The 109,776-nt window shown below is 68.6% G+C and carries 110 protein-coding genes and 1 pseudogene (1 of these 111 only partly in view); 52 read left to right on the top strand and 59 right to left on the bottom strand.

Going from position 1 to position 109,776, the window contains the following annotated elements; translation table 11 throughout:
• The 5 genes in view from EJP67_RS30845 to EJP67_RS30825 are tightly spaced (at most 59 nt apart) and all read right to left on the bottom strand, a layout consistent with a single transcriptional unit that may run on beyond the window.
• Window positions 1-577 carry the beginning of a D-alanyl-D-alanine carboxypeptidase family protein gene (locus EJP67_RS30845; RefSeq protein ID WP_126025517.1) on the bottom strand. It extends 593 nt beyond the left edge of the window, so 577 of the gene's 1,170 nt are visible here — the first part of the coding sequence; its start codon is at window positions 575-577; its stop codon lies off the left edge, out of view.
• Window positions 578-617: 40 nt separating this feature from the next.
• Entirely contained in the window at window positions 618-1,250 is a 633-nt protein-coding gene (locus EJP67_RS30840; RefSeq protein ID WP_126025516.1) for an alpha/beta hydrolase, read from the bottom strand.
• Between the two features lie 35 nt (window positions 1,251-1,285).
• Window positions 1,286-1,639, bottom strand: coding sequence for a (2Fe-2S) ferredoxin domain-containing protein (locus EJP67_RS30835; protein WP_126025515.1), 354 nt, complete (start codon window positions 1,637-1,639; stop codon window positions 1,286-1,288).
• A gap of 59 nt (window positions 1,640-1,698) precedes the next feature.
• The gene (locus tag EJP67_RS30830) at window positions 1,699-2,838 is read right to left on the bottom strand and encodes a VanZ family protein (protein ID WP_126025514.1); all 1,140 of its coding nucleotides are present in this window, start codon (window positions 2,836-2,838) and stop codon (window positions 1,699-1,701) included.
• Between the two features lie 11 nt (window positions 2,839-2,849).
• Window positions 2,850-3,278, bottom strand: coding sequence for a CopD family protein (locus tag EJP67_RS30825; RefSeq protein ID WP_126025513.1), 429 nt, complete (start codon window positions 3,276-3,278; stop codon window positions 2,850-2,852).
• Window positions 3,279-3,621: 343 nt separating this feature from the next.
• Here EJP67_RS30825 and hemB point away from each other — a divergent pair, with 343 nt between their 5' ends.
• A complete protein-coding gene (gene hemB / locus EJP67_RS30820; RefSeq protein ID WP_240650835.1) occupies window positions 3,622-4,635 on the top strand; it encodes a porphobilinogen synthase in 1,014 nt (337 codons plus the stop codon).
• A 20-nt stretch (window positions 4,636-4,655) separates the two neighbouring features.
• Window positions 4,656-5,831 carry a magnesium transporter CorA family protein gene (locus EJP67_RS30815; protein WP_126025512.1) on the top strand — a complete coding sequence of 392 codons (1,176 nt, stop codon included), beginning with the start codon at window positions 4,656-4,658 and terminating at the stop codon, window positions 5,829-5,831.
• Between the two features lie 94 nt (window positions 5,832-5,925).
• Here the strand turns inward: EJP67_RS30815 and EJP67_RS30810 are convergent, their stop codons facing one another.
• Both EJP67_RS30810 and EJP67_RS30805 read right to left on the bottom strand, forming a co-directional pair.
• On the bottom strand, window positions 5,926-6,294 hold the full coding sequence (locus tag EJP67_RS30810; protein WP_126025511.1) for a DUF4148 domain-containing protein: 369 nt from the start codon (window positions 6,292-6,294) through the stop codon (window positions 5,926-5,928).
• 222 nt (window positions 6,295-6,516) lie between these two features.
• Complete coding sequence (locus tag EJP67_RS30805) at window positions 6,517-6,843, bottom strand: alpha/beta hydrolase (RefSeq protein WP_126025510.1); 327 nt, start codon at window positions 6,841-6,843, stop codon at window positions 6,517-6,519.
• Window positions 6,844-6,976: 133 nt separating this feature from the next.
• Between EJP67_RS30805 and EJP67_RS30800 the strand changes: the two genes are divergently transcribed.
• Window positions 6,977-7,888 (top strand): LysR family transcriptional regulator, encoded by a 912-nt coding sequence (locus tag EJP67_RS30800; RefSeq protein WP_126025509.1) that lies wholly within the window; start codon window positions 6,977-6,979, stop codon window positions 7,886-7,888.
• Between the two features lie 51 nt (window positions 7,889-7,939).
• Here EJP67_RS30800 and EJP67_RS30795 read toward each other — a convergent pair.
• Both EJP67_RS30795 and EJP67_RS30790 read right to left on the bottom strand, forming a co-directional pair.
• Window positions 7,940-8,615 (bottom strand): annotated as a pseudogene (locus tag EJP67_RS30795) (dienelactone hydrolase family protein).
• A gap of 48 nt (window positions 8,616-8,663) precedes the next feature.
• Window positions 8,664-9,269: a 2-hydroxychromene-2-carboxylate isomerase gene (locus tag EJP67_RS30790; RefSeq protein ID WP_126025508.1), complete on the bottom strand. Its 606-nt coding sequence runs from the start codon at window positions 9,267-9,269 to the stop codon at window positions 8,664-8,666.
• A gap of 72 nt (window positions 9,270-9,341) precedes the next feature.
• Between EJP67_RS30790 and EJP67_RS30785 the strand changes: the two genes are divergently transcribed.
• Both EJP67_RS30785 and EJP67_RS30780 read left to right on the top strand, forming a co-directional pair.
• On the top strand, window positions 9,342-10,088 hold the full coding sequence (locus tag EJP67_RS30785; RefSeq protein WP_126025507.1) for an SDR family oxidoreductase: 747 nt from the start codon (window positions 9,342-9,344) through the stop codon (window positions 10,086-10,088).
• Between the two features lie 2 nt (window positions 10,089-10,090).
• A complete protein-coding gene (locus EJP67_RS30780; RefSeq protein WP_019657800.1) occupies window positions 10,091-10,744 on the top strand; it encodes a MarC family protein in 654 nt (217 codons plus the stop codon).
• A 16-nt stretch (window positions 10,745-10,760) separates the two neighbouring features.
• Here EJP67_RS30780 and EJP67_RS30775 read toward each other — a convergent pair whose 3' ends face one another.
• The 10 genes from EJP67_RS30775 to purT form a co-directional block, all read right to left on the bottom strand.
• The gene (locus EJP67_RS30775; RefSeq protein WP_126025506.1) at window positions 10,761-11,222 is read right to left on the bottom strand and encodes an EVE domain-containing protein; all 462 of its coding nucleotides are present in this window, start codon (window positions 11,220-11,222) and stop codon (window positions 10,761-10,763) included.
• Between the two features lie 8 nt (window positions 11,223-11,230).
• Entirely contained in the window at window positions 11,231-12,394 is a 1,164-nt protein-coding gene (locus EJP67_RS30770) for an ABC transporter substrate-binding protein (RefSeq protein WP_126025505.1), read from the bottom strand.
• Window positions 12,395-12,441: 47 nt separating this feature from the next.
• On the bottom strand, window positions 12,442-14,301 hold the full coding sequence (locus tag EJP67_RS30765) for an AMP-dependent synthetase/ligase (protein ID WP_126025504.1): 1,860 nt from the start codon (window positions 14,299-14,301) through the stop codon (window positions 12,442-12,444).
• Between the two features lie 4 nt (window positions 14,302-14,305).
• Window positions 14,306-15,079, bottom strand: a complete 774-nt coding sequence (locus EJP67_RS30760; protein WP_126025503.1) for an ABC transporter ATP-binding protein — start codon at window positions 15,077-15,079, stop codon at window positions 14,306-14,308.
• A 238-nt stretch (window positions 15,080-15,317) separates the two neighbouring features.
• Window positions 15,318-16,139: an ABC transporter ATP-binding protein gene (locus EJP67_RS30755; RefSeq protein WP_126025502.1), complete on the bottom strand. Its 822-nt coding sequence runs from the start codon at window positions 16,137-16,139 to the stop codon at window positions 15,318-15,320.
• Window positions 16,136-17,212 (bottom strand): branched-chain amino acid ABC transporter permease, encoded by a 1,077-nt coding sequence (locus EJP67_RS30750; protein ID WP_126025501.1) that lies wholly within the window; start codon window positions 17,210-17,212, stop codon window positions 16,136-16,138. The genes EJP67_RS30755 and EJP67_RS30750 overlap by 4 nt, the downstream gene beginning before the upstream one ends.
• A 7-nt stretch (window positions 17,213-17,219) precedes the next feature.
• The gene (locus EJP67_RS30745) at window positions 17,220-18,095 is read right to left on the bottom strand and encodes a branched-chain amino acid ABC transporter permease (RefSeq protein WP_019657793.1); all 876 of its coding nucleotides are present in this window, start codon (window positions 18,093-18,095) and stop codon (window positions 17,220-17,222) included.
• A gap of 19 nt (window positions 18,096-18,114) precedes the next feature.
• On the bottom strand, window positions 18,115-18,957 hold the full coding sequence (locus EJP67_RS30740) for a helix-turn-helix domain-containing protein (protein ID WP_126025500.1): 843 nt from the start codon (window positions 18,955-18,957) through the stop codon (window positions 18,115-18,117).
• 122 nt (window positions 18,958-19,079) lie between these two features.
• Entirely contained in the window at window positions 19,080-20,021 is a 942-nt protein-coding gene (locus EJP67_RS30735; RefSeq protein WP_126025499.1) for an alpha/beta hydrolase, read from the bottom strand.
• Between the two features lie 140 nt (window positions 20,022-20,161).
• Window positions 20,162-21,364: a formate-dependent phosphoribosylglycinamide formyltransferase gene (gene purT, locus EJP67_RS30730; protein WP_126025498.1), complete on the bottom strand. Its 1,203-nt coding sequence runs from the start codon at window positions 21,362-21,364 to the stop codon at window positions 20,162-20,164.
• A gap of 175 nt (window positions 21,365-21,539) precedes the next feature.
• On the opposite strand from purT, the gene EJP67_RS30725 reads away from it, so the two are divergent.
• The 3 genes from EJP67_RS30725 (at window position 21,540) to EJP67_RS30715 (ending at window position 24,689) form a co-directional block, all read left to right on the top strand.
• Window positions 21,540-22,388 carry a 3-hydroxybutyryl-CoA dehydrogenase gene (locus tag EJP67_RS30725; protein WP_019657789.1) on the top strand — a complete coding sequence of 283 codons (849 nt, stop codon included), beginning with the start codon at window positions 21,540-21,542 and terminating at the stop codon, window positions 22,386-22,388.
• Between the two features lie 130 nt (window positions 22,389-22,518).
• Window positions 22,519-23,334, top strand: a complete 816-nt coding sequence (locus EJP67_RS30720) for a crotonase/enoyl-CoA hydratase family protein (RefSeq protein WP_126025497.1) — start codon at window positions 22,519-22,521, stop codon at window positions 23,332-23,334.
• Window positions 23,335-23,357: 23 nt separating this feature from the next.
• The gene (locus tag EJP67_RS30715; RefSeq protein WP_126025496.1) at window positions 23,358-24,689 is read left to right on the top strand and encodes a serine hydrolase domain-containing protein; all 1,332 of its coding nucleotides are present in this window, start codon (window positions 23,358-23,360) and stop codon (window positions 24,687-24,689) included.
• Between the two features lie 16 nt (window positions 24,690-24,705).
• On the opposite strand, the gene EJP67_RS30710 is transcribed toward EJP67_RS30715, so the two are convergent.
• Window positions 24,706-25,494, bottom strand: a complete 789-nt coding sequence (locus EJP67_RS30710) for a type III pantothenate kinase (RefSeq protein WP_126025495.1) — start codon at window positions 25,492-25,494, stop codon at window positions 24,706-24,708.
• Between the two features lie 134 nt (window positions 25,495-25,628).
• Between EJP67_RS30710 and lysM the strand changes: the two genes are divergently transcribed.
• Entirely contained in the window at window positions 25,629-26,090 is a 462-nt protein-coding gene (gene lysM, locus EJP67_RS30705) for a peptidoglycan-binding protein LysM (RefSeq protein WP_126025494.1), read from the top strand.
• Window positions 26,091-26,102: 12 nt separating this feature from the next.
• On the opposite strand, the gene EJP67_RS30700 is transcribed toward lysM, so the two are convergent.
• Entirely contained in the window at window positions 26,103-27,056 is a 954-nt protein-coding gene (locus tag EJP67_RS30700; protein WP_126025493.1) for an AraC family transcriptional regulator, read from the bottom strand.
• A gap of 136 nt (window positions 27,057-27,192) precedes the next feature.
• Here EJP67_RS30700 and EJP67_RS30695 point away from each other — a divergent pair, with 136 nt between their 5' ends.
• A complete protein-coding gene (locus tag EJP67_RS30695) occupies window positions 27,193-27,465 on the top strand; it encodes a DUF4242 domain-containing protein (RefSeq protein ID WP_126025492.1) in 273 nt (90 codons plus the stop codon).
• A gap of 13 nt (window positions 27,466-27,478) precedes the next feature.
• Here EJP67_RS30695 and EJP67_RS30690 read toward each other — a convergent pair whose 3' ends face one another.
• Window positions 27,479-27,889 (bottom strand): rhodanese-like domain-containing protein, encoded by a 411-nt coding sequence (locus EJP67_RS30690; RefSeq protein WP_126025491.1) that lies wholly within the window; start codon window positions 27,887-27,889, stop codon window positions 27,479-27,481.
• A 177-nt stretch (window positions 27,890-28,066) separates the two neighbouring features.
• On the opposite strand from EJP67_RS30690, the gene EJP67_RS30685 reads away from it, so the two are divergent.
• The 5 genes from EJP67_RS30685 to EJP67_RS30665 all read left to right on the top strand — a co-directional run bounded on the left by EJP67_RS30685 (window position 28,067) and on the right by EJP67_RS30665 (window position 33,180).
• A complete protein-coding gene (locus tag EJP67_RS30685) occupies window positions 28,067-29,182 on the top strand; it encodes a TRAP transporter substrate-binding protein (protein WP_126025490.1) in 1,116 nt (371 codons plus the stop codon).
• 108 nt (window positions 29,183-29,290) lie between these two features.
• Window positions 29,291-29,911 carry a TRAP transporter small permease subunit gene (locus tag EJP67_RS30680; RefSeq protein WP_126025489.1) on the top strand — a complete coding sequence of 207 codons (621 nt, stop codon included), beginning with the start codon at window positions 29,291-29,293 and terminating at the stop codon, window positions 29,909-29,911.
• On the top strand, window positions 29,908-31,878 hold the full coding sequence (locus tag EJP67_RS30675) for a TRAP transporter large permease (protein WP_126025488.1): 1,971 nt from the start codon (window positions 29,908-29,910) through the stop codon (window positions 31,876-31,878). Before EJP67_RS30680 ends, EJP67_RS30675 begins: the two co-directional genes overlap by 4 nt.
• 274 nt (window positions 31,879-32,152) lie before the next feature.
• Window positions 32,153-32,860 carry a hypothetical protein gene (locus tag EJP67_RS30670; RefSeq protein WP_126025487.1) on the top strand — a complete coding sequence of 236 codons (708 nt, stop codon included), beginning with the start codon at window positions 32,153-32,155 and terminating at the stop codon, window positions 32,858-32,860.
• Between the two features lie 2 nt (window positions 32,861-32,862).
• The gene (locus EJP67_RS30665; RefSeq protein ID WP_126025486.1) at window positions 32,863-33,180 is read left to right on the top strand and encodes a DUF2645 family protein; all 318 of its coding nucleotides are present in this window, start codon (window positions 32,863-32,865) and stop codon (window positions 33,178-33,180) included.
• A gap of 37 nt (window positions 33,181-33,217) precedes the next feature.
• Here EJP67_RS30665 and EJP67_RS30660 read toward each other — a convergent pair whose 3' ends face one another.
• Entirely contained in the window at window positions 33,218-35,266 is a 2,049-nt protein-coding gene (locus tag EJP67_RS30660) for a PEP/pyruvate-binding domain-containing protein (RefSeq protein ID WP_126025485.1), read from the bottom strand.
• A 140-nt stretch (window positions 35,267-35,406) separates the two neighbouring features.
• On the opposite strand from EJP67_RS30660, the gene EJP67_RS30655 reads away from it, so the two are divergent.
• Window positions 35,407-36,693, top strand: coding sequence for a FecR family protein (locus tag EJP67_RS30655; RefSeq protein WP_126025484.1), 1,287 nt, complete (start codon window positions 35,407-35,409; stop codon window positions 36,691-36,693).
• Between the two features lie 11 nt (window positions 36,694-36,704).
• Here the strand turns inward: EJP67_RS30655 and EJP67_RS30650 are convergent, their stop codons facing one another.
• The gene (locus EJP67_RS30650; protein WP_338067739.1) at window positions 36,705-37,019 is read right to left on the bottom strand and encodes a double zinc ribbon domain-containing protein; all 315 of its coding nucleotides are present in this window, start codon (window positions 37,017-37,019) and stop codon (window positions 36,705-36,707) included.
• Between the two features lie 180 nt (window positions 37,020-37,199).
• Here EJP67_RS30650 and gorA point away from each other — a divergent pair, with 180 nt between their 5' ends.
• Complete coding sequence (gorA, locus tag EJP67_RS30645) at window positions 37,200-38,567, top strand: glutathione-disulfide reductase (protein WP_126025482.1); 1,368 nt, start codon at window positions 37,200-37,202, stop codon at window positions 38,565-38,567.
• Here gorA and EJP67_RS30640 read toward each other — a convergent pair.
• Window positions 38,564-39,475, bottom strand: a complete 912-nt coding sequence (locus tag EJP67_RS30640; RefSeq protein WP_126025481.1) for a ketopantoate reductase family protein — start codon at window positions 39,473-39,475, stop codon at window positions 38,564-38,566. The two genes, gorA and EJP67_RS30640, sit on opposite strands and share 4 nt — an antisense overlap.
• A gap of 55 nt (window positions 39,476-39,530) precedes the next feature.
• Complete coding sequence (locus EJP67_RS30635) at window positions 39,531-40,445, bottom strand: LysR substrate-binding domain-containing protein (RefSeq protein ID WP_126025480.1); 915 nt, start codon at window positions 40,443-40,445, stop codon at window positions 39,531-39,533.
• A 185-nt stretch (window positions 40,446-40,630) separates the two neighbouring features.
• Here EJP67_RS30635 and EJP67_RS30630 point away from each other — a divergent pair, with 185 nt between their 5' ends.
• The 8 genes from EJP67_RS30630 (at window position 40,631) to EJP67_RS30595 (ending at window position 48,700) form a co-directional block, all read left to right on the top strand.
• Window positions 40,631-41,398, top strand: a complete 768-nt coding sequence (locus EJP67_RS30630) for an ABC transporter permease (RefSeq protein ID WP_126025479.1) — start codon at window positions 40,631-40,633, stop codon at window positions 41,396-41,398.
• A 19-nt stretch (window positions 41,399-41,417) separates the two neighbouring features.
• Complete coding sequence (locus EJP67_RS30625) at window positions 41,418-42,446, top strand: ABC transporter ATP-binding protein (RefSeq protein WP_126025478.1); 1,029 nt, start codon at window positions 41,418-41,420, stop codon at window positions 42,444-42,446.
• Between the two features lie 22 nt (window positions 42,447-42,468).
• Entirely contained in the window at window positions 42,469-43,548 is a 1,080-nt protein-coding gene (locus EJP67_RS30620; RefSeq protein ID WP_126025477.1) for an extracellular solute-binding protein, read from the top strand.
• 6 nt (window positions 43,549-43,554) lie between these two features.
• Window positions 43,555-44,379, top strand: coding sequence for an ABC transporter permease (locus EJP67_RS30615; protein WP_126025476.1), 825 nt, complete (start codon window positions 43,555-43,557; stop codon window positions 44,377-44,379).
• Window positions 44,327-44,878: a TIGR00725 family protein gene (locus EJP67_RS30610; RefSeq protein WP_126025475.1), complete on the top strand. Its 552-nt coding sequence runs from the start codon at window positions 44,327-44,329 to the stop codon at window positions 44,876-44,878. The genes EJP67_RS30615 and EJP67_RS30610 overlap by 53 nt, the downstream gene beginning before the upstream one ends.
• Window positions 44,879-44,916: 38 nt before the next feature.
• Entirely contained in the window at window positions 44,917-46,434 is a 1,518-nt protein-coding gene (locus EJP67_RS30605) for an AMP nucleosidase (protein WP_126025474.1), read from the top strand.
• A 125-nt stretch (window positions 46,435-46,559) separates the two neighbouring features.
• The gene (locus EJP67_RS30600) at window positions 46,560-47,573 is read left to right on the top strand and encodes a Bug family tripartite tricarboxylate transporter substrate binding protein (RefSeq protein WP_206169582.1); all 1,014 of its coding nucleotides are present in this window, start codon (window positions 46,560-46,562) and stop codon (window positions 47,571-47,573) included.
• Between the two features lie 173 nt (window positions 47,574-47,746).
• Complete coding sequence (locus EJP67_RS30595; protein WP_126025522.1) at window positions 47,747-48,700, top strand: Bug family tripartite tricarboxylate transporter substrate binding protein; 954 nt, start codon at window positions 47,747-47,749, stop codon at window positions 48,698-48,700.
• Between the two features lie 115 nt (window positions 48,701-48,815).
• On the opposite strand, the gene EJP67_RS30590 is transcribed toward EJP67_RS30595, so the two are convergent.
• Complete coding sequence (locus tag EJP67_RS30590; protein WP_126025473.1) at window positions 48,816-49,520, bottom strand: ArsR/SmtB family transcription factor; 705 nt, start codon at window positions 49,518-49,520, stop codon at window positions 48,816-48,818.
• A 112-nt stretch (window positions 49,521-49,632) separates the two neighbouring features.
• Between EJP67_RS30590 and EJP67_RS30585 the strand changes: the two genes are divergently transcribed.
• Window positions 49,633-50,784, top strand: a complete 1,152-nt coding sequence (locus EJP67_RS30585) for a cytochrome P450 (RefSeq protein WP_126025521.1) — start codon at window positions 49,633-49,635, stop codon at window positions 50,782-50,784.
• Here the strand turns inward: EJP67_RS30585 and EJP67_RS30580 are convergent.
• Window positions 50,742-51,734 carry a pyridoxamine 5'-phosphate oxidase family protein gene (locus EJP67_RS30580; protein ID WP_126025472.1) on the bottom strand — a complete coding sequence of 331 codons (993 nt, stop codon included), beginning with the start codon at window positions 51,732-51,734 and terminating at the stop codon, window positions 50,742-50,744. The genes EJP67_RS30585 and EJP67_RS30580 overlap by 43 nt on opposite strands.
• Window positions 51,731-52,387, bottom strand: coding sequence for a glutathione S-transferase family protein (locus EJP67_RS30575; RefSeq protein ID WP_126025471.1), 657 nt, complete (start codon window positions 52,385-52,387; stop codon window positions 51,731-51,733). The genes EJP67_RS30580 and EJP67_RS30575 overlap by 4 nt, the downstream gene beginning before the upstream one ends.
• Before the next feature lie 115 nt (window positions 52,388-52,502).
• Here EJP67_RS30575 and EJP67_RS30570 point away from each other — a divergent pair, with 115 nt between their 5' ends.
• Window positions 52,503-53,393 carry a LysR family transcriptional regulator gene (locus tag EJP67_RS30570; RefSeq protein ID WP_126025470.1) on the top strand — a complete coding sequence of 297 codons (891 nt, stop codon included), beginning with the start codon at window positions 52,503-52,505 and terminating at the stop codon, window positions 53,391-53,393.
• Here EJP67_RS30570 and EJP67_RS30565 read toward each other — a convergent pair.
• The 5 genes from EJP67_RS30565 to EJP67_RS30545 form a co-directional block, all read right to left on the bottom strand.
• Window positions 53,383-54,393, bottom strand: a complete 1,011-nt coding sequence (locus EJP67_RS30565; protein ID WP_165909755.1) for a nucleotidyl transferase AbiEii/AbiGii toxin family protein — start codon at window positions 54,391-54,393, stop codon at window positions 53,383-53,385. The genes EJP67_RS30570 and EJP67_RS30565 overlap by 11 nt on opposite strands.
• A complete protein-coding gene (locus EJP67_RS30560; protein WP_126025468.1) occupies window positions 54,390-54,992 on the bottom strand; it encodes a hypothetical protein in 603 nt (200 codons plus the stop codon). Before EJP67_RS30560 ends, EJP67_RS30565 begins: the two co-directional genes overlap by 4 nt.
• Window positions 54,989-55,681: a hypothetical protein gene (locus EJP67_RS30555; protein WP_126025467.1), complete on the bottom strand. Its 693-nt coding sequence runs from the start codon at window positions 55,679-55,681 to the stop codon at window positions 54,989-54,991. The genes EJP67_RS30560 and EJP67_RS30555 overlap by 4 nt, the downstream gene beginning before the upstream one ends.
• The gene (locus EJP67_RS30550) at window positions 55,678-56,520 is read right to left on the bottom strand and encodes a hypothetical protein (RefSeq protein ID WP_126025466.1); all 843 of its coding nucleotides are present in this window, start codon (window positions 56,518-56,520) and stop codon (window positions 55,678-55,680) included. Before EJP67_RS30550 ends, EJP67_RS30555 begins: the two co-directional genes overlap by 4 nt.
• Before the next feature lie 88 nt (window positions 56,521-56,608).
• Entirely contained in the window at window positions 56,609-56,971 is a 363-nt protein-coding gene (locus EJP67_RS30545) for a hypothetical protein (RefSeq protein WP_126025465.1), read from the bottom strand.
• Window positions 56,972-56,997: 26 nt separating this feature from the next.
• Between EJP67_RS30545 and EJP67_RS30540 the strand changes: the two genes are divergently transcribed.
• Together EJP67_RS30540 and EJP67_RS30535 are read left to right on the top strand one after the other, a co-directional pair.
• Window positions 56,998-57,987 carry an ATP-binding cassette domain-containing protein gene (locus tag EJP67_RS30540; RefSeq protein WP_240650834.1) on the top strand — a complete coding sequence of 330 codons (990 nt, stop codon included), beginning with the start codon at window positions 56,998-57,000 and terminating at the stop codon, window positions 57,985-57,987.
• Window positions 57,988-57,989: 2 nt separating this feature from the next.
• Window positions 57,990-58,817 (top strand): ABC transporter permease, encoded by an 828-nt coding sequence (locus EJP67_RS30535; protein WP_126025464.1) that lies wholly within the window; start codon window positions 57,990-57,992, stop codon window positions 58,815-58,817.
• On the opposite strand, the gene EJP67_RS30530 is transcribed toward EJP67_RS30535, so the two are convergent.
• Complete coding sequence (locus EJP67_RS30530; RefSeq protein WP_126025463.1) at window positions 58,807-59,868, bottom strand: MerR family transcriptional regulator; 1,062 nt, start codon at window positions 59,866-59,868, stop codon at window positions 58,807-58,809. The two genes, EJP67_RS30535 and EJP67_RS30530, sit on opposite strands and share 11 nt — an antisense overlap.
• Window positions 59,869-60,031: 163 nt before the next feature.
• Here EJP67_RS30530 and EJP67_RS30525 point away from each other — a divergent pair, with 163 nt between their 5' ends.
• The 4 genes from EJP67_RS30525 (at window position 60,032) to EJP67_RS30510 (ending at window position 63,368) form a co-directional block, all read left to right on the top strand.
• Window positions 60,032-60,487 (top strand): MarR family winged helix-turn-helix transcriptional regulator, encoded by a 456-nt coding sequence (locus tag EJP67_RS30525; RefSeq protein WP_126025462.1) that lies wholly within the window; start codon window positions 60,032-60,034, stop codon window positions 60,485-60,487.
• A 106-nt stretch (window positions 60,488-60,593) separates the two neighbouring features.
• Window positions 60,594-61,019, top strand: coding sequence for an organic hydroperoxide resistance protein (locus EJP67_RS30520; RefSeq protein WP_126025461.1), 426 nt, complete (start codon window positions 60,594-60,596; stop codon window positions 61,017-61,019).
• Between the two features lie 163 nt (window positions 61,020-61,182).
• Complete coding sequence (locus EJP67_RS30515; protein ID WP_126025460.1) at window positions 61,183-62,298, top strand: DUF2855 family protein; 1,116 nt, start codon at window positions 61,183-61,185, stop codon at window positions 62,296-62,298.
• Window positions 62,299-62,333: 35 nt separating this feature from the next.
• Complete coding sequence (locus EJP67_RS30510) at window positions 62,334-63,368, top strand: serine/threonine protein kinase (protein WP_126025459.1); 1,035 nt, start codon at window positions 62,334-62,336, stop codon at window positions 63,366-63,368.
• Here the strand turns inward: EJP67_RS30510 and EJP67_RS30505 are convergent.
• A complete protein-coding gene (locus EJP67_RS30505; protein WP_126025458.1) occupies window positions 63,359-64,261 on the bottom strand; it encodes a LysR family transcriptional regulator in 903 nt (300 codons plus the stop codon). The two genes, EJP67_RS30510 and EJP67_RS30505, sit on opposite strands and share 10 nt — an antisense overlap.
• Window positions 64,262-64,361: 100 nt before the next feature.
• Here EJP67_RS30505 and EJP67_RS30500 point away from each other — a divergent pair, with 100 nt between their 5' ends.
• The 3 genes from EJP67_RS30500 to EJP67_RS30490 are packed head-to-tail and all read left to right on the top strand — an operon-like array spanning window position 64,362 to window position 68,215.
• Complete coding sequence (locus EJP67_RS30500) at window positions 64,362-66,053, top strand: acyl-CoA dehydrogenase family protein (protein WP_126025457.1); 1,692 nt, start codon at window positions 64,362-64,364, stop codon at window positions 66,051-66,053.
• Between the two features lie 31 nt (window positions 66,054-66,084).
• On the top strand, window positions 66,085-67,062 hold the full coding sequence (locus EJP67_RS30495; protein ID WP_126025456.1) for a Bug family tripartite tricarboxylate transporter substrate binding protein: 978 nt from the start codon (window positions 66,085-66,087) through the stop codon (window positions 67,060-67,062).
• A gap of 10 nt (window positions 67,063-67,072) precedes the next feature.
• Entirely contained in the window at window positions 67,073-68,215 is a 1,143-nt protein-coding gene (locus tag EJP67_RS30490) for a CaiB/BaiF CoA transferase family protein (protein WP_126025455.1), read from the top strand.
• Here the strand turns inward: EJP67_RS30490 and EJP67_RS30485 are convergent.
• The gene (locus tag EJP67_RS30485; protein ID WP_126025454.1) at window positions 68,201-69,547 is read right to left on the bottom strand and encodes a UDP-glucose dehydrogenase family protein; all 1,347 of its coding nucleotides are present in this window, start codon (window positions 69,545-69,547) and stop codon (window positions 68,201-68,203) included. The two genes, EJP67_RS30490 and EJP67_RS30485, sit on opposite strands and share 15 nt — an antisense overlap.
• A 96-nt stretch (window positions 69,548-69,643) precedes the next feature.
• On the opposite strand from EJP67_RS30485, the gene EJP67_RS30480 reads away from it, so the two are divergent.
• Genes EJP67_RS30480 through EJP67_RS30465 form a run of 4 tightly spaced genes read left to right on the top strand, consistent with a single transcriptional unit; the run spans window position 69,644 to window position 73,623 of the window.
• The gene (locus EJP67_RS30480; protein WP_126025453.1) at window positions 69,644-70,672 is read left to right on the top strand and encodes a glycosyltransferase family 2 protein; all 1,029 of its coding nucleotides are present in this window, start codon (window positions 69,644-69,646) and stop codon (window positions 70,670-70,672) included.
• Between the two features lie 49 nt (window positions 70,673-70,721).
• Window positions 70,722-71,732: a hypothetical protein gene (locus EJP67_RS30475; protein ID WP_126025452.1), complete on the top strand. Its 1,011-nt coding sequence runs from the start codon at window positions 70,722-70,724 to the stop codon at window positions 71,730-71,732.
• Window positions 71,722-72,492: a hypothetical protein gene (locus tag EJP67_RS30470; RefSeq protein WP_126025451.1), complete on the top strand. Its 771-nt coding sequence runs from the start codon at window positions 71,722-71,724 to the stop codon at window positions 72,490-72,492. The genes EJP67_RS30475 and EJP67_RS30470 overlap by 11 nt, the downstream gene beginning before the upstream one ends.
• Before the next feature lie 3 nt (window positions 72,493-72,495).
• Window positions 72,496-73,623 (top strand): glycosyltransferase family protein, encoded by a 1,128-nt coding sequence (locus EJP67_RS30465; RefSeq protein WP_126025450.1) that lies wholly within the window; start codon window positions 72,496-72,498, stop codon window positions 73,621-73,623.
• Between the two features lie 7 nt (window positions 73,624-73,630).
• Here EJP67_RS30465 and EJP67_RS30460 read toward each other — a convergent pair whose 3' ends face one another.
• From EJP67_RS30460 to EJP67_RS30435, 6 genes are all read right to left on the bottom strand, one after another.
• On the bottom strand, window positions 73,631-73,996 hold the full coding sequence (locus tag EJP67_RS30460) for a nuclear transport factor 2 family protein (protein WP_126025449.1): 366 nt from the start codon (window positions 73,994-73,996) through the stop codon (window positions 73,631-73,633).
• A gap of 170 nt (window positions 73,997-74,166) precedes the next feature.
• A complete protein-coding gene (locus EJP67_RS30455) occupies window positions 74,167-75,159 on the bottom strand; it encodes a Bug family tripartite tricarboxylate transporter substrate binding protein (RefSeq protein WP_165909753.1) in 993 nt (330 codons plus the stop codon).
• Window positions 75,160-75,259: 100 nt separating this feature from the next.
• Complete coding sequence (locus EJP67_RS30450; RefSeq protein ID WP_126025448.1) at window positions 75,260-75,931, bottom strand: hypothetical protein; 672 nt, start codon at window positions 75,929-75,931, stop codon at window positions 75,260-75,262.
• Complete coding sequence (gene htpG / locus EJP67_RS30445; RefSeq protein WP_126025447.1) at window positions 75,928-77,964, bottom strand: molecular chaperone HtpG; 2,037 nt, start codon at window positions 77,962-77,964, stop codon at window positions 75,928-75,930. The genes EJP67_RS30450 and htpG overlap by 4 nt, the downstream gene beginning before the upstream one ends.
• Window positions 77,965-78,146: 182 nt before the next feature.
• Window positions 78,147-79,187: an ABC transporter substrate-binding protein gene (locus tag EJP67_RS30440; protein WP_126025446.1), complete on the bottom strand. Its 1,041-nt coding sequence runs from the start codon at window positions 79,185-79,187 to the stop codon at window positions 78,147-78,149.
• Window positions 79,188-79,243: 56 nt separating this feature from the next.
• Complete coding sequence (locus EJP67_RS30435) at window positions 79,244-80,152, bottom strand: LysR family transcriptional regulator (protein ID WP_126025445.1); 909 nt, start codon at window positions 80,150-80,152, stop codon at window positions 79,244-79,246.
• Between the two features lie 104 nt (window positions 80,153-80,256).
• On the opposite strand from EJP67_RS30435, the gene EJP67_RS30430 reads away from it, so the two are divergent.
• Both EJP67_RS30430 and aqpZ read left to right on the top strand, forming a co-directional pair.
• Window positions 80,257-81,270, top strand: a complete 1,014-nt coding sequence (locus tag EJP67_RS30430; RefSeq protein ID WP_126025444.1) for a zinc-dependent alcohol dehydrogenase family protein — start codon at window positions 80,257-80,259, stop codon at window positions 81,268-81,270.
• Between the two features lie 186 nt (window positions 81,271-81,456).
• A complete protein-coding gene (aqpZ, locus tag EJP67_RS30425) occupies window positions 81,457-82,164 on the top strand; it encodes an aquaporin Z (protein ID WP_126025443.1) in 708 nt (235 codons plus the stop codon).
• Between the two features lie 40 nt (window positions 82,165-82,204).
• Here the strand turns inward: aqpZ and EJP67_RS30420 are convergent, their stop codons facing one another.
• From EJP67_RS30420 to EJP67_RS30400, 5 genes are all read right to left on the bottom strand, one after another.
• Entirely contained in the window at window positions 82,205-82,543 is a 339-nt protein-coding gene (locus EJP67_RS30420) for a hypothetical protein (protein ID WP_126025442.1), read from the bottom strand.
• A 191-nt stretch (window positions 82,544-82,734) separates the two neighbouring features.
• Window positions 82,735-84,102 carry a sensor histidine kinase gene (locus EJP67_RS30415; RefSeq protein ID WP_126025441.1) on the bottom strand — a complete coding sequence of 456 codons (1,368 nt, stop codon included), beginning with the start codon at window positions 84,100-84,102 and terminating at the stop codon, window positions 82,735-82,737.
• A 58-nt stretch (window positions 84,103-84,160) separates the two neighbouring features.
• Window positions 84,161-84,817, bottom strand: coding sequence for a response regulator (locus tag EJP67_RS30410; RefSeq protein WP_019657727.1), 657 nt, complete (start codon window positions 84,815-84,817; stop codon window positions 84,161-84,163).
• A gap of 144 nt (window positions 84,818-84,961) precedes the next feature.
• Window positions 84,962-86,095 carry a winged helix DNA-binding domain-containing protein gene (locus EJP67_RS30405; RefSeq protein ID WP_126025440.1) on the bottom strand — a complete coding sequence of 378 codons (1,134 nt, stop codon included), beginning with the start codon at window positions 86,093-86,095 and terminating at the stop codon, window positions 84,962-84,964.
• The gene (locus EJP67_RS30400) at window positions 86,062-86,895 is read right to left on the bottom strand and encodes a pseudouridine synthase (RefSeq protein ID WP_126025439.1); all 834 of its coding nucleotides are present in this window, start codon (window positions 86,893-86,895) and stop codon (window positions 86,062-86,064) included. The genes EJP67_RS30405 and EJP67_RS30400 overlap by 34 nt, the downstream gene beginning before the upstream one ends.
• Before the next feature lie 81 nt (window positions 86,896-86,976).
• Between EJP67_RS30400 and EJP67_RS30395 the strand changes: the two genes are divergently transcribed.
• The 6 genes from EJP67_RS30395 (at window position 86,977) to EJP67_RS30370 (ending at window position 93,093) form a co-directional block, all read left to right on the top strand.
• Entirely contained in the window at window positions 86,977-88,047 is a 1,071-nt protein-coding gene (locus tag EJP67_RS30395) for a bifunctional nicotinamide-nucleotide adenylyltransferase/Nudix hydroxylase (RefSeq protein ID WP_126025438.1), read from the top strand.
• Between the two features lie 66 nt (window positions 88,048-88,113).
• Window positions 88,114-89,559, top strand: coding sequence for a nicotinate phosphoribosyltransferase (locus EJP67_RS30390; protein WP_126025437.1), 1,446 nt, complete (start codon window positions 88,114-88,116; stop codon window positions 89,557-89,559).
• Window positions 89,560-89,639: 80 nt separating this feature from the next.
• Window positions 89,640-90,794, top strand: a complete 1,155-nt coding sequence (locus tag EJP67_RS30385) for an MGDG synthase family glycosyltransferase (RefSeq protein ID WP_126025436.1) — start codon at window positions 89,640-89,642, stop codon at window positions 90,792-90,794.
• Window positions 90,791-91,288: a hypothetical protein gene (locus EJP67_RS30380; RefSeq protein WP_126025435.1), complete on the top strand. Its 498-nt coding sequence runs from the start codon at window positions 90,791-90,793 to the stop codon at window positions 91,286-91,288. Before EJP67_RS30385 ends, EJP67_RS30380 begins: the two co-directional genes overlap by 4 nt.
• Complete coding sequence (locus tag EJP67_RS30375) at window positions 91,285-91,884, top strand: dual specificity protein phosphatase family protein (protein WP_126025434.1); 600 nt, start codon at window positions 91,285-91,287, stop codon at window positions 91,882-91,884. Before EJP67_RS30380 ends, EJP67_RS30375 begins: the two co-directional genes overlap by 4 nt.
• An 87-nt stretch (window positions 91,885-91,971) precedes the next feature.
• On the top strand, window positions 91,972-93,093 hold the full coding sequence (locus EJP67_RS30370) for a zinc-binding dehydrogenase (RefSeq protein WP_126025433.1): 1,122 nt from the start codon (window positions 91,972-91,974) through the stop codon (window positions 93,091-93,093).
• 35 nt (window positions 93,094-93,128) lie between these two features.
• Here the strand turns inward: EJP67_RS30370 and kdpE are convergent, their stop codons facing one another.
• The 11 genes from kdpE to EJP67_RS30325 all read right to left on the bottom strand — a co-directional run bounded on the left by kdpE (window position 93,129) and on the right by EJP67_RS30325 (window position 102,997).
• Window positions 93,129-93,827, bottom strand: coding sequence for a two-component system response regulator KdpE (gene kdpE / locus EJP67_RS30365; protein ID WP_126025432.1), 699 nt, complete (start codon window positions 93,825-93,827; stop codon window positions 93,129-93,131).
• A 4-nt stretch (window positions 93,828-93,831) separates the two neighbouring features.
• Window positions 93,832-96,588: a DUF4118 domain-containing protein gene (locus tag EJP67_RS30360; RefSeq protein WP_126025431.1), complete on the bottom strand. Its 2,757-nt coding sequence runs from the start codon at window positions 96,586-96,588 to the stop codon at window positions 93,832-93,834.
• 12 nt (window positions 96,589-96,600) lie between these two features.
• Entirely contained in the window at window positions 96,601-96,735 is a 135-nt protein-coding gene (locus EJP67_RS34170; RefSeq protein WP_276312274.1) for a hypothetical protein, read from the bottom strand.
• On the bottom strand, window positions 96,725-97,039 hold the full coding sequence (locus tag EJP67_RS30355) for a hypothetical protein (RefSeq protein WP_240650833.1): 315 nt from the start codon (window positions 97,037-97,039) through the stop codon (window positions 96,725-96,727). The genes EJP67_RS34170 and EJP67_RS30355 overlap by 11 nt, the downstream gene beginning before the upstream one ends.
• A 67-nt stretch (window positions 97,040-97,106) precedes the next feature.
• Window positions 97,107-97,763 (bottom strand): potassium-transporting ATPase subunit KdpC, encoded by a 657-nt coding sequence (gene kdpC, locus EJP67_RS30350; protein ID WP_126025429.1) that lies wholly within the window; start codon window positions 97,761-97,763, stop codon window positions 97,107-97,109.
• Window positions 97,764-97,776: 13 nt separating this feature from the next.
• Entirely contained in the window at window positions 97,777-99,876 is a 2,100-nt protein-coding gene (gene kdpB, locus EJP67_RS30345; protein WP_126025428.1) for a potassium-transporting ATPase subunit KdpB, read from the bottom strand.
• A 10-nt stretch (window positions 99,877-99,886) separates the two neighbouring features.
• Window positions 99,887-101,686, bottom strand: a complete 1,800-nt coding sequence (kdpA, locus tag EJP67_RS30340; protein ID WP_126025427.1) for a potassium-transporting ATPase subunit KdpA — start codon at window positions 101,684-101,686, stop codon at window positions 99,887-99,889.
• Between the two features lies 1 nt (window position 101,687).
• Window positions 101,688-101,786, bottom strand: coding sequence for a K(+)-transporting ATPase subunit F (gene kdpF / locus EJP67_RS30335; RefSeq protein WP_019657711.1), 99 nt, complete (start codon window positions 101,784-101,786; stop codon window positions 101,688-101,690).
• Complete coding sequence (locus tag EJP67_RS34165) at window positions 101,783-101,917, bottom strand: hypothetical protein (protein ID WP_276312273.1); 135 nt, start codon at window positions 101,915-101,917, stop codon at window positions 101,783-101,785. Before EJP67_RS34165 ends, kdpF begins: the two co-directional genes overlap by 4 nt.
• Before the next feature lie 109 nt (window positions 101,918-102,026).
• The gene (locus EJP67_RS30330; RefSeq protein WP_126025426.1) at window positions 102,027-102,470 is read right to left on the bottom strand and encodes a hypothetical protein; all 444 of its coding nucleotides are present in this window, start codon (window positions 102,468-102,470) and stop codon (window positions 102,027-102,029) included.
• Complete coding sequence (locus tag EJP67_RS30325) at window positions 102,467-102,997, bottom strand: OmpA family protein (RefSeq protein WP_126025425.1); 531 nt, start codon at window positions 102,995-102,997, stop codon at window positions 102,467-102,469. The genes EJP67_RS30330 and EJP67_RS30325 overlap by 4 nt, the downstream gene beginning before the upstream one ends.
• Window positions 102,998-103,319: 322 nt before the next feature.
• Between EJP67_RS30325 and EJP67_RS30320 the strand changes: the two genes are divergently transcribed.
• The 4 genes from EJP67_RS30320 to EJP67_RS30305 are packed head-to-tail and all read left to right on the top strand — an operon-like array spanning window position 103,320 to window position 109,682.
• Window positions 103,320-104,429, top strand: a complete 1,110-nt coding sequence (locus tag EJP67_RS30320; RefSeq protein WP_126025424.1) for an efflux RND transporter periplasmic adaptor subunit — start codon at window positions 103,320-103,322, stop codon at window positions 104,427-104,429.
• Window positions 104,426-107,506: a MexW/MexI family multidrug efflux RND transporter permease subunit gene (locus EJP67_RS30315; RefSeq protein WP_126025423.1), complete on the top strand. Its 3,081-nt coding sequence runs from the start codon at window positions 104,426-104,428 to the stop codon at window positions 107,504-107,506. The genes EJP67_RS30320 and EJP67_RS30315 overlap by 4 nt, the downstream gene beginning before the upstream one ends.
• Window positions 107,503-108,978 carry an efflux transporter outer membrane subunit gene (locus EJP67_RS30310; RefSeq protein WP_240650832.1) on the top strand — a complete coding sequence of 492 codons (1,476 nt, stop codon included), beginning with the start codon at window positions 107,503-107,505 and terminating at the stop codon, window positions 108,976-108,978. The genes EJP67_RS30315 and EJP67_RS30310 overlap by 4 nt, the downstream gene beginning before the upstream one ends.
• A gap of 35 nt (window positions 108,979-109,013) precedes the next feature.
• Window positions 109,014-109,682, top strand: a complete 669-nt coding sequence (locus EJP67_RS30305; RefSeq protein ID WP_126025421.1) for a helix-turn-helix transcriptional regulator — start codon at window positions 109,014-109,016, stop codon at window positions 109,680-109,682.
• Window positions 109,683-109,776: the final 94 nt, after the last annotated feature.

Genomic DNA, 109,776 nt, shown 5'->3' with positions numbered 1-109,776 from the left:
TGGCTTCCTCGGGAAAATCGCGCACCAGGCGGGTCGCCAGGATGCTCAGGTCGCGGGCCGTGGTGGTGTGGCCGGGCGCCGTCAGGCCTTCGGGGTTCTTGTAGGTGGTGTTCTTCATGCCCAGCGCCTTGGCCTGGGCGTTCATCATTTCGACGAAATGCTCCACCGTGCCGCCCACGCCTTCAGCCAGCGCGACCGTGGCGTCGTTGCCCGACTGCACGATCAGCCCCTTGATCAGGTCTTCCACCGGCACCTGCATCTTGGGGTCGATGAACATGCGAGAGCCGGGCATCTTCCAGGCGCGGGGACTGACCGGCAGGGTCTGGGTCAGCGTGATCTTCTTGGCCCGCAGCGCGTCGAACACCACGTAGGCGGACATCAGCTTGGTGAGCGAGGCCGGCTCGACCGGGCTGTCGATGTCCTTCTGGGCCAGGATCTGGTTCGCGGTCACGTCCAGCAGCAGATAGCTGCGCGCGGCGATTTCAGGCGGCGCCGGCATCTGGGCGGCGGCGATCAGGCTGAAGGAGGCGGCGGCGGTAAAGACCAGCGTGCGGAGCACGCCAAGAAAACGGTTCATTGGGAGTTCGGAAAGAGACGAAAACAAGCCGAAGAGGCTTTCAAGCGATGTCCGCGCGCAGATGGCGGACGACCAGACCCTTGAGCAGCGGCAATTGTCCGTGAAAGAAATGACCGCCCCCGGGGATGACTGTGACAGGAAGTGACTGCGGCCGCGCCCAGTCCATCACGGCGGACAGCGCCACCGTGTCGTCGGCCTCGCCATGGACCACCAGCGTGCGCTCGTGCGCCTCCAAGGGCAGCGCCGCCACGTTGTTGCGCGCGGCGGCCGTGCCCACCAGCACGATCTGCCGGATCTCGCGCCCGGCCCACAGCTTCGCGACGGCACCGCTCGCGACGAAGGCGCCGAAGGAGAAGCCGGCGATCGCCACCGGTCCCTCGGGCGCGAGCTGGCCGACGACATCCAGCATGTCCTCCAGCTCGCCGCGCCCCTCGTCGTGCACGCCTTCGCTGGCACCCACGCCGCGGAAATTGAAGCGCACCGTGGTCCATCCGCTGGCGACGAAGGCACGCGCGAGCGTCTGCACCACTTTGTTGTCCATGGTGCCGCCGAACAGCGGATGCGGATGCGCGATGACCGCGATTCCGCGCGGGGTTCCGGCGGGCTGGTCGCGCTGCACCTCGATCGCGCCGGCGGCGCCCTGGAGGCTGATCTTTTCGGTCTGGGAATTCATTGGCGCAGGTACGAGCAGGGGGCCGGCGTAAAAGTTCAGCGTCCGACGTTCGGGGGCAGCAGCAGCCGCTCGACGACCTTGCCGTTCTTCAGGTGCGACTCGACGATCTCGTCGATGTCCTCGCTGTCGACGAAGGTGTACCAGACGGCCTCGGGGTACACCACGGCCACCGGCCCGCCCGCGCAGCGGTCGAGGCAGCCTGCCTTGTTGACGCGCACCTTGCCGGGCCCCGATAGCCCCTCCTCCTTGACCTTCGCCTTGCAGCGGTCGAAGCCTTCCTGAGCGTTGTGCATGGCGCAGGAGTCCTCGCCGTTCTTGCGCTCGTTCAGGCAGAAGAAGATGTGGCGGCCGTAGTAGCCGGACGGTGCGGCTGGGGTGGAACTGGGCATCGGCGGATTTTAGTGACCACCCTCGCTACCCTCGCTCCGGCCGAGCAATCCGCACACACTCAGCTCGTCGGAGCCGCTCCGGACCGCCCGCGGCGCGACAGGGCCGCCACCACGTAGACCATCACCGCATAGGGCCACACCCAGCCCAGCCACTGCGCCAGCCCGTGGAAGCGGATGAAGCGCCCCTGCTCCCACGTGGCCAGCGTCTGCGCGAAGTACGCGCTTTCGGGAGCCTGGTTCAGCAGGCTCAGCTGCAGCACCAGCCCCATCAGCAGCAGCGCCGCGCACAGGCGGCGCGGCGCGAACAGCAGCAGCACACCGGCGAAGAGCGCCGCCGCCATCCCGACCTGCACCGGCAGCCCGAGCCAGGCCCAGGCGTGCTCGGGCCCGTAGCTCAGCGCCGCCGAAAGCGCCGAGGCCGCAATGCCCGACAGCAGCGTCAGCGGCAGCAGCACCGCCCGCTGCACCACCGAGCGCGCCACCAGATAGCCCAGCAGGCAGGGCACCAGCGCGCCCAGCATCACGCACAGCAGCTCGACCGCCGGCACCAGCGGCTCGAGCTCGAACTGGCGCAGCGGCAGCCAGTCGATGAAGGGCGTGTCGAGCAGCCATTCGGAAATCGCAACCTCGAGCCGCTCGAACACCTGTCCCAGCCCGAAGGTGACGGCCGCCGGAAAGAGCAGCGCGAAGGGCCACAGCGCCAGCAGCACCAGCGCGCCGCGCGAATCCTCGGCGAACCACTGCGAGCGCGCGCGGCTCCAGTGCGCCACCGCACCCAGCCGCTCGAGCCCCGCCGCCAGCACGGCGCCGACGATCGCGCCCGCGGTGTTGAGCCCCAGGTCCACATTGGAAGGAATGCGCGCCGGCAGGTAGCTCTGCAGCGTCTCCATGGCGAAGGAAACCGCCGCTCCCGCCACGGTGGCGCGCAGCACCGCAGGCCATACCCCGGCGGCGCGCCCCGTGCGCAGCACCGCCAGGGCGCACAGGAAGCCGAAGGGCACGTAGCCCGCGACGTTGACCGCGAAGTCGAAGCCGGTCCAATATTTCGGCCAGGGCGCCGAGAGATACGCCCAGGGCGCGATTCCCTGGTCGCGCCAGTCGGCGAACGGATAAAGGCTGGCGTAGACGATCAGCGCCCCGTAGGCGAGCGCCAGCGGGAGCGCGGCTGACTTGTGCTGCGGCCGATCCACCGTGGGCATCGGTGCGCGGCTCAGAACGGCTTGACGACCACCAGGATCACGATGCCCAGCAGCAGCAGCACCGGCAGCTCGTTGAACCAGCGGAACCAGCGGTCGTTGCGCCGGTTCTCGCCGGCCGCGAAGCGGCGTAGCAGCACGCCGCAGCCGTGGTGATAGCCGATCACCACCAGCACCAGCGCCAGCTTGGCGTGCATCCAGCCGTTGCCCGGGCCGCGCCCGATGCCATAGCCCAGCCAGAGCCACAGGCCGAAACCGATCGCGGGAAACGCCAGGAAGGTCGTGAACCTCAGGAGCTTGCGCGCCATGAGCAGCAGGCGCTCGCGCTCGGCCACCGATTCGGGCGGAACCATCGCCAGGTTCACGAAGATCCGCGGCAGGTAGAACAGCCCCGCGAACCAGCTTGCAATGAAGACGATGTGTAGAGATTTGACCCAGAGCATGGCGGCAGTTTAGTGGCGCCCTCTCCGCGGCAAAGCCCTGTTTTGGGGCAGCCTACTCGTACGACAGGCAAAAAAAAGCCCGACGTCTTCACGTCGGGCTGGGAAGCCCTTTTGCTGTCACACATCAAGGCACCCGCTCAGGGAGGAAAAGCGGGGGGCGGCAAGCCGCCCGCGTCAGAATTTAACAAAGACGAAACAAGGTTTCAAGCGACTGCGCCACTTTCTTTGACATTTAAAGCAAAAAACTGAAAACCTTGGTTCTACTAATTTCCGTAGTTGTAGGACAACCGAACGCCCGTGCCGAGGAGTCGTAAACAGTCGCTTCAGGCACAATTTTGAATATATGACGTCATCATCTTCCCCCCTGGCCATGTTCCCCGCCGGGCGGCCGCGGCGCCTGCGCCGCGACGCTTTCACCCGTAACCTGGTGCGAGAGCACGCACTGACGGTCGACGATCTGATCTACCCGGTGTTCGTCCAGGAAGGCGAGAAGCGCCGTGATGCCGTCCCCTCGATGCCCGGCGTCGATCGCCTGAGCCTCGACCTGCTGCTGCCCGTGGCCGAGCAATGCGTGGCCGCCGGCATTCCGGTGATGGCGCTCTTCCCGGTGATCGACGCCAGCCTCAAGACGCCCGACGGCCGCGAGGCCTTCAATCCCGACGGGCTGATTCCCCGCGTGGTGGCGGCGCTGAAGGCGCGCTTTCCCGAACTGGGCGTGATGACCGACGTCGCCCTCGACCCCTACACCAGCCATGGCCAGGACGGTCTGCTCGACGACACCGGCTACATCCTCAACGACGCGACCGTCGAGGTGCTGGTGAAGCAGGCGCTCGCGCAGTCGCAAGCCGGCGTGGACATCGTGGCGCCCAGCGACATGATGGACGGCCGCATCGGCGCCATCCGCAACGCCCTCGAGGCCCGCGGCGACATCCACACGCGCATCATGGCCTACAGCGCCAAGTACGCCAGCGCCTTCTACGGCCCCTTCCGCGACGCGGTCGGCTCGGCCGCCACGCTCGGCAAGGGCAACAAGAAGGTCTACCAGATGGACCCGGGCAACAGCGACGAGGCCCTGCGCGAAGTCGCTATCGACATCGCCGAGGGCGCCGACATGGTGATGGTGAAGCCCGGCATGCCCTACCTTGACATCGTGCGCCGTGTGAAGGACCAGTTCCGCGTGCCCACCTTCGCTTACCAGGTGAGCGGCGAGTACGCGATGCTCAAGGCCGCCGCCCAGAACGGCTGGCTCGACCACGACGCCGTGGTGCTCGAAAGCCTGCTGGCCTTCAAGCGCGCCGGCGCCGACGGCGTGCTGACCTATTTCGCGCTCGACGCCGCGCGCCTGCTGCAGAAGTAACGGCGCGCCGGCAACCGGGCATGCGCATCTTCGAAATCAACCGGTCACAGGTCAGCGAGCACGCCGCGCTGGCGCCGCTGGCCGTGCCGGGCGCCTGCGGCGCCAGCGGCTACCTCTGGATCTCGCTCACGCGGGACGAATTCCGCGCCTCGCTGGCCGAGGTCCAGCAGATCCTGCAGACGCTGTGCCTCACGCAGCTGGTCGACCTGCATGTGGCCGACCTGCTCAACGACCAGTTGCCCTCGCACTACGACTACACCTCGCTGTACGACGTGCTGGTGTTCCGGCGGCTGGCCAACGGCCAGGGCCAGGCGGCGCTGGGAAACGGCAAAGGCAATGGCAACGAGGCGCCGCCTGCCCCGGTCTCAGCCACCGCGCCGCGCCAGCCCCGCAGCGGCCCGCCCGTGCTGCGCCGCGTCGACACCCGGCCGGTGGGCTTCGCCGTGTTCGACCGCGTCCTGCTGTCGGTGCACCCCGAGGATGGCGCGGTGCGCGACGCCTTCGCCGCCCGGCTGCTGGCCGCGGCCTCGGCCGACGGCGCCACCCCGGCGCTCGACGTGCGCGCCACCTCGGCCCGCCTGCCGACCAGCCCGTCGGACCTGATGCTGCGCGTGATCAACCAGATCGTCGACGGCTACCTCGACCTGCGGCGCGAGCTCACCAAGCAGCTCGACCACTGGCAGACCGAGCTGATCGACCCGCGCAGCCGCTTCACCAACTGGGGCGCGCTGATGGAGGCGCGCCAGTCGCTGCACCACCTGGACGAGATCTGCGAGGACCAGCGCGCCGCCATGCAGGACTGGATCGACTCGCTCGAAACGCTGCCCGTGCCCAAGGGCGAGACGGAGCAGCGCGAGCGGGAACTCATCATGATCCGCAGCCGGGACGTGCTCGAGCACATCGAGCGCGTGGTGCACCACGTGCACCGGCTGGAGCAGAACGCCGAGACGGCCGTGCAGATGCACTTCAGCGTCCAGGGCCACCGCGCCAACGACATCATGCGGGTGCTGACGGTGCTCACCGCCGTGTTCCTGCCGCTGAACCTCATCGCCGGCATCTTCGGCATGAACTTCGAATTCATCCCGCTGGTGCACAAGGCTGACGGCTTCTGGATCGCGATGACATCCATGCTGGTCATCGCCGTGCTGCTGGTCGTGATCTTCTGGCGCAAGCGCTACCTCGCCCGCACGCGCTGACACGCCGACGCTCCAGATCTGTCGCGCCAAAGAAAAGGGCCACGCTTTCGCGTGGCCCTTTTCGATTTCGACGACCCCAGCGGGGCCGCTTCTATTACTTGGCGACGGCGCCCGAACCTTGCTGTGCCTGAACGCGAGCGTCCATCGGGTGCTGCATGGTCGAGATGACCTTGCTGTTGACGCGCGAACCCGAGGTCACGTTCTGGTCGGGAGCGTAGGCGGTGCGAACGGCTTCGGCTTCGACGATCGAACGGTCCTTCGACACGGCAACCGTTTCCGCGCCGCGCGAACCGCGCACGACGTTCTGGTTCGGAGCAGCGGCGGTGCGCATGGCTTCGGCGTTGACTTCGTCGCGGCTCTTGGTCGAGACAGCGGTGTTCACGCCTTGGTAGGTTTCAGCCTGGGCGCCGGTAGCGGCGAGCAGGGCGAGGGCGGCGGCTGCGAGGATTTGCGAGGTCTTCATGGTCATTTCTCCTAGGGTGTTCTCTGGATGGTTCGTCCACCAGGCCTGCTGGTTCGCGAGCCTGTGCGGCGAGTTTCCGGGGGAACGGCGCTGCCAGAACACCCGGTTCAGAGACACCGTGTTTCCTCTATTGAAACAATGGCGACATGAAGGCATGCAAAGCAAAAAGCCGGGCCCGGTTTCGCACCGGCCCGGCCTTGCCCGAGAGGAGAAACTTCCGGCCTAGCGCCTGGCGCCCTGGAATTGCGGCGGCACTTCGCTGTTGACGAAGGCGCGGCGGTCCAGGTTCTGGTTCGGCGCGTGGGCGGCGGCCACGGCCTCGGCGCGAATCGATGCCCGGTCGAGCGAACTGGGCCGCGAGGTCAGGGGCGCGGCGACCACGTCGCCATAGACATTCCCGTCCCGCGCCGCGGCGTCGGCACCGGCGGCCACATCGCTGCGGCTGGTGACGGCCTTGAGCGGCTGCACCGGCTCGAAGCCCTGCGCCAGCGCGCCGGAGGCGGCAAAGAGCGACAAAAGGGCGGCGGCGACGATGTTCGGGGTCTTCATTTCAGTTCCTTCCAACGACCCAGCCAGGCTGGCGACGTCGGCGTGTAACGCAAGTGTCGCCCAAGCCAGCTAGGAAAAACCCGGGAGAATCGAACCATCGCGTTCCCAAAACGGAAACAATGGACCCATCCACATGGACAGTCTCGATCTGATCAGAACCTTCCGGGAGGTCGCCTCGCACGGCAGCTTCTCCCAGGCAGCCAAGAGGCTGGATATGTCGAAGGCCACCGTCAGCAAGTATGTGGCCGAGCTGGAAACCCGCTTCGGGGTGCGTCTTCTGAACCGCTCCACCCGCTCCGTAAGCCTCACCGACGCCGGCCAGCTGCTGCTGGAGCGCAGCACCCCAGTGCTGGAGATGGTCGAACTCACCCAGGCGGAACTGCAGGAGCGCGCCAGCCAGCCCGGCGGCCGGCTGCGCATCTCGGCCCCGCACGGCATGGGCAATGGCGAGTTCCCGAACCTGCTGGCCGACTTCATGCGCTACTACCCCGACGTGAGCATCAGCCTGCAGCTGACCAACCGCACCGTCGACCTCGCCGAGGAAGGCATCGACGTCGACATCCGCAGTGGCCCCGTGGAAGACGCCAACCTCATCGTGCGCAAGCTCCGGCTCATGGAAATGGTGGTTTGCGCCTCGCCCATCTACTGGAAGAAGCACGGCAAGCCCGAGCACCCGCGAGACCTGGCCAGCCACGAGGCCCTTACCCACTCGCTGCTCGGCGCGCAACCGGTATGGCGCTTCGACGACGGCGGCCAGCCTCTGGACGTGCACGTCAAGAGCCGCATGGACTGCACAGAGGGCGCGCCGCTGATCCGCGTCGCGATGCGCGGCTTCGGCGTGATCTACCTGCCCTCGATCCTCGTGCAGTCGCACATCGAGCATGGGGAGCTGGTGCCGGTGCTGCAGGGCTACACGCGCAAGGACATGTGGCTTTCGGCCGCGTACCTGCAGCGGCGCCACAACAGCGCCGCGCTGCGCGCGCTGCTCGATTTCCTGCAGACCCGCGTGGGCGACGGGCCCGGCCTGAAGCGCAAACCGTCCTGACAATGAAGGAAGCCCGGCATGCACCGGGCTTCCTTCATTCGCGAGAAGGCCTCAGCCGAGGTGCTTCGCAAAGAAGGCCAGCGTGCGCTCGCGCGCCAGCTTGGCCGCGTCGGCGTCGTACGAACCGCGCTGGTCGCAGTTGAAGCCGTGGCCCACCGGGTAGACGTGCACTTCCACTTCGGGATGCGCCTTCCTGAACGCCTCGACGGTGTCCAGCGGAATCCAGTGGTCCTGGTTGCCGAAGTGGGCCAGTACCGGCACCTTGGGCTGGCGTGCCGTTTCCTCCGGCGAGGTCATGCCTCCGCCGTAGTAGGGCACCGCCGCCGACAGGCCCGGCAGCAGCGCGCCAGGTCAGCAGGCCGCCCCAGCAGTAGCCGACGATGCCTACCTTGCCCGCCTTCGACGCATAGGCGATGGCAGCTTCGATGTCCTGCAGCACGCCCGGTGCCGGCAACGCCTCGACAGCCGTCTTCAGGCCGAAGCCGTTCTTCATGTCGTCTTCCGAGTAGCCCAGCTCCACGCCCGGCTTCACGCGCTGGAAGGTCGAAGGCGCCACGGCGAGGTAGCCCTCGGCCGCGTAGCCGTCGGCCACCGAGCGGATGTGCGAGTTCACGCCGAAGATTTCCTGCACCACGACCACCGCGCCGCGCGGCTTGCCCGACGGCTCGGCCACGTAGGCGGGAAAGCTCAGGCCGTCCTTGGCCTTGAGATCGATGAATTGACCCATGTTGTCTTGCTCCTTGATGGCATCCGAAGAAAAGAAGGGATGCCGGGGTTACGGGCGCAGCGCGCGCTCGACGAAGTCGAGACGGTCCTGCCCCCAGAAAATCTCGCCGTCGATCACGTAGCTGGGCGCGCCGAACACCTGGATGTCGATGGCCTCCTGCGTGTAGGCCTCGTAGCGCTCCTGCACCGCCTGGCTCTGCGACTGCTCGCCGCGCTTGGGCGAGAGCCCGCATTCGACCACCAGCGAGTCGAGCACCTTCGGGTCGCCGATGTTGCGCTCCTGCACCCACACGGCCTGGAACACCGCCGCGCACATGCGCATGGCGGCCTCGGTGCCGTCGTGCATGTCGACCGCGATGATGACGCGCGCCGCGTCGTCGCTGGCCACCGGGAAGAACTTCGGCTTGACGTTCAGCGGCAGCCCCAGGTGTTTCGAGTAGCGCGCCAGGTCGACCAGTCGGTAGGCTTGCCGCTGCGGCGCCCGCTTGCCCAGCGGCAGCCCGCCCGACACCGGGAACACGCTGCCCATGTCGATGGGCCGCACCCGTACCGTGGCGCCCGCGGCCGCGGCGATCGCCTCGAAGCGGGAATGCCCCAAGTAGGTCCACGGGCTCTGGGGTGCAAAGTAGTAGTCGATGGTCTTGCCGGTGCTCATGTGCATGCCCCGATGATGTAATCCAAGCCAGTCGTTTTAACTGACACGCAGTTTCTCTGCAGGAGGTAGGTTTTGGACCAGGTGCTATTGATCACGGGCGGCGGCCGCGGCATCGGCGCGGCCACTGCCCTGCTCGCCGCCAGCCGCGGCTACGCGGTGGCCGTCAACTACGCCACCAATTCACTGGCCGCCGACGAGGTGGTGCGCACCATCCGCGACGGCGGCGGCAACGCCATGGCCGTGCAGGCCGACGTGGGCGACGAGGCCCAGGTCATCGCCATGTTCCAGAAGGTCGACGCGCGCTTCGGCCGCCTCACCGCGCTGGTCAACAACGCAGGCGTGGTCGACCAGATGGCGCGCGTCGACGAGATGAGCGTCGCCCGGCTGGAGCGCATGTTCCGCATCAACGTGATCGGCAGCTTCGTCTGCGCGCGCGAGGCGGTGCGGCGCATGAGCACGCGCTATGGCGGCTCGGGCGGCGCCATCGTCAACATCTCCAGCGGCGCCGCGCGGCTGGGCTCGCCGGGCCAGTACGTCGACTACGCCGCCAGCAAGGGCGCCATCGACACCTTCACCATCGGCCTGGCCAAGGAAGTGGCGGAGGAAGGCATCCGCGTCAACGCGGTGCGCCCCGGCCTGATAGACACCGAGATCCACGCCTCCGGCGGCCTGCCCGACCGCGCCTTCGAGCTCGCGCCCACGGTGCCGATGAAGCGCACCGGCACCGCCGAGGAGATCGCCGGCGCCATCCTGTGGCTGCTGTCGCCCGAGGCGAGCTACACCACCACGGCCTTGCTCGACGTCACTGGAGGCCGTTGAGCATGAGCACGTCGATGGACCTGATCAAGCCGCTGGTCACGCTGGTGGCCATCGTCAACCCGCTGGCCATCGTGCCCTTCTTCATCCACTACACGCAGGGCTACAGCGACGCGCAGCGCCGCCACACGGTGCGCATGTCGGCATTCAGCGCCTTCGTGGTCATCGCGGTGAGCGCGCTGCTGGGGCTGCAACTGCTGTCCTTCTTCGGCATTTCCATCGCGAGCTTCCAGGTCGGCGGCGGGCTGCTGCTGCTCATGAGTTCGCTGTCGATGCTCAACGCCAAGCCGGCCGAGAGCAAGACCAACGTGGAGGAGCTGCGCGCCACCGAGGTGAAGGCGTCGATGGGCGCGTCGATCGCGGTGGTGCCGCTCACCATTCCGCTGCTCACCGGGCCGGCCACCATCTCCACCGTGGTGATCTACGCCGACAAGGCGCAGCACCTGTGGGAGCTCGCGATCCTGGTCGGCTACGGCGTGGTGGTGGCGCTGGCCACCGCCCTGGCCTTCTCGCTCGCGCAGCCGATCGCGCGCGTGCTGGGCAAGACCGGCATCAACATCATGACGCGGTTGATGGGCCTGATCCTCGCCGCGCTCGCGGTCGAGGTGATGGCCGACGGGCTCGGCAAGCTGTTCCCGATCCTGAACAAGCTCGGCTGAAAAGCCTGCGGCCGGTTCAGGCCAGCATCTTCTCGATGATCTTCCAGTGCGCCGGCTCCACAGGCGTGATCGACAGCCGGTTGCCCTTGCGCAGCACGATCAGGTCGGCCAGCTCGGGCCTGGCGCGCAGTTCGGGCAGCGCCAGCAGGCGCGTCTTGCGCAGCGCCTGCACGTCCACCAGCAGCCAGCGCGGATCGTCCTTCTTCGACGCCGCGTCGTAGTACGGCGACTTCGCGTCGAACTGCGTCGGATCGGGCTTGATGCCCGAGGCCACCCGCGCGATGCCGGCGATGCCCGGCTCCGGGCAGCTCGAGTGATAGAACAGCACGCCGTCGCCGACCTTCATGCCGTCGCGCATGAAGTTGCGTGCCTGATAGTTGCGCACGCCGGTCCAGGCCACGGTGGCATCGGGCGCGGCGAGCGCATCGTCGATCGAGACCTCGTCGGGCTCGGATTTCATCAACCAGTAATTGGGCATGGTGCCCGTTATGGTGTCACATAGTCCGAAACCACGACCCATTTCCCGTCTTTGATCTGCGACAGGCGCGACTGGTCGTTGCCCAGGCGCTTGGTGGCCGTGTAGTTGCTCTTCGGGCTGCCGAACATGTCGGGCTCGAAGGTCATGCTGTCCATGGCCTTGATGAAGCTGTCGGTCGTGAGGTTCGGGCCGGCCTTGGTGGCGGCCTTGATGAACGAGTCGATGATCACGTAGCCGTACACCGAGAACACCGTCGGGTCCTCGTTGAACTTGGTCTTGTACTTGTTGGCCCAGAAGCGCAGCGGCTGCGACTGCTCGTCGGTGTAGGGGTTCTGCACCGTCATGGTGGCGTAGACGCCGTCCATCGCCTTGCCGCCGAGCTTGTGGATCAGGTCGGTATAGGCCGCGCTGGAGCCCAGGAAGGTCGGGTTGAAGCCGGTCTTGCGCGCCTCGCCCACGGTGCCGATGGTCTCGCGGATGATGGTGCCGAGCACCACGAGGTCGCAGTTGGCGGCCTTCATCTTCGCGACCTGCGAGCTGAAGTCGGTGGCGCCGCGCTTGAACGATGTCTTCTCCGTCAGCTCCATGCCCGCCGCCTTCAGGCCCGCCTCGGCGCCGCGCTGCACCTCCAGGCCGAACTCGTCGTCCTGGTAGATTGTGCAGACCTTCTTGGCGCCCTTGTCCTTGATCATCTTCGGCAGCGCCAGCCGGATCTGGTCGTAGTAGGTGGCCGCGAACGAATACTTCAGGCGGTTGAGCGGCTCGTACATCTCGCGCGCCGCGGTGATGGGCATGTAGTTGATGACGTTCTTGTCGAACTGCACCGGCATCGCCGCCATGTTCTGCGCCGTGCCGATGTGGCCGGCCATGATGAAGATCTTCTCCTGGTTCACCAGCTTCTGAGCCGCCAGCACCGCCTTCTTCGGGTCGTAGCCCGAGTCCTCCACGAAGAGCTTGAGCTTGCGGCCGTTGACGTTGCCCTGCTCGTTGAGCTCGTCGACGCGCAGCTGCATCCCGTTGCGCGCCTGCTTGCCGAAGCCCGCAAGCGGACCCGACAGGTCCTGGATGGTGCCGATGCGGATCTCGTCCTTGCTCACGCCCTGCTGCTGCGCGGACGCGAGCGTCGCGGTCAGTCCCAGCACGGCCAGCGTCGTCAGTGTCTTGAGCTTCATGCGGTTGTCTCCTCGGGTTGGCGAAAAAAACGGATCTGCAATGCCGGTCAGCGGTACATGGCCTCGATGCGCTGCTCGTATTTCGTTTGCACCAGCTTGCGCTTGAGCTTCATCGTCGGCGTCAGCTCCTCGTCCTCGGCGCTGAGCTGCGTCTCCAGCAGAAAGAATTTCTTGATCTGCTCCACGCGCGCGAACTTGGCGTTGACGCGGTCGATCTCTCCCTGGATCAGGTCCTGCACTTCCTTGGCGCGCGTCAGGCTCTCGTAGTTGCTGAACGGCACGTCGTTGTCCTGCGCGAATTTCTCGACGTTCTCCTGGTCGATCATGACGATCACCGTGAGGTAGGGCCTCCTGTCGCCGATGACCACGGCATCGGTGATGTAGAGGCTGAACTTGAGTTCGTTCTCCAGCTCGCTGGGCGTCACGTTCTTCCCGCCCGCGGTGATGATGATGTCTTTCATGCGGTCGGTGATGCGGAAATACCCGTCCTCGTCCATCACGCCCACGTCGCCGGTGTGCAGCCAGCCGTCGGCGTCGATGGTCTCGGCTGTCTTCTCCGGCAGGTTGAGGTAGCCCATGAACACATTGGGGCCGCGCACCAGGATCTCGCCGGTGGACGGGTCGACGCGCACCTCGTTGTAACTGGTGGCCGGCCCGATCGAGCCCGGCTTGATGCGCGCGGCCGGCACGGCGGTGGAGGCGCCGCAGGATTCGGTCATGCCCCACACCTCCAGCATCGGCACGCCCAGCGCCAGGTACCACTTCACCAGCTCCGGCGAGATGGGCGCCGCGCCCGTTACCAGAAAGCGCGATCGGTGGATGCCGATGAGCTTGCGCGCGTTGTCCAGCGCCAGCGCGCGCGCCAGCCTGAACTTGAGCTTCAGCGCTGCCCCCACGGGCCGGCCGGCCAGCACGCGATCGGCGATCTCCCCGCCCACGCCGATGCTCCACTTGTAGGCCGCCTGCTGCAGCGGGCCGGCCTCCTTCAGCGCGATCATCACGCCCGAATAGAACTTCTCCCAAACGCGCGGCACCGCCGTGAACACGGTGGGCGCGATCTCGCGCACGTTCTCGGGCACTGTCTCCGGGTTCTCGACGAAATTGAGGATGGAGCCTGTGTACATCGCGAAATACTCGCCGCCCATGCGCTCGGCGATGTGGCACAGCGGCAGGAAACACATGCGCTCGTCCTTGTCGTCCTGCGCCACCAGCGTGTTGTAGCCGCGCGCGGTGTACACCAGCCCCGCGTGGCTGTGCATCGCGCCCTTGGGCTTGCCGGTGGTGCCCGAGGTGTAGACGAGGATGGCCAGGTCCTCCGGGCGGCAGGCCGCGACCGCGCGCTCCACCGCCTGCGGGTCGGCCGACAGGCGCTCGCGGCCGAGGGCACGCAGCGCGTCGAGGCTCATCACGCCGGCGTCGTCGAGCTCGCGCAGGCCCTCCATGTCGAACACGATCACGCGACGCAGCCCGGGCAGGCCGGCGCGCACCTCGAGCGCCTTGTCGAGCTGCTCGTCGTCCTCCACGAAGAGCACGGTGGTGCGCGAGTCCTCGCACAGGTAGTGCACCTGAGAGGCCGCGTCGGTCGGGTAGATGCCGTTGGACACTCCGCCGCAGCTGAGCACCGCCAGGTCGGCGAGCACCCATTCGATGACGGTGTTCGACAGGATCGACGCGCACTCGCCCGGCGCGAAGCCGATGGCCTGCAGCCCCGCCGCGATCTCGCGCACCGCGTCGGCGGTCTGGTGCCAGCTCCAGCTGCGCCAGATGCCGAGCTTCTTCTGCCGCATCCAGATGTTGTCGCCGCGCTGCTTCACCGCGTTCCAGAACATCGCCGGGATGGTGTCGCCGGGCACGACCACGTCGAGCTTGGGCGCGAAGGTGTTCAGGTCCCAGAGTCCTTGCTGCATGGCGCTACCTCCAGGTCTTCTTCTTTTTCCAGCGCCGCTCGCCGCGCACGCCGTCGTCCTTCATGCCGAGGTAGAACTCCTTGATGTCCTCCTTCTCTCGCAGGCGTTCGCAGGAGTCTTCCATCACGATGCGGCCGTTCTCCAGCACGTAGCCGTGGTCGGCGGCATTGAGCGCCATGTTGGCGTTCTGCTCCACCAGCAGGATCGTGGTGCCGCGCTCGCGGTTGATGCGCACCACGATCTCGAAGATCTCCTTCGTCAGCTTCGGGCTCAGGCCGAGGCTCGGCTCGTCCAGGAGGATGAGATGCGGCGCGGCCATGATGGCGCGCGAGATCGCCAGCATCTGCTGCTGCCCGCCCGACAGCAGGCCCGCGTCCTGCGCGGCCCGCTCGCGCAGGATCGGGAAGTAGGCGTAGACCGTCTCGATGTCCCGCGCCACGCCATCGCGGTCCTTGCGGGTGTAGGCGCCCATCAGCAGGTTGTCCTTCACCGACAGCAGCGGGAACACCTCACGCCCCTCGGGCACGTGGCTCAGCCCCTGCTGGACGATGTAGGCCGGGTCTTTCGCGGTGATGTCCGCGCCCTGGAACTCGATGCTGCCCTTGCGCGGATCGATGATTCCCGAGATGGTCTTCAGGATGGTCGTCTTGCCCGCGCCGTTCGAGCCGAGCACCGTCACGATCTCGCCCTTGCGGACCTTCAGGCTCACGCCCCTGATGGCCTTGATCGGGCCGTAGGCGCTCTCGACGTTCATCAGCTGGAGAACGATGTCGCTCATGTCCGCCCTCCACCACTCAGCCTAGCCCGGCGTGCGGCGCGGCGCGGCCGCCCCCTCTGTGCCGCCGAGGAGCGCAGCGTTTCGCGGACAAGGGCTCGCAGCTGTTTGAGCGAAGCGAGTTCTGCGAGACCCCGCGAAACGCGAGCACCGCAGGGGAGCCGCGAAGCGGCCGGCATAGTGGGGGCGGACGCGCCGTGCCGCACGCCGGGCGCCCCCCGAAAGGCAACGAACGAAGCATTCACGCCGCCACCCTCCTCAAGCTGCTCACATCGTCCACGGTCCCCAGATAGGCCTCGACAACACGAGGATCCGCCTGCACTTCCCCCGGCGAGCCAGTAGCCAGTACTTCCCCCTGGTTCATCGCCAGCACCCGATCGGAAACCTTGGAAACAAGAGACATGTCGTGCTCGACCATCAGCACCGACACCCCCAGCTCATGCTGAATGTCCTGGATCCAGAACGCCATGTCCGCCGTCTCCTCCACGTTGAGGCCGGAGGAAGGCTCGTCGAGCAGCAGCAGCTTGGGCTCGGTGCACAGCGCGCGCGCCAGTTCCACCACCTTGCGCACGCCGTAGGGCAGGCCCGCCACCATCGAGTCGCGATGGTGCTGAAGGTCCAGCAGGTCGATCACCTGCTCGGCCTTCTCGCGCGCCGCGATCTCCGCACGCCGCGTGGCCGGCGTGAAGAACACCTCGCTCCAGAAGCCCGTCTGCCGATGCGTGTGGCGACCGATCAGCAGGTTGTGCAGCACCGTCGCATGCTCGAACAGCTCGATGTTCTGGAAGGTGCGCGCAATGCCCAGCGCCGCGATGGCGTGCGGCGCCTGCTGCGTCAGCGCGAGTGGCCCGCCCGGCTCGCCATGCCACTCGATCGCGCCGGTGGTCGGCGTGTAGATGCGGCTGATGAGGTTGAACACCGTCGTCTTGCCCGCGCCGTTCGGCCCGATCAGCGTGAACACCTCGCCGCGCCGCACGTCGAAGCTCACCTTGTTGACCGCGAGCACGCCGCCGAAGCGCACGCTCAGCTCCTTGGCCGAAAGAAGAATGTCGCCGCCACTCATCTCAGACGATCCGACTTGGTGAAGGACTTCTGCCGCTTGAAAAGGCCCTTGCGGTAGAACGGAAAGAGCTGCAGCCAGGTGCGGATCTTCAGCCAGCGCCCGTACAGCCCCAGCGGCTCGAACAGCACGAAGGCGATCAGCACCAGCCCGTACACCAGCCCCTGCAGGCCCGGCGCCTGTCCGATGGCTTCCGGCAGCCAGTCCTTGCCGATGGAGATCAGCTGCGGCATCGCGATCAGGAAGATCGCGCCCAGGAAGGCGCCGTGCACCGAGCCCAGCCCGCCGATCACCACCATCAGCAGCAGGTCGATGGATTGAAGGATGCTGAACTGGTCCGGCGAGATGAAGCTCAGCTTGTGCGCATAGAGCGCGCCGCCCAGCCCGGCGAGCGCGGCCGAGATCGCAAAGGACATCGTCTTGTAGCGCGCCAGGTGGATGCCCATGCTCTGCGCCGAGATCTCCGAATCGCGGATGGCGACGAAGGCCCGCCCGGTCGGCGAACGCAGCAGGTTCAGGATGCCCAGCGTCGCCAGCACAGCCACCACCAGGCACAGGAAGTAGAAGCCCTCGCCCGAACCCAGCGACCAGCCGAAGAGCTGCGGCGACTTCACGTGCAGGCCGGCGTTGCCGCCCGTCATGCTCTCCCAGCGCGCGAACACCTCCTCGACGATGAAGCCGAAGGACAGCGTCGCGATGCCCAGGTAGATGCCCTTCACCCGCAGCGCCGGCAAGGCCACGACCACGCCCACCGCCGCCGACAGCGCAGCGGCGGCGACGAGTGCCAGCGGAAACGGCACGCCGATGTTCGTCAGCACACCCTGCGTGTACGCACCCGCGCCGAGAAACGCCGCGTGCCCGATGGAGAACTGCCCCGTGAAGCCCGCCAGCAGCATCAGCCCGAGGCCGACGATGCCGTAGATCAGCACGAAGGTCAGCTGCGCGAGCCAGTACTCGTCGATGATCCACGGCGCGGCGAGCAGGAAGGCCACCAGCAGGCCGTACCAGAACACATGGCCGCCGTGGCGGGCGAGGCGGATGTCCTGGTCGTAACTCGTTTTGAAGATGAAGCGCATGGGATGTTCAGACCTTCTTGCGCAGCTTCTCGCCGAACAGGCCGTTCGGCTTGATCATCAGCATCAGCAGCACCACGATGTACGGCGCCGTGTCCTTGAAACCGTCGGGCAGGTAGAAGCCCGCGAACGACTCGACGATGCCGATCACCAGCCCGCCGACGATCGCGCCCGGCAGGCTGCCGAAGCCGCCCACCACCGCCGCCGGAAAAGCCTTGAGCCCGATGAAGCCCATGTTCGCGTGCACGAAGGTGATGGGCGCCAGCAGCATGCCCGCGATGGCCGCCACCGCCGCCGCGAGCCCCCACACCAGCCCGTTGAGCCGCTTCACCGGAATGCCCATGTAGTAGGCCGCGAGCTGGTTCTGCGACGAGGCCTGCATCGCGATGCCCAGCTTGCTGTAGCGGAACATCGCGAACAGCAGGCCGCACAGGATGGCGGTGGCCACGATGATCACGAACTGCTCCAGGTTCACCACCAGCTCGCCCAGCTTCCAGATCTGGTCCTTGTAGGGCACGGCCAGCGTGTGCGTCTCGGTGCCGATGCCCGGCACCATGGTGACGAGCCCGCGCGCCACGTAGGCGATGCCGATGGTCAGCATCACGATGGAAAACTGCGGCTGCCCGAGGATCGGCCGGATCACCACCAGTTCCAGCAGCACGCCGAAGGCCGCCATCGCCACCACCGCGAGGATGGCCGCGAGCCAGAACGGCATGCCGAACAGCGACATGCCCGCGAACGCGCCGAAGGCACCGAGCATCATCAGGTCGCCCTGCGCGAAGCTCACCGTCTCGGTGGCCTTGTAGATGAGCACGAAGCCCAGCGCGATCAGGCCGTAGATGCAGCCTTGCGCAATGCCCGACAGCAGCAGCTGGAGAATCTGCATGGACTCTGTTCCGCCGCGTTCATTGCCGGGTGAAGCCGCCGCTGCCGCCGGCCGCGTCGTGCAGCACGAGGCGGCGCGAGCCGGCCACGATGTCGCTGGGCTTGAGGCCGTAGACCTGGCGGATCGAATGGCTGAAGTGCGTGGAGTCGGGGTAGCCGGTGTCGAGCGCGATGTCGGTCAGCGTGCTGCTCTGGCGCACGTAGCGCAGCAGGCTGCGCGCGCGCTTCCAGGCCCGGAAGGCGCGGAAGGCCATGCCGGTCTCCTGCTTGAACAGGTGCAGGAAACGCGAGAACGACAAGTGCACCGAAGCCGCCCACTCCTCCGCGGAGGCCGGCGAGGCCGGGTCGGCGTTGATGGCGTCGGCCACCTTGCGGATGCGCGCGTCGAGCGCGCGCTGCGCGAGCGGCTCGCCGAAGAACATGGTGTCGAAGTCGAAGCCCTCGAAGTTCATGCCGCGCGCCGAGGCCGCGAGCAGGTTCGCATGGGCATCGCGCACGCGCTGCACGAAGGCCGGCGCCTCCACCGGGCCGCAGTGCTGCAGGAAAGCCGGCATGCGCGCGGGGTCGACCGATTCCGACTCGATCAGCAGATTGAAGATCAGCGGATGCGCGGTCTCCACCTCGTGCGGCACGTGCGGCGGCACCACGATGAACTCGCCGCTCATCCAGGCCCCGCCGCCGATGCGGATGCGCGTGGGCGGCGCGCCGGCGGGCGACACGTACACGCCGTGCCCGCCCATCGTGCGCTCGGCAGCCGCACCGAGCAAGCCGGCGTAGAACACGCGATGCGGCGTGAGCCACATCAGGCGTTCGCCTTGCCTCTCGGCACCGCGCGCGGGCGGCGTCGTCCTCGTTCGCTGCATGGTGCTTGTCTCCTGCATCGGTGGACTGCCGCTTCGTGGCGGCGTCCTTTGTTGGCTGGATCGTAGCGGCGCGGGCCGCCTGCGCGATATGGGTTTGCGCCGATTTGCGCGGGGACTTTCCCCTATGCCGCCGCGAACGCGCGGCGCAGTTCTGCGGCGCACAGCGCGACCGCCGCATCGGCTTCGTCGAGCACCTTGCCCATCGGCACGAAACCGTGGATCTGGCGCTCGAAGCACACGTACACGGCGCTGTTGCCGGAGGCCGTGAGCGCTTCGGCATACGCGGCGCCTTCGTCGCGCAGCGGGTCGTAGCCGGCGGTGAGCACCAGCGCGGGCGGCAGCTTCGAAAGATCGGGGTGCAGCAGCGGCGAAGCGCGCCAGTCGAGATCGTGCTTCGGGTCGGTGATGTAGTGGTCGTGGAAGTAGCGGATAGTGTCCGCCGTCAGCAGGTAGCCCTGCCCGTTGGCCTGGTGCGATGCGTGGCCGCGCCGCATGTCGGTGGCCGGGTAGATAAGCAGCTGGTAGACGATGGGCAAGTCGCCTGCGTCGCGCGCGGCGATCGACACCACCGCCGCAAGGTTGCCGCCCGCGCTGTCGCCGCCCACCGCGAGCCGGCTCGCATCGAGCCCCAGCGCGGCGGCCTCGCGGCGCACCCAGCGGGTGGCGGCCAGCGCGTCGTCGACGGCTGCGGGAAAGCGGTGCTCGGGACCCATGCGGTAGTCGACCGCGACCACCGCGCAGCCAGCGCCATTGGCCAGCTGGCGGCACAGCACGTCGTGCGTGTCGAGGTCGCCGATGACCCAGCCGCCGCCGTGGTAGTACACCAGCACCGGCAAAGGCCCCACGCCGGAGCCCATCGGCCGGTACAGGCGCACCGGGATGGTGCCGTGCGGCCCGTCGGCGGCGAGGTCGCGCACCTCGGCCACTTCGGGCGGCAGCGGCTGCGTGGTGGTGCGGCGCTCGCGATAGAAGGCCCGCGCATCGGCGGGCGACAGGGTGTGCGTCGGCGGAATGCCGCGCGCCTCGATGAAGTCCAGCAGGGCGCGCGCCTGGGGGTGCAGCATGGTGTCTCCGGTGGATCGTTGCGAGCGTCCAGTGTGGGAGGCATCGGGCGCCCGCGGTATCCGCACGCACCCGCACCCGACTGGGCCCGGCAGCCCCCGCACCATGCCCGCGCCCTTGCGGCGCGGCTTGCGGAAACTGGCTACGCCTTGCGCGGCTTGACCAGGGAGGCCGCTTCCTTGGCCAGCTTGCGGGCGGTGTCGGTGTCGGCCGCATGCACCAGCGCCACGCCCATGCGGCGCTTGGTGAAGCTCTCGGGCTTGCCGAACAGGCGGATGTCGCTGCCCGGCACCCGCAGTGCATCGGCCACGCCGTCGAAGGCGATGCCGGTGGCGTCCACGCCGCCGTAGATCACCGCGCTGGCGCCCGGGCTCTTGAGCGAGGTGTCCACCGGCAAGCCGAGGATGGCGCGCGCGTGCAGTTCGAACTCGTTCTGCCACTGGGTGGCCATGGTGACCATGCCGGTGTCGTGCGGGCGCGGGCTGACTTCGCTGAACCAGACCTCGTCGCCCTTCACGAAGAGCTCCACGCCGAACAGGCCCTGGCCGCCCAGGTCGGCCGTCACGGCCTGCGCGATCTGCTGCGCCTTCGCGAGCGCAGCGGGCGCCATGGGGTGGGGCTGCCAGCTTTCCACGTAGTCGCCGCTGACCTGCACGTGGCCGATGGGGTCGCAGAACTGCGTCTGCACGCCGCCGGTGGCGTCCTTGGCACGCACGGTGAGCAGGGTGATCTCGTAGTCGAAGTCGATGAAGCCCTCGACGATCACGCGGCCATGACTGACCCGCCCTCCGGCCATGGCGTAGTCCCAGGCCTTCTGCACGTCGGCGGGGCCGTCGATCTTGCTCTGGCCCTTGCCGGAGCTGCTCATCACCGGCTTGACGATGCAGGGATATCCGATGCCCCCGTCGATGGCCGCCTGCAGCTCGGCCAGCGAATCGCAGAACTTGTAGGGGCTGGTCGGCACGCCCAGCGTCTCGGCGGCCAGGCGGCGGATGCCCTCGCGGTCCATGGTCAGGCGGGCGGCGCGGGCGGTGGGAATCACGCGCACGGTGCCGGCTTCTTCGAGCTCCTGCAGCATGGGCGTGGCGATGGCCTCGATCTCGGGCACCACCAGCGCGGGCGTCTCGGCCTCGATCAGCGCCTTCAGCTGCGCCGGATCGCTCATGGTGATGGTGCGGGCGTGGTGCGCCACCTGCTGGCCGGGCGCGTTCTCGTAGCGGTCGACGGCGATGGTCTCGACGCCGAGGCGCTGCAGGGCGATCAGCACCTCCTTGCCGAGTTCGCCGGAGCCCAGGAGCATCACGCGGGTTGCGGAGGGAGAAAGGGGGGTGCCGAGGGTGGTCATGGTCGGGAGTCGAAAAGGCTGGAAAAAGCAACCGCAGGACTGTAAGCCACCCGCAGCCGCCAGTGTCGCACGCGGGAACGGCGCGGGCGCGGTGCTGCTTCACAATCGATGTCTTTCGCCGTGGCGCCCGCCGCGCGCGCCCCTTTTCTTTTTGCTTTCTCCAAGGAGTTCTCTCATGGCTATCCAGACTGTAGGCATCATCGGCGCCGGAACGATGGGCAACGGCATCGCGCAGGCCTGCGCGGTGGCCGGCGTGAAGGTGGTGATGGTCGACATCGCCCAGGCGGCGGTCGACAAGGGCCTGGCCACGGTGTCGGGCAGCCTCGACCGCCTGATCAAGAAGGAAAAGCTCACCGCCGAGCAGAAGACCGCCGCGCTGGCGCTCATCCAGGGCTCGACGAACTACGAAGACCTGAAGGGCGCCCAGCTGGTCATCGAGGCCGCCACCGAGAACCACGCGCTCAAGCTCAAGATCCTCAAGCAGGTCGACGAGATGCTCGCGCCCGAGGTCATCATCGCCTCCAACACCTCGTCGATCTCGATCACCCAGCTGGCCGCTGCCACCTCGCGCGCCGACCGCTTCATCGGCATGCACTTCTTCAACCCGGTGCCGATGATGGCGCTGGTGGAGCTGATCCGCGGCTACCTCACGAGCGACGCCACGCACGACACGGTGAAGGAACTGGCCGAGCGCCTGGGCAAGTCGCCGATCACGGTGAAGAACGCCCCGGGCTTCGTGGTCAACCGCATCCTGGTGCCGATGATCAACGAGGCCTTCTTCGTGCTGTCCGAGGGCATCGCCACGGCCGAAGACATCGACGCCGGCATGAAGCTGGGCTGCAACCAGCCCATCGGCCCGCTGGCGCTGGCCGACATGATCGGCCTGGACGTGTGCCTGGCCGTGATGGAGGTGTATCTGGAGCAGTTCGGCGATTCCAAGTACCGCCCCTGCCCGCTGCTCAAGGAAATGGTCGCCGCCGGCCAGCTCGGCCGCAAGACCGGCCGCGGCGTCTACACCTACTGACACTGGCTCGCCCCCAGTCTTCGCGCACTTCGTGTCGCTTCGCCAACCCCCTACCGGGGGCAACACCAGCGGCCCGGCAAAGCCGGTTCCGCGGTGTTCCTTGAAAAGATAAGAAAAGGAGACCGCTCACATGACCGCCACGCCCACCACCCCGCCGGCAGAAGGCTGCATCGACACCCAGGTGCTCGGCCACGTGCTGCTGATCGGCATCAACCGCCCGGCCAAGCGCAACGGCTGGACGCCGCCGATGTTCAGGCAGCTGGCCGAGGCCTACACCCGGCTCGACGACGACCCCGAGCTGCGCGTGGGCGTGCTGCATGCCTTCGGCGACCACTTCACGGCGGGCCTGGATCTGCCCGCGGTCACCGAGTACATGAAGCGCGGCGAGAAGGCGATTCCCGCCGGGCTGGTGGAGCCGCACGACTTCGGCCTGCCCGACTACCGCCGCCGCACCAAGCCGATGGTGGTGGCGGTCAAGGGCATCTGCTTCACGGTCGGCATCGAGCTGATGCTGGGCGCCGACATCGTGGTGGCGGCCGACAACTGCCGCTTCTCTCAGATGGAAGTGCAGCGCGGCATCATGGCCACGGGCGGCGCCACGCTGCGCATGGCCGAGCGCGCGGGCGTGGGCAACGCGATGCTGCACCTGCTCACGGCCGACGAGTTCGACAGCGCCGAGGCCTTGCGCCTGAACTTCGTGCAGAAGGTGGTGCCCGCCGGGCAGGAGCTCGATGCGGCGCTGGCCATCGCGCAGCGCATCGCGGCGCAAGCGCCGCTGGCGGTGGTGGCCACGCGGCTGAACGTGATCAAGGCCGTGGAGCAGGGCCCGCTGGCCGCCGTGTCGGAATTCATCGAGACGCAGAAGCGCCTGTCGAACAGCGAGGACGCCGCCGAGGGCGTGCGCTCCTTCATCGAACGCCGCCCGGCACGCTTCAGCGGCCGCTGACTCCTTTCACCGAGAACAACGACATGCCTCTTTCTCCAGCACGCACGGCGCTCGCCGCCGCATTCACCCTGCTCGCCGTGAACACCACTTCCGCACAGACGCCCACGCCTCCCGCGCTGCCCGACCCCGCCGCCACCTCGGTCGACGCCATGGGCTGGATGAAGGGCTTCCCGCCCCCGCCAGACAAGCTCATCACCTTCGACAACCCGGCCGGCGGCGTGTTTCCGCGCACGCGCTGGAGCTTCTCGCACGTGCGCGAGACGGTGCCCACGGCCAACGTATGGCGCGGCAGCGGCGCGGCCAGCCCGCTGCCTTCGGCGCCTGCCCGCTTCGACATCGAGGCCGTCACCTTCAAGCCCCTGGGCGGCGAGCAGACGCTGAACTTCGCCCAGATGATCTCCGGCACCTACACCGACGGCATCCTGGTGATGCACCGCGGCAAGGTGGTCTACGAGAAGTACTTCGGCGCGCTCACGCCCGAGCGCCCGCACATCGCGATGTCGGTCACCAAGTCCTTCGTGGGCACGCTGGCGGCCATCCTCGCCGACGAGGGCAAGCTGGACCCGGCCGCGCCGGTCACCAAGTACATCCCCGAACTCAAGGACAGCGCCTACGGCGACGCCACCGTGCGCCAGGTGATGGACATGACCGTGGGCGTGCACTACTCCGAGAACTATGCCGACCCCAAGGCCGAGATCTGGGACTACGCCCGCGCCGGCGGCATGCTCACGCAGGGCGCGAACTACACGGGCCCGAAGTCGTTCTACGAATTCCTCGTCACGCTGAAGAAGGAAGGCGAGCATGGTGACGGCTTCGCCTACAAGACGGTCAACGCCGAGGTGCTGGCCTGGATCGTTCGCCGCGCCAGCAACCAGTCGCTGGCCGACCTGCTGAGCGAGAAGATCTGGCGCCGCATCGGCGCCGAGCAGGATGCGTATTTCATGGTCGACCGCATCGGCACCGAGTCGGGCGGCGGCGGCCTCAACACCGTGCTGCGCGACCTGGCCCGCTTCGGCGAGACCATGCGCAACGGCGGCCGCGCGGCCAACGGGCAGCAGGCGATTCCGAAGGCGGTGGTGGAAGACATCCAGCGCGGCGGCGACCCGGCCAGGTTCGTGAAGGCGGGCTACCCGCTGCTCAAGGGCTGGTCGTACCGAGACATGTGGTGGGTCTCGCACAACCCGCACGGCGCGTACATGGCGCGCGGCATCCACGGCCAGAGCATCTACGTGGACCCGAAGGCGGAGATGGTGATCGTGCGCTACGCGGCGCACCCGGTGGCAGCCAACGGCGCGAACGACCCGCTCACGCTGCCGGCGTTCCAGGCGATGGCCGAGGCGCTGATGCGCCCCTGAGCCTCTTCGCCTCTGTCTAGTTCGAAGCCCGCTCGCGGGCAATCACCAGGAGCCCGTCCATGATGAGGCTCTCGACCAGCTCGAAATGCCCGTTCATCACGGGCGCCATCTTCCAGCCCGCGCCGCCGGTCATGTAGCAGGCCGGCTCGGCGCCGCAGTGCGAGCGCACGTGCTGCACCATGCGCTCCACCGCGCCCGCGATGGCGTAGGTGCCGCCGCTGGTCAGCGCGTCGCTGGTGTTGGTGGGGAATTCGCGCACCTCGCCGGTGGGCACGTGCAGGCCCGCCGTGCCCGACTCGAGCGCGCGCAGCATGATGCCGTGGCCCGGCAGGATCAGGCCGCCCAAAAACTTGCCGTCGGCGTCGATGGCCTCGACCGTCACGGCCGTGCCGATCAGCACCACCACCATCGGCCGCGGCGGCTGCCCCGGCTTGGCGGCGGCCAGCATGCGGTGGCGCGCGCCGATCATCGCCACGAAGCGGTCGGCGCCCAGGCGCGTGGGGTGGTCGTAGCCGTTGACGATGCCGGCCTCGCCCGCGCTCGACATCACCCAGCGCGGCGTGCAGTCGAAGCGCTCGACGATCTGCTCCTCGGCCCGGCGCCTGACCGCGTCGCCGGCCACCACGCAGCCCAGCATGGAGCCGGGCGAAGGCAGGTCGGCCCACGGGCCGTCGGCCAGCCGTTCGATGTGGTCGAGGAATTCGGCACCCTGCGCCTGCAACGCGGCGCCGGGGCGGGCCGAGTCGTAGAGCGCCCACTTGAGGCGGGTGTTGCCGATGTCGATGGCGAGGAAGGGGGATGACATGCGCGGGATTATTGCGACTTTGTTGTTATTCCGGCTGGCACGTCGTTGACACACGCGGCATGGGCCTACGCAGGCGCGCCGGCTTCCGCCTCTACATTGGCGGGTTCCACCCACCACCGCACAAGGAGAGAACCATGGGATTGCTCAGTTTCATCAAGGAGGCTGGTGAGAAGCTGTTCGGCGGCTCGTCGGCCCAGGCCGCCACGCCCGACGCCAACCAGGCCGCGGCCGCCGCCATCAAGACCTACATCGAGACGCAGAACCTCGGCCTCACGGGACTGGAAGTGACCTACACCGCCGCCACCGGCGTGGTCACCCTTGCGGGCCAGGCGCCGTCGCAGGAAGCCAGCGAGAAGGCCTCGCTCGCCGCCGGCAACGTGGCGAACGTGACCAGCGTGGAGAACAACCTCGTCGCCCCGGCCGCGCCGCCCGCCCAGTACCACGACGTGGTGCGCGGCGACACGCTCTCGGCCATCTCGAAGAAGTACTACGGCGACGCCAACAAGTACAACGTGATCTTCGAGGCGAACAAGCCGATGCTGTCGCATCCGGACAAGATCTATCCGGGGCAGAAGCTGCGGATTCCGGCGCTCTGAGCAAGACCGGGGTCAGGCGCCGTTGTGCCGCCAGGCCCCTGGCGACACGCCGTACTCGCGCTTGAACGCGCGGTTGAAGGCGGCCTCCGATTCGTAGCCCACGCCTTCGGCGATGCGCGCCAGGTTGCACTGGTCCCTGCGCAGCATGCCGGCGGCCAGGATCATTCGCCAGCGCGCCAGGTAGTGCATGGGCGGCGCGCCCACCAGCTCGGTGAAACGGTCCGCCAGCACGCTGCGCGAAGTGTGGGTCTCCTGCGCCAGCTCATCGACCGTCCAGTTGCGCGCGGGCTCGGCGTGCATCAGCGCCAGGCAGCGGCTCACGTGGGGATCGCGCAGGCCCGCCAGCCAGCCGGGGTTGTTGGCGGGCGCGGACTCGATGTAGCCGCGCAGCACTTCGGCGAACAGCACTTCCGCCACCTTGGCGGCGACCATCTCCGAACCCGGAGAGCGTGAAGCCGCATCGCCCAGCACGAAGTTGACCGACTGCTCGATCCACGGGCCCGCCGGCCTGCTTCGCAGCTGCGTGGTGAACAGGCGCGGAATGTTCGCCATGACGGGATTGGGCGCGTCGCCCTCGTACGCGAACCAGCTGCACACCAGCAAGGTGCGATCTCCCTCGCCGCCATAGCGCACGCGCTCCAGTTCGGGCGCGCGCGGGCTCACCACATGCGACATGTCCACCGCCGCATGGTGCAGGCCGCTGCCCAGCACATGGGAGTCGCCGTGCAGCGCGGCGATCACTTCGCCCGCATGCGCCCGTATCGGCTCCCCGCCGTCGACCTGGGCCCAGCATTCGCCCTGCAGCACCAGGTGGCAGATGGCCAGCCGGTTCGCGCCGGGCCTGAGCAGCTGGGCGATGTCCCTACCCTTGGGTACCTTGAAGCACCAGGGTGCATACATGTCCCCGTTGAGGAACAGCGCGCCCTCGAGGCGGATGGTCCGCAGCACGTCCGACAAGACATCCATGATCACCTCCCGGCAAGCGAGGACGGGGTTTCGGTCAACAAGTCAGGCGGAGCGGGCAATACGGGGCGGCTTCGCGTCGGCACCATAGGACCTGGTCGCCTTCGACCGATTCTGACAGCCAGACAGGAGTACCACCATGCCCAAATTCGTTATCGAGCGAGACATCCCCGGCGCCGGCAAGTTCACCCCGTCGGACCTGAAGGCCATTTCGCAGAAGTCCTGCGGCGTGCTCAGCAGCATGGGGACCGACATCCAGTGGATCCACAGCTACGTGACCGACGACCGTGTCTACTGCGTCTACCAGGCCACCGACGAGGCACTGGTGCGCCGGCACGCGGAGCTCGGCGGCTTCCCTGCCAACCGCGTGGGCCGGGTCTACAGCGTGATCGACCCGGCCACGGCCGAGTGAGGCGAGCGGCTCTCTAGTTCTGCCGCCAGGGCAGCCCGCGCTTGCGCCAGCCGCCGGTCAGCCCGCGGTGGCCGTTCTCGTCCGGGTTGCCCTCGAAGCCTTCGAGGATGTTGTAGGCCTCCACGCCCAGCTCTGTCGCGCGCTTGGCCGCTGCGATGGAGCGCACGCCGCTGCGGCACAGCAGCACCAGCTTCCTGCCGCCTTCGGCAGCGGCACGGATGCCTTCGTCGAAGGCCGGATTCATCGCCATGCCGGGCCACTGCTTCCATGCCAGCGGCACGGCGCCCGGCACATAGCCGACCCATTCGCGCTCGGCGTCGGTGCGCACGTCGACCAGCACGGCCTCTCCGCTGGCGGTCCATCGGGCGGCCTGCTCGGGCGTCACGTCGCCGGCGTAGCCCTTGTTCTCGACGGGTTCTGTCATCTGTCTCGTGTCCTTGCGATGCGGGTTTTCATGGCCCGGAATTTTTCACCGGTTCGTGAAAACCCTGTTTGTTGAGTGCTCCCGCGCGCCAAAGATGGCGCCTTGGGCCTGTCGAACCATAACTCCAAGACGGACAGCCTGGGTTTTCCCAAGTCAGAACCGTTTGGAGAGAGACAAATGACAGACAGCAAGATGCCCCGCCGCCGCGGGCTGCTCAAGGGCGCGGCCGTGGCCGCCGGCGCCATGTCCGTGCCGATGGTCAGCATGGCCCAGACCACCACCCTGCGCTTCCAGAGCACCTGGCCCGCGAAGGACATCTTCCACGAGTACGCACAGGACTACGCGAAGAAGGTCAACGACATGGCGGGCAACCGCCTGAAGATCGAGGTGCTGCCCGCCGGCTCGGTGGTGCCCGCCTTCCAGCTGCTCGACGCGGTCGCCAAGGGCACGCTCGACGGCGGCCACGGCGTGGTCGCGTACTGGTACGGCAAGAACTCGGCGCTCGCGCTGTGGGGGTCCGGTCCGGGCTACGGCATGGACGCCAACATGGTGCTGGCCTGGCACACCTACGGCGGCGGCAAGGCGCTGATGGAGGAGATCTACAAGGGCCTGAACCTCGACGTGGTCTCGTATCTGTACGGCCCCATGCCCACGCAGCCGCTGGGCTGGTTCAAGAAGCCGGTGGCCAAGGCCGAGGACATGAAGGGCCTGAAGTTCCGCACCGTGGGCCTGGCGGTGGACGTGTTCACCGACATGGGCGCGGCCGTGAACCCGCTGCCCGGCGGCGAGATCGTGCCCGCGCTGGACCGCGGCCTGATCGACGCGGCCGAGTTCAACAACGCGTCGAGCGACCGTGTGCTGGGCTTTCCCGACGTCGCCAAGAACTGCATGCTGCAGAGCTTCCACCAGAGCGGCGAGCAGTTCGAGGTGCTGTTCAACGGCGGCAAGCTCAAGGCGCTGCCGGCGGAGCTCAAGTCCATCATCGAGTACGCCACGCAGGCCGCGAGCGCCGAGATGAGCTGGAAGGCCATCGACCGCAACTCCAAGGACTACGAGGAGCTGAAGAAGGCCGGCATCAAGTTCTACAAGACGCCCGACGCGGTGCTGCGCGCGCAGCTCGCCTCGTGGGACAAGACCATCGCGAAGAAGTCGGCCGAGAACCCGATGTTCAAGAAGGTGCTCGACTCGCAGCGCGCCTTCGCCGAGCGCGCGGGCCAGTGGCAGAACGACTACAGCGTCGATTTCAAGATGGCCTACAACCACTACTTCGGACGGCAGGCGAAGAAGACCTGAGCCAACGGGATCGATGCGACGCGAGGGCACCCTGGCGGTGCCCTCTTTTCATGCCTGCGCCCACGCTGCCGCGCGAGACACGAATGACGCGGCGAGGAGTTCGTTCCGATGCAATCTTTCCTGCTGGCGGTCGACCGGTTCTCCACATGGATCGGCAAGACCTTCGCCTGGTGCGCCCTGCTGCTCACGCTGCTGATCAGCTGGGAGGTGTTCTCGCGCTATGCCCTCAACAGGCCCCACGCCTGGGTGCTGGACGCGCAGATCATGCTGTACGGCACCATGTTCATGACCGCGGGCGCCTACACACTCTCGAAGAACGGCCACGTGCGCGGCGACGTGCTCTACGGCTTCTTCCGCCCGCGCACGCAGGCGCTGGTGGACCTGGTGCTCTACGTCGTCTTCTTCCTGCCGGGCATCGTGGCGCTGACCTGGGCCGGATGGGTCTACGCGGGCGAGTCGCTCGCCATCCGCGAGCAGACCTTCTCGGCCGAGCCGCTGCCGCTTTACCCGTTCAAGTACGTCATTCCGCTGGCGGGCTTCACGCTGCTGCTGCAGGGGCTGGTGGAGATCATCCGCTGCGTGCGCTGCATCCGCGAGGGCACCTGGCCCTCGCGCGAGCAGGACGTGGAGGAAGTCGACGTCGAGAAGCTCAAGGAGATGGTGCACGTGAAGGACGAGGACATCGCCGCGCTCGACCGCGTCGTCGCCTCGAAGGAGGCCGCGCGATGATCCGCCGCGAACTCTGGTTCGGCCTCTCGTTCATGGCGCTGATCGTGATCGGCGCGGTGGCGGTGCTGGCCAATGCCCCCACCATCACCAACGGCCACCTCGGCCTGCTGATGCTCTCGCTGGTGGTGGTGGCCATCATGCTGGGCTTTCCCACGGCGTTCACGCTGATGGGCATGGGCATGCTCTTCACCTGGCTGGCCTACGACCGCGACTGGCACCGCACGCTCGACCTGATGGTGCAGTCGGCCTTCAAGACCATGGCGAACGACGTACTCATCGCGGTGCCGCTGTTCGTGTTCATGGGCTACCTGGTGGAGCGCGCGAATCTCATCGAGTCGCTATTCAAGAGCCTGCACCTGGCGCTCGCGCGGCTGCCGGGCGCACTCGCCGTGGCGACGCTGGTCACCTGCACCATCTTCGCGACGGCCACCGGCATCGTGGGTGCGGTGGTCACGCTGATGGGGCTGCTCGCACTGCCAGCCATGCTGCGCGCGGGCTACAGCGTGCCTCTGGCCGCCGGTTCGATCACCGCGGGCGGCTGCCTGGGCATCCTGATTCCGCCTTCGGTGCTGCTCATCGTCTACGGCGCGACGGCTGGCGTGTCAGTGGTGCAGCTCTATGCGGGCGCGTTCTTTCCGGGGCTGATGCTGGCTTCGCTCTATGTGCTGTACGTGATCATCGTCGCCTGGCTCAAGCCGCAGTGGGCGCCGCCGCTCTCGCAGGCGGAGCGCGTCGTGCCGCTGCCGCCGCTGTCGCAGCGGCTGGCCGACAGCCCCGCCGCGCATGCGCTGGTCGGCCTGCTGAAGGGACGGCGCAATGCCGGCGTGCCCTTCTCGCATGTGCTGAAGCAGCTCGGCATCGTTGCGATGCCGGGCGTGATCTTCCTGCTGCTGGCCGCCTTCAGCTACAAGGCCGTGACGACGGTGGAAGCGCAGGCGCGCTACGAGATCGAGGAAATCGGGGCCGTGCGCAGCGGCACGCCGGAGTCCGGCGGCCTGCAGGAGCCGCCGGTCGAAGGCGGGTTGCAGGAACCACCGCAGGAAGGTGGGCTGCAGGAGCCGCCCAGCGACGATATGCAGCCGTCGGCACCGGCCACGGCCTCCAGCCAGGCGGCGCTGTCCGAGCCGCCGGGAGCCCCGGCCGTTCCCCCCGCGCCCGCCGCAGGAACCGCAGAGCCCTCGGCCGCTGCTGCTACGGAGGCCGCCACGCAGCGACCCGCACCGACCTGGTGGTGGGTCACCTTCGCCGTCTTCGGCGCCATCGTCACGCTGTTCTACCTGTTCCTGAGCTTCGCGCGGCTCGAGATCTTCAAGATGCTGCTGGCGTCGTTCTTCCCGCTGGTGCTGCTGATCCTCTCGGTGCTGGGTTCGATCGTGCTGGGTCTTGCCACGCCCACCGAGGCGGCCGCCATGGGCGCGCTCGGCGGCATGCTGCTGGCGGCGGCCTACAGGCGCCTCAACCTCTCGGTGCTGAAGGAGTCGGTATTCCTCACGGCCAAGACATCGGCCATGGTGTGCTGGCTCTTCGTCGGCTCGGCCATCTTCTCTGCCGCGTTCGCGCTGCTCGGCGGGCAGGCGCTGGTGGAGGAATGGGTGCTCGGCATGAACCTCACCAAGGTGGAGTTCCTGATCCTGAGCCAGGTCATCATCTTCCTGCTGGGCTGGCCGCTGGAATGGACCGAGATCATCGTGATCTTCATGCCCATCTTCATCCCGCTGCTCGACAACTTCGGCGTCGACCCGCTGTTCTTCGGACTGCTGGTGGCGCTGAACCTGCAGACCGCCTTCCTGTCGCCGCCGGTCGCGATGGCAGCCTTCTACCTCAAGGGCGTGAGCCCGCCGCACGTGACGCTCAACCAGATCTTCCTTGGCATGCTGCCCTTCATGGGCATCCAGGTGCTGGCGATCGTGCTGCTGTACATGTGGCCGCAGATCGGGTTGTGGCTGCCGCAGCTGCTGTACAAGTAGAAGCAGGTCGTGGCGAGGAGGCATGGGTCCCCTCGTTCGGCCGATGGTGCGACGTACGGGGGATGAAACGCCCGATCGGTCCGTGCGGTTTGCAGTCGCCCGAACTCCAAGACGAGCGCTTTTCAGGAATGAATGCGCTCGGTCGGTTGTGTGTTGCCCGGCGTGCCGCGCACCCTGAATAAATAAATATTCAAGCGTGCAGAATTTCTCAGGCTGCCGATCAATTAATTATTCGCTCTCACTATGATGCCCGGATTCAAAAAGGGAGCGATGCATGAGTGGCAGGGAGTTTTGCGCGCCGGACAATTCGAGTTATCCCAAATGGAATAGCTGGGACATTTTCAAATGGCGTGTCTTGTCAGAGAAAATGGGCGGCGGCCGACCGTATTTACAGGCCTACAAAGATGGCTGGGTTGTTTGCAATAAATTCCGTATCAAAGATGCGGCGCAGCAGCATCGAATCCCTCCTGTGCTGCTCGCCTGTGTCGCCTGGGCCGAGGTGGGCGGCAAGCCCGACGGCATAAAAAGACCCGCATTTCAAGGACGCACATTGCAGCGAACGCTAGCGGGAAGACCTGTCAAGTTTGGAAAACCACCCGAAGAAACATCCGTTGGTGCGGTAAGCATTCAACTGCGAGTTGCTTCGAAGGAGCTTGGGATTCCGGTCGAGCTGCTGTCGTACCCGGATCGAATGAACCTGATCACGTGCCTCGAGACCGATGCCTTCAATTTGATCGTCGTTGCTCAGCACCTGAAAAATCTCATCGTATACGACTACCCGGGCATCGATACTTCAAATCTCACGGACGAGCAATTCATCGTTGCCGGCTCTCGCTACAACCGAGGAATCGAGCGAGCCTTGGGTGATTTTGTCAACTCCATCAAGCTTCCTCCCGACAGCCAAGGCAGGCAGTTTTCTGAATATGGACGCAGGATGCTGGAGCACCGCGGCCACGTTCTAACGCTTCTAAATAAAATTTGACGATGAAAAAAACAGGTTTGATACTTGCATCGGCGTATGCCTTTTTTTGGATTGCCTTCATGCTTCTCATGCCGATGAACAAGTATGAATGGATGCTGGACGAGCCCAACGCCAAATCCGAGGGTTTGACTTTTTGCGGGTTGCCGCTTGACGACGATATCAGCGCCAGGTTTTTTTCTTTCGCCTTTTTGATTCCGCTCCTCGTTTGGTCAGTCATCCAGTCGATCCAAAAGAAAAAAGCACATCACTCTCTCTGGATGGCTGTTGCCTTGCTGGCTGTCTGGGGATGGCGGTTTTTCATTTACTACCCGTTGTGCTGAGCTGGCAGCCGCAGGTCGAAGGCCCCCCGGTCCGGCGTCAGCGCCGCCTCTCCACATACGGCCGCGCCTGCAGGAGCACGATCCTCTCGCCCACCGTCGCCCACTCGATGTCCTGGTCGACGCCGTTGAAGGTGCGCTTGACCGCCACGCCCACATTGGCCAGCCGCACCACGAGGTCGTCGGTCAGCACGTTGCGGCCGGCCTCCACCGGCACCTCCTTCACGCCGCCGTCCTTGTCGAGCTGCAGCGCGGTGTCTTCGGCCGAGCGGCTGAGCACCTGGATGGCCTTGGACCAGCTGGAGTACATCACCTGCTCGGCGACGCGCCGACCCTCGACCACGCGGATGCCGATGCCGCGCTTGGCGGAGATGTAGGTGATGTGCGGATGCCCGGCGTCGAAGGGGTCGCGGGTGATCATCACGCCGGCGTTGGCCGAATCGATGGCGGTCTGCACGAACACGCCCATCAGTACCGATTCGGCGCCGAAGCCCGCCGCCGCGCGGGCCTCCCAGGCCTCGGGGTTGAACACCGAGGCCCAGACCTTCTTCACGGCCACTTCGAGCGCATCGCCGGTCTTGACGTTGGGCACGGTGGTGTAGAGCCCCGCGCCGCTGAAGCCGGGCAGGTCTTCGGAGTTGGACGAGCTGCGCACGAACACGCCGCCGCCTCCGAGCTGCGACTGCCATGCGGCGCGCCAGCCGGCCGCAGTGGCGGCATCGACGGGCCATTGCACGATCTCGTCGCGCAACTGCGCCAGCGCCTTCTGGCGCACCTTCGGATCGCTCGCGAAGCCCGGCTGCTGCTGCATGCGCGCGATGCGATCGGCCAGGCCGTTGGCGTGCATGAAGCGGTCGTAGTGCGCGAAGGGAATGCAGAAGCCGTCGGGCACCGAGGTGCCCGGGATGTGCGCGGCCTGCATCGCTCCGAGATTCGCTGCCTTCACGCCGCACTGCGCACTGTTGCGCGCGCGCAGCGAGGCCAGGGGCAGCAGCCGGCTCTCGCGCAGGTCCGGCTTGATGGCGCGCGCGCTGCCAGGCACGGCGCCGGCGGCAGCGGTGCGCACCGCGCGCGGCGGCAGCGCGGCGACCTCCTCCGGCGTGAGCCGGCGCACCTGGTAGCCCGAGCTGGCGACCTTCAGCGCCACCCACTGGCCGGCATGCTCCTTCAGGACCGCGGCGGCATCGCGCACGTAGGCGTTGGGAATGCCCCAGCCCTTGGCCAGCAAGTTGACGTGCGAGAGCGCGGTCGAGGGCCGCTCGGTCAGCACGGCCGCCACCGGCGGCAGGCCGATGGGCACCTGCCGCAGCACGGCAATGTCGTCGGGCAGCAGCGCGTTGATTCCCGCGTCGTCGTCCACGATGCGTACGCGGCCGGTAGCGGTGCCGAGGTTCATCGGCAGGAAGGGCTGCTCGCGGATCAGCGCCTCCTGGCTCACGAAGTCGATGCCGGCTTCCTTCGCCACGCGCTCGTGCAGCGTGGAGTTGGTCTTGAACTTCACCGGGCCGAAGAAGCTGGCCCTGACCTGCTGCTCGGCCTGCCGCAGCAGCGGCGCGGTGAGCTTGTCGCCTTCCCAGAATTCGTAGGTGAAGCTGCCGATGTTCTGCTGCCAGCTCAGCGTGCCGAACAGGAAGCGGCGGTCGGGCACGAGGTAGTTGCGGTCGATCTCGCGCTTGACGGTGCTGGGCGCGAGCCGCGTGTCGCGCAGGAAGCGCACATGCAGCTGGTAGCGCGGCGTGTCGATGTAGTACATGCGCGGCGGCTTGGCCTGCCGGTCGATGACGAAGAGCACGTGCGCGAGCTGCATCGGCGTGCCGGCGTCGTAGACGCGGGCGAGCTGGTCGAAGTCGGCCTGGCTGCGCAGCGCGGGCAGCGACGAGGGCACCGCGGGGCGGGGAACGAGCTGCGCGGCCGGGCCTTCGGGCTGCGGCTGGCTCTGCTGCTGGTAGTACGACGGCTTGCGGGCTAGCTGGGCGGTAGCGGGCATGGCCGCCAGCATGGCGATGGCAGCCGCGACGCAAAACGCAGTCACGCTATTGTTTTGGAAGCACGATGCGCCTACGGGCCGTGCGTTGTTCTGGTTTTTCATGCGGTGTCCCTCCTTACAACCGGTTGCCGAGTGCACGCGCGCTTCACCAAGCAACGCAGCAGCGCTGACAGCGGCAGCGGATTCTCGCGCGTTAGTCACAACGCCATCGCATTCGTACATCCGGGGATCAGAGAAATCACATGACTCGCACAAGAACAAGCCTTTCGGCCCTTCAACGCCCGTTGCGCGGCTTGCTGCTCGGGCTGGCGCTGGTGTGCGCCGGCTTCGCGGCCAACGCGCAGTCCATCGGGCGCCTGAACCTGCAGCAGGGAACGGTGAGCGTCTCGTCCGCCGGCGACGATCGCTGGTCCGCCGCCCGGCCCGGGCGCGAACTCGGCGCCGGCGACCGCATCTGGACCGACCGCAACGCGCGCGCCGAGGTCTACATCGGCCCAGCCGCGCTGCGGCTCGACGGCGGAACCTACGTGGAGTTCACCGGCATCGACGAGGACACCATCCGCATCAACGCCGGCCGGGGCAACCTGCAGCTGAGCGTGCGCGACATGGCCCCGGGCCAGCGCATCAGCATCGACACGCCCAATCTCTCGGCGGTGATCGGCGCGCCGGGCGAATACCGCATCGCCGTCGACGAGGCCGACACGACGACCACCTGGGCGGCGGTGGCCTCGGGCCACCTCACGTTGCGTGGCCAGAACGGCATCTCGCAACTGCTGACCGGGCGCCAGCAGACCACGGTGTCGGGCCGGAACCTCACGACCGTGCGCACCACGCGCTCGCAGAACGGCAGTTTCGACACCTGGGTGGCCGAGCGTGGCCGGTACGACGACCCCGTACGCTACGCCCAGCCGGCCGTGGCGGTGCCGCCCGCGGCACTGATCGCGCGACAGCAGCAGATCGAATACGAACAGGCCCGGCAGCAAGCGCAGTGGATGGAGCAGCAACGCGCCGCCCAGGCTGCCCAGCAGCAACAGCTGGAATGGCAGCGCGAGCAGGACTGGCGCCAGCAGCAGGAGTGGCGCCGGCAGGAAGACTGGCGCCAGCGACGCGAATGGCGCGATCGCGCCGAACAGGACCGCTGGCAGCAACAACAGCAGTTGCAGCTGCAACTCCAGCAGCAGCAACGCCAGGCCCTGCGCCAGCAGCAGGAAATGCAGCAGCGCGCCGCGCAGGCGCAGGCCCTGCAGCAGCAACAGCTGCTTCAACAACAGCAGGCGGCACAGATGCAGCTGCAACAGCAACGCGCGGCCCAGCAACAGGCGTTGGCCCAACAGCAGATGCTTCGCCAGCAGCAGGAGCTGCAGCAACGCACCGCGCAGATGCAGCAGCAGGCGCAGGCTCAGCAACAGGCCTTGCAGCAGGCCCAGTTGCGTGCGCTCCAGCAGCAGCGCGGCACGCCGCCGCAACCGGGCCAGCCCGCCGGCGACGATCCGCGCAGGCTCTGGACTTCCCCGGACTCACGCCAGTAGCCGGCGCCTTTTCAGCCGCGCGGTGCACCTTCCGCAGGCTGGCCGCAATGCGCACAGAACCTTGCGCCGGCCTGCACGGCGGTGCCGCACTGACTGCAGGCAGCCGGCTGCATCGAACCGCCGCATTGCTGGCAGAAGCGCGCGCCGGGCGCGCTGACGGCGCGGCATGACGGACATGCGCTGCCCCTGCCCGATGGCGATGCGCCGTTGCCGTATCCGCCGTTGCCGTATCCGCCGTTGCCATATCCGCCGCGCGAGCCGTGGTGGCCGCCGCCGCCACCGCCATGACGCGACCCGCCGTGTCCACCGAAGAGTCTTTCGAGCATGCCCATGTGTTTCCCCCTGAGAGCTGGCATCCCGCGCAAGCGTCGCCGGTGGCGATGAACTCCCGCGGGGCCCGCGGGCAGTGGAATCCCTGAAGCAGCTCCAGAGTCAAGCAAGCCCCGTCCGAAGCGCCGCCTTCGGCCCGCCGCTACAGTCGGCGGCCAAAGGAGCCAAGCTTTCCCATGCCCACATTCGACTTCGATCTCTTCGTCATCGGCGGCGGCAGCGGCGGCGTTCGCGCCGCGCGCATGGCGGCGCAGACCGGCGCCCGCGTCGCCCTCGCCGAGGCCGCCGATCTGGGCGGTACCTGCGTCAACGTGGGCTGCATTCCCAAGAAGCTCTACAGCTACGCGGCCGGCTATGCCGAATCCTTCGAGGAAGCCGCGGGCTACGGCTGGACGCTTTCCGAGGCGCCGCAGTTCGACTGGGCGCGCCTGAAGGCGCAGCGCGCGAAGGAGATCACGCGGCTCAACGGCATCTACGCCTCGCTGCTGAAGAACGCGGGCGTCACGCTCGTCACCGGATGGGCCCAGCTGGTCGATCCGCACACGGTGGAGGTCGACGGCAAGCGCCACACCGCGCGCCATCTGCTCGTGGCCACCGGCGGTACGCCCTTCGTGCCGGACATCCAGGGCCGCGAGCACATCGTGACCTCCGACGCGATGTTCGACCTCGAACCGTTTCCCAAGCGCCTGCTGGTGGTGGGCGGCGGCTATATCGCCTGCGAGTTCGCGTCGATCTTCAACGGGCTGGGCTCCAAGGTCACGCAGCTGCACCGACGCGCGCACCTGCTCACCGGCTTCGACGACGACGTGCGGCAGTTCCTGGCCAACGAGATGGGCAAGGCCGGCGTCGACGTGCGGCTGAACTGCGATGTCGCATCGGTAACCCGCGGCACAGGCGGCACCGGCGGGCTCACGGTCACGCTCGCGCGCGGCCAGCAGATCGAGGCCGACACCGTGCTCTTCGCCACCGGCCGCGTGCCCAACACGCAGGGGCTGGGCCTCGAAGCGGCGGGCGTGAAGCTCGACGAGCGCGGCGCGATCGCGGTCGATGCGCACTACCGCAGCTCGGTGCCGTCGATCTACGCGGTGGGCGACGTCTCCACCCGCGTGCAGCTCACGCCGGTGGCGCTGGCCGAGGCGATGGTGGTCGTCGACGAACTCTTCGGCAAGGGCAAGCGCCGCCTCGACTACGAGTTCATTCCCACCGCCGTGTTCACGCACCCGAACATCGGCACCTGCGGCTACACCGAGCTCGACGCGCGCGCGAAGTTCGGCGAGGTGACGGTGTTCTCCAGCGAATTCAAGTCGCTGCGCCACACGCTCTCCGGCCGCAGCGAGCGCACCTTCATGAAGCTGGTGGTCGACAAGGCCACCGACCGCGTGGTGGGCCTGCACATGGTGGGCGCCGATGCCGGCGAAGTGGTGCAGGGCTTCGCGGTGGCGATGCGCGCGGGCGCAACGAAGGCGATCTTCGACAGCACGGTGGGCATCCACCCCACGGCTGCCGAAGAGTTCGTGACGATGCGCGAGCCGATGCCCGGCTAGGCTCGGGCCGCCTGCTGCTTGCCCTCAAGCAGCTTCACCATCACGAACAGCACGCGGTTGGCCGGCGTGGGCACGCCCAGCGCCTCGCCGCGCCGCACGACCAGGCCGTTGAGGTGGTCGATCTCGCTGGGCTTGCCGCGCGCCAGGTCCTGCGCGGTGGACGAGTATTGCGAGGGCATGGTCTGCGCGATGGCGCGCACGGCGGCGTCGGTGTCGCCGGGCACTTCCACGCCCTCGGCCCTGGCAACCGCGAGGCATTCGGCCACCACGTCGCGGATCATGTCGGTCACGCCGGTGCCCTTCACGAGCACGCCGTAGGGCAGCTGCGTGACGGCGGAAAGCGCGTTGTAGGCGCAGTTGAGGATCAGCTTGGCCCACAGCGATCCGCGCACGTTAGGCGATATCTGCGTGGGCACGCCGGCGGCTTCGAGCTGCCGGGCCACTTCCTCGCTGCGGCCCGAAGGGGCGATCACCAGCTCGCCGCGTCCGTGGTGCTTCACGTGGCCGGGCCCGGCCATCTCGGTCGCGACGTAGACGACCGCTGCCGCGACCTCGTTCGATGACGGCAGCACCGAGCGCACGCGCTCGTCATTGTCCACGCCGTTCTGCAGCGTGAGCACCAGCGCGCCAGGGGCGAGATGCGGCTTGATCTGCCCGGCTGCCGCTTCGGTGTCAGTCGATTTCACGCAGAACAGCACGAGATCGGCGCCCTGCACGGCCGAGGGCTCGGTGCTCGCGGCCACCTTCACGTGCTCGTCGAAGGCCTTGGTCTCCAGGCGCAGGCCCCTGGCGTTGACGGCCTCCACGTGCGAGGGCCGGCCTATCAGCACCACCTCGTGCCCGGCGCGCGCGAGCATCGCCCCGTAGTAACAGCCGACCGCGCCGGCTCCCATGACTGCGACTTTCATCGGTTCGTTTCCTTGCTTGTCCGTATTGGTCGAGAGCCTAGCGAAGATGGCTGCTTCACGCTTCGGCCTCCACGCCGCGCGACTTGAGCCCCTCCTCCAGCAGCCATTCGCGGAACGCCGCGAAGGCCGGCAGATCGAGGCGGTCGGGCCGGTAGCAGAGGTAGTGCCCCTGGTTCACGCTCACCGGCGTGCCGCAGGGGCTCAGCAGCGCGCCTTCGGCGAGCTCTTCCTGCACCAGCAGCTTGGGCACAAGGCCGATGCCCAGTCCGTTGAGCGCCGCCTGGATCAGCGCCGAATACTGGGCGAAGCGCGGCCCGGCCACGGTCTGCACCTCGGGCACGCCGTGCTGCGCGGCCCATTGGCGCCAGGCGCTGGGTGCGCCCTCGTGGTGCAGCAGCGTATGGCCGACGATGTCTGCGGGCTGCGCGATGCGATGGCGCCCTTCCACCAGCGAGCGCGCCACGATCAGCACGAACTCGCGCCCTGCGATGTATTCGGACACCACGCCGGGCCAGCCGTCGGGGCCGTAGCGAATGGCGGCGTCCACGCCGGCCGGGATGCCGTCGCTGGGCTCCAGGTGGCGGCTGAAGCTCAGCATCACATGCCGGCTCTTCTGGCTGAAGGCGGGCAGGCGCGGAATGAGCCACTTGGTGAGGAAGGTGGGCACACTCGCCAGCGTGAGCAGGCCGGCGCCCGCGTCGCCCGAGCGGGCCTCGAAGGTGGCGGTCTCGATGGCGCGCAGGCCGCCGGAGATCTTCTGCCAGTACACGCGCCCCTGCGGGGTGAGCTGCACGCCGCGCCCGTTCTTCTGCAGCAGCTCGCGCCCCAGGAAGGCTTCGAGCCCCGCGATCTGCTTGCTGACCGCGCTCACGGTGATGCACAGGGCCCCGGCCGCGAGCGTGATGCTCTGGTGGCGCGCCACGGCGTCGAAGGCCAGCAGCTCCTGGATGGTGGGGCAGTCGCGCTTCATGCATGGCCCCGCTTCATGAAAGCCGCGTGAAAAACGCTTTCCGATTGCTCAAGTGTCGTCATCCAACTTTCACCCATAAGTTCGTACGCGATTCCTAGAATTCGAGGCAACGCGGCGGCAAGCCCGGCGCGAACAGTAGCGCATCCGGAAAGTATGCCGGGCGCCCATGACATTCGGAGGCAAGCTTGGTTCGCGTCATCTCGCTCATCTACGGCCTGTACCTGCTGCTGCCCATCGCGCTGCTGCTGGTCGGCAGCGTGGGCGGCAACTGGACCAACACGCTGCTGCCCACGGGCATCACCGGGCAGTGGTATCTCGACCTCTGGCTCGACACCTCCTTCCGCAAGGCCTTCGTGAGCAGCCTCGTGGTGGCCATGTCGGCCTGTGCCATCAACACCGTGCTGGCCCTGCCGCTGGCCTATGCCCTGTACCACGGCGCGCGGCGCGGCGGCAGCCTGGCGGCGCGCATCGTGAGCGCCACGCCGGTGGCGGTGCCGGCGATCACGCTGGCCTTCGGCTACATGATCGTGTTCAACACCGACCTGGCGCCCTGGCTGGGCTCGATGCCGCTCCTGATCGCGGCGCACGCGATCCTCACCTTGCCCTACCTCACCAACACGCTGCTGACCGACCTGCGCCACCTCGACCTCGGCCGGCTGGAGCAGGCCGCCGCCACGCTCGGCGCCTCGGGCTGGCAGCAGTTCACCGGCATCGTGCTGCCCAGCCTGCGCCAGAGCCTGATCAGCGGGCTGGTGATGGTGGCGGCCATTTCGGTGGGCGAGTTCGGCGTGTCGAACCTGCTCACGAGTTTCCAGAATCGCACCTACCCGGTGGTGCTGCTGCAGGCCTTCTACGGCGCGACGGGCTTCGCCTGCGCGGCCACGGTGATCCTGCTGGTGCTGGCGAGCGCGTCGGCGCTTCTTTCCTCCTCCCTCGTGAAGCAACGCGCATAAGCGGCAGAACCGATACGCCATGAGCCTCCTCCTCGACAAGGTCAGCTACAACTACCCCGGCAGCACGCACGGCCTGCACGAGGTGTCGCTCGACGTGCACACCGGCGAGCTGGTCGCGGTGATCGGGCCCAGCGGCTCGGGCAAGTCGACGCTGCTCAAGCTGGTGTCGGGCCTGGAGACGGGCCACACCGGCCGCATCGCGCTCGACGGCGAAGACATGTCGCGCACGCCGGTGCACCAGCGCCACATCGGCATGGTGTTCCAGAGCTACGCGCTCTTTCCGCACCTGAGCGTGCTCGACAACGTCGCCTACGGCCTCAAGCTGCGCAAGGTGGCCACGGCCGAGCGGCATCGCCGCGCGCAGGAGCTGCTCGACATCGTGGGGCTGGGCGAGTTCTCCGGTCGCGCGGTGGCGCAGCTTTCGGGCGGGCAGCAGCAGCGCGTGGCGCTGGCCCGCGCGCTGGCCATCGACCCGCGCGCCCTGCTGCTCGACGAGCCGCTCTCGGCGCTCGACGCCAGCGTGCGCGGCCACCTGCGCGACCAGATCCGCGCCATCCAGCAGCGCTTCAATGCCACCACGCTGCTGGTCACGCACGACCAGGAGGAAGCGCTGGCCATGGCCGACCGCGTGGCGATGCTGAAAGACGGCCGGCTGCTGCAGATCGCCACGCCGCGCGACATCTACGAGAACCCCGCGAGCCGCGCGGTGGCGGAGTTCGTCGGGCTCTCGACGATCCTGCCCGCGAAGGTGGCTGCGCCCGGCCGGCTGGACATGGGTTTTGCCGAGCTCTTCGCCGACACCGGCCGGCGCGCCTTCGGCACCGAGGTGCACGTGCTGGTGCGCCCCGAGCACATCCGGCCCGACCCTGCCGCCGACGCCGTCAATCGCCTCGCGGGTCGCACCGGCGCGCAGCGCTACCTGGGCGCGCTCACGCGCTACGACTTCGAAGTTCCGGGCGCCGGCAAACCCTTCCTCGCCGAATCGGCGAAGCCCGCCGGCGAGGCCATCGCCATCGCGCCCGAGCACCTCCGCTTACTCGACCACTGACCTCTTCCTCCAAGGAGCCACCATGCAACGCAGACATCTGATCCAGGCCGCCGGCGCACTGCCGCTGGCCTCTCTCGCGGCCCGTACCGCATTCGCCTTCGACGGCCCCGAGCTCTACGCGGGCGAGAAGGCGCTGTACGCCGAGGCGCAGAAGGAAGGCCTGTGCGTCTCCTTCGACACCGGCCCCGAGTGGGCCAACTGGAAGTCGCTGTTCCGCGACTTCAAGAAGCGCTACCCCGAGATCGAGCTGACCTACAACGACATCGGCTCCGCCGCCACCGTGGTCTCGCTCGAGAAGACCAGGCGCCGCCCGCAGGCCGACACCGCCTACTACTTCGCCGCCTCCGCCGTCGACGCCGTGAAAAAGGACGTGGTCGCGCCCTTCAAGCCCGTCAATTTCGACAAGCTGCCGGCCGTGTTCCGCGAGGCCGAGGGCCGCTGGTTCACCATCCACACGCTCAACATCGCCTTCCTGGTCAACAAGAAGCTGGTGAAGAACGTGCCCACGAGCTGGGCCGACCTGCTCAAGCCAGAGTTCAAGAACACGGTGGTGTACCTCGACCCGCGCTCCACCGGCATCGGCCAGGTGCTGACCTTCGCGGCGGCATACGCCAACGGCGGCAGCGTCGACAACGTGCAGCCCGGCACCGACTACCTCGGCAAGCTGCATGCCGCCGGCAACGTGCTTCGCGTGGAAGGCACCACGCCCTATGCCAAGTTCCTCAAGGGCGAGATCCCGGTGTGGATCAGCTACGAGAACGACGGCCTGAAGGCCAAGCACGTCGACGGCATGGGCGACGCGGTGGAAGTCGTGATTCCCAAGGAAGCCAGCGTGGCCGCGCCCTACGCCATCAGCCTGGTGAAGAACGGCCCGAACCCGAACGCCGGCAAGCTGTGGCTCAACTTCATCATGAGCGAGGCCGGCCAGTCGCTGTTCGCCCAGGGCTTCGTGCGCCCTGCCGTGCCGGGCACGCCGCTGTCGGCCGACGTGGCCGCCAGGATGCCCGCCGCGCCGCAGATCAAGCCGCTCGACGTGGTGAAGGCCTCGGAGCGCAAGGCGGAAATCGACAAGCTCTGGGCGCAGGCCGCACTGGGCAAGTAAGCAGCCATGCGACGCTTTGGCGCCTGGCCCGCGTGGGCCTTCATGGCGCTGTTCTTCGCGGTGCCGCTGGCGGCGCTGCTGCCCGAGGCCTTCGGCGAAGGCGGCAGCGCCTTCGGGCGGCTGTTCGGCAACGCGCTCTTCTTCGGCGCGTTGCGCAATACGCTGGCGCTCGGGCTCGCGGCGGGTGCGATGTCGGCGCTGGTGGGCACCTGCATCGCTATCGAGCTGGCGCGCCAGCCTGCCGCGCGCCGTCGCTGGATGATGACGCTGCTGGGCCTGCCGCTGGCCTTTTCGGGCCTGGTGATCGCCTACGGCTTCATCCTGGCCTTCGGCCGGGCGGGCTTCGTGACGCAGCTGCTCGCGGGGCTGGGCGCCGACCCGGCCGCCATCGGCAGCTGGATCTACAGCGTGTCGGGCCTGGGTTTTGCGTATGCCTACTACCTGATTCCGCGCGTGGCGCTGTCGCTGTACCCGGTGTTCGCGAACCTCGACCTGCGCCCGGCGCAGGCGGCACGCACGCTGGGCGCCTCGCGCTCGCGCGCCTTCTGGGACACGGTGGTGCCCGAGGTGCTGCCTTCGGTCCTGTCGAACGCCTGCATGGTGGCCGCGATAGCAATGGGCACCTACGGCACGGCGCTGGCGCTGGTGGGCACGCAGCTCAACATCCTGCCGCTGATGCTGCTGGCGCAGGTGGGCGACGGCGGTTCCGATTTCGCGGTGGCGGCGGCCCTGTCGCTGGTGCTGATGGTTGTGTGTGTGATCGTGATGGGAGTGGGCGATGTCTTTACGCGAAGGCGCGAGCGCGGCGGTGCTGCCGGCGCCGGTCACTGAGGCGCTGGAACGCCTCGCGCAGAAACAGCGGGGGCCTGCGCGCCACCGCCAGCCGGTGGCCATCATCGGCCCCGGCGACGGCGGCCCGGCCGAGTGCGAGGCCGCCCATGCGGTGGCGCATGCGCTGGCCGGCGCTGGCATGGCGGTGGTCTGCGGCGGGCGCGGCGGCGTGATGGCGGCCGCCTCGCGCGGCGCTGTGGAAGCCGGCGGCATCGCCGTGGGCATCCTGCCCGAGGACGACGACCGCAACGCCAACGAATGGCTCAGCGTGGCCATCCCCACCGGCATGGGCGAGATGCGCAACGGCATCGTCGCGCGCAGCGGCGTGTGCCTGGTCGCCATCGGCGGCAACATGGGCACGCTGTCTGAAATGGCGCTGGGCCTCAAGTGGGGCAAGCCGGTGTTCGTGATGCACGGCGACGTGGCGCTGCCCGGCGCGGTGCAGGCCACGGACGTGAACGACATGCTGGCGAAGGTGCTGGCCTGCCTGTTGAACTGACCCGAGCTGACGGGGCAGCCGCATTGCACAATGCCGGCATGCCCTACATGCCAACCTTCGTCGCTCCCGCCCGCTTCACCGACGCCGCCGCCGCACTCGAACAGGTCAAGCTGATCTACCAGAGCGGCCTCGCGCACCTGCGCGAATCGATGCTGCGCTTCGTCGCCGGCGAAGAACTGCCGGGTCGGGTGCGGGCCTGCTACCCCTTCGTGCGGGTGCACACCCACACCGTCTCGCGCCACACGCCGCCGGCCAACGCCGGCCTGAGCTACGGCTTCGTGGCCGGCCCCGGCCGCTACGAGACCACGCTGACGCGCCCCGACCTGTTCTCGCGCTACTACCTCGACCAGTTCCGCCTGCTGCTGGAAAACCACCAGGTCGAGCTCGAGGTCGGCACCAGCACGCAGCCGATCCCGATCCATTTCTCCTTCGCCGAGAACGACCACATCGAAGGCACCATGAGCGCCGAGCGCCGCGCCCTCATGCGCGACGTGTTCGACCTGCCCGACCTGGGCGTGATGGACGACGGCATCGCCAACGGCACCTTCGAGGCGCGCGACGGCGAGGCGCAGCCGCTGTCGCTGTTCACCGCCGCGCGGGTCGACTACTCGCTGCACCGCCTGCGCCACTACTCGGGCACGGCGCCGGAGTGGTTCCAGAACTTCGTGCTCTTCACCAACTACCAGTTCTACATCGACGAATTCGTGCGCCTGGGCCACGAGGCCATGGCCGACGAGAACAGCGAGTACGTCGCCTTCATCGAGCCCGGCAACGTGGTCACGCGCCGCCGCGGCCTGCCCGCCGGCTCGAGCGCCACCTACGGCCACCTGCTCGACGGCAGCCAGGGCACCGCGCCGCCGCGGCTGCCGCAGATGCCGGCCTACCACCTGGTGCGCGAGGACTGCAGCGGCACCACCATGGTCAACATCGGCGTGGGCCCGGCCAACGCCAAGACCATCACCGACCACATCGCGGTGCTGCGCCCGCATGCCTGGATGATGCTGGGCCACTGCGCGGGCCTGCGCAACACGCAGCAGCTCGGCGACTACGTGCTGGCCCACGCCTACGTGCGCGAGGACCACGTGCTCGACGAGGAACTGCCGCTGTGGGTGCCGATCCCGGCGCTGTCGGAGATCCAGCTCGCACTCGAAAAAGCAGTGGCCGACGTCACGCGCTACGAGGGCCCCGACCTGAAGAAGATCATGCGCACCGGCACCGTGGCCAGCACAGACAACCGCAACTGGGAGCTGCTGCCGGGCAACCAGCCGCAGCGCCGCTTCAGCCAGAGCCGCGCGGTGGCCCTGGACATGGAAAGCGCGACCATCGCGGCCAACGGCTTCCGCTTCCGCGTGCCCTACGGCACCCTGCTGTGCGTGAGCGACAAGCCGCTGCACGGCGAGATCAAGCTGCCCGGCATGGCCAACCACTTCTACCGCGAGCGCGTGGAGCAGCACCTGCGCATCGGCATGCGGGCCATCGACATCCTTCGAGCCGAGGGCTCGACCCGGCTGCACAGCCGCAAGCTGCGCAGCTTCGCCGAAGTGGCGTTCCAGTAAGAAGAACGGCTCCAGCAGGGGCCCGGCAAGGGCCGGGGCCTCAGGGTTTGTCCTGCCCGCGGCCGCGCGGGATTGGCGCGTTTCGCGGACATCATCCGGTCTATCCCACGACAACCGGAAAGAAGATGACCCAGTCGCGCTCCGTTCCCCCCATCTCCCGTCGCAGTTTTTCTGCATGGATCGCGGCCTCGGCCGCCGCAGCCGGCGCAGGACACGCCGCGCTGTGGCCACGCGCCGCGCACGCCGCCGACGCGCCGCTGAGCAACCGGCTGCGCATCGTGATCCCCGCCAACGAAGGCGGCGGCTGGGACCAGACGGGCCGTGCGCTGGGCGCCGCGATGCTGGCATCGGGCGCGGTGGGCAACGTGGTGTACGAGAACGTCGGCGGCAAGGGCGGCACGATCGGTCTCGCCAGGTACGTCGAGAAATACGACGCCGATCCCGACACGCTGCTGATGAGCGGCATGGTCATGGTCGGCGCGGTGGCGCTGCAGAAGCCCACGGTCACCATGGCCAACATGGCGCCCATCGCCCGCCTCACCAGCGACTACGAAGTGATCGCGGTGAAAGCCGACTCACCCATCAGGACGCCCAAGGACCTGATCGCGCAGCTGCGCGCGGACGCGGCCGGCACCGTCATTGCGGGCGGCTCGGCAGGCGGCGTGGACCACATGTACGCCGGCATGCTGGCGCGCGTGGCCGATGCCTCGCAGTCGCTGGTCTACCAGGCGCACCCCGGCGGAGCGGAGGTGGTCGAGGCACTCGATACCGGCAAGGCCGTGGCGGGCATCTCGGGCTACAGCGAGTTCGCCGAGGGCCTGGCCAGCGGCAAGCTGCGCGCCATCGGCGTGTCGTCGAAGCGGCCGTTCCAGGGCATCGCCTCGGTGCGCGAACAGGGCGTGGACGCCGACCTCGCCAACTGGCGCGGCGTGCTCACCGGCCGCAAGGTACCGCCATACCGCAAGGCGGCCCTGCTGACGGTGGTGCGGCGCGCCACCGCCACCGATCTGTGGCAGAAAACCGTCAAGCAGAACAACTGGGACCCTTTCTGGCTCGAGGGCAAGGAGTTCGAGAACTTCCTCGAGACCGACACCGCGATGGCCGGCCCTCTCATCTATCTGCTGAAGCTCAAGGCCTGAACCGCCGGTTCGCTCGCTAGGGTTTGTTCGGGTTTACCCCGAGCAAATGACACTAATGACTGACACGGTTTTCGTCGATCATCCGGTTACTTTTATAGGGAGCCGGAAACAAAATGACGCATTTCGTGCCAACTGCCCCCACGAGGCTGTCTCGCCGTGGCTTCACCGCCTGGATGGCATCGGCCGCCGCCGTGGGCGTTGTGCCCGCGCTGCGGCCTTCAGCAGCGGGCGCGGCTGAAGCGCAGCTCGCACCCAGGCTGCGCATCGTCATTCCCGCCAACGAAGGCGGCGGCTGGGACCAGACCGGCCGCGCGCTGGGCGCCGCAATGATCGCGTCGGGCGCGGTGGGCGACATCAGCTACGAGAACATCGGCGGCAAGGGCGGCACCATCGGCCTCGCCAAGTACGTCGAGAAGTACGACGCCGACCCCGACACGCTGCTCATGAGCGGCATGGTCATGGTCGGTGCCGTGGCACTGCAAAAGCCCGCCATCACCATGGCGCAGGTCGCGCCGGTGGCCCGGCTCACCAGCGACTACGAAGTGGTGGCCGTGAAGGCCGACTCTCCCATCAAGACGCCGAAGGACCTGATCGCACAGCTGCGCGCAGATGCCGCGAAGACGGTCATTGCGGGCGGCTCGGCCGGCGGCGTGGACCACATGTACGCGGGCATGCTGGCGCGCGTGGCCGGCAATGCGGGGGCGCTGGTCTACCAGCCGCACCCGGGCGGCGCGCAGGTGGTCGAGGCGCTCGAATCGGGCAAGGCAGCCGCCGGCATCTCGGGCTACAGCGAATTCAGCGAGCAACTCGCCAACGGCAAGCTGCGCGCCATCGGCGTGTCGGCCAAGCGGCCGTTCCTGGGCATTCCGTCGGTGCGCGAACAGGGCGTGGACGCCGACCTCGCCAACTGGCGCGGCGTGCTCACCGGCAAGAAGGTCACGGCGGAACGAAAGGCCGTGCTGCTCGAAGCCGTGCGCCGCGCCACCCAGGCCGACGTCTGGCAGAAGACCATCAAGCGCAACAACTGGGACCCGTACTGGATGGCGGGCAAGGACTTCGAGAGCTTCCTCGATCTGGATACGGCGATGGCCGGGCCCCTCATCTATCTGCTCAAGCTCAAGGCCTGAGGCAGGTTCACCCCAGGCTTCGCGCACTTCGTGTCGCTGCGCCCCCCATTCCGGGGGCGACACCTGCGGCCCGGCGAAGCCGGTTCCGCAGTGTCTGCTGCCTTGGGCCGCTCGATCAGGAAAAAAGCTCCGGCATCTCCCGCTGCGCCTTCGGCGTCAGCGTGAGCGCCCGCCCATCCAGCTCCTGCCGCACCCATCCCCGTTTCAACGAGAGTTGCAGCCACGCCGCGCCCAGCGCGCCGCCCAAGTGCGGGCGGCGCTCGCTCCAGTCGAGGCAGGCACAGGCGAAGCGGCGGCGCGAGCGGCGCACCTCGTCGATCTCCACGCCCAGGCTCTCCAGCGCGATCGCACCATCGGGCGTGAGTTCGTAGGAGCCGCTGTGCAATCCGCTGAGCCAGCCCTGCGCATGCAGCCGGTCGTGCAGCGCGACGCCGGCCGTGCCCGCCATGTGGTCGTAGCAGGTGCGGGCGCTGCGCAGGCGGCTCGGCGTGCTGGGCTTGAACTCGGGCGCGGGTGGCGTGCGTGGGGTGCCGGCCACCACCATCAGGCTTTCGAGCGCGGAAGCGACGTCGTCGTTGGCGAGGCGGAAATAGCGGTGCTTGCCCTGCACCAGCACGTCGACCAGCCGCTCTTCCTTCAGGCGCGCCAAGTGTGCACTGGCGGTGGAGGCTGCCACCTCGGCGACGGTAGCGAGCTCGGTGGCGGTGCGCGCGTGGCCGTCCATCAGGCAGCTCAGCATGCGGGCGCGCGCCGGCTCGGCGATCGCGCCGGCCAGGCGGGCGAGCTGAAAGTCGGCGGATGAGGAAAGGGTGTCGTCCATGCGCCCATCCTAAGACGGCGGCGCACGCCACACTTCGTTCACGGGCGAAGTGTGGCCGCAGCTTCGACCGCACACTGGCGCCATGACGAACACGAGCCCCACGCCCTCCGCCATGCCCGCTGATCCGGTTGCGGCTGCCACGCATGCCGATCCTTACCCGTACTACGCCGCCCTCCGCGACGGACCGCCGCTCGCGTGGAACGAGAAGCTGCGCCTGTGGGTCGCGAGCCGCGCGGACGTGGTCGAACAGGTGCTGCAGGCCCACGGTGCCTTGCGCGTGCGGCCGGCCGCCGAGGCCGTGCCGCGCGCCATCGTGGGCAGCCCGGCCGGCGAGGTTTTCGGTCACCTGGTCCGAATGAACGACGGTGCCGCGCATCAGGCCCACAGGCCCGCGCTGCAACGCGCGCTCGCCGGGCTCGACATGAACGCGGTGTACGCATCCGCCCTGCAGCTCGCGCAGCGCGTGCCTCGGCAGCAGCCGCTTTCCGACACGCTGTTCTCGATGCCGGTGCAGTCCGCCGCGCACCTGCTCGGATTTGCCGACGATGCGCTGCCGCAGGTGGACCGGTGGATGCGCGACTTCGTGGCCTGCCTGTCGCCGCTTTCCACGCTCGAACAGTTGCAGCGCGCGAGCACTGCCGCCGCGGAGCTGATGGCGCGCTTCGAAGTCCTGGCGACCGGCAATGCGCCGCGGCACGGCACGCTGCTCGCCGCGGTGATGGCAGAAAGCGCAGGCGGCGATGCGCCCCTGTCGCGCTCACTGCTCGCGAACCTCGCAGGCCTGCTCTCGCAGACCTGCGACGCCACGGCCGGACTGGTCGGCAACAGCCTGATCGCACTGATGCGCGAGCCGTCGCTGCGGCCCTCGGCCCGCACGCGCGGTGGCCTCCAGGCCGTCGTCGAGGAAACCGCGCGCCACGATCCGTCGGTGCAGAACACGCGGCGCTTCGCCGCAGAGGCCGTGACCATCGCCGGCACCGACGTGGCTGCGGGCGACACGGTGCTGGTGCTGCTGGCATCGGCCAACCGCGATCCGGCGTTCAACCCCGAGCCCGACCGGTTCATGCCCCTGCGCGAACGGCGCCGCATGCTCGGCTTCGGCCACGGCATGCACGCCTGTCCGGGACAGGCGCTGGCCTGCACGCTGGCCGCCGCCAGCCTCCACACGCTGCTGCAGCAGCATGCAGCCGACCTCGATGCGCAGCGCCTGCGCGGCTGGAGCTACCGGCCGTCGGCCAACGGGCGCATCCCCGTGTTCCACTGACCGGTGCCCGCGAGGTGCGGCGACAGCTGCGCATCGCCCCAGCGCAGCGGCAGCGCGCCCGGCCGGCGCAGCGCGTGCGTGACGCGGAAGCGCACCAGCCGCTCCGCCCCCTCGAACGCATCGACCTCGGGGCCGTTCCACACGATCTCGGCTGTGGCCGCCACGTGCAGCAGGTCGCCGCTGTCGAAGTCGACGAACAGCAGGCCCGCGCGCGGATGCACGGCGAGGTTGCCCAGCGTGTTGAAGAAGCGGTTGCCGTTGAAGTCCGGCAGCACGAGCGTGTCGTCGCCGTCGATGCGCACGAAGCCCGGACGGCCGCCGCGGTGCGACACGTCGACACCGTGCGAGCTCGCGTCGGCCTCGTCACCCGTCGCGGCTTCGTCGGGATAGGCTGTGGCGATGAACAGCGTGTCGGCGCTGCCGATGAGGCGATGCGCCGCGAGGTCCAGCTTGTCCAGCCATTGCGCGGGCGCCGCATCGCCGCCGCGCGGCGCGACGAACTCCGGCTCGCGCGCCTGGATATAGCGTGGGCAGTTGCCGAAACTCTGCTGCACCGCGACGGTGAAACCCGCTTCATCGAGCGCCTCCACCGTGCCGTTCATGCGGTTGCGCCGCCGTGTCTGAGGCTGGATGCCGAGCAGGCCCAGCGTGGCGCCCTGCTTCAGCTGGCCGATGAGCGGATCGCCCGCCGTGGGCAGCGCATCGACGCGCAGGTGCGTGGCATCGGGCGAGTGCACGAAGCCGGTGGGCCCGGCGAGCACGCTGGCCCAGGGCTGCAGATCGGCGTCGAGGCTGCCGGCCACGATAAACGGCAGCAGCGAGAAGAACTCGCGATGCTGGTCGGGCATGTAGTCGCGGATGACGCGCGGGCCGGCGACCTCCATCTGCTCGCGCGAACCCGCCAGCGCCTGCAGCGCGCGCTCGCCGGCATGGAAGGGCGCGGCGATCATGAGCCGGCCTCCGCGGCGAGTCCGACGCGCGAGCGCACCATCGGCACGAAGCCCGGCAGTGCTTCCACGCGCGCCAGCCAGTCACGCACCTTCGGATAGCCGTCGAGCGAAACGCTGCCTTCGGGCGCGTGCGCCACATAGGCATAGTTCGCGATGTCGGCCAGGGTCGCATTGGGACCCGCGAGAAAGGGCAGCTGCTGCAGATGCGTTTCCATCACCGAGAGCAGCGCGTGCGAGCGCTTCACGGTGTCGGTCGGATCGGTCGTGTGTCCGAACAGCACCATGATCCGCGCGGCCGCCGGGCCATAGGCCAGCGGACCGGCCGCCACCGAGAACCAGCGCTGCACGCGGGCCGCGCCGACCGCGTCGCGCGGCATCCAGCGCGACGGATCGGGCGAATAGCGCTCATTGAGATAGACCAGGATGGCGTTGGAATCGGCCAGCGTCAGGTCGCCGTCCTCGATCACCGGCACCTGCCCGAAGGGGTTGCGCGCCAGGAACTCCGGCGTGCGGTTCTCGCGCTTGCGCATGTCGAGATCGATGCTCTCGAAGGGCAGGCCGAGCATCGTGAGAAACAGGCGCACGCGATGCACATGGCCCGAGATGGGGGAGCCGTAGAGCTTGATGGGCTGGGCGGGACGGACGGCGGTCATGGCAATTCCTTTTCTGCAAAGAGGTGGGGCATGGACCGGATTCTTCTCTCTTGCACCGAATGAATGAATAGCCTTTCCTGTATTTGACTGCTGCGTTTTCCGGTTTAATCGCCCCATGGATCGCTTCAAGGCCATGCAGACCTTCGTTCAGATCGCCGACCAGGGCAGCCTGACCCGCGCCGCCGAGGCGTTGGGCACATCGCTGCCCGCGGTGGTGCGCTCGCTCGCCGCGCTGGAGGCGCACCTGGGCGTGCGCCTGTTCCACCGCACCACGCGCCGCCTCTCGCTCACCGAGGAGGGGCGCAGCTACCTGCCGAGCGCACGCGAGGTGCTGCTCGCGGCCGATGCCGCCGACCTCGCGCTGAAAGCCGAGGCGCGCGAGCCCGCCGGCCAGCTCACCATCACCGCGCCGGTGCTCTTCGGCCACATGTACGTGGCACCTGCCATCGTGCGCTTCATGAAGCGCTACGAAAAAGTGCGCTGCAGCGTGCGGCTGTACGACCGCACCGTGAACCTGCTGGATGAAGGCATCGACGTGGGAATCCGCATCAGCCCGCTGGAAGATTCCTCGCTCGTCGCCCAGACCATGGGCACCATCCGCCGCGTGCTGGTAGCGAGCCCCGACTACCTTGCGCAGCACGGAACACCGACGCACCCGCGCGAACTGAACGGCGCCCCGTGCGTGCGCGGCCGCGTCGATGCGCCGGCACAGTGGCAGTTCTACGAGGGCGGCAAGGCGATCAGCGTGACGCCCGACAACCGGCTGGAATTCAACCACCTCGCGCCCGCCATCGAATCGTGCGCCGCGGGCATGGGCTTCGGCACCTTCTTCTCGTACCAGGTGATGCCGCACGTGGCACGGGGCCGGCTGAAGCTGGTGCTCGAAGACTTCGAGCCGCCACCGCGGCCGGTGAGCGTGATCTATCCGAATGCGCGGCTGCTGCCGGCGCGCACTCGGGCGTTCATCGAGTGGATGAAGATGGAGTTTGAGGGGCTCAGGCTTTGAACCCTGCGCCCTGGCGTAGCTGCAGTTCGGACAACAGCGTCTCGACCAGGCCATGCAAGGCCTCGTGCAGTTGAGCGAGAAACGTCTCGAGCCGGTCAGGCAACGCATCGACCCGCGATACGCAGGTGCTGGCAGGCTCACCGATGAACGCCACCGCCTGCCCCGGCCCCGCCTTGTTGGGCAGAGTCCCGTGCCGCCACCATTCCCAGGCTTGCGCCATCGTCTTCACGGCCCGTTGGCCCGGAAATACCGGGTGCCGCGGCATGTCGCCGTTCAGCAGGTAACGCAGCCGCCCGGCGTCCGCCTTGTCCTGAGCGCACTCAGCGCGCAAAGCACGGCCGACGGCATCGGCGTCGATGGCGTTGTGCGGCACCAGCCACATCAGGTCGAGCAGATCCTTGAAGCGCGGCCGCACCAGGCACTGGTGAAGCTTCCAGGCGATCTGCAGATCGAGCGCGCAGGTGCTCGGCAGCTGGAACGCCTCTCCGAGGCATGGCACGTAGTGCAACGCGACAGGCGGAGGGTCGAGCTTCAGGTTGAAGCTCACATCCAGCCGAAAGCGGTGAAGAGCCGTTTCCGATTCGCCATCGAGCACACAGCCGTCGATGTCGGTGCTCACGGTGGGAAAGTCGTCGTCCATCGCGTAGTCGATCATTCGCCAGAACGCGTTGTCGATGAACGAACGGAAGTGCAGGCCATCATCGAGATGCACCGTGGTCACGGACTGCGCCCACGTATTCAGCTGCCGGGCGCTGCGCTCGCGGTCGAAAGGCTCGATGCACACCCAGTCGATGTCGCGCGACAGGCGTTCGTTGTCCTGCGCCGGCCCGCTCAGGTATTGGCGCGTGATGAGGCTGCCCTTGAGCATGAAGGGGCCGCCGACCCATGCCGCCCGTCGCATGAAACCTTCCAGCAGGACGAGTTCGCGAACCTGCTCGACCGATGCGCCCGTGCGTTCGGCCTCACGCTCGATGCCGGTCTGCGTCACACGGGCCATCATGCAGCTGCTTCCAGCCATCCCGCGTCCATCGACTCGCGGCTGTCGAGCAGGCAGATCTCCGTCTCCTGCTTCAGCAGCGGCCAGCCCTGGCGCTCCAACTGGCCGGTCAGTGCCGCGACCCGAGCCTTGAACCCGTCCAGCGGTTCGCGGCTGCGCAGGGTGGCGAAGCGCACGTCCGTCTCGTCCTTCAGGCTGTTGCGCGAGAGGCGCGCGCCGTGCGTCTCGCACAGGTGCTGCAACGCGGAGGCGTCGTGCACGCGCAGCTTGCCGTGCCATTCGAAGTACTCGTCGGGCCGGCTCAGGCACTCGTGACCCTGGATGGGGGCCTCGACCTTCACGCGCAGCACGGCCATGCCCGCGCGCGCCAGCCACTGCGCGAGCGCCATCGCCTCGGCCTTCGCCTCGGCGAGGTCGCCGCGCAGCCAGGTGGTGGCCATGGGCTGCTGCTTCTGCTGGCCGTGGGCGAGGTCGATCAGCAGCGGCTTGAGCCCCACCTGCTCGCAGACTTCGACGAAGAAAGGAATCCGCGCGGCATCCATTGCGCCGCAAGTCAAGTGGAGTTCGAGCCGGCCTTTCAGCGGCCGCGGAATCGTGTTCATGGCGCGCCCCCCCGATCTGGCAGAGGCTTGCCGTCGCACAGCGCGGCCGTGTCGGCGACCATGCCGCGCACCGCTTCTTCCATGCCGAGATTGAGCACCGACATGAATTCGCCATTGCCGCTGGCCCAGTTCGCGCGCGTGCCCATGCCGTGGTACTGGCGCATCACGGGCTCGGCGCCGGGCATGCGGTAGCTGGCCTGCAGCACGACGTGCGAGACGAGGTTGAGGCCCGACGACCACGAATGCGCCAGGCGCAGCGCGACGTCGGCCGTGACCTGCCTCGCAGCAGCGCCCGTCGAGGGCGGCGCGGCGCTCACCACCTGCAGGCCGTAGCGGCTCGCGGACTGCAGCGCACTGCGCGCCCACTCGACCGGATCGCCGCCGGCACGGATGGACTGCACCTTCACCGGCGTGGCGTGCAGCGTGGGCAGCATCAACGTCAGGTTGCCGACGCTGACCTTGTTCAGGCGCATGTCGTCGATCTTCGGCAGATACAGCGTGCAGCCGCTGGCTACGCGCAGCACAGGGGCGGGCGTGCTGTTGGGCCGCTCGGCCGGCTCGGGTGCCGCTTCGTAGACCATGGGAAGCGGCTCGGTCTCGGTCAGCGCGTGCGAGATGCCCGGCGTGGCGCCGAGCATGCACAGGGCGCTGAAAGCGGCCGGCCTCCAGGCGTGGCGCAGCGGCCTCATGGCGCGGCGCTCCTGACCGAGTAGAGAGCACCGTCCTGGTCGCGGAACAGCACGCGGCCCGGCCGCTCGTCGAAGCTCTGGCCGGCCAGCGTCACCCATGAGCCATTGACGTTGAAGCGCGCGGTCTTCACCGCGCCCGAGCGCGCGCCGGCGATGTCCAGCGCCACCGCATGCAGCGTCTGCGTCATCGACTCGCGCATCATGCCGCGCAGCACCTGCCCGTCATCGGCGGTGAGGCGGCGGATGACGGTGGCGCGCGCGACGCCGCCCACGGGCGTCTGGAAGATGGCGGCGGCACGGTAGCTGGGCTCGCTCCTGCCGTCCTGCCAGAGCAGGGCCGAGGTGCGCGTGGTGAAGGCGCCCAGGCCGGGCTCCAGCGCGTACTGCAGCAACAGCACCATGTAGGCGGGACCGTTCTTCGTGGCGGCGATGCGGGCCTCGTGCTCGGCCTTGACGGGCATGGCCGGAAGCAGCCGCGCGGAGCGGATCTTCAGCGGGAACGAAGACGGCTCGCCGAGCTGCGCCTCGAGCGCCCGGGCCGCCTCGGCGCGGTAGTCGTAGTCGAGCAGCGGGCCGACGATGGACTGCACCTCGGCGCTCATGTCCTTCTGGCGCGACTGCTGCACGGAGGAATCGATGAGCGCGCCGATGAGCCCGCCGCCCGTGGCGGCGCTCACGCCGGGCGCCTGCGCGGAGAACATGAAGCTCTCCTGCGCGACGACGACGCGCACGTCGACTTCCTGGACCTTGTTGCGGTCCGCGGCCGCCAAGGGCCGGTGAAAAGGTGCGCAGGCGCCGAGCAGCAGCAAGGCCGCCAGGGCCAACCAGAAACGCAGCATCCTTGGGCCTCCCCCCGTGCAATGCCAGACATTCATCCGTTGATGGAGCAGAGATTGTGGGGCCGCCGGGAACACGCTCCGACCCGGGTTATCGAGGGCCCATGGTGCCCGTCGTCTTCAGGCGGCTGTCGGGCATCCAGCCCATGGTGTCCTCGCCGGTCTTCGGGTGGATGAACATAACCTGAACCCATTCCTTGTACGGCGTGTAGACGGTGACGCGGTCCTTCGGAATCAGGAACTTGCCGCTGTCGCAGGCCGCGTCGGGCGCGGTGTAGAGGCGGGCCCGGCCGGTGCCGACCACGACGGCGCCGTAGCGCGGAACGAAGCCAGGGCTCGCATTCGCGACCGCATGGAGCTCCTCGCATCGCTTGCCATCGGCGGGAGCCGCCGTCACGGCTTGGGCCGCCACCGCGGCCAGGCACAACACGCACCATGAAATTGCTCTGGACATCGGTGGATTGTCCATCGATTGAAGCGATGGGCACGCCCCGCGTCCGGCTGCGTCAGAATGGCCGCGTGCCGCCTACACCCTCTTCCTCCGCCCCGCCTCCCCTCTTCCACGCCAGCCATCTGCACAAGCGCTATGGCGACACCACGGTCGTGAACGACCTGTCGTTCGAGATCGCACCCGGCGAGTGCCTCGGCGTGATCGGCCCGAACGGCGCCGGCAAGACCACCACCATCCGCATGTGCCTGGGCCTCACCGCGCCCGACGGCGGCGAGATCTCGGCGCTGGGGCTGCAGATGCCGCGCGATGCGCTGGCGATCAAGGCGCAGCTGGGCGTGGTTTCGCAGTTCGACACGCTGGACCCGGACTTCAGCTGCGCCGAGAACCTCGTGGTGTACGGCCGCTACTTCGGCTTCAGCAAGGCGCAGGTGCGCGCGCGCGTGCCGCAGTTGCTGGAGTTCGCGGCGCTCTCGCACAAGGCCGACGCGAAGCCGGGCGAGCTCTCGGGCGGCATGCGGCGGCGGCTCTCGCTGGCGCGCGCGCTGGTCAACGACCCGAAACTGCTGCTGCTGGACGAACCCACCACCGGGCTCGACCCGCAGGCGCGGCACCTGATGTGGGAGCGGCTGCAGGTGCTGCTGCAGCAGGGCAAGTCGATCCTGCTGACCACGCACTTCATGGACGAGGCCGAGCGCCTGTGCTCGCGCCTGCTGGTACTGGACCACGGCCGCAAGATCGCCGAGGGCCGCCCGCGCGACCTGATCGCCGAGCACCTGGAGCCCGACGTGGTCGAGGTGTATGGCAACGGCGCGCTCTCGCTGGCCGGGTCGGCCGAGCTGAAGGCGATGGCGGCGCGCGTGGAAGTCAGCGGCGAGACGGTGTTCTTCTACACTCAGGACGCGCGGCGGCTGCTCGATGCGCTGACGCGGCACGGCGGGCTGCGCACCTTCCACCGGCCCGCGAATCTCGAAGACCTCTTTCTGAAGCTCACGGGTCGCCAGATTCGTGAAGATGGCTAGACATGAACACGACGACCACCACAATCGCGCCCCCTTCGCCCTCACCGTGGCGCCCGCCCCAGCTCTCGCTGCGCTGGTGGCCCGTGTTCCTGCGCAACCTGCTGGTGTGGCGCAAGCTCGCCATACCGAGCCTGATCGGCAACATCGCCGAACCGCTGATCTGGCTCGTGGCCTTCGGCTACGGCATGGGCGCGCTGGTGGGGCAGGTGTCGGTCGACGGCGTGAAGGTTCCGTACATCCTGTTTCTCGCGAGCGGATCGATCTGCATGAGCGCGATGAACGCGGCCAGCTTCGAGGCGCTCTATTCGGCCTTCTCGCGCATGCACGTGCAGAAGACCTGGGACGGCATCATGAACGCGCCTGTGGGCCTGGACGACATCGTGCTGGCGGAGATGCTGTGGGCGGCGTTCAAGTCGATCTTCACCGTGACGGCCATCCTTTTCGTGATGCTGGGGCTGGGCATCAGCCACAGCCCGAAGCTCATCGTCGCGTGGATGGTGCTGATCGGCGCGGGCATCACCTTCTCTTCGATCGCGCTGATCTTCAATGCGCTGGCGAAGGGGTACGACTTCTTCACCTACTACTTCACGCTGTTCATGACACCGATGATGTTCCTGAGCGGGGTGTTCTTTCCGCTGGAGCAGTTGCCCGCCGCCGTGCAGGCAGTGGCCGCGTGGCTGCCGCTGACGAATGCCGTGGCGCTGGTGCGGCCGCTCTTCATGGATCAGTGGCCCGCCGGCTGGTGGGTGCACGCGGTGGTGCTGGCGGTGTATGCGGTGGTGGCGTTCTGGATTGCGCTGGGGCTGACGCGAAAGAGGTTCAGGGCGTAGCAGCAGCGGCCTCTACGCGGCCCGGCGGAAACCACGCGATGACGCCCGCCGTCCGCGCGCGCACTTCCGGCGAGGCCAGGCAGGTGGCGACCGCTTCGTAGCCGGGTGCGCCGGAATACGGTGCGACCTGCATCGGCGGGCTGTGGTTGGCGGGACAAAGAATGATGGTTTCGTCAGGACCCACGGCGGACAGGTCGAGGATCGCGCAGGAGCGGGTGAGCATGAACATCGGCCGTGCGCCGGGGGCTCTTCGGCGCAGCCAGGCGATCAGGGCCTCCTGCGTGGGCTGGTCCAGGCCTTGCTCGATCATGTCCACGATGAGTGTGGCGGAGCCTTCGGCTTCGAGTTCGGAGAGCAGCACCGACAAGGCGGCCGATGGCGCGGCACCGTCTTCCGCGAGCCAGGCCAAGGCCTCGTTGACTCTCGACTTCAGCCGGTTGTCGGCGTGCAGTCTTGCCTTTGCCGCGGCCACTTCGGTTTCTTCAAGCCTCTGCAATCCCAGAAAGACCGCGTCTGGCAGCGCCTGCGCAAGGCTGTGCGCGAACCGGGTCTTGCCGCTGCCCAGCGGGCCGATGATGTAGTTCAGCGCACGGATGTCGCGCAGTTCGAAAGGCTCGCCGCCCCAGGGCCAGGGGAGCTCGAATGCGGCGCGGACCTCGGGAGCCGGAGCACGCAGCTCCGCAAGTTGATCGACGGTCGGGGTCCGGCCTTGCAACAGGTCGCTTCGCAGGCTGCGGATTTTCTCGACCGCACCTGACAGCCCATGCAACTGCGCCTCCAACGCCGCTTGATGAGCCGCCAATGTCTGCTCCAGCCCCTGCGGGTCGCCTTGCAACACTCGCCCCACCTGAGCAAGGCTGAAGCCGAGCGCTCGAAGCGCGACGATTTCGGCGGCACGGGCCATCTGCTCAGGGCCATAGACACGCCAGCCTGCAGCGGTCCGCTCGGGCTCCACCAGACCACGCTGCTCGTAGAGCCGCAGGGCCTTGGCTGACACGCCGAGCCGCCTTGCGGCTTCGGACGGGCTGAGAAATCGGGTGTTGGATCGCACGATGAGAACCTTTTTCGACGAGTCTGCCTTTGTAAGGGCTGTCCCTGGGGCCGGGTCAACAGGCCGACACGAAAACCGGGTTTCATGTGCCCTGACCTCACCTCGATACTGACATTTTCAAATTACATTGCACACAATCTAATTGCTCGCTACAATTCAGCCCATGCGCTCCACCGCCATCAACGCCGACGAAATGCTGAAGCTGGACAACCAGCTGTGCTTCGCCGTCTATTCCGCTTCGCTGGCCATGACCCGGCTGTACAAGCCGGTGCTCGAGAAGCTGCAGCTCACCTACCCTCAATACCTCGTGATGCTCGCCCTCTGGGAGCAGGACGGCCTCATGGTCTCCGAGCTCGGCGAGCGCCTCTCGCTCGATTCGGGCACGCTCACGCCGCTGCTCAAGCGCCTGGAAGCCAACGGCTACGTGGCACGGGTGCGCGACGTGGCCGACGAGCGGCGCGTGCACATCACGCTGACTGCGGCGGGCCGCAGGCTCAAGAACCGCGCATCCAGCGTGCCGGCCTGCCTGATGGCCGCGGCCGAGTGCTCGGTGCCCGAGCTGGTTTCCCTCACCCAGCAGATCCAGGCGCTGCGCGACCGCATCAGGAAGGCAGCCTGACGGCAGCGCCACATTTTTCTCCCGCTCCGCTCCACCTCCGCAAGGAAAGAGAACGAAGCCTTTTCACCACCCTCCCTTCAACTTCATCACCACCAAAGGAATCACCATGACCACCAAGCTCGACAAAGTGCTCTACACCGCAGAAGCCCACACGGTCGGCGGCCGTGACGGCGCAGGCAAGTCCAGCGACGGCGCGATCGACGTCAAGCTGAGCTCGCCCGGTTCCGGCAAGCCCGGTACCAACCCCGAGCAGCTGTTCGCGGTCGGCTATGCCGCCTGCTTCATCGGCGCGATGAAGGCCGTCGGCCCGAAGATCGGCGTGAAGGTGCCGGAAGACGTCGCCATCGACTCCAGCGTTTCGCTTGGCCCGACGAACGGCGGCGCCGCCTACGGCATCGCCGTGAAGCTGGCGATCACGCTGCCCGGCCTGGATGCCGAGGCCAAGCAGAAGCTGGTCGACACGGCGCACCAGGTCTGCCCGTACTCGAACGCCACGCGCGGCAACATCGACGTCGAACTCAGCATCGCCTGAGCCTCGCGTACAAGCGAACCCGAAGCGGCCCGGCCCCAAGCCGGGCCGCTTTTTTCATGCCCGCCGATGTCTCACGGGTGACGCCAAACACGGCTGCGCGATGGCGCCTTTCATCAAGCTTGGCTAACGTAGGCGAACACCACAACCGCCAGGAGCCACGCTCATGAGCACCACCAGCCTCCTCATCCGCAAAGACCAGCTTTCCACCACGCGCCTCCACACCGCCACAGACGAAGCACTCGCGGACGGCCAGGTGCGCGTGCGCATCGACAGCTTCGCGCTCACTTCCAACAACATCACGTATGCCGCCTTCGGCGACGCGATGAGCTACTGGCAGTTCTTCCCGAGCGGCGAGGAAGGCTGGGGCAGCATCCCTGTGTGGGGCTTCGCGAGCGTGGTGCAGTCGTTGCACCCGGGCGTGCCTGTGGGCGAGCGGCTCTACGGCTACTGGCCGATGGCCTCCAGCACGGTGCTGAGCCCCGGGCGGCTCTCGCCCGAGCGCTTCACCGACATGGCGCCGCACCGCGCCGAGCTGCCCGCCGTCTACAACCAGTATTTCCGCTGCGCGAGCGACCCGCTCTACACGGCCGGCACCGAAGACATCCAGGCCCTGCTGCGCCCGCTGTTCATCACCTCGTGGCTGGTCGACGACTTCATGGCCGACAACGATTTCTTCGGCGCCGACACCATGCTGCTGTCCAGTGCATCGAGCAAGACGGCCTACGGCACCGCCTTCCAGATGCACAAGCGCGAGGGCATCGAAGTGATCGGCCTCACCTCGCCCGCCAACGTGGCGTTCTGCGAGAGCCTTGGCTGCTACGACCGCGTGGTGACCTACGACGCGCTCGACAGCATCGCGGCCGACACGCCCTGCGTGTACGTCGACTTCGCCGGCAACGGCACGCTGCGCAACGCCATCCACGAGCGCTTCACCAACCTGAAGTACAGCAGTTCCATCGGCGGCACCCACGTCGAGCAGCTCGCGTCCAAGGGCGCGGGCAAGGATCTGGCGGGGCCGCGCGCCACGCTGTTCTTCGCGCCGGCGCAGATCAAGAAGCGAACCGCCGAATGGGGCCCCGAGGAGTTCGGCCGCCGCATGGTCGCGGCCTGGCACGACTTCATGGCCACCGTCACTGATGCGAAGGCCCCCTGGCTGCATGCCGAGCATCACAACGGCGGCGAGGCGGTGCAGGCCGCCTACGCGCAGGTGCTGGCGGGCAAGGGCGATCCGCGCACCGGCCACATCCTGTCCCTTTGCAAGCAGTCCGCCGCAGGCTGACGCCAGGGGCATCGCGCGGCGACGACAATCGCCGCATGACCCAATCTTCCGCGGCGCCCGCGAACACACATCCTTATGAGAGCCTCACGCCCGACGTGGTGCTCGACGCGCTCGCGACGCTCGGCCTGTACGGCGACGGCCGGCTCACCGGCCTGAATTCCTACGAGAACCGTGTCTACCAGGTCCACCTGGAAGACCGCAGCGTGGTGGTGGTCAAGTTCTACCGCCCCGGCCGCTGGAGTGAGGCCGAGATACTCGAAGAGCACGGCTTCTCGCTCGAACTGGCCGCCGCCGAGGTGCCTGCCGTGCCCCCGCTGGCCTTCGACGGCAGGACGCTGCACCACCACGCCGGCTTCGCCTTCAGCGTGAGCCCCTACCGAGGCGGCCGCGCGCCCGAGCTCGACGATTTCGAAGTGCTCGAATGGGTGGGCCGCTTCCTGGCGCGCATCCATACGGTGGGCAGCGCCAGGCCTTTCGAGGCCCGGCCCGCGCTCGACCTGCAGACCTTCGGCATCGCCTCGCGCGACTGGCTGCTCGCCAACGACAAGATCCCGCTCGACGTGCAGCGCGACTGGGAAAAAGCCTGCAACGAGGCGCTGGACATGATCGGCGCCACCGCGCTTGCGGCCAGCCCGCCTTCGGCCGACTTCCAGCCCCGCAAGCTGCGCCTGCACGGCGACGTGCACCCCGGCAACATTCTCTGGACGCCCACCGACCGTCCCGGCGGCGGCCCGCACTTCGTCGACCTCGACGACGCGCGCACCGGCTTCGCGGTGCAGGACCTGTGGATGCTGCTGTCGGGCGACCGCGCGCAGCGCACCGCGCAGCTGTCGGGCCTGCTCGACGGCTACGAGCAGTTCCGCGAGTTCGACCGCCGCGAGCTGGCGCTGATCGAGCCGCTGCGCACGCTGCGCCTCATCCACTACAGCGCCTGGCTGGCGCGGCGCTGGGAAGACCCGATCTTCCCGATCAACTTCCCGTGGTTCGGCTCCAGCGACTACTGGAAGGGGCAGATCCTCATGCTCGAGGAGCAGTGCGAGCAGATGGCGGAAGAGCCGCTCTACGCCTGATCGCCGCGGGTGGCGGCGAGGCTTTCGGCCACGCCTTCCAGCAGCCGCTCGACCAGCACATTGGCCGGCCCGCTGCGCCAGATGCCGTAGGCCTCCGACTGCGCCACGGCCCTGTCGAGCGGCCTGAACACCGCGCCGCGCAAGGCCGAATGCCGCATCGCCTGCGGCACCAGCGCCACGCCCAGCCCCTGCGACACCCACGAGACCACCGCGAGCCAGTGCCGCACCTCGTGCCGTACCTCGGGCAAGAAGCCCGCGTCGGCGCAGATGCTCAGGATGCGCTCGTGATAGTCGGGCGAGACCTCGCGCGAGAACAGCACGAAGGGCTGCTCGCGCAGGTCGGCCGGTGCCAGCACGCGCTTGCGCGCCAATGCGTGCCCGGCGGGCAAGCAGGCCACGAAGGGCTCCGACAGCAGCAGCCGGTGCTGCAGCTCGTCCGGCACGCGGTGCGTATGGGCGAAGCCCAGGTCGAGCCGGTCGTTCAGCAGCTCGGCGACCTGCATGCCCGAATTGAGTTCGCTCAGCGTGATGCGCACCGCCGGGTGCTTCGCCTGGAAGGCGCGCAGCGCCTGCGGCAGGCCCCGGTACAGCATCGCGCCGACGAAGCCGATGCGTAGCCGCCCGGCCGACCCCAGCGCCACGTCGCGCGCCTCGATGGCGGCCTCCTCGGCCTGCAGGAGCAACCGGCGCGCCGAAACCCGCAGCGCCTCGCCCGCGGGCGTTAACCGTACTTCCTTGCTGTTGCGCTCGAAGAGGCGCGCGCCCACGTTGTCTTCGAGCTGCCGTATGGCCACCGACAGCGGCGGCTGCGAGATCGACAGCCGCCGCGCCGCCCGCCCGAAGTGCAGCTCCTCGGCGAGCACGGAGAAATAGCGCAGGTGACGCAGTTCCATGGATAGTCAGATCGAATCGAACAAGACCAAATCGATATTAGACACGGATCGTTCCGGCTTCAACAATGCGCCAAACCAGAGACTCAAGGAGACAAAGCGCATGGCAGAGCACGCCCATCCGATCCCCGATCGCCACGGCCAGAACCTCTTCACCACCGACGCCGAGCTGCACGCGCTGCTCGCGCTCTACCTGCCCGACGACCTGCGCCGCCACATGCAGCCGCACTTCGAGCGCCTGGGCGGCCTCGCGGGCGGCCTGATCGACGAGCTGGCCGGCACCGCCGACCGCAACCCGCCCGTGCTGAAGCAACGCACGCGCACCGGCCTGGACGAGCAGAAGATCGTCAAGCACCCCGCCTACGTGGAAATGGAGCGCCTCGCGCTCGCCGAATTCGGCCTGGCCGCCATCTCGCACCGTGACGACACGCTGGGCTGGAAGGGCAGGATGCCGCCGCTGGTCAAGTACGTGCTGACCTACCTGTTCGTGCAGGCGGAGTTCGGCCTGTGCTGCCCGGTGTCGATGACCGACTCGCTCACGCGCACGCTGAAGAAGTTTGGCAGCCCGGAACTGGTCGCCAGATACCTGCCGCGCCTCACCTCGCTCGACTTCGACGAACTCGCGCAGGGCGCGATGTTCATGACCGAACAGGCCGCCGGCTCCGACATCGCCGCCACCGCCACGCTGGCCCGCCGCGAATCGGACGGCAGCTGGCGCCTCACGGGCGACAAGTGGTTCTGCTCCAACCCCGACGCCGACTTCGCGATGGTGCTCGCGCGCGCCGATGACGGCCCGCAGGGCATGAAGGGCGTGTCGCTCTTCCTGCTGCCGCGCCGGCTCGACGACGGCAGCCTCAACAGCTACCGCATCATCCGGCTGAAGGACAAGCTCGGCACGCGCTCCATGGCCAGCGGCGAGATCCGCCTCGAAGGCGCCACCGCCTGGCTGGTGGGCGAGGAAGGCCGCGGCTTCGTGCAGATGGCCGACATGGTCAACAACTCGCGCCTGTCGAACGGCGTGCGCGCCGCCGGCCTGATGCGCCGCGCGGTGGCCGAGGCCGAGTTCATCGCATCCGAGCGCCGCGCCTTCGGCCGCACGCTGGAGCAGATGCCGCTGATGCAGCGCCAGCTCGACAAGCTGCGCCTGCCCGCCGAACAGGCCCGCACCATGGTGTGCCAGACGGCGCTGGCGCTCGCGCGCTCCGACGCGGGCGAGCCCGATGCGTACGCGCTGCTGCGCATCCTCACGCCGCTCATCAAGTTCCGCGCCTGCCGGGATGCGCGCAAGGTCACGGGCGACGCGATGGAGGTGCGCGGCGGCTGCGGCTACATCGAGGAATGGAGCGACGCGCGGCTCGTGCGCGACGCCCACCTGGGATCGATCTGGGAAGGTACGAGCAACATCGTGGCGCTGGACGTGATCCGCGCGGTGAAGCGCGAAGGCTCGCTGCCGGTGCTGCGCGCGCACTGCGAGAAGCTGCTTGCAGATGCGGCGCTGGCTCCCGCCTTCGCCAAGGCCCTGCGCGACGCGCTGGACCGTGCCGCCGCGCTCACCGAGACCGCCGCACGCGAAGGCGGCGACGTGCTCGCGCGCCAGGCCGCCTCCGCCCTCTACCACTGCACCAGCGCCATCGCCATGGCCTGGGAGGCCGCGCGCGGCGGCTCCACGGCGCGCCTGCGCTGGGCGCAGCTGGTGCTGCTGCACCGCGTGCTGCCGCGCGATCCGCTCTCGCCCGACGCGATGCCGGCGGACTGGAACGCCGCGGCGGCCTCGTCGGCGGCGGTGCCCGCCTGAGCCCTCTTCTTTCAATAAAACGGAGACACCCTTGAAACGCTTCACCTTCCTGCTGGCCGCATGCGCCTCGCTGATGGCGGCCATGCCCGCTGCGCAAGCGGCCGATGCCTTTCCCTCCAAGCCCCTGATGCTGGTCGTGCCCTTCCCGCCCGGCGGGCCGACCGACGCGATGGCGCGCACGCTCGCCGCCGAGATGAAGGACCGCCTCGGCCAGCCCATGATCGTGGAGAACCGCGCGGGCGCCGGCGGCAACATCGGCGCCGAGTACGTGGCGCGCGCCGAGGCCGACGGCCACACGCTGCTGTTCGGTACCTCGGGCCCACTGGCCATCAATTCGAGCCTGTACCGCAAGATCAACTACGACCCGGTGAAGAGCTTCGCGCCGGTGATCCAGGTCGGCTACCTGCCGAACATCCTGGTGGTCAACCCCACGCTGCCGGTGAAGAACGTGCAGGAGCTGGTGGCCTACGCCAAGGCCAACCCGGGCAAGCTCAGCTATGCCTCGTCGGGCAACGGCGCCTCGTCGCACCTCGCGGGGGTGCTCTTCAATTCGGTGGCGGGCACCGACCTGCAGCACATTCCCTACAAGGGCACGGGCCCCGCGCTCAACGACTTGCTGGGCAACCAGGTCAGCATGACCTTCACCGACATCCTCACCGCGCTGCCCTACGTCAAGGCCGGCAAGCTGCGCGCGCTGGGCGTGGCCACCGTGGCGCGCTCGCAGGCACTGCCCGACGTGCCGACGATTTCCGAGCAGGGCTACAAGGGCTACGACGTGAGCGTGTTCTTCGGCATCGTCGCGCCGGCCGGCACGCCCGCCGACCGCGTGAACAAGCTCAACCATGCGTTCGCCGAGGTGCTGAATTCGCCGAAGGTGAAGCAGATGTTCGCGGCGCAGGGCCTCGAAGTGCCGGCCGATACATCGCCGCAGAAGCTCGGGCAGTTCATCGCTGGCGAATCGGTGAAGTGGAAGGACGTCGTGAAGAAGTCCGGCGCGCAGCTCGATTGAGAACACCGAAATGAACCAGGCCTCCAAGGGCGCCCTCGCCGGCATCCGCGTACTCGACATCTCCCGCATCCTCGGCGGCCCCTACTGCGGCCAGATCCTCGGCGACCATGGTGCCGACGTGCTCAAGGTCGAGCCGCCCCAGGGCGACGACACGCGCACCTGGGGCCCGCCCTTCAGGGAAGGCGTGGCCTCGTACTACCACGGGCTCAACCGCAACAAGCGCGTGCAGCACCTCGACTTCTCGACCGAGGAAGGCCGCGGGGCGCTGCTCGCGCTGGTGGCCGAGGCCGACGTGCTGATCGAGAACTTCAAGACCGGCACCATGGAACGCTGGGGCATCGGCTACGAGGAGTTGTCGAAGCGCTTCCCGCGCCTCGTGTGGTGCCGCGTCTCGGGCTTCGGCGCCGACGGCCCGCTGGGCGCGCTGCCGGGCTACGACGCCGCCGTGCAGGCCATGACCGGCATCATGAGCATCAACGGCGAGGCCGACGGCGGCCCGCTGCGCGTCGGCCTGCCGGTAGTGGACATGGTGACCGGCCTCAACGCGGTGATCGGCGTGCTGCTCGCGCTGCAGGAGCGCAACCGCAGCGGCCGCGGCCAGTTCGTGGAGGCGGCGCTGTACGACAGCGGCCTGTCGCTGCTGCATCCGCATGCCGCCAACTGGTTCATGGACGGCACCGAGCCCCGCCGCACCGGCAACGCGCATCCGAACATCTATCCCTACGACGCGCTGGCCACGGGCACCGACCCGGTGTTCGTGGCGGTGGGCAACGACCGGCAGTTCGCGAGCCTGTGCCGCTGCATCGGCTTGCCCGAACTCGCTGAAGACCCGCTCTTCCGCACGGCCGGCTCGCGCTCGGTGAATCGCGCGCAGCTCAAGCAGCGGCTCGAGGCCGCGATGGCCGCCTTCGATGGCCGCGCGCTGGTCGATCAACTCATGGCCGCCGGCGTGCCCGCCGCGCCGGTGCTGCCGGTGGATGCAGCGCTGCAGCATCCGCACACGCTTCATCGCGAGATGGTGGTGGAGATGCCCGGCGGCTACCGCGGCATAGGCGCACCGGTAAAGCTGAGCCGCACACCGGCCAGCTACCGGCATGCGCCGCTCACGCCGGGCGATGCCTTTGTGCCTTCGGAAGACTCAGCGCAGCATTGACGACCGGCCCCGGCCGATGCCGTAGTAGGCGATGCCCGCCGACTCGGCCTGCGCTGCATCGTAGAGATTGCGCCCGTCGAAGATGGTGGGCGGCGCGTTCAACTCGCCGGCGAGCTGCGCGAAGTCGGGCCGCCGGAACTCCTCCCACTCGGTGACCACGGCCAGCGCATCGGCTCCTTGCAGCGCCTCCTGCGCGGTGGTGCACCAGTGGATGTCGTCGCGCTCGCCGACGATGCCGCGCGCATTCGGCATCGCGGCAGGGTCGTAGGCCCGCACGCGCGCGCCGGCCGCCCACAGGCGTTCCAGCAGCACGAGGCTGGGCGCGTCGCGCATGTCGTCGGTGTCGGCCTTGAAGGCCAGGCCCCACACGGCGATGGTCCGGCCCGCGAGCGTGCCGCCGAAGTGCCGCGACATCAGCTCGAAGAGCCTGCCTTTCTGCTCGTGGTTGGTGGCAGCGACGGCGGAAAGGATGCGCAGCGCATGGCCCGCACGTTCGGCCGCATGCGTGAGCGCCCGCACGTCCTTCGCGAGGCAGGAGCCGCCATAGCCCACGCCGGCCTGCAGGAAGTCGGGCCCGATGCGCCGGTCGGCACCGATGCCGCGCCGAACCGCCTCGATGTCGGCGCCCGCCTGCTCGGCCACGCGCGCCATCTCGTTCATGAAGCTGATGCGGGTGGCGAGCATCGCGTTGGCCGCGTACTTGGCGAGCTCGGCCGAGCGGCGGTCCATCACGAGCAGCTGCCTTTGCGGGTCTTGAATGAAAGGCGCGTAGAGCCTGGTCAGCAGCCCGATGGCCCATGGATCTTCGCTGCCGATCACCACGCGGTCGGGCTGCCGGCAATCGCGCACGGCCGAGCCTTCGCGCAGGAACTCGGGGTTCACCGCCACCGCGATGCGGTGCCTCGCGCCACGCTGCGCAAGCTCGCCGCCCAGCACGGCCTCGACTTGCGCGGCCGTGCCCACCGGCGCGGTCGATTTGCAGACCACCAGCGCGTCGCGGTCGCGGTGCCGCCCGATGGCGGCGGCCACCGCGATGACGTGCCGCAGGTCGACCCGCCCCTGCGCATCGGCCGGCGTGTTCACCACGATGAAGAGCAGGTCGCCATGCTCGCAGGCCGCGCGCTCGTCGGCGGTGAAGCGCAGCGTGCCCGCCGCGACGCCCGAGGCCACCAGCGCTTCCAGGCCGGGCTCGTGCAGCGGCATCCGGCCGCCCTGCAGGCCCTCGATGCGCGCCGGATCGGCGTCCGCGCAGAGCACCTCATGGCCCGCCTCGGCCAGGCAGGCGGCGAAGCTCAGGCCCACGTAGCCCGCGCCGAAGATGGTCACCTTCATGGACGGCCCCATGGCGTGCGGCACTGGTGGCGGGCGCGGTTGTGCGATAAAAGCAGGATGCAAGCCTTCAAAACGATGTCCGGACAGGAAAATTCGATGATGCCCGATCAAGTTGCCGCGCGTTGCGCGCTGGTCCTGGAGACCAACAACCTGCGCGGCGGCGCCGATGCAGAGGCCAGGGCGGGCGAAAGCCTGCAACGCCTCGTCGCCCTGCTGGCGAAACAGAAGCTGCCGCTGAGCGCGCTCGCGCAGGTGGTCATCACGCACGACGGATTGAGCCCTGCCACCTGCGAGGCCGTGAGCGCGCTCGCCGGCCGCCCCATCGACTTCGTGCGCATCGACACGAGCACCGGCTATTACGACGCCAAGAACGCCGGCTTCGCGGCCACCGACGCGCAGCGCTGCACGCACGTGGTGTTCGCCGACGCCGATTGCCTGCCCGACGACGACTGGCTGCTGCAGATGCTGCTGCCGTTCACCAAGGGTGCCGATGCCCCCACCGTGGTGGCCGGCCGCACCAGCTATGCGGCCAACGTGGTGGGCACGGCCCTCACCACCATCGACTTCATGTACTTCCCCAACGCCGATCATGCGGGGGCCACGAGCAACTTCTACGCGAACAACGTGGCCTTCCGCCGCGACGTGTTCGAGGCGCACAGCTACCAGGCGCTCGACGGCGTCTACCGCGCGCACTGCCAAGTGCTCGGCATGCGGCTGAAGGCGGCGGGCGTGCCCATCCACTACGCGGCCGCGGCCCACACCGAGCACCGCCTGCCCGACACGCGCGCCGAGGCGCTGAAACTGCGCTGGATGCGCGGGCAGGACACCTATTCGCTCACGCCGCACCTGCTGCGCAGCTACGTGTCGCCGCGCTGGCAATGGCTCGCGAGGAGCGGCCCGATCGGGCCGCTGGCGGTGCTCTTCACGCGGCTGGGCTTCAGCATGAAGGCGCTGAACCATCAGGACCTGCCGCCGCTGCGCGGGCTGCGCTGGCTCGCGGGCGTAGCGCTCATCCTCGGTTTCTCGGCCGTCGACATGCTGGGCGCGTTCGCGCGCGGCATCGGCTGGCACACGACCGGGCGCACCAATGCCGATGCGCAGGCGCTGTCTTATCACCGGCCCTGATCGAGCCCCGCCTTTTTTCCTTTCCGCAGAAGAAGAACAACCAAAGACCATGCGCAACTTCTCTTCACTTTCCGTCCGCCGCACGGCAATGGGCCTCGCGCTCGCGGGCGCCTTCACGCTGGCTGGTGCCGCCGACTTCGCGGGCCGCGGCGTCTTCAACTTCAAGTCCGACGCCGGCTGCCCATTCGCGGCGCTCGCGGGTGGCGGCAGCGAGTGCAACCGCCTCGCACTGGACGACGCCGACACCCACGCCGCGCTCGACGCCGCGGCGCACACCATCCGCTTCGCCAGCACCCGCAGCTATCCCGAGAAAACCATCGTCGGCGACGTGCTGCTGCAGGGCTCGGGCCGCGCGCGCGACGGCCAGCGCGTGCCGCTGACCTTCCATGCGCTGCTGAGCCGTTCGGGCACCGAGTGGTCGGTGAGCAGCCATGCGCATTCGCCCGTAAGCGGCGAGTTCGACGACATCCGCATCGATCCGTACAAGGTGACGGTGAACGAGCCCAGCACCGAACGCGTGATGCTCACCCCCGAGCAGATCGTCGAGGCGCTGGCCAGGCCATCGCTGGCCGCGCGGCTGGCCAACGTCTTCGTGCAGGTGGACGACAACCGCGCCGACGGCGCCAGGGACGCCGACATCACCATCGGCCTGGGCCTGAGCCGCGCCTCGAAGTCGGTGGCGCGCGCGCGTTTCCGCGCGCCGGGCGCCAAGGGCCGCGACCTGGCGGAGGCGATGCAGCAGGGCAACTGGACGCTGGAGCTGCAGGCGCTCAGCGGCCAGATCCCGCGCCAGGTGGTACAGCGCGACCTGTTCCTGTACGGGCTCGAATCGCAGTCGCTGCTGCAGCCCCTGCTGCAGCGCGGCTTCCGCAAGAACGAGAAGCTGCTTCTAGGCGCCGCCAACGGCAAGGGCTACATCCGCTACGACGGCCAGCAGCGCGAGTTCGCGGGTGCCGACGCGGCCGCGCGCGCCTTCCTGCAGGACAGCTTCATCGGGCTGGTGCTGGGCTGGCAGCAGCAACAGCCGCAGACGGCGAAGACAAAGGCCGATGGCCGCTGAACCCGCATCCGGCACCGCGCCCGGCTTCGACTGCCTCTCGCCGCCGCGGCTGCGCGGCTGGCCCGCGCTGCAAGCCTGGCTGGTGCATCACGTCAAGCGCGCCGCGCTGCGCCAGCTGCATGCGAGCAACGAGGGCGAGATGCTGCTGCTGCGCTTCTACCTGGTGGGCGAGGAGTCATCCGAGCAGGCCCTGCAGCGCGAACTGCGCATCGCGCCGCCCGAGTGGCTGGCGCGCCAGCTCGACCAGCACCTGGCCGACGAGCAACTGCACGCGCGCCTGTTCGCGCAGGCCATCGTCGAGCGCGGCGGCAATGCGCAGGCCGCTGCGTCGCCGGAAGAAGCGCCACAGCCCGACTGGTTCAGCCGCCGCAAGCTCGCGCGCTGGCAGGCGCTGATCCGCCGCCACGCGCCGCACTTCGCGCACGGCGGGCTGGTGCCGGCCTACGCCATCGGCCTCGCGGCCGAGCAGATGGCCTCGCGCATCCTGCAGCGCCACTGCGCGCTGATCGGCCCGCAGCACGCGCTGCATCCGCTGCTGTCGCGCGTGATGGCCGACGAGGACCGCCACATCCGGCTGTGCAGCCACACGCTGCAGCGATGCGTGGCGCCGCACGAGCAGCAGCGGCTCGCGCGGGTGATGCGCGAGGTGCGCGACACCGAGCGCGGCTTCGGCGTGACCGGCGCGCTCGGCATGTGGCTGGCCGGCGTGGCGCTGCGCCTGCGCCCCGGCTCGGCACCGCCGGTGCGGCACCACGCCTGAGCGATGCCGCCGCGCATCCTCTACCTCGCGACCGCGGACGCGCGCGGCCACCTGATGCGCGCCCAGCTGCGCACGCATGCGTTGCGCGAGGCTGGCGCGCAGGTGCGCGTGCTCACCACCTCCGACGAAGGCGCGCGCTTCCTGGCCGGCTTCGGGATCGACGCGCCGGTGCTCTCGCGCCACTACGCGGTGCAGTTCGACACGCAGCAGAACATGCTGCGCCGCGAGACCGACCGCAACGTGGCGCTGTACATGTTCAGGCCCGAACGCATGCTGCGAGACGTGTGGCGCCTGCGCGCGCACTTGCGCGATGCCGACCTGGTGGTGAACGACTCCTTCCACCCCGCGCTGCTGCTGATGGGCTGGCTGCCCATCTGGCGGCGCAAGGTGGTCCACGTGTACGGCGCGAGCCTGCGGCATGCGCTGGAAACCAACTTCAGCGGCCGCATGCCGGGCTTCGTCGCCCGGGTGTTCGGCCGCATCGTGGCCTGGCAGATCGACCGCAGCCTCGCGCGCATCGAGCACGACTTCGCCTACGGCGAACCGCAGCACGACGGACACGGCCGCCACCGGCTGGCCACACCGGTGGCGGTGGTCGATGCGGTGGACAGGGGCGATGCAACGCGGCAGCGCGTGGCGGCCGTCTACCTCAACCCGCACTTCCAGGAACCGGCGCTGGCCGACGGGCTCGAGCAGGGCCTCGCCGACGCCGGCGTGCCCGCGCACCTCGTCGGCGAAGGCTATGCGCATCGCCCGCATTGGCACGCACGCGACGAGCACTGGATCGAGGCGGCCGCGCACAGCGCCTTCATCGTCTCGGCGCCGGGCATGGCGGCGCTGTCGATCGCGGCGGTCTACCGCAAGCCGATCCTGCTGCTGCTCACCGACCAGCCCGAGCAGGCGATCAACGCGGGCCGCGCGGCGCAGCTGGGGCTGGCGCACCGGGTGGTGGTGTGGCGCGGCGATGCACCGAAGTTCGCGCGGGCGGTGGCGGGCGCGGCGGAGGAACTGCTCGCGGCATCTGCCGATGGCGCAGCGCGCAATGCCGATGGCCGGCAGGCGGCCATCGAGCGGCTCCGGCAATGGGTCGGGCTGCTTTACGGGCTTGCCGCGGCCAACGCGCAGCGGTAGGCGGCCCTCAGTCCTGGGCCTGCGGGCGGGCTTCGACGACGAAGGCCTGCAGCTCGGCCAGCCGGCCGTCGCGAAAGCGCCAGACATCGCAGTACGCATGGCGGGTCGCCTTGCCTGTCTCGTCCTTCAGCGTGATCTCGCCAAGGGCCGCGAGAAAGTCGCCGTCGGCGATCAGGCGGTGCACCTCGAACCGGGGCGGCTCCCGGTAGGCGGTCGCCATCCATTCGCGCACCGCCTGCTTGCCGTCGAGCGTTCTGTCGCCGACGAAGGTCCACTTCGTGTCGTCGGTGCAGAACGCGAGAAATCCTTCGTGGTCGCCCTGGGTGATGGCGGCGTTGGCCTTTTCGAGAATCGCCTTGTGGGTCTCGGACATCCGGAACTCTCCTGTGTTCGTGCGGCGCATGCGAATGCACGCGTGCCGGCGAAGGCGAATTTCCATCAGTCCGGCCTGCCCGGTTGCCGGCCCGGCCGCAACGACGATGTCAGTCTTCGGCTCGTGGGCTCCTGGTACTGCTGTCTTCCCGGGACAAGCAAGGGGCCTGGCTAATCCAACGAAAGATTCAGATCGCGGATCAGCGGATGCCACCGCGCCGATTCGCCCTGCAGCAGCGCCGCGAAGCGCGAGGGCGTGTCGCCCGCGGGCTCCACGCCGAACTCGGCCAGCCTGCGCAGCACTGCGGGGTTGTGGATGGCGCTGGCCACCGACTGCTGCAGCCGCGAGACGATCTCGCCCGGCGTGTTGGCGGGCACCACCAGGCCCAGGAGCGCGGCGGCCTCCACGCGCGGCAGGCCGATCTCGGCGAAGGTGGGCACGCGCGGCAGCTGCGCCAGGCGCACGGAGTTCGCCACCGCCAGCGGGCGCAGCCTGCCGCCGGGGATGAAGCGGCGCGAGGCGGCCAGGTCGCACATGATCACCGGCAGCTGGCCGCCGGCCACGTCGGCCACCGCGGCCGCGGCGCTGCGATACGGCACGTGCACCATTTCCAGGCCAGCCTCTCGTTCGAGCAGCTCCATCGACAGGTGCTGCGGGCTGCCGGTGCCGGCCGAGGCGTAGCTGACCTTGCCGGGGAAGGCGCGCGCGTCGTCGATGAAGGCCCGCGCATCCTTCACGCCGCTGGCCGGCCCCACCAGCAGCACCATCGGCAACCGCCCGAGCAGGGTGACGGGCGCGAAGTCGCGCGAGGGGTTGTAGCTGAGGTTTCGGTACAGCGCCGGGTTGAACACCAGCGTGCCGCTGTCGGCCGACAGCAGCGTGTAGCCGTCGGCCGGGGCGCGCGCCGCCTCGATGGCGCCGAGCGCGGTGTTGCCACCGCCGCGGTTCTCGATGGTCACCGACTGGCCCGAGTCGATGGCCAGCTGGGCGCCGATGGTGCGCGCGACGATGTCGGTGCCCGCGCCGGCCTGGTAGGGCACGATCCAGCGGATGGGCTTGGAGGGGTAGGCGAACTGCGCCTTCGCCGCACGCGGCGGCCATGCCGTGGCCGCGAGTGCGGTCATGGCCAGCAGTTGCTGCAGAAGCGGTCGGCGGCGTGTCATGGGGCGGAGGAAGGGTCCTGCGCCATGGTAGTGGCATCGCCCGATGCCGGGCGGCTCGGGGCGCACGAGGCCACAAGGGCCGAGCGGGATCAGGAAGAGATCAGGGCGCGACCGGATTGCCAGGCGTGCCGGCCTCGCGGGCCGATGCAGCAGCGGCGGCCACGGCCGGCGTGCGGTAAGTGACGTTCACGGCGGGCGCCGCTGCGGCGACAGGCGCCACGGGCGCGATGGGCTCGGGCGGCGGGCGCGTGATCTTGACCAGCGGCGCCCTCCTGACTGGCGCAGGCGCCGCAGCCACCGGAGCCGGCGGAACGACAGGCGCCACGGGCGTGAACGGCGCCTCTGGCGTCGAGTAGTACTGCACGGGGGTGCCGGGCGCGGCGGCGGGCGCAGCGGCGGCCACCCCGCTGGTCGCCGCGGCTGGTGCAACGGGTGCGCCAGGTGCGGCGGGCGCCGCCACCGGCTGGCCCTTCGGGTCGTAGAGCATCGCGCTCTTGCTCACCCCGGTGCGCACCGGGCCCACGCCGACGCCCACGCCGGCCGAGCCCGACACCTGCCCGCCGTTGTTCACCGCCACGCCCGCGCCGAGCGGGCCGAAGCCGGTGTTCAAGCCGACGGAGAAATTGCCGTCCTTCGTGGCGCCGAGCCCCAGCGAGAGCCCGGGCACCAGTGGAATGCCGACGTGGTAGTGGGAACAGCCGCCCGCCAGGAGCAGCAGCGCCGCCGCCGGAACGACGGCCGCTGCCCGGATGACACGCGGCCGGCCGTTCACACCAGCAGCGCGTTGACGCGCCTCACGTAGGCCGCCGGGTCCGCCGGCAGGCCGCCTTCGGCCAGCAGGGCCTGGTCGAACAGGATGTTGGCCAGGTCGTCGAAGTGCGAGGAGCCCTCGAGCTTCTTCACCAGCGGATGCTCGGCGTTGACCTCGAGCACCGGCTTGAGCTCGGGCGCGGGCTGGCCGGCCTGCTTGAGCATGCGCGCGAGCTGCGTGCTCATGCCGCCGTCCTGCACCACCAGGCAGGCGGGCGAGTCGACCAGGCGCGTGGTCACGCGCACGTCTTCCGCCTTGTCCTTGAGCGCCTCCTTGAGCTTCTCGAGCATGGGCTTGAACGACTCGGCGGCTTCCTCGGCGGCCTTCTTCTCGGCCTCGTCCTGCAGCTTGCCGAGGTCGACCGCGCCCTTGGCGACGCTCTGCAGCGGCGTGCCGTCGAACTCGTTGAGGTAGTTCAGCGCCCACTCGTCGACACGGTCGGTCATGAGCAGCACCTCGATGCCCTTCTTCTTGAAGACTTCGAGCTGCGGACTGTTCTTCGCGGCTGCGAGCGTATCGGCCGTGATGTAGTAGATGGCGTCCTGGCCTTCCTTCATGCGGGCCTTGTAGTCCGCGAAGCTCACGCTCACCGAGTCGGTGGTGGTGGAGGCATAGCGCAGCAGCTTGGCGATGCGATCGCGGTTGGCGAAGTCCTCGCCCAGGCCTTCCTTGAGCACCGCGCCGAACTCGGCGTAGAACCTGGCGTACTTGCCCGATTCGTCGGCTGCGGCTGCGGCGGTTTCAGCGGCGGTGGGGGCGTTCTTGTCGACAACATCGGTCACGCCTTCGGTGGGGTCCGGTGCCGGCACCGACTCGCCCGAGCCCACGTCGATCTTGCCCTCGCCGCTCTCGGGCGCGGTCTTCTGCTTCTTCGCCAGGTCTTCCAGCATGCCGAGCACGCGCTTGGTGCTGCCCTCGCGGATGGCCTTCACGTCGCGGCTTTCCTGCAGCAGCTCGCGGCTCACGTTCAGCGGCAGGTCGGCCGAGTCGATCACGCCCTTGACGAAGCGCAGGTAGCTGGGCATCAGCGCCTCGGCGTCGTCCATGATGAAGACGCGCTTCACGTAGAGCTTCACGCCCGCGCTCTTGTCGCGATTCCAGAGGTCGAAGGGGGCCTTGGCCGGGATGTACAGCAGTTGCGTGTACTCGGTGCTGCCTTCCACGCGGTTGTGGCTCCAGGCGAGCGGGGCCTCGTAGTCGTGGCTGATGCTCTTGTAGAACTCCTCGTACTGCTCGGGAGTGATGTCCTTCTTGGGGCGGCTCCACAGGGCGTTGGCCTTGTTGACGGTTTCCCACTCGCCGGTCTTCACCATGTCGCCGGGCTGGTCGTTCTCGCCGTCCTTCCACTCTTCCTTCTCCATGAGGATGGGCAGGGAGATGTGGTCGGAGTACTTGCCGACGATCTGCTTGAGCTTCCAGGCGTTGAGGTATTCGTCTGCATCTTCGCGCAGGTGCAGCGTGATGCTGGTGCCGCGCTCGGCACGCGTGATGTCGGCCACCTCGAAGTCGCCGGCGCCGCCGCTCGCCCAGCGCACGCCCTGGTCGGCCGGAAGGCCCGCGCGGCGCGACTCGACCGTGATCCTGTCGGCCACGATGAAGCCCGAGTAGAAGCCCACGCCGAACTGGCCGATGAGCTGCGCGTCGGCCTTCTGGTCGCCGCTGAGCTTGCTCATGAAGTCCTTGGTGCCGCTCTTGGCGATGGTGCCGAGGTTGTCGATCGCCTCCTGGCGCGACAGGCCGATGCCCTTGTCGGTGATGGTGATGGTGCGCGCGGCCTTGTCGAAGCTCAGGCGCACGTCGAGGTCGGACTGGCCTTCGTAGAGCTCGGGATGGTCGAGGGCCTCGAAGCGCAGCTTGTCGCAGGCGTCCGATGCATTCGAGATCAGTTCGCGCAGGAAGATTTCCTTGTTGGAGTACAGCGCATGCGTGACGAGGTGCAGCAGTTGCGCGACTTCAGCCTGGAACGGGAGTTTGGTTTTGGAGGAGTCAGCCATGGAAAAAGATATGTCGAATCCAAAAAATTCTAAGCGGGCATGGCACCGAAGGGACGATGCCCTGCCAACGTCGTGAAATAGGGGGATCTCCGCCTTTTTCAAGGGCAGGAGAAACCGGATGGCCAGCGCCCGCCGCCTCTGGGCCGACGGCACTTATCCGCATCCGGCGTCCCATATCCAATTTATCTGGGCAACGACTCCACCTCGCGCGTCCAGCGGTCGATGAGGCGCTTGCGCTCGGCCGCCTTGCCGTACTTCTCGAAGTCGTACCTGATGAGCTTCACGTCGGCCATCGACGGGATGCGCGGATCGGGCTTGAAGGTCTTGTTGGCCGGCGACTGCAGGCTGCCCGCCTTGCCGCCGATGGCCTGCCCCGCGGGGCTCATCAGCCAGTCGTAGTAGCGCCTGGCGTTCTCCTTGTTGCGCGCGCCCTTCACGAGGGCGATGCCGCCGATCTCGTAGCCGGTGCCCTCGCAGGGCGCGGCGGTCTTCACCGGAAATTTGTCATACCGCCAGCGCTCGAAGCCGAAGATGAAGCTCACGCCGATGGCCACCTCGCCCTTGGCCACGTTGGGCGCCTGCGCCTGGCCGCTGCGGGTGTAGCTGGTCACGTTTTTGTGCAGCTTCTTCAGGTAGTCGAAGGCCTCCTCCTCGCCCATCTGCTGCACCAGCCCCGCGATGATGGTGTAGGCCGTGCCGCTGGTGGCGGGGTGCGAGATCTCGATCTCGCCCTTGTATTCGGGCTTGATCAGGTCGGCCCAGCACCTGGGCTCGTGCAGCTTTTTCTTCTTGAGCACGTCGGTGTTGAAACCGAAGCCGATGGCGCTGGTGTAGAAGCCGCCCACCATGTTCTGCGACAGCGCGTACTGCCGCACCGCCCAGTCGTGCAGGTCGTTGATGTAGGCCGGGCGGTAGGCTTCCAGCAGGCCCTGCTCGGCCGCCTGCAGGAACGGATCGCCGGTGCCGCCCCACCAGATGTCCGTCTTGGGATTGGCGGCCTCGGCGCGCAGCTGGGCGCCGATCTCGCCGGTGCCCTTGTGGGCCTGCTGCACCTTGATGCCGGTCTCGCGCGTGAAGGCCGCGGCGGCCGCCTCGCACCAGCCGGCATCGGTGCTGCACAGCGCGTTGACCGTGCCTTGCGCGGCGGCGTTCGACGCTCCAAGAAGGGCTGCCGCGGCGAAGCCTGCGGCGACGGCGATGTGACGGATGGCGGCTGGGCGCATGCGCGGATCTCCTCGTTGTCTTTGTTGGAAGGCGCAGGATAGCGCCCAACAGGCGTTCAGCGCGCGGCCAGCAACGGCGGCAGGTGCTCGGCCAGCCAGTCGGTCACCACGCGCGTCTTCAGCGGCAGGTAGCGGCTGCGCGAGCGGATCACGTTCAGCGCGAAGCCGAAGGGCCGGGGCTCTTCGAACACGCGCACCAGCGTACCCGCCGCGAGCGCGTCGGCCGCGAGCCATGCCGGCAGCCGCGCGAGGCCCATGCCGCCGACGGCCGCCTCCAGCAGCACCTCGGCGCTGTCGCAGCGCAGCCGCGACGGCGGCGTCACTTCGACGAGGCGCCCCTCGGCGTCGTGGAAGCGCCAGGACGAGACCTGCCCGTCGCGCGCGTAGAGCACTGCCCCGTGCCCTTTCAGCTCGTCGATGCCGGCGGGATGCCCATGCGCGGCCAGGTAGGCGGGCGAGGCGCACAGCACCATCCACTGCATGCCGACCGGCCGCGCGACCAGCTCCGCGCTGTCGGCGAGTTCGCCGCTGCGGATGGCGAGATCGAGTCCCTCCTCGACAAGATCGACGCGCCGGTCGTTGAACGAGAGCTCCAGCGACAGCTGCGGATGGTGCCGCGCCAGCGCCAGCAGCAGCGGCCCGACCTTCAGCCGGCCCAGCATCGCCGGCATGCTCAGTCGCACGAGGCCCGAGGCGGTGCTGCGCGCCACGTCGGCAATGGCCTCGGCCGCTTCGAGCTCGGCGAGCGCGCGGCGGCAGCGCTCGTAGTAGCCGTGGCCCTCCTGCGTGAGGCTCTGGCTGCGCGTGGTGCGCAGGAAGAGCCGCGTGTCCAGCCGCGATTCGAGCCGCGCGATGCTCTTGGCGACTGCCGAACGCGTGACGTGCAGGCGCTGCGCGGCCAGCGCGAAGCTGCCCGCCTCCACCGCCGCGACGAACTCTTCTATGCCTTGCAGACGCTGGCTCATTGGATACTTTCAGGCGCCATTGATCGGAAAATTATCCACCACCGGATATCTTTGATCGTCAATAGCATGAAGGCTTCTTGTCTTTCTTTCCCTGGAGCACCTTCATGCAAGAACCCCGAACGCTGCGCCGCTGGCAGCTTCCCGAATTCGGCCGCGCCCATCTCGAACAGGCCGAGGCGCCGCTGCCCACGCCGAGTGCGAACCAGATCCTCGTGAAGGTAGGCGCGGTATCCCTCAACTACCGCGACCTGTTGATGGTCCGCGACGGCATGGGCATGGCGATCGGCATGCCCTTCGTGCCCGGCTCCGACATGGCCGGCACCGTGGTGGCCATCGGTGCTGGCGTGACGCGCTTCGCGGTTGGCGACCGCGTCGTCAACACCTTCTGGGGCGGCTGGATCGACAGCCACTGGCATGCCGGCACCACGCCGCTCGGCGGGCCCGGCCCCGGCATGCTGGCCTCGCACGTGTTGCTCGATGCCGCATGGGCCGTCGCCGCGCCCGGGACGCTGAGCCTGGCCGAAGCCAGCACACTGCCCTGCGCGGGCCTCACCGCATGGTTCGCGCTGGCCGAGACCGGTGCGCTGCGTGCGGGCGAGACGGTGCTGATCCACGGCACCGGCGGCGTTGCGCTCTTCGGCCTGCAGATCGCGCGGCTGCACGGTGCGCGGGCCATCGTGGTGACGGGCGGCGACGAAGCCAAGCACGCGCAGGCCCTCGCGCTCGGCGCCACGCACGTGCTCGCGCGCGACGGCGACTGGCCCGCAGAAGTGCGCCGCCTCACGCAGGGGCGCGGCGCCGACCACGTGCTCGAACTCGCGAGCGGCCCGAACCTCGACCGCTCGCTGCAGGCCGTGAAGCAGGGTGGGCGCGTGTCGATCATCGGCATGCTCGGCGGCGAGACGCTCAGCGCATCGTTCTACGCGATGGTGCTGGGCCGCGTGACGGTGCAGGGCATCGGCGTGGGCCATCGCCGCGCGCTCGAGGACCTGGTGCGCGCCGTCGATGCGAACGCGCTCAAGCCGGTGATCGCGGCGAGCTACGGCTTCGACGCATTGCCCGAAGCGCTCGATCATCTGGAGCGCGGCGCCTTCGGAAAGATCGTCGTGACGCTGTAAAAGATCACGAAACCCATTGGTGCCGCAGATGCAACGAAGTTGCGGCAATGCATAAAGCCGCGGCATCCGTGAACAGGTTCCGTTAGTGCCAACGACTTGCTCGACGCTGCCTGTTTGCGTTCCTAGAATCCGCCCGCGCATCGCCCCGGCGGCATGTGCGCCTTCTCAACTTCAGGATGGAGCGGTATGGAACACAGTACCTATAAAAAATGGTCTGCCGAGTTCATTGGTACTTTCTGGCTCACGCTCGGAGGCTGCGGAAGCGCAGTTCTGGCGGCTGCCTTTCCAAACGTCGGCATCGGCCTGCTCGGCGTCTCGCTGGCCTTCGGCCTCACGGTGGTGACGGGGGCCTACGCACTGGGCCCGATCTCGGGCGGGCACTTCAATCCGGCGGTGTCCATCGGCCTCGCCGCCGCCGGCCGCTTCAAGGCCTCGCAGCTCGCGGGCTACATCGTGGCGCAGGTGCTCGGCGCCATCGCGGCGGCGGGCATTCTCTATCTCATCGCCACCGGCAAGCCTGGCGCGGACATCGGCGGCTTCGCCACCAACGGCTATGGCGAACACTCGCCCGGCAAGTACGGCATGACGGCCGCATTGCTGTGCGAAGTGGTGATGACGGCCGTGTTCCTGATCGTGATCCTCGGTGCCACTGCCAGGCGCGCGGCCGGCGGCTTCGCGGGGCTGGCCATCGGCCTGTGCCTCACGCTCATCCACCTGATCTCGATTCCCGTGACCAACACCTCGGTCAACCCGGCGCGCAGCACGGGCCCGGCCCTCTTCGGGCCGTCCTATGCGGTGTCGGAACTGTGGCTCTTCTGGGCGGCGCCCATCGCGGGTGCCATCATCGGCGCGGTGATCTACCGCGCACTGCTCAGCAACGGCAACGACGACTGATCGCCGCCGTCACCGGCGGCAGCACAAGGGCCTCGTCGGCTCAGCTGCCGCTGCCCGACTTCACCATCGGCAGTGAAGTCGATTGCCCGATCGGCTCGGTGCCCGTCGGGTGAGACGCCGCATAGGCGCCGGCCTGGATGTCGGCCACCGGCATCGTCGAGCTCATCGCGGGTGCGCTGGTCGACTGGCCGATGGGCTCGGTGCCGGTCGGACGCGCGGCGGCCATGGCGCCGGCCTGGACCTCGGGCTTCTCGGGCGAATTCATCTGCAGCGGATGGAAGTCCGAACCGTCGGTGGTTTCGGCCGATGCGTTGATGGTGCCCACCGCTGCCAGCGCAGCAAGGGAACCGATGGCGAGAAGCTTGAAGGAAGTGCGCATGGTGTGTTCTCCTGATTGATTGAAGCAGGTTGTCTCCGGTCACAGCCATCGCGCGAACTGCGCGTGGCAGGACCTGAACGCACTCTAGGCACGCCGACTGAGTTGGATGTGAGCGAAGAGTTAGGCGCGCGTGAGCGCCGCTCTTTTTTCTAAAGCTTTGGACCGCACCGTCTGCCAGTGCGCAGCAGTACTCAAGGCAGATGCACCCGCGCCATCAGCCCCGGCCCATCGGTGCGGTTGCGCAGTTCGATGCGCAGTCCATGGCGCTCCGCCGCCGTGCGGGCAATCGCCAGCCCCAGCCCGCTGCCGCCCGCCGCCGCACCCGGCACGCGGAAGAAGCGGTCGAACACGCGCCCCATGGCGGCCTGCGGAATGCCGGGGCCGTTGTCGAGCACGTCGACCACCGCGTGGCCTTCGACCTGGTGCAGCTTCACGTCGACCACGCCGCCTTCGGGCGCGTAGCGCAGCGCGTTGTCGATCAGGTTGTCGAACACGCTGCGCAATTCGGCCACCGGCGCGACCACCACGGCGGCGATGCCGCCCTCGAAGCCGATGTCCACGCGCCGCGCGTCGGCCAGCACCATCAGCTGGCTCACGCTGTCGCGCAGCAGCACCTCGATGTCGACGCGCTCGTTCGCTCCGCCCACGCGCGGCGCGTCCTGCCGCGAGAGATGCAGCAGCTGCTCGATCAGATGCTGCGCGCGCGTGACGCCCGCCTCCAGCTGATTGAAGCGCTCGGTGGCCTCGCCGGCCGGCACGTGCGCGCGCAGGTTCTCGATCTGCAGGCCGATGGCGGCCATCGGCGTGCGCAGTTCGTGCGCCGCGTCCTGCACGAAGCGCCGCTGCGTGGCGAAGGCGCTGCGCACGCGCGACAGCAGGTTGTTGAAGGCGCTCACCAGCGGCGCGATCTCGTCGGGCACGCGCGCGAGCGACAGCTCGGTGGGGCTGCGCTCGTCCTGCGAGGCGACGTCGCGCGCCACCGCGCGCAGCGAACGCGACGCGGCCGACACGATGATCCAGAGGATCAGCAGCGCCAGCGGCAGCAGCAGCGTGATCGGCAGCCCTTCAAGCAGCGCGCGGCGCAATGCGCGGCGGCGGCGGTAGTCCTCGTTCTGCAGCACCTGCACGCGCGGCTGGTCGGCGCGCGAGCCGGGCTCGGCGGTGAATACGCGCCATGCGGAGCCCGAGTGCGTGCCGGTGTTCACGTCGCTGAAGCCGGGGCGCGCCTGCAGCGGCACCGTGAGCACCGGCCACGAGGTGGCGCGCAGCGTGCTGCCGTCAGCGCTCCAGATCTGCACGATGAAGGCGCCGCGCGAGAAGGCGGCCTCGCCGTCCATCGGGCGCGGCAGCTTCTGCGGGTCGCTGCCCGCGTACGACTCGGCCACGAGGCGCATCTGGTCGTCCAGCGCGTTGTGCACGAGGTTGCCGTAGGCCACGAAGGAGAACCACGCCGTGAGCACGGCCGCGCCCAGGTGCAGCGTGATGAGCCACAGCAGCAGTTGCGTGCGCAGCGATCGCGGCCGCCACCAGCGGCCCGGGCCGCGCGAGGTTGCGTTCATCGGCAGGCCAGCCCGGCAGCCCGGCCCCGAAGTGCGTGGAGCCTGCGGGCGAGCATCATCATGCGGCGACGCGCCAGCCCAGTCCGCGCACGTTGCGGATCGCATCGGCGCCGAGCTTGCGGCGCATGCCGTGGATCAGCACGTCGATCGCGTTGCTGGTCACTTCCTCGCCCCAGCCGTAGATGCGGTTCTCCAGCTGCTCGCGCGAAAGAATGGCGCCGGGCCGCTCCAGCAGCGCGTGCAGCAGCGCGAACTCGCGCGCGGTGAGCGCCTCGCGCGCGCCGTTGACCACGACTTCGCGCGTGGTGAGGTCAAGTTGCAGCGCGCCGCTGCCCACCAGCGAGTGGGCGGCGCCATCGCGGCGGCGCACCACGGCGCGCATGCGCGCGAGCAGCTCGCGGAATTCGAAGGGCTTGAGCAGGTAGTCGTCGGCGCCGAGGTCCAGGCTGTGGATGCGGTCGTCGAGGCCGTCGCGCGCGGTGAGCACCAGCACCGGCGTGGCGTCGCCGCGTTCGCGGGCGCGGCGCAGCACCTCGGTGCCGTCCTGCTTCGGCAGGCCCAGGTCGAGCAGCACGCAGGTGTAGCCGCCGTCACCCAGAGCGCTCTGCGCCAATTCGCCGTCGCGCACCCAGTCTGCAGACCAGCCCGCGCCCTCGAGCGCCTGCTTCAGGCTGCGCCCGATCATTTCATCGTCTTCCACCAACAGCACGCGCATCGCGGCGACTCCTTCGGCCGCAAGGTAGCACGCGACCGGGATGATCGGAAGAGCCTGCGCCGTGGCGCAGAGTAGGCACGAATACTTAGGGCACGCTTAGGCGGCGGGCGCGGCGCGGGGGCAATGGCCGGGACCACGGCCGGGTCAGGCCAGGCGCACGGCGTGGCGCTCGCCCTCGCCGTTTGAGGCGAAGGCCAGCAGATCGAGAGCTTCCTTCTCCACCCCGGCGCGGTCGGCCTTCGACCAGCGGCCGAAGGGCTCCAGCAGCACGGTGGCGGTGTTCCCGCCCTTCAGCTTCCCTCGCTCGATCTTCCAGGTGCCCGCCACGAAGCCGTCGAGCAGCACCGTGCCGCGCACGATGCCATTGAGTGTGAACACGCGGGCGCGATGCGCCTCGCTGAGGATGCGGCTGCGGTCGGCATGCGAGAGCAGCAGGTTGTCCCACTCGGCCACCAGGCGCGGCGGCGCGGGCGTGTCGGGGTCGGGGCGCGGCGCGCGGGGCAGGTCGAAGAGCTCCTGGCCGTCTTCGCCCGCGAACACGCGCAATTGCGGCCGCAGGCGCTCGGCAACCGCCTTCCAGCCCGTGAGGCCCGACCATGCGCCGGCATCGGCCAGCGTTGCGGGGCCGAAGGCAGCGAGGTAGCGCAGCAGCAGGTCGTCCTGCGTGGCCGGAGCGGCCTCCACAGACCCGCCAAGCCAGTCGCCCAGGGGCTGCAGCAGCGCGCTCTGGTGCGAGTTCCAGGTGCCGGCCGGCGGCAGGTGCACGAGCGGCAGGTTGTTGCGGATCAGCGCGGCGAGCGATGCGGTTTCGCGGCCGGTCCACCGAAGGCCCAGCGCCTGGCCGAGCTCGGCGCCGGTGCGCGGCTGTTCGCCGAGCAGTGCGCGCCCCGCCGCGATCACCGCCGCGCGATCGAGCCCTTCGAGTTCCTTCTTGTGCGTGCTGCCCAGCAGGCCACGCTGGTGCACGGGCTCCAGCAGCGGGCGCCATGCCAGCGCGTCCTGCGCGGTCATCAGGTGCAGCGTCGCGCGCAGGGTCGACATGCGCACGACGCGGCGCCTGCGCAGCGCCTCGGTGAGCTGGTCGCGCCGGAAGCCTTCGATGCGGCTCCAGAGGCCGATATAGGGTGGATTCGGTGCCTGCGCCTGCAGCCCGGCCAGCCGCTCGATGGCCTGAGGCACCGACAGCTTGCGCCGCTCCAGCAGCATCTGCCGCGCCAGCGTGGCACGGTTCAGCGCGCGCAGGCTCAGAACTTCTCGTGCGGCGCGAGGTATCGCCATTGCCCCAGCGGCAGGTTGCCGAGCATCACCCGGCCGATGCGCACGCGCTTCAGGCCGACCACCTTCAGGCCGACCAGCTCGCACATGCGGCGGATCTGCCGCTTCTTGCCCTCGGTGAGCACGAAGCGCAGCTGCTCGGGGTTCTGCCAGTCGACGCGCGCGGGCTTCAGGGCCTGGCCGTCGAGGCTCAGGCCGTGGCGCAGCTTCGCGAGCATGGCCTTCGGAAAGACCGCCTGCACGTTGGTGGTGACTGGGTCGTCGTCGTCCAGCCGTACCAGCTGGCCGGTGGGCGCGGGCTGGCCCAGGCCGTGGTAGGCCACGCGCACGAGGTACTCCTTCTCCATGGTCGAGTCCTCGCCGATGAGCTGGCGGGCGATGCGGCCGTCCTGCGTCATCACGAGCAGGCCGGTGGAATCGATGTCGAGCCGGCCGCAGGGCGCGAGGCCGCGCAGCTGCTTGGGGCTGAAGAAGAAGCGCGCGTTGTCGTCGGCCCAGCGGTTCTGCGGCACGAAGAGCTTGACCGCAGGGTCGTGCCCGTCTTCGGCCTGTCCGCTCACGTAGCCGATGGGCTTGTTGATGAGGATGGTGACCTGGTTCGCCTGCTGCCCCTTGGCAGCCTTGTCGACCTCGATGCGGTCGGCCGGCGTGACCTTCGCGCCCATCTCGGCCGGCCTGCCGTTGACCTTCACCCAGCCGTTGGCGATCCATTCGTCGGCTTCGCGGCGCGAGCACAGCTTGAGATCGGCCATGCGCTTGTTCAGGCGCACGGCATCGGTGGGGGAGGAAGATGGCTCTGTCATCGGGGCTTGATCGGAATGCGGCACCGATGCTATCCTGAACGCAGACGCGAGTTGATCGCGTCATTTTTGGGGGATTCCCAAGTGAGCACACGCAAGTACCAATACGCCATCGTCATCGGGCGTTTCCAGCCCGTTCATTTCGGACATCAACGACTCATCGAGGAAGGCCTTCGCGCCGCCGAGCGGGTCATCGTGGTGGTCGGCTCCGACCGGCAGCCGCGCAGCGTCAAGAACCCCTTCACCTTCGACGAACGCGAACGCATGGTGCGCGCCTGCCTTCGCGGCACCGAGCAGATGCGCGTGAGCGTGGTCGGCGTGGGCGACTCGCCCTACAACGACCAGATCTGGATCGCGTCGATCCAGTCGGCGGTCGAACGGCTCATCGCGCAGGACGGCTACGCGCCCGCCAAGGCGAAGGTGGCGCTGGTGGGCCACCTGAAGGACGCGTCGAGCTACTACCTCAAGCTCTTCCCGCACTGGGAGTTCGTCGGCCAGAACAGCGTGGAGAGCCTCAACGCGACCGACGTGCGCAGCCTTTACTTCGACCCCGAGAACCGCGGCCAGCTCGCACGCGCCGACCTGCCCGACGGCACCGCGGCCTTTCTCGACCAGTTCACCCGCACGGCCGACTACGCGGAGCTCTGCGAGGAGCGCGCCTTCCTCGCCGACTACCGCGACAAGTACCGCTACGCCGGCAGCGAGTTTCCGCCGATCTACACCACGGTCGATGCGGTGGTGGTCGAGGCCGGGCACATCCTGCTGGTGCAGCGCAAGTTCCATCCCGGCAAGGGCACCTGGGCGCTGCCCGGCGGCTTCGTCGGCCAGCACGAGCGGCTGCAGGACGCCGCCATCCGCGAGCTGAAGGAAGAAACGCGCCTGAAGGTGCCGGTGCCCGTGCTCAACGGCAGCATGAAGGCCAGCCATGTGTTCGACGCGCCCGACCGCTCGCAGCGCGGGCGCACCATCACGCACGGCTTCTTCTTCGAGCTGGCGCACAACCAGTGGACGGGCCTTTCGGAGGTGCGCGCAGACGACGACGCGGCCGAGGTGCGCTGGGTGCCCATCGCCGAGTTCCTCGACATGCAGGAGCGCATCTACGAAGACCACTTCTTCATCGCGAATCATTTTTTGGGTGGGCTGGGCAAGAACTGAATGCCCCGGCCTTGTCAGCAAGAACGGCACCTGGTTGACGGGTGCCACAGTGAAAGGAGCTTTCACATGAACCGCAATCTCAATTCCACGCCCCTGGGCAACAACCTGCTGCTGCGCACCGACTCGTACAAGGTCTCGCACTGGATGCAGTACCCGCCCGGCACGCAGACGGTGTACAGCTACATCGAGTCTCGCGGCGGCATCTTCAGCCACTCGCTGTTCTTCGGGCTGCAGGCCTACCTGCGCGAATACCTGCAGACGCCGGTGACGCGCGACGACGTCGAGGAAGCCGCCGCTCTCATGGCCGTGCACGGCGAGCCCTTCAACCGCGAGGGCTGGCTGCGGCTGATCGAGAAGCACGGTGGGCTGATGCCGGTGCGCATCCGCGCCGTGCCCGAAGGCAGCGTGACGCCGGTGCACAACGTGCTCGCCACCATCGAGAACACCGACCCCGAGTTCTTCTGGGTCACGAGCTTCCTCGAGACCGAGCTGCTGCGCGCCATCTGGTACCCGACCACGGTGGCCACGCTCTCGGCCGCCGCGCGCACCACGCTGCTGCGCTACCTGGAAGCGACCTGCGACGACCCGCAGGGGCAGATCGCCTTCAGGCTGCACGACTTCGGCGCGCGCGGCGTGTCGAGCCTCGAATCGGCCGCGCTCGGCGGCATGGCGCACCTGGTGAACTTCATGGGCACCGACACGCTGGCTGCGCTGGTGGCGGCGCGCCGCTACTACGACTGCGACGTGGCGGGCTTCTCCATTCCCGCAGCCGAGCACAGCACCATCACGGGCTGGGGCCGGGAGCATGAATCGGACGCGTACAGCAACATGGTCGATCAGTTCGGCAAGCCCGGTGCGACCTTCGCGGTGGTGAGCGACAGCTACGACATCTTCAACGCCTGCGCGCGCATCTGGGGCGAGGAGCTGAAGGCGAAGGTGGTGGCCTCGGGCGCCACGCTGGTGGTGCGGCCCGACTCGGGCGACCCGGCCGAAACCACGCTGCAGGTTGCACGCATCCTGGCCGACCGCTTCGGCACCACGACCAACGCCAAGGGCTTCCGCGTGCTGAACAACGTGCGCATCATCCAGGGCGATGGCGTGACGCTCGACTCGCTGCGGCTGTGCCTGTCGAACTTCTATCACAACGGTTTCTCGGCGGAGAACATCGCCTTCGGCATGGGCGGCGGGCTGCTGCAGCAGGTCAACCGCGACACCATGCAGTGGGCGATGAAGTGCTCGGCGATGCAGGTGAACGGCGAGTGGCGCGACGTGTACAAGTCGCCTGTTGGAGACGTGGGCAAGGCCTCGAAGAAGGGGCGGCTTGCGCTGGTGCGCGGCGAAGGTGGCGAGGTGCGTACCCTGCGCGAGGAAACGCTCGGACCTGACCAGGCCGATCTGCTGCAGACCGTGTTCGAGAACGGGCGCATCGTGGAGAGCACCAGCTTCGAGGCTGTGCGTGAGCGGGCTGCTGCCGGCGTCGGCCAGCTGATCACCTCGCGCGCGCCGCTTTGAGCCTGCGGGGTCGTGCCCCGGGAGCGCGCGGAATCGGCTGCCACACGGCATCGCCATAATCCGCGCAACTCCCGGATTCCATGACCAAACTCCTGATCCTCAGCGTGAGTGCCGGCAACGGCCACGTGCGTGCAGCACAGGCGCTCGCCGCCACCGCGCAGTCCCTCGCCCCGCCCTGCACGGCGGTCCACATCGACGCGATGGCCCATGTGGCGGCGGGGTTCCGCAAGGTCTACACCGACTGGTACATCCAGCTCGTGAATCGTGCACCCGAGCTGTGGTCGTACCTGCACCAGCGCACCGACGTCACGCCGCACCATGCGCCCTCGCAGCGTCTGCGCCGCGGCATCGAGCGGCTGAGCACCGGCGCCCTGGTGCGTGAGATCCGCCGCGAGAAGCCCGACGCGGTGATCTGCACCCACTTCCTGCCGGCCGAACTGCTGATGCGAGAGCGCAACCGCGGCCGCATCGACTACCCCGTGTGGCTGCAGATCACCGACTACGACCTGCACAACATGTGGCTGGTGCCGGGCATGACAGGCTACCTCGCGGCGACGGAAGAAGTGGCCTTCCGGCTGCGGGCGCGCGGCATTCCGCCCGAGCGCATCCACGTCACCGGCATCCCGGTGATGCCGGCTTTCTCGGAACCCGATGTGCCCGCGCTGGCGCGCGATGCCTGCGTGGCGAGCCTGGGCCTCGACGCTTCGCGGCCGGTGCTGCTGATGGTGTCGGGCGGCGCCGGCGTCGGCGACCTGCCGAGCATGGTCGAGCGCGTGCTCGGCATGGGCGGGCCCGACGGCAAGCCGAACGACTTCCAGGTGATCGCCGTCGCCGGCCGCAACGCGGAGGCGCAAGGCAGGCTCGAGGCGCTGGCTCGGCGCCATCCGGGCCGGGTGGCGGCCATCGGCTTCACCAACGAGATGCACAGGATGATGGCCGCCTCCGACCTGGTGGTGACCAAGCCCGGCGGCCTCACGGTGTCGGAGTGCCTCGCGCTGGGCAAGCCGATGCTGCTGATCTCGCCCATTCCGGGGCAGGAAGAACACAACGCCGGCTTCCTGATGGAGGAAGGCGCGGCCTGGCTGGCCTATGACGCCATCGGCCTCGACTACAAGGTGGCGCGCCTGATGGCCGACCCAGCCAAGCTCGCGAGCATGGCCACTCGCAGCCGCGCGCTGGGCAAGCCGCAGGCGGCGCGATCGGTGCTGCAGCACGTGCTGGGAACAGCGAAATGAACCCCGCCACCGAAAAGACGAGCGTGGCCCGCACGCTCGGTTACCTGGTCTGGGTCATCGTCATGGCCTTCTTCTTCGCCAATGCCGAGATCCAGATCGAAGGCGGCGCCGGCTGGGCCACCTCGCTGCCCACATGGCGCATCGAGAACAGCATCTGGCTCGACCTCTTCTGGGGAGGCCGCGCGATGACGGGCTACCACGCCTGGGTGTTCACCTTCATGGCGCTGGTGTTCTTCTCGCCGCTGGCCTTCAACGGCCGCTGGACCTGGCGCGACGTGGGGCTGGCGGCAGCAGGCCTCATCGTCTTCTGGGTCTGCGAGGACTTCACCTGGTTCCTCATCAACCCGGCCTTCGGCTGGGAGCGCTTCAACCCGGTGGACGCTTTCTGGCACAAGCACTGGCTGTGGGGCGCGCCCGTGGACTACTGGGGCGGGCTCGCGGTGGCGGCGATCATCCTGGCTACGCGGCACTGGCCGCGCAAGGGCAGCCGATGAGCAGCAGCAGCAGCAGCAGCAGCAGCAGCAGCAGAAGAAAACGCAGGGAACGCAGGCAGGAGCCCATCGCCGACGCACCACGCCCCGGCCATTGGGCCGATCCGCTGGACGCGCTGGGCGTGGAGAACCTGCACCGCATCACGCCCACGCTGTACCGCAGCGCGCAGCCGAAGCGCTCGAACCTTGCCGCGCTGCAGTCGCTGGGCATCCGCACGGTGGTAAGCCTGCGCTCGTTCAACGACGACCGGAAAGTGTTCGCGGGCAGCGGCATCCGGTTGGTGCGCGTGCCGATCAACACCTGGTCCATCGACGACGCCAAGGTTCTGCGCGCGCTGCAGGCCATCCGCGCGGCCGAGAAGCAGGGCCCGGTGCTCATCCACTGCATGCACGGCGCCGACCGCACAGGCGTGGTCGCGGCGGTCTACCGCATGGCGCTGCAGGACTGGGACAAGGACAGCGCCCGCCAGGAGATGCTGCGCGGCGGTTACGGCTACCACACGCTGTGGCGCAACATCCCGCGCTACATCGGGCGGCTCGATCCGGCCGCCATGCGCGACGCGCTGGCCCAGGCGCCTGCGATTCCGGTGCTGTCCTGAGGGCGCCAGCAGGCCGCGGAGCCCGCTCCTATACTGGCCGCCCCGTGGCCGAAGGCCACCCGCGAACCTGACCAGAAGGGATCTCCCATGGCACTGCAAATCCGCTCCCTCATTCGTTCCAGCGGCGAACTCGAACTCTCGCTGCACGACGACCCCATCCCCGAGCCGCAGGCCCACGAAGTGGTGATCCGCGTCGAGGCATCGCCGCTCAATCCGTCCGACCTGGGGCTGCTGTTCGGCGCGGCCGACATGAGCACCGCCAAGGCCTCCGGCACCGCCGATCGCCCCGTCGTCACCGCCACCGTGCCCGAGCGCGTGCTGCCCGCCATGAAGGCGCGGCTCGACGAATCGATGCCCGTCGGCAACGAAGGCGCGGGCGTGGTGGTGAAGGCCGGCTCGTCGCCGGCCGCGCAGGCGCTGCTCGGCAAGACCGTGGCCGCCATCGGCGGCGCGATGTACTCGCAGTACCGCTGCCTCGCCGCCGCCCAGTGCATGGAGCTGCCGGCGGGCACCACGCCGGCCGAAGGCGCCTCCTGCTTCGTCAACCCCCTCACCTCGCTGAGCATGGTCGAGACCATGCGCATGGAAGGCCACAAGGCCCTGGTGCACACCGCCGCCGCGTCCAACCTCGGCCAGATGCTCAACAAGATCTGCCAGAAGGACGGCATCGCGCTGGTCAACATCGTGCGCAAGCAGGACCAGGAAGACCTGCTGCGCGGCCTCGGCGCCAAGTACGTGTGCAATTCGAGTTCGCCCACCTTCATCGAGGACCTGACCCAGGCCCTCGCCGAGACCGGCGCCACCCTGGCCTTCGACGCCATCGGCGGCGGCAAGCTCGCCGGCCAGATCCTCGGCTGCATGGAAGCGGCCATCAACCGCACCGCCAAGGAATACAGCCGCTACGGCTCCAACACCCACAAGCAGGTCTACATCTACGGCGGCCTCGACCGCAGCCCGACCGAGGTCGTGCGCAACTTCGGCATGACCTGGGGCATGGGCGGCTGGCTGCTGTTCCCCTTCCTGCAGCGCCTTGGCGACGCCGGCACGCAGCGCCTGAAGGCCCGCGTGGTCGCCGAACTGAAGACCACGTTCGCGAGCCACTACACGCGAGAGGTGTCGCTGGTGGAGATGCTGCAGCTCGATGCCATCGGCGTGTATGGCAAGCAGGCTACGGGGGAGAAGTTCCTGCTGAATCCGAACAAGGCCTGATTCGCCTCGCTTGAAGGGGGAGCGCTCGGTAAGAACTAAACGACCAGCCGATACCCCACTGCCGTCTCCGTCAGCAGATGCTTCGGCTGCGCCGGATCGGCCTCCAGCTTCTGCCGCAGGTGCCCCATGTAGATCCGCAGGTAGTGGCTCTGGTCGGTGTACGACGGGCCCCACACTTCGCGCAGCAGCTGGCGCTGCGTCAGCACGCGTCCCGCGTTCGCGACGAGCACCGACAGCAGCCGGTATTCGGTCGGCGTGAGGTGAACCTCGGCGCCGGCGCGGCGCACCAGACGCGCGGAGCGGTCGAGTTCGATCTCGCCGAAGCGGAACAGCGCCTCGGGTGCCGCTTCTTCCGTGCTGCTGGCGGCACGCGGGCGGCGCAGGTTGGCGCGCACGCGGGCCAGGAGCTCGCCGGTGCCGAAGGGCTTGGTGAGGTAGTCGTCGGCGCCGGCGTCGAGGGCGGCGATCTTGTCGGCTTCGTCGGTGCGTGCCGACAGCACGATGATCGGCACCGCCGACCAGCCGCGCACGTCGCGGATCAGCGAGACGCCGTCGCCGTCGGGCAGGCCGAGGTCGAGCACGAGCAGGTCGGGCTGGCGCGTGCCTGCCGCGGCGAGGCCGTCGCGCAGGGTGCCAGTCTCGTGCACCACCCAGCCCTCGGCCTCGAGCGCGCCGCGCACGAACCGGCGGATCTGCGGCTCGTCTTCGATCACGATGGCGGTGGGAGAAGGCATGGGTTCAGAGTTGGGCTTCGGCAGGCTCGGGTGGCTCACGCCGTGGGAGCGTGACGGTGAATTCTGCACCGCCGTCGCGCGCATTCTCGGCGGTGATCTCGCCGCCGTGCGCGCTCACCACCGCCTTGCAGATCGCCAGGCCCAGGCCCACGCCCGGCGTGGCGGATTCGGCCTCGCCGCGCGTGAACTTGTCGAAGAGCTTCTGTTCGTGGCCCAGCAGCGCGGCCGGCAGGCCGGGGCCGTGGTCGCGCACGGTCAGCACCAGCGCGCCGGGCTCGGCACGCGCGCCGACCACGATGGGCGGCGCGCCGTACTTGGTGGCGTTCTCCAGCAGGTTGACCAGCACGCGCTCGATGAGCACCGCGTCGAACTCGACCAGCGGCAGCTCCGGGTCGAGCGCGGTCTGCACCACGGTGCCGCCCAGCGAGGTGCGCGCCGCGCGGATGGCCGAGCCCACCACCTCTTCCACCGACTGCCAGTCGCGCCGCAGGTTCACCGCACCGCCGGCGATGCCGCTTTCGAGCCGCGCCATGTCGAGCAGGTTGCTCACCAGCGCATGCAGCTCGTGCGCCTGCGCGACGATGGCGCGCGCCGCGTTGGCGTGCTCCTCGGGCGGCAATGTCTGCAGCGACTCGGCCAGTGCGATGAGCGCGGTGAGCGGCGTGCGCACGTCGTGCGAAATGGCGCCCAGCAGCGCGTTGCGCAGCCGCTCCGACTCCATCTCGACCACTGCCTGCTGCGCCACCTCGACGTAGTGCACGCGCTCCAGCGCGATGGCGATCTGCCGCGCCAGCGTGTCGAGCTGCTGCGCCTGTTCGGGAATGAGCAGCCAGCGCGGCTGCGCGGGCGAGAGCGCGAGCACGCCGCGCACGCGCATCGGCGCGCGCAGCGGCACGTAGTGCCAGGGCTGGGCCGCGAGGGTGGCGGTGGCGAGGCCCGCGCTCTGGCCATGGCGGAAGGCCCAGTCGGCCACCTGCGCATCGAAGCCGTCGGGCGCGTCGGCGGGCATCACGAGCTGGTCGGCCGCGTCGGTCACCAGCACCAGCGCATCGCCGCCGAAATGGCCCCGCACGGCGGCCGTGCCGAGCGCGACCACCTGCGAGCTCTCCAGCGCCGCCGACAGCTCGCGCGTGAGCTCGAACAGCGAACGCGCGCGCCGCTCGCGGCTGGTCGACACGCCCGCCGCGAAACGCAGCCCGGCCGTTAGCTGCCCCACCAGCAGGCCCACGCCGAGCATGATCGCGAAGGTCAGCACGTACTGCACGTCGCTCACCGCGAACGACAGGCGCGGCGGCACGAAGAAATAGTCGAAGGCCGCGACGTTGAGCAATGCCGCCAGCGCCGAGGGCCCGCGCCCGAAGCGCATCGCCACGCCCACCACGCCGAGCAGGAACAGCATGACGATGTTCGACAGCTCCAGCACGTTGGCCAGCGGCGTGCACACCAGCGTGAGCGCGATGCTGGTGGCCGCCGCCCATGCATAGCCGGGCCAGTGGATGGGCGCCTTCTCGTGGTCGTCGCTGTCGATGCTCGCGCCCTGCAGCGGCGCGCGAGAGAGGCGGCGCGAGCTTTCGGCGGGCGCGACTTCCATGATGTCGAGCGCCGGCGCGCGCTGTGCCAGTGCGCGCGCAAGCGGCACCGCCCGCGCGGGCAACCAGCGGCGCCAGCCAGTCTCGGGCTGCGAGCGCCCCAGCACCAGCGTGGCGCAGTTCAGGCGCCTCGCCTGCTCTGCCAGTTGCTCGGCCACGTCGGAGCCGGTTAGCACCGCGGTGGCCGCGCCCAGCTCTTCCGCCAGCTTGAGCACCGCGAGGATGCGGTCGCGCTCCGTCGCGGCCAGCCGCTGCAGCCGGGGCGTCTCGACGTACACCGCGTGCCAGCGCACGTTGAGCTGCCCTGCCAGACGAGCCGCCGTGCGCACGGTCTGCGCCGCGCCCTCGTGGGGGCCGACGCACGCGAGGATCGCGCCCGAAGTGTTCCAGGCCTGCAGGCCGGGGCCCTTGCCGTTGCCGCCCGCACCGCCGGGGCCCGACTGCTCCACGCGCCAGCCGCGCACGTCGTCTTCCACGTGCTCGGCGGTGCGCCGCAGCGCGATCTCGCGCAGGGCGATCAGGTTGCCCTTGCGGAAGAAATTCTGCGCCGCGCGCTCCGCCTGCTGCGGCAGGTAGACCTTGCCTGCAGCGAGCCGCGCCGTGAGCTCGTCGGGCGTGACGTCGACCAGCACCACCTCGTCGGCCTCGTCGAGCACGGTGTCGGGCACGGTCTCGTGCACGCGCACGCCGGTGATGGCGCCGACCGTGCCGTTGAGGCTCTCGAGGTGCTGCACGTTCAGCGCCGACCACACCTCGATGCCGGCGGACAGCAGCTCCTGCACGTCCTGCCAGCGCTTGGCGTGGCGCGAGCCGGGGGCGTTGGTGTGGGCCAGCTCGTCGACCAGCAGCACGGCGGGCTTGCGCGCGAGCGCTGCGTCGAGGTCGAACTCGGCGAGCGTGCGCCCGCGGTAGTCCAACTCGCGCTGCGGCAGCGCCTCGAGCCCCGCAAGCAGCGCGGCGGTCTCGCTGCGGCCATGGGTCTCGACCACGCCGATCAGCACGTCGCGCCCCGCAGCCCGCTCGCGCTGCGCCGCGCTGAGCATGGCCCATGTCTTGCCGACGCCCGCGCTGGCGCCGAAGTAGATGCGCAGCTTGCCGCGCTGGGCGCGCGCCTCGTCGCTGCGCAGCTGCGCGAGCAGCGCGTCGGGGTCGGGGCGGAGCACTTCGTTCATCGGCGGCACAGGTTAGCGCATCGGGCCGTCCTTGCGGCGCGAACGCTGGTGGCGCCGCGCGGTGCGCGAAAGCACCCACCAGGCGAAGCCCAGCGGCACGAAGAGCGCCGCCATGGCCAGCAGCGCCATCAGCAGGTCAGTGGCCATGGCGCAGGCCGCAGCGCGCGAGGTGCTCGCGCCAGCTCACGAGCCGGCCGATCTCGCCCGAGGGGACGCATTCGATCAGCCGGTGCAGCACGTCGGCATAGCGGGCGAGCGGCAGGCGGATCATCAGGCGCACGCAGGGCGCGTCGCTTTCCTGCGAGCTGCAGGCATGCAGCAGCGGCTCGCAGCGCACCACGCCCGCCTCGGGGCAGCCGGCGATGCTGCGGCGCACGCGCAGGGCGTCGGCGCAGCAGACCGTGACGTCGAGCACGTAGAACGGGCTGCCGTTGCCCTTGCCGGTGTTCATGGAAGCGCGCGTTCTCGGCGCACCGGGATGTTCTCGATAGGCGGCATAGGCCATGGCTTGTTTCTCCTCAACGCGGTGTCGAAGGACTGAATGAACCGGAGGCGGCATCCAGCGCGATGTTCAGCGCCAGCACGTTGACGCGCGGCTCGCCCAGGAAGCCCAGCAGGGGCCGCTGCGTGTTCCTGTCGATCAGCGACTGCACCTGCGCGAGCGGCATGCCGCGCACGCGCGCCACACGCGCCGCCTGGTACTGCGCGGCGGCGGGGCTGATGTCGGGATCGAGCCCGCTGGCCGAGGCCGTGACGAGGTCGACCGGCACCGGCGCAACGTTGTCCGGATCGGCTGCGCGCAGCGCTTCCACGCGCGCCTTCACCGCATCGGTCAGCGCGGGGTTGAGCGGACCCTGGTTGGAGCCGCCCGAGGCGCTCGCGTTGTAGGGCTGCGGCGCGGTGGCCGACGGCCGGCCCCAGAAATGCTTCGGATCGCTGAAGTTCTGGCCGATGAGCTTCGAGCCGACGGTGGTGCCGTCGAGCACGATCAGGCTGCCCGCCGCCTGCGCGGGGAACGCCGCCTTCGCGACGCCGGTGACGGCCATCGGGTAGATCAGGCCGGTGAGCGCGCTCAGCAACACGAAGAGCACGAGCGCGGAGCGGACGATGCCGCCCTCGCTGCCATTGCCGTTGCCGTTGCCGTTTCCATTGGCTTTGACGATGTTGTTGTTCATGACGGAATACTCCTCAAACGAGATGCACGGCGACAAGCAGCCAGTCGATCAGCTTGATGCCGATGAAAGGCACGAGCAGGCCGCCCAGGCCGTAGATGGCCAGGTTGCGGCGCAGCAGCGCGGCAGCGCCCACCGGCCGGTAGCGCACGCCCTTGAGCGCCAGCGGAATCAGGAACACGATCACCAGCGCGTTGAAGATCACCGCGCTCAGGATCGCCGACGACGGGCTCGCGAGCCGCATCACGTTGAGCGCGCCCAGCTGCGGGTAGGTCGAGATGAAGATCGCCGGAATGATGGCGAAGTACTTCGCCACGTCGTTCGCGATCGAGAAGGTGGTGAGCGAGCCGCGTGTCATCAGGAGCGCCTTGCCGGTTTCCACCACTTCCAGCAGCTTGGTCGGGTTGGAATCGAGGTCGACCATGTTGCCGGCCTCCTTCGCGGCCTGCGTGCCGCTGCCCATGGCCACGGCCACGTCGGCCTGCGCGAGCGCGGGGGCGTCGTTGGTGCCGTCGCCGGTCATGGCCACGAGGCGGCCTTCGGACTGGTACTGGCGGATCAGCGCGAGCTTGTCCTCGGGCGTGGCCTCGGCCAGGAAGTCGTCCACGCCGGCCTCTGCGGCGATGGCCGCCGCGGTGAGCTTGTTGTCGCCGGTGATCATCACCGTCTTGATGCCCATGCGGCGCAGCTCGGCGAAGCGCTCCTTGATGTCGGTCTTGACGATGTCCTTGAGCTCGACGATGCCGAGCACGCGGTTGCCCTCGGCCACCGCCAGCGGCGTACTGCCACGGCGCGCGGCTTCCTCGGCTGCGCGCAGCACCTCGGGCGCGGCCGTGCCGCCGATGGCCTCGACGTGGCGGCGCACCGCGTCGACCGCGCCCTTGCGCAGCAGCACGGGGTCGGTGTCCAGGCTGTTGGGGGCGGCCGGCAGGTCGGCGCCGCTCATGCGCGTCTGCGCGGTGAAGGCGACGAAGCGGGCGCCCTCCACCGGCGTCGGCTCCAGGCCTTCGCGGCGCGCGAGCTCGACGATGCTGCGGCCCTCGGGTGTCTCGTCGGCCAGCGAGGCGATCATCGCGGCGCGAGCGAGCCGCGCCTTGGTCACGCCCGGCGCGGGCAGGAAGGCGCTGGCCTGGCGGTTGCCGTGCGTGATGGTGCCGGTCTTGTCGAGCAGCAGCACGTCGACGTCGCCGGCGGCCTCCACCGCGCGGCCCGAAGTGGCGATCACGTTGGCCTGCATCATGCGGCTCATGCCGGCCACGCCCACGGCCGACAGCAGGCCGCCGATGGTGGTCGGGATCAGGCACACCAGCAGCGCGACCAGCGCGGTGAGCGACACCACGGTGCCCGCACCCGCGGCCTCCACGCTGAAGATGGAGAAGGGCAGCAGCGTGACCGTGACCACCAGGAACACGATGGTCAGCGCCACCAGCAGGATGGTCAGCGCGATCTCGTTCGGCGTCTTCTGGCGCTTGGCGGCCTCGACCATGCCGATCATGCGGTCGAGGAACGACTCGCCCGGATTCACCGAGATGCGCACCACCAGCCAGTCGGACAGCACGCGGGTGCCGCCGGTGACGGCCGAGAAGTCGCCGCCCGATTCGCGCACCACCGGAGCCGATTCGCCGGTGATGGCGCTTTCGTCGACCGAGGCCACGCCTTCGATCACTTCGCCGTCGAGCGGGATCACGTCGCCGGTCTCGACCAGCACGACGTCGCCCTTGCGCAGGTTGGGCGCCTGTTCGGGCAGCCACTGCGCGCCATGGTGCGGCTCATGCAGCTTCTTGGCCCAGGTGTCCTTGCGCAGCCCGCGCAGCGATGCGGCCTGCGCCTTGCTGCGGCCTTCGGCCAGGGCTTCGGCGAAGTTGGCGAACAGCACGGTGAACCACAGCCAGATGGTCACGGCCAGCACGAAGGCGGGCTTCATGCCGGTGTCGCCCGGGAAGCTAAGTGCATGCACCCAGAGCACCGTCGTGAGGATGCTCCCGATGTACACGATGAACATCACCGGGTTGCGCCACTGCGTGCGCGGGTTGAGCTTGGCGAAGGCGGCCCACAGCGCGGGCTTGACCAGCGCCGCGTCGAACAGCGAGAGGGATGTCTTGGTATTGGCAGTCATGGCGGGCTCCTTACTTCCAGAGCACCAGGTGCTCGACGATGGGCCCCAGGGCCAATGCCGGCACGTAGTTGAGCAGGCCGACCAGCAGCACCGTGCCGATCAGCAACGAGACGAACAGCGGGCCGTGCGTGGGCAGCGTGCCGCTGGTGACGGGCAGGCGCTTCTTGGCGGCCAGCGCGCCCGCCACGGCGAGCACCGGCACGATCATCGCGAAGCGGCCGAGCCACATGGCCAGCGCGAGCAGGCCGTTGTAGAAGGGCGTGTTGGCCGACAGGCCCGCGAAGGCGCTGCCGTTGTTGTTGGCGGCCGAGGTCAGCGCGTACAGGATTTCGGAGAAGCCGTGCGCGCCGGGGTTCGCGATGCCGGCCTTGCCCGCGCCCGCGATCACCGCCACCGCGGTGCCGGCCAGCACCAGGATCGGCGTGACCAGGATGGCGATGGAGATCAGCTTCATCTCGCGCACCTCGATCTTCTTGCCGAGGTACTCGGGCGTGCGGCCGATCATCAGGCCGGCGATGAACACCGCGAGCATTGCGAAGATCAGCATGCCGTACAGGCCCGAGCCCACGCCGCCGAACACCACCTCGCCGAGCTGCATCAGCACCAGCGGCACCATGCCGCCCATCGGGGTGAGCGAGTCGTGCATGCCGTTGACCGCACCGCACGAGGCGGCCGTGGTGATGGCGGCGAAGAGCGAGGAAGCGTCGATGCCGAAGCGCACTTCCTTGCCTTCCATGTTGCCGCCGGCCTGCAGCGCGCCGTGCATCTGGTCGACGCCCAGCGGGGTCAGCAGCGGGTTGCCGGCCTGCTCGGCAGGCGTGATGACGATGACGGCGACGACGAACATCACCGTCATTGCCGCGAGCACCGCCCAGCCCTGGCGCATGTCGCCCACCACGTGGCCGAAGGTGAAGCACAGCGCCGCCGGAATCAGGAAGATCGCGATCATCTGCAGCAGATTCACCAGCGCCGTCGGGTTCTCGTAAGGATGCGCCGAGTTGGCGTTGAAGAAGCCGCCGCCGTTGGTGCCGAGCATCTTGATGGCTTCCTGCGAAGCGACCGGGCCCATGGCGAGCGTCTGCGTCTTGGTGGTGGCGTCTTCCATCACCGGCTGGCCCTTTTCATCCTTCAGCGGCTGGCCGTCGGCACCGTTCTTCGGCTGCTGGAAGGCGGTGGTCTCGAGCGTGCTCGCTTCCTTGTAGGCGTCGAAGTTCTGGATCACGCCCTGGCCCGCGAAGACCACGGCGAGCACGAACGAGATCGGCACCAGCACCCACAGCGTAACGCGCGTGATGTCGGCCCAGAAGTTGCCCACCAGTCCCTTGCCGTCGCCGCGCCGGGCGAAGCCCCGCACCAGCGCGAAGGCCACCGCGATGCCGGTGGCGGCGGAGAAGAAGTTCTGCACCGCGAGCCCGAGCATCTGCGTGAGATAGCTCATGGTCGACTCGCCCGCATAGCCCTGCCAGTTGGTGTTGGAGACGAAGCTCACCGCGGTGTTGAAGGCCGAGTCGGGCGACACGGCCGCCATGCCCGCAGGGTTGAGCGGCAGCCAGGCCTGCAGGCGCTGCAGCGCATAGACGAAGATCGCGCCGATGGCATTGAAGGCCAGCAGCGCGAAGGCATAGCGCAGCCAGTGCATGGACTGCTCCGGCTTCGTGCCCGCAAGCTTGTAGAGCGGCGCCTCGATGCGCTGCATCCAGCGCGGCACGCGCTCGTTGCACAGCGCGGCAAGGAACTTGCCGACCGGCCATGCGAGCACGCCCAGCAGGACGAGGAAAAGGGCCAGCAGGCCCCAGGCGGAGGAGCTCATTTCAGAACTCCTCCGCGCAGATCAGCGCGAACACCAGGTACGCGAAAAGAACCACGGCGATCAGCGCGCCGAAGCCGTAAAGAACTTCGAGGCTGATCACGACGTGGCTCCATCTGCCGCGCCCGGCGCCTTGTTCGATGGTTTAGGCGAATCGAGCCTGTCCAGCCCGAGCACCATGGCCCCCACCACGGCCCACAGCGCCAGCAAGGCGCCCATCCAGACGATGTCCATGCATCACTCCTGCAAACGAGAAAGATGGGAGTCAGTCTCGGCAGTCGGGCGTCAAAACGGGGGAAAGAGTGGTGGGGTGGGCGTAAAGAAAGCGTAAAAACGCCGGGCTCTAGGGCTCTTCAGTCGTTGAAACTTTGGGGCAGCCGGGCAAGTCCTGCCTCGGAGGGATCGCGTCGAAGGCGGCGTAGTTGCCGCCGCGATCGATCCAGTCGGGCGGATAGACATGCGAAGAGACGTGCAGCTTCACGCCATCGAAGAGAGTTCGCACCGCATGCGCCGTCGCGGCCGCGCGGCGCTGCGCCAGCTGCTTTGCGTCGGGCGCGTTGTCGCGCGCCACGCCCTCGAGGTCGACCGAGTCCAGGTCCGGGTACAGGCGGCGGAAGTAATCCAGCCTGTTGGCGATCAGCGCGATCTGGTCGCGGTCCAGGACTGAGGAGCCTTCGGCGAAGGCGACGACGGTCGAAGCCCAGCGCCTGCATTCCTGCGCCGCGGCGCAGATGTTCAGACCGGCAAGGACGAGCAGTACGAGGCCGGTGCGTCTTCTTACTTTCACCGTTGACCCTCTCCGCCTTCTGTTCGGCACGGACATTCATGCGGACAGGCAAGAAGGAAGTCGATCTCCACCCGCTTGACGTCCTCCTTTCCCAACGCGCCTGCAGGATAGATATTGCCTTTCGTCGGAAGAGCGACCGTCGGCACGCTGAAACGCAGGCTCTTGTCGAGGATGCGAGCGACATTTCTGGCCCGCTGCATCGCCAGGCCCTGCGGGTCTCGCTCTCCCTCCTCGGCGTTGGCTCCCATGCTTATCGACTGGCGATTCGGATACCTCTCGCGAAGCATGGCGGTCCAGTTCGCCAGTCTCGAAACCTGCTCCGCCGAGACCCTGGACGAATTCCGGTCGAAGAACACGTCAATGCTCTTTCCGGGGCTGCAGGCAACGGCTGTAGGAGCGGTAAGCGCGAAGAAAAAAGCAGTCCATCCAGTTCGCCGGCGTTCGCGCCAAATGACATAGCCGCCATACGGCAGCACCGCGCCGCCCGGCGCCGGTGGATCACCCACCACGATCACCTTTCGCATCATTGCGATGAATCTCCAAGTTGAGGACAGCAACTTGTAGAGAGCCCGCGTGACGCCGGCATCAATCGCCGCGGACAAACACCGGCGCAGCGACTTTTTTCACGCGCTGCATCCGGCCGACCGGAAAGACCCGCCTGTCACAACAAGACCGGCCGGCACGTCTCCAGGTCTGCGGCATTCCCCGCGCAATAACCACCTGGAGAACCCAGCATGCACAGCCCCGCGCAAATAGCCCCGGCCTATGACGGCCATTGCCACGCCTTTCTCGACAGGCTTCCGGCACAAACCAATAATCCAAGTACTTTCTTTGATTAATAGGCATCTTATGAACAAGCAATCGAGGGCCTGGCTGGGTTTCGGCCTCGCTGCACTGGTGGTGGGGGGCGCGGGCTACGGGTTGATCGCCAAGCCCGGAGCCGCGCATGCGCAAGGCGGCGGCATGCCGCCGGCCAAGGTGGCAGTCGCCGCTGCGCAGAAGACGCAGGTGGCGCGCTTCCTGGGCGGCATCGGCACGCTGGAGGCCAACCGGCAGGTGGAGGTGCCGGCCGAGGTGGAGGGACGCATCGCGAAGATCCTCTTCACGCCCGGCGCCGAGGTGCGCGCGGGGCAGGTGCTGGTGCAGCTCAACGATGCGCCCGAGCAGGGCGACCTGGAGCGGCTCACGGCCCAGCGCGCCAATGCGAGGGCGCTGCTGGAGCGCACGCGCCGGCTGGTGCCGCAGCAGGCGGCCACGCAGGAGCAGCTCGAACAGGCGCAGGCCGCCTTCGACCAGGCCAGCGGCGAGCTCCGGCGCGTGCAGGCGCTGCTGGAGCAGAAGCGCATCAAGGCGCCGTTCGACGGCGTGCTCGGCATCCGCCGCGTCAACCTGGGGCAGTTCGTGCGCGCGGGCGATGCGCTGGTGTCGCTCACCGACAGCCGCACGCTCTTCGCCAACATCACGCTGCCCGAGACCGCCCTGCCCGCGCTCAAGCGCAACCAGCAGGTGGCGCTGGCGGTCGACGCGTATCCGGGACGCGTGTTCCAGGGCAGGCTCAGCACCATCGAGCCACAGATCGGCAGCGACACCCGCACGGTGCGCCTGCAGGCCACGGTCGACAACGCGGACGGCGCGCTCGCGCCGGGCATGTTCGTCAACGGCCGGGTCGCGCTGCCGGCGCGCACCGACGCCATCACCGTGCCCGAGACGGCCATCACCTACAGCACGCACGGCGACTCGGTGTTCATCGTGGTTCCCGCTGAAAAAGGCGGCGGCTTCTCGGCGCAGCAGGTCTTCGTGAAGGCCGGCGAGCGGCAGGACGGGCTGGTGGTGATCGAAAAAGGCCTCTCGCCCGGCGACAAGGTCGTCACCTCGGGCCAGCTGCGCCTTTACACCGGCGCGGCGGTCGCGCCCGGCGACAAGGACACGCTGTCGCTCACGCAGGAATCGAAGTCATGAAGTTCACCGACCTCTTCGTGCGCCGGCCCGTGCTGGCGCTGGTGGTGAGCACGCTCATCCTGCTGCTGGGCGCGCGCGCCCTGGGCGACCTGCCGGTGCGGCAGTACCCGCTGACCGAGAGCACCACGCTCACCATCACCACCCAGTACCCCGGCGCCTCGCCGGAGCTGATGCAGGGCTTCGTCACGCAGCCGATCGCACAGGCGGTGGCGACCATCGAGAACGTCGACTACCTTTCTTCCTCGTCCACGCTGGGCCGCAGCGTGATCAGCGTGCGCATGAAGCTCAACGCCGACGCCAACCAGGCGCTCACGCAGGCGATGGCGCAGGTCAGCCAGGTGAAGTACCGCCTGCCGGCGGAGGCCTTCGACCCGGTGATCCTGAAGTCGTCGGGCGAAGCCACCGCCGTGGCGTACGTGGGTTTCTCCAGCAAGACGATGCCGATGCCAGCGCTCACCGACTACCTCTCGCGCGTGGTGCAGCCGCAGTTCGCCTCCATCACCGGCGTCTCGGGCGTGGAGGTGTCGGGCGGGCAGACGCTGGCGATGCGCGTATGGCTCGACCCCAACCGCATGGCGGCGCGCGGCATCTCGGCCGGCGAGCTGGCCGACGCCCTGCGCCAGAACAACGTGCAGGCCGCGCCCGGGCAGGTGAAGGGCCTGTACGTGGTGTCGAACATCCGCGTGAACACCGACCTGGTGAACGTGGCCGAGTTCCGCGACATGGTCGTCAAGCGCGAGGGCGATGCCATCGTGCGACTGGGCGACGTGGCCACCGTGGAACTGGGCGCGGCCAGCGCCGACAGCAGCGCGACCATGGACGGCGTGCCCGCCATCTACCTCGGCCTGCAGGCCGCGCCCAACGGCAACCCGCTGGTGATCGTCAAGCGCATCCGCGAGCTGCTGCCCGGCATCAAGCAGAACCTGCCGCCGGGCGTGGAGGTGCAGCTGCCCTTCGAGCTGGCGCGCTTCATCGAGGCGTCCATCGACGAGGTGCGCCACACGCTGCTGGAGGCCATCGCCATCGTGGTGATCGTGATCTTCCTGTGCCTGGGTTCGGTGCGCGCGGTGCTGATTCCGGTGGTGACCATTCCGCTGTCGATGCTGGGCGCGGCCGCGCTGATGCTGCTCTTCGGCTTCAGCATCAACCTGCTGACCTTGCTGGCGATGGTGCTGGCCATCGGGCTGGTGGTGGACGACGCCATCGTGGTGGTGGAGAACGTGCACCGGCACATCGAGGAAGGCAAGTCGCGGGTGCAGGCCGCATTGATCGGCGCACGCGAAGTGGCCGGCCCGGTGATTGCCATGACGCTCACGCTGGCAGCGGTGTACGCGCCCATCGGCCTGATGGGAGGGCTCACGGGTTCGCTCTTCAAGGAATTCGCCTTCACGCTCGCGGGCGCGGTAGTGGTGTCGGGCGTGATCGCGCTCACGCTGTCGCCGGTGATGAGCTCCTTCCTGCTGCCGCAGGACGCTACCGGCAGCCGCATGGCGCGCGCGGCCGAGAGCTTCTTCCACCGGCTCGCCACGGGCTACGGCAGGCTGCTCGACGTGTCGCTGCACCATCGCTGGGCCACCGGCATCTTCGCGGCGCTGGTGCTGGCGAGCCTGCCCTTCCTCTACAACGCGGCGCAGCGCGAGCTGGCGCCCGGTGAAGACCAGGCCATGGTGCTCACGGCCATCAAGTCGCCGCAGCACGCCAATATCGACTACGTCGAGAAGTTCGGCAAGAAGTGGGACGACGTGTTCGCCTCGCTGCCCGAGAACACCGGCCGCTGGCTCATCAACGGCTCGGACGGGGTCTCCAACAGCATCGGCGGCGTGCAGCTTTCCGACTGGAAGGACCGCAAGCGCAACGCCGACCAGATCCAGGGCGACACGCAGGGCCGCATGAACGAGGTGGAAGGCAGCAGCGTCTTCGCTTTCCAGCTGCCCTCGCTGCCGGGCTCGACCGGCGGGCTGCCGGTGCAGATGGTGATCCGCAGCGCGGGCGACCACCGTACCGTGTTCGAGGCGATGGAGGCGCTGAAGAAGTCGGCGCGCGACAGCGGCAAGTTCATCGTGGTCGACAGCGACCTGGAGTTCAACAACCCCACGGTCGAGATCCGCGTGGACCGCGCCAAGGCCAACAGCATGGGCGTGACGATGAAGTCCATAGGCGACACGCTCGCGGTGCTGGTGGGCGAGAACTACGTCAACCGCTTCGGCATGGACGGCCGCTCGTACGACGTGATCCCGCAGTCGCCGCGCGAGCAGCGGCTGACCGCCGAGGCGCTCTCTCGCTACTTCGTGAAGAGCGCGAGCGGCCAGCCGGTGCCGCTGGCCAACCTGGTGCAGTTGTCGACCAGCGTGGGCCCGAACAAGCTCACGCAGTTCAACCAGCTCAACGCGGCCACCTTCCAGGCCATTCCGGCGCCGGGCGTGACCATGGGCGACGCGGTGGCCTTCCTGAGCGAGGAGGCGAAGAAGCTGCCTGCCGGCTTCAGCTACGACTGGCAGTCGGACGCGCGGCAGTTCACGCAGGAAGGCTCGGCGCTGGTGATGGCCTTCGTGTTCGCCATCGTCGTGATCTACCTGGTGCTGGCGGCGCAGTACGAGAGCCTGCGCGACCCGCTGATCATCCTGATCAGCGTGCCGATGTCGATCTGCGGCGCGCTGGTGCCGCTGGCGCTGGGCTTCGGCACCATCAACATCTACACGCAGATCGGGCTGGTGACGCTGATCGGGCTCATCAGCAAGCACGGCATCCTGATGGTGGAGTTCGCCAACGAGATCCAGATGCACAAGGGCCTGGACCGGCGCTCGTCCATCGAGGAGGCCGCGCGCATCCGGCTGCGCCCCATCCTGATGACCACCGCCGCGATGGTGATGGGCCTGGTGCCGCTGCTCTTCGCGAGCGGGGCCGGCGCCAACAGCCGCTTCAGCATCGGGCTGGTGATCGTGGTCGGCATGCTGGTAGGAACGCTGTTCACGCTCTTCGTGCTGCCCACCATGTACACGCTGCTGGCGCGCGACCACCGCGCCGAGGGCCGCTCGCAGCGCGCGGCCGAACTCGAAGCGCTGGCCGAAGGAGCATGACCATGAACCGACTCTTTTCCTACGCGGCTCCCTTCGCGCTGGGCATGCTGGTACTCGCCGGCTGCGCCGTCGGGCCCGACTACAAGGCCCCGGCGGATGCGCCGGTGGTCATCCGCGCACCGGAGAGTTCGCTCTTCGCCAACGACACGGTGCAGCGCGACTGGTGGAGCCAGCTCGACGATCCGCAGCTCGACGCGCTCGTCGACCGCGCGCTGGCCGAGAACCACGACATCCGCATCGCGCAGGCCCGCCTGCTCGAAGCCCGAGCGGTTCAGACCGGAGCGGAGCTAGACCGGCTGCCGGTGGTGACCGCCAGCGCGAGCAAGACACGCGGCATCGCCCAAGGCAACAACGGCGCGCAGCCCGATGTGCGCTCGCTGGCACAGAGCAGCCGCGCGGGTTTCGACGCCTCGTGGGAGATCGACCTGTTCGGCCGCCTGAAGCGCCTGGACGAGGCCGCGACCGCACGCGCCCAGGCCAGCGCGGCCGACCTGGAGCAGGTGCGCATCGTCGCGGTGGCCGAGCTGGCGCGCAACTACTACGAGATGCGCGGCGCCGAGCAGCGAATCGCGGTCACGCGCCGTACGCTGGACAGCCTTCGCCAGAGCCTGCGCGTAACCGAGGCGCAAGTGCAGACCGGCCGCGCCCTCGAAGGCGACCTGGCGAGCGCGCAGGCCAACCTCGCGACCACCGAGAGTCAGCTGCCTGCGCTGGAAACCACGCGTCGCCAGTCGGCCTACCGCGTCGCGGTGCTGGCCGGCCTGCGCCCCGGCGAGCTGGAGCCCATGCTGCAGCCGCGCCAGCTGCGCGTGCTCGACAAGCGCCTGCCCGTGGGCGACCTGAGCGAACTGCTGCGCCGCCGGCCCGACGTGCTGCGCGCCGAGCGCGGGCTTGCCGCGAGCACGGCCGACGTGGGCGCGGTCACGGCGGAGCTGTATCCGCGCTTCGACATCGGCGGCTTCCTCGGCTTCGTCGCGCTGCGGGGTTCGGACCTCGGCAGCTCGTCGAGCCGGGCCTTCAGCGTGACGCCGGGCGTGAGCTGGCCTGCCCTGCGGCTGGGCTCGGTGAAGGCCCGCGTGCGCGGCGCCGAAGCCCGCGCCGAGGGCGACCGCGCACTCTACGAGCAGACGGTGCTGCGCGCCATCGAGGACGTGGAAGGCGCGCTCACCGGCTATGGCCAGAACCAGCTGCGCCTGCAGCGGCTGGTGGAAGCCTCGGCCCGCAGCAGCCGCGCCGCCGAACTGGCCGAGGTGCGCTACCGCGAGGGCGCCGCACCCTACCTGAGCGTGCTCGACGCGCAGCGCACCCTGCTGCGCGCGCAGGACGCCGTGGCCGAGGCCGAAACCGCCTCATACACCAGCCTCGTCGCGCTCTACAAGGCACTTGGCGGGGGCTGGCAAGCTCCCGCGTATGAAACACCTGGCGGTGGCTGGCAAGCACCCGCGGTGGCGAAGGGAGCGCCAACCACCTGACAATGGTGCTGTTTTCCATGCCAGAAGCCGCCGCCATGTCCGCCCCCGATGCAAAGCCAACCTGGATGCCGCACCAGCCGGCAGACCGCATCCTCTCGACGCTCAAGACCCGTGGCGCGCTCGGCATTCCCGACATCGCCAAGGTGCTCAACGTCACGGTGGAGGCGGTGCGCCAGCAGATGGCCAAGCTGGAGACCGAGGGCCTGGTCGACGCCGAAAGCCGCTCTGGCGGCCGGGGCCGGCCCACGCAGATCTGGCGGCTCACCGGGGAGGGCCACAAGCGCTTTCCCGACACGCATGCCGAGATGACGGTGCAGATGATCAGCGCCGTCATCAGCGTGTTCGGACAGAAGGGCATGGACCAGCTCATCGACGCGCGCGAAGCCACCATGCGCGCCAACTACACAGAGGCCATGCGCGGGGCGCGCAGCCTCAAGGCGCGGCTGGAGCGGCTGGCCGAAATTCGCAGCCGCGAAGGCTACATGGCCGAGTTCCGGCCCGACGAACAGGGCGAAGGCTTTCTCTTCATCGAGAACCACTGCCCCATCTGCACTGCGGCGCAGGCCTGCACGGGCTTCTGCCGCAGCGAACTGCAACTCTTCGACGAAGTGCTGGGCCCCGACGTGAGCGTCAGCCGCATCGAACATGTGCTGGCAGGCGCGCGACGGTGCGCCTACCGGGTCGAACCCAAGGCGAACGCCTGAATCCGTTTTTCAACACCCAAGAAGGAAACCACGATGGAACACAAGCTCCCACCCCTGCCCTACGCGCTCGACGCACTGGCACCCGAGTATTCGC

Source organism: Variovorax guangxiensis, assembly GCF_003952165.1.
In the GTDB taxonomy this organism is placed as follows: Bacteria; Pseudomonadota; Gammaproteobacteria; order Burkholderiales; family Burkholderiaceae_C; genus Variovorax; species Variovorax guangxiensis.
This window is presented reverse-complemented; position numbering and strand designations above follow the sequence as displayed.

Coding starts and splice junctions, on each gene's coding strand:
- EJP67_RS30695 (WP_126025492.1), top strand. CDS start 27,193: ATGCCCAAATTCGTTATCGAGCGAGACATCCCCGGCGCCGGCAAGTTC.
- purT (WP_126025498.1), bottom strand. CDS start 21,364: ATGACCACCCTCGGCACCCCCCTTTCTCCCTCCGCAACCCGCGTGATG.
- EJP67_RS30315 (WP_126025423.1), top strand. CDS start 104,426: ATGAAGTTCACCGACCTCTTCGTGCGCCGGCCCGTGCTGGCGCTGGTG.
- EJP67_RS30560 (WP_126025468.1), bottom strand. CDS start 54,992: ATGAACACGATTCCGCGGCCGCTGAAAGGCCGGCTCGAACTCCACTTG.
- EJP67_RS30465 (WP_126025450.1), top strand. CDS start 72,496: ATGCCGCCGCGCATCCTCTACCTCGCGACCGCGGACGCGCGCGGCCAC.
- EJP67_RS30615 (WP_126025476.1), top strand. CDS start 43,555: ATGCGACGCTTTGGCGCCTGGCCCGCGTGGGCCTTCATGGCGCTGTTC.
- EJP67_RS30725 (WP_019657789.1), top strand. CDS start 21,540: ATGGCTATCCAGACTGTAGGCATCATCGGCGCCGGAACGATGGGCAAC.
- EJP67_RS30360 (WP_126025431.1), bottom strand. CDS start 96,588: ATGAACGAAGTGCTCCGCCCCGACCCCGACGCGCTGCTCGCGCAGCTG.
- EJP67_RS30400 (WP_126025439.1), bottom strand. CDS start 86,895: ATGACAGAGCCATCTTCCTCCCCCACCGATGCCGTGCGCCTGAACAAG.
- EJP67_RS30825 (WP_126025513.1), bottom strand. CDS start 3,278: ATGCTCTGGGTCAAATCTCTACACATCGTCTTCATTGCAAGCTGGTTC.
- EJP67_RS30610 (WP_126025475.1), top strand. CDS start 44,327: ATGTCTTTACGCGAAGGCGCGAGCGCGGCGGTGCTGCCGGCGCCGGTC.
- EJP67_RS30440 (WP_126025446.1), bottom strand. CDS start 79,187: ATGCGCCCAGCCGCCATCCGTCACATCGCCGTCGCCGCAGGCTTCGCC.
- EJP67_RS30510 (WP_126025459.1), top strand. CDS start 62,334: ATGACCCAATCTTCCGCGGCGCCCGCGAACACACATCCTTATGAGAGC.
- EJP67_RS30600 (WP_206169582.1), top strand. CDS start 46,560: ATGACCCAGTCGCGCTCCGTTCCCCCCATCTCCCGTCGCAGTTTTTCT.
- EJP67_RS30460 (WP_126025449.1), bottom strand. CDS start 73,996: ATGTCCGAGACCCACAAGGCGATTCTCGAAAAGGCCAACGCCGCCATC.
- EJP67_RS30750 (WP_126025501.1), bottom strand. CDS start 17,212: ATGCGCTTCATCTTCAAAACGAGTTACGACCAGGACATCCGCCTCGCC.
- EJP67_RS30415 (WP_126025441.1), bottom strand. CDS start 84,102: ATGAACGCAACCTCGCGCGGCCCGGGCCGCTGGTGGCGGCCGCGATCG.
- kdpC (WP_126025429.1), bottom strand. CDS start 97,763: ATGAACAACAACATCGTCAAAGCCAATGGAAACGGCAACGGCAACGGC.
- EJP67_RS30775 (WP_126025506.1), bottom strand. CDS start 11,222: ATGCCCAATTACTGGTTGATGAAATCCGAGCCCGACGAGGTCTCGATC.
- EJP67_RS30480 (WP_126025453.1), top strand. CDS start 69,644: ATGATGCCCGATCAAGTTGCCGCGCGTTGCGCGCTGGTCCTGGAGACC.
- EJP67_RS30835 (WP_126025515.1), bottom strand. CDS start 1,639: ATGCCCAGTTCCACCCCAGCCGCACCGTCCGGCTACTACGGCCGCCAC.
- EJP67_RS30655 (WP_126025484.1), top strand. CDS start 35,407: ATGACTCGCACAAGAACAAGCCTTTCGGCCCTTCAACGCCCGTTGCGC.
- EJP67_RS30790 (WP_126025508.1), bottom strand. CDS start 9,269: ATGAGCACCGGCAAGACCATCGACTACTACTTTGCACCCCAGAGCCCG.
- EJP67_RS30570 (WP_126025470.1), top strand. CDS start 52,503: ATGGATCGCTTCAAGGCCATGCAGACCTTCGTTCAGATCGCCGACCAG.
- EJP67_RS30745 (WP_019657793.1), bottom strand. CDS start 18,095: ATGCAGATTCTCCAGCTGCTGCTGTCGGGCATTGCGCAAGGCTGCATC.
- EJP67_RS30760 (WP_126025503.1), bottom strand. CDS start 15,079: ATGAGCGACATCGTTCTCCAGCTGATGAACGTCGAGAGCGCCTACGGC.
- EJP67_RS30405 (WP_126025440.1), bottom strand. CDS start 86,095: ATGGCGATACCTCGCGCCGCACGAGAAGTTCTGAGCCTGCGCGCGCTG.
- hemB (WP_240650835.1), top strand. CDS start 3,622: ATGACGTCATCATCTTCCCCCCTGGCCATGTTCCCCGCCGGGCGGCCG.
- EJP67_RS30310 (WP_240650832.1), top strand. CDS start 107,503: ATGACCATGAACCGACTCTTTTCCTACGCGGCTCCCTTCGCGCTGGGC.
- kdpB (WP_126025428.1), bottom strand. CDS start 99,876: ATGACTGCCAATACCAAGACATCCCTCTCGCTGTTCGACGCGGCGCTG.
- EJP67_RS30585 (WP_126025521.1), top strand. CDS start 49,633: ATGCCCGCTGATCCGGTTGCGGCTGCCACGCATGCCGATCCTTACCCG.
- EJP67_RS30320 (WP_126025424.1), top strand. CDS start 103,320: ATGAACAAGCAATCGAGGGCCTGGCTGGGTTTCGGCCTCGCTGCACTG.
- EJP67_RS30720 (WP_126025497.1), top strand. CDS start 22,519: ATGACCGCCACGCCCACCACCCCGCCGGCAGAAGGCTGCATCGACACC.
- gorA (WP_126025482.1), top strand. CDS start 37,200: ATGCCCACATTCGACTTCGATCTCTTCGTCATCGGCGGCGGCAGCGGC.
- EJP67_RS30475 (WP_126025452.1), top strand. CDS start 70,722: ATGCGCAACTTCTCTTCACTTTCCGTCCGCCGCACGGCAATGGGCCTC.
- EJP67_RS30535 (WP_126025464.1), top strand. CDS start 57,990: ATGAACACGACGACCACCACAATCGCGCCCCCTTCGCCCTCACCGTGG.
- EJP67_RS30575 (WP_126025471.1), bottom strand. CDS start 52,387: ATGACCGCCGTCCGTCCCGCCCAGCCCATCAAGCTCTACGGCTCCCCC.
- EJP67_RS30555 (WP_126025467.1), bottom strand. CDS start 55,681: ATGAGGCCGCTGCGCCACGCCTGGAGGCCGGCCGCTTTCAGCGCCCTG.
- EJP67_RS30385 (WP_126025436.1), top strand. CDS start 89,640: ATGACCAAACTCCTGATCCTCAGCGTGAGTGCCGGCAACGGCCACGTG.
- EJP67_RS30765 (WP_126025504.1), bottom strand. CDS start 14,301: ATGCAGCAAGGACTCTGGGACCTGAACACCTTCGCGCCCAAGCTCGAC.
- EJP67_RS30635 (WP_126025480.1), bottom strand. CDS start 40,445: ATGAAGCGCGACTGCCCCACCATCCAGGAGCTGCTGGCCTTCGACGCC.
- EJP67_RS30435 (WP_126025445.1), bottom strand. CDS start 80,152: ATGAGCCAGCGTCTGCAAGGCATAGAAGAGTTCGTCGCGGCGGTGGAG.
- EJP67_RS30500 (WP_126025457.1), top strand. CDS start 64,362: ATGGCAGAGCACGCCCATCCGATCCCCGATCGCCACGGCCAGAACCTC.
- EJP67_RS30685 (WP_126025490.1), top strand. CDS start 28,067: ATGACAGACAGCAAGATGCCCCGCCGCCGCGGGCTGCTCAAGGGCGCG.
- EJP67_RS30565 (WP_165909755.1), bottom strand. CDS start 54,393: ATGATGGCCCGTGTGACGCAGACCGGCATCGAGCGTGAGGCCGAACGC.
- EJP67_RS30455 (WP_165909753.1), bottom strand. CDS start 75,159: ATGACACGCCGCCGACCGCTTCTGCAGCAACTGCTGGCCATGACCGCA.
- EJP67_RS30390 (WP_126025437.1), top strand. CDS start 88,114: ATGAACCGCAATCTCAATTCCACGCCCCTGGGCAACAACCTGCTGCTG.
- EJP67_RS30305 (WP_126025421.1), top strand. CDS start 109,014: ATGTCCGCCCCCGATGCAAAGCCAACCTGGATGCCGCACCAGCCGGCA.
- EJP67_RS30605 (WP_126025474.1), top strand. CDS start 44,917: ATGCCCTACATGCCAACCTTCGTCGCTCCCGCCCGCTTCACCGACGCC.
- EJP67_RS30815 (WP_126025512.1), top strand. CDS start 4,656: ATGCGCATCTTCGAAATCAACCGGTCACAGGTCAGCGAGCACGCCGCG.
- EJP67_RS30675 (WP_126025488.1), top strand. CDS start 29,908: ATGATCCGCCGCGAACTCTGGTTCGGCCTCTCGTTCATGGCGCTGATC.
- EJP67_RS30670 (WP_126025487.1), top strand. CDS start 32,153: ATGAGTGGCAGGGAGTTTTGCGCGCCGGACAATTCGAGTTATCCCAAA.
- EJP67_RS30665 (WP_126025486.1), top strand. CDS start 32,863: ATGAAAAAAACAGGTTTGATACTTGCATCGGCGTATGCCTTTTTTTGG.
- EJP67_RS30490 (WP_126025455.1), top strand. CDS start 67,073: ATGAACCAGGCCTCCAAGGGCGCCCTCGCCGGCATCCGCGTACTCGAC.
- EJP67_RS30620 (WP_126025477.1), top strand. CDS start 42,469: ATGCAACGCAGACATCTGATCCAGGCCGCCGGCGCACTGCCGCTGGCC.
- EJP67_RS30700 (WP_126025493.1), bottom strand. CDS start 27,056: ATGGATGTCTTGTCGGACGTGCTGCGGACCATCCGCCTCGAGGGCGCG.
- EJP67_RS30740 (WP_126025500.1), bottom strand. CDS start 18,957: ATGCAGCGAACGAGGACGACGCCGCCCGCGCGCGGTGCCGAGAGGCAA.
- EJP67_RS30485 (WP_126025454.1), bottom strand. CDS start 69,547: ATGAAGGTGACCATCTTCGGCGCGGGCTACGTGGGCCTGAGCTTCGCC.
- EJP67_RS30355 (WP_240650833.1), bottom strand. CDS start 97,039: ATGAACACCGGCAAGGGCAACGGCAGCCCGTTCTACGTGCTCGACGTC.
- EJP67_RS30595 (WP_126025522.1), top strand. CDS start 47,747: ATGGCATCGGCCGCCGCCGTGGGCGTTGTGCCCGCGCTGCGGCCTTCA.
- EJP67_RS30755 (WP_126025502.1), bottom strand. CDS start 16,139: ATGAGTGGCGGCGACATTCTTCTTTCGGCCAAGGAGCTGAGCGTGCGC.
- EJP67_RS30625 (WP_126025478.1), top strand. CDS start 41,418: ATGAGCCTCCTCCTCGACAAGGTCAGCTACAACTACCCCGGCAGCACG.
- EJP67_RS30370 (WP_126025433.1), top strand. CDS start 91,972: ATGGCACTGCAAATCCGCTCCCTCATTCGTTCCAGCGGCGAACTCGAA.
- EJP67_RS30420 (WP_126025442.1), bottom strand. CDS start 82,543: ATGCGCACTTCCTTCAAGCTTCTCGCCATCGGTTCCCTTGCTGCGCTG.
- EJP67_RS30540 (WP_240650834.1), top strand. CDS start 56,998: ATGGGCACGCCCCGCGTCCGGCTGCGTCAGAATGGCCGCGTGCCGCCT.
- EJP67_RS30780 (WP_019657800.1), top strand. CDS start 10,091: ATGAGCACGTCGATGGACCTGATCAAGCCGCTGGTCACGCTGGTGGCC.
- EJP67_RS30525 (WP_126025462.1), top strand. CDS start 60,032: ATGCGCTCCACCGCCATCAACGCCGACGAAATGCTGAAGCTGGACAAC.
- lysM (WP_126025494.1), top strand. CDS start 25,629: ATGGGATTGCTCAGTTTCATCAAGGAGGCTGGTGAGAAGCTGTTCGGC.
- EJP67_RS30690 (WP_126025491.1), bottom strand. CDS start 27,889: ATGACAGAACCCGTCGAGAACAAGGGCTACGCCGGCGACGTGACGCCC.
- EJP67_RS34170 (WP_276312274.1), bottom strand. CDS start 96,735: ATGGCCACTGACCTGCTGATGGCGCTGCTGGCCATGGCGGCGCTCTTC.
- htpG (WP_126025447.1), bottom strand. CDS start 77,964: ATGGCTGACTCCTCCAAAACCAAACTCCCGTTCCAGGCTGAAGTCGCG.
- EJP67_RS30715 (WP_126025496.1), top strand. CDS start 23,358: ATGCCTCTTTCTCCAGCACGCACGGCGCTCGCCGCCGCATTCACCCTG.
- EJP67_RS30840 (WP_126025516.1), bottom strand. CDS start 1,250: ATGAATTCCCAGACCGAAAAGATCAGCCTCCAGGGCGCCGCCGGCGCG.
- EJP67_RS30375 (WP_126025434.1), top strand. CDS start 91,285: ATGAGCAGCAGCAGCAGCAGCAGCAGCAGCAGCAGCAGAAGAAAACGC.
- aqpZ (WP_126025443.1), top strand. CDS start 81,457: ATGGAACACAGTACCTATAAAAAATGGTCTGCCGAGTTCATTGGTACT.
- kdpE (WP_126025432.1), bottom strand. CDS start 93,827: ATGCCTTCTCCCACCGCCATCGTGATCGAAGACGAGCCGCAGATCCGC.
- EJP67_RS30770 (WP_126025505.1), bottom strand. CDS start 12,394: ATGAAGCTCAAGACACTGACGACGCTGGCCGTGCTGGGACTGACCGCG.
- EJP67_RS30550 (WP_126025466.1), bottom strand. CDS start 56,520: ATGCTGCGTTTCTGGTTGGCCCTGGCGGCCTTGCTGCTGCTCGGCGCC.
- EJP67_RS30800 (WP_126025509.1), top strand. CDS start 6,977: ATGGACAGTCTCGATCTGATCAGAACCTTCCGGGAGGTCGCCTCGCAC.
- EJP67_RS30325 (WP_126025425.1), bottom strand. CDS start 102,997: ATGATGCGAAAGGTGATCGTGGTGGGTGATCCACCGGCGCCGGGCGGC.
- EJP67_RS30810 (WP_126025511.1), bottom strand. CDS start 6,294: ATGAAGACCTCGCAAATCCTCGCAGCCGCCGCCCTCGCCCTGCTCGCC.
- EJP67_RS30505 (WP_126025458.1), bottom strand. CDS start 64,261: ATGGAACTGCGTCACCTGCGCTATTTCTCCGTGCTCGCCGAGGAGCTG.
- EJP67_RS30470 (WP_126025451.1), top strand. CDS start 71,722: ATGGCCGCTGAACCCGCATCCGGCACCGCGCCCGGCTTCGACTGCCTC.
- EJP67_RS30590 (WP_126025473.1), bottom strand. CDS start 49,520: ATGGACGACACCCTTTCCTCATCCGCCGACTTTCAGCTCGCCCGCCTG.
- EJP67_RS30410 (WP_019657727.1), bottom strand. CDS start 84,817: ATGCGCGTGCTGTTGGTGGAAGACGATGAAATGATCGGGCGCAGCCTG.
- EJP67_RS30805 (WP_126025510.1), bottom strand. CDS start 6,843: ATGAAGACCCCGAACATCGTCGCCGCCGCCCTTTTGTCGCTCTTTGCC.
- EJP67_RS30580 (WP_126025472.1), bottom strand. CDS start 51,734: ATGATCGCCGCGCCCTTCCATGCCGGCGAGCGCGCGCTGCAGGCGCTG.
- EJP67_RS30380 (WP_126025435.1), top strand. CDS start 90,791: ATGAACCCCGCCACCGAAAAGACGAGCGTGGCCCGCACGCTCGGTTAC.
- EJP67_RS30430 (WP_126025444.1), top strand. CDS start 80,257: ATGCAAGAACCCCGAACGCTGCGCCGCTGGCAGCTTCCCGAATTCGGC.
- EJP67_RS30520 (WP_126025461.1), top strand. CDS start 60,594: ATGACCACCAAGCTCGACAAAGTGCTCTACACCGCAGAAGCCCACACG.
- kdpA (WP_126025427.1), bottom strand. CDS start 101,686: ATGAGCTCCTCCGCCTGGGGCCTGCTGGCCCTTTTCCTCGTCCTGCTG.
- EJP67_RS30515 (WP_126025460.1), top strand. CDS start 61,183: ATGAGCACCACCAGCCTCCTCATCCGCAAAGACCAGCTTTCCACCACG.
- EJP67_RS30710 (WP_126025495.1), bottom strand. CDS start 25,494: ATGTCATCCCCCTTCCTCGCCATCGACATCGGCAACACCCGCCTCAAG.
- EJP67_RS30545 (WP_126025465.1), bottom strand. CDS start 56,971: ATGTCCAGAGCAATTTCATGGTGCGTGTTGTGCCTGGCCGCGGTGGCG.
- EJP67_RS30830 (WP_126025514.1), bottom strand. CDS start 2,838: ATGCCCACGGTGGATCGGCCGCAGCACAAGTCAGCCGCGCTCCCGCTG.
- EJP67_RS34165 (WP_276312273.1), bottom strand. CDS start 101,917: ATGGACATCGTCTGGATGGGCGCCTTGCTGGCGCTGTGGGCCGTGGTG.
- EJP67_RS30735 (WP_126025499.1), bottom strand. CDS start 20,021: ATGCTGCACCCCCAGGCGCGCGCCCTGCTGGACTTCATCGAGGCGCGC.
- EJP67_RS30660 (WP_126025485.1), bottom strand. CDS start 35,266: ATGAAAAACCAGAACAACGCACGGCCCGTAGGCGCATCGTGCTTCCAA.
- EJP67_RS30650 (WP_338067739.1), bottom strand. CDS start 37,019: ATGCTCGAAAGACTCTTCGGTGGACACGGCGGGTCGCGTCATGGCGGT.
- EJP67_RS30640 (WP_126025481.1), bottom strand. CDS start 39,475: ATGAAAGTCGCAGTCATGGGAGCCGGCGCGGTCGGCTGTTACTACGGG.
- EJP67_RS30680 (WP_126025489.1), top strand. CDS start 29,291: ATGCAATCTTTCCTGCTGGCGGTCGACCGGTTCTCCACATGGATCGGC.